We start from the raw sequence: 112,828 nt of genomic DNA, 5'->3' as shown, positions 1-112,828 counted from the left end.
CCGCGCACCCGACGAGCGCGATCACCCCGCCGACCACCCCGACCCACCCCGGCAGCACGGGCCCGGGCCGCTCGACGAGCTTCGGATCGGCGGTGGGCGCGGGACGGGATCCGGACCCGGTGCGCCCCGCGGGCCGGGCGGGCCCCGGAATCCCGCCCTTGTTCCTGCCGTTCGGCGTCGGCTTCACGCTCTTGTCTGCCTTGGGTACGGGCAGTGTCGCGGGCCCCCCGTCGTCGTCCGGCTCGTCCCGGAACAGCAGGTGCACCGGAATGCTCCCGGTGGTCTCGCCCGCGATGACGTTCCGGCGGCGGGTGGGGGTGGCGGTGGCGGTGTTCCGGTTGGCGCCGGCGATCCAGCCGAGGTCGACGGCATCGTCGGGCGCGGCGGTACCCCCCGAACCCGCGGCGGCCACCCCGGCACTGGTGGCCGGACCCGCCTGCGCCACGGCGGGGCGGTGCGCACCGGCCCCACCGGCCTGAACCGGCCCGGCGGCACCGGCGGGGGTGGGCGGGGCAGCACGGCCCGAACCGTTGCCCGACACGGCAGCCGACCCGTCGGTGGGCGGGGCGGCCGGTGCCGACCCGCCGGCACCCGCCAGGCCCGAACCATCGACCGGCGCGGCCGCGCGGGCCGGGTCGCTGGCCTGGCCCGTCTGCGGCGAAGCCGGACCGTAGCCGGTCAGTGGCGCGGACCCATCGCTGCCCGTGCCCGACGCGGCCACACCTCGGGAGGCCCCGCCATGCGCCGACCCGCCAGCCACAGTTGTGGCGCGCGTACGCTCGCCACCCGCCGGGGACGCTGACTGCGGGGCCGAACTCTGGCCGGCCGCAGACGGCGAACCGTCCCTGGACAGGGCGGCCGGTGCCGACCCGGCAGCACGGGCCGAGGCAGCCGACGGCGAAGCCGCACCGTGGGTGGGCGCGGCAGCGCGGCCCGTCGCGGGTGCCGGCGGCGAAGCCGAACCCTGGCCGGCCGCAGACGGGGAACCGTCCCTGGACAGGGCGGACTGTGCCGGCCCGGCACCACCGACCGGGGTGGTCGGCGGCGAAGCCGCACCGTTCCCGGGCACGGGGGCCACCCCGTCGGTACGCGGAACCGGCTGCGCCGACCCTGCGGCACCCGCCAGGCCCGAAGCATGGGCGGACGCGGAGGCCGACCCGGTGGCGCCCGCCGGAACCGGCCCACCGACCGGGGCAGACGTGGCCCCGTCACTGCCGACCGGAGCTGAACCGGCGGCCGAGCCCGTGCCCGACGCGGCCACACCGAGCGCCGATCCGCCGGCCACGGTCGTGGCGCGCGTCCCCGGGCGGGGTGCGGCCGTGGACGCGCCGCCGTCGGTGGAACGGGGACCAGCCGAAGCCTGGGCGGGCCCGTCGGCGTGGCCCGACGCGGAGGCCGACCCGGCAGCGCCCGCCGGAACCGGCCCACCGACCGGAGCCGAGTACGCCGCGGCGGCACCGCCGCCAGGCACCGAGCCCATCCCGCCAGCCGGCCCGGCGGGCTGACCCGTGCGGTAACCGGGCGGGGCGGGCTGCGCCCGTCCATCGGCCGGGGCCGACTGCGGCCCAGCGGCACCGCCGCCGGGTGCCGAGCCCATCCCCCCGGCCGACGCGGCGGGCTGCGCCCGCCCAGCGGCACCGCCGCCGGGCGCCGACGGCGTACCGGCAGCCGACAAGCTGGCCTCGCCCATGGCGCCCGCACCCGCCGGAGCCCCCGCGCCGCCGGGTGCCGAGCCCATCTCGCCGACCGGCGCGGCGGGCTGCCCGGCAGAGCCCGTACGCATCGCCCCGGCCCCAGGGGCCGGCCCGGCCGCCGTGGTGGCCGACTGCGACGAGGGCGAGTCGGCAGGACCCGTACCCTCAGGCGTGCCCGTCCCAACCTCGCCCGGTGCACCGGCTCCTGACGTGGCGCCAGGGACGGACGCGCGGGCCAGGCCGGCGGGCGGGAGCCCCGGCACCGGCCCGCCGGCCTCGCCCGGCGGGCCGCCGGGGCGTAGGCGGCCGTCGGTGAGGCGGCGGGCCGTGCGGGCCGCGTCGCGGGTGGCGGCCGGGCCGTTGTCCGGTGGGGTCGGGGTCGGGGTCGATGCCGTCATTCGGTCCACCTCATGTTCTCGGGGTCATAGGAAGAGGCGCCGCCAGGTCTCCGGGCCCGGGTAGCCGTCGGCCGCCGCGCCGCTCCAGCCCTGGGCCCGCTGGAAGGCCTCGACGTTGCGGCGGTCCGCCTCCGTCCACCGCGGACCGGGGCCCGACAGGTAGTACTTGCCGTAGCCCCGCTTCACCAGTTGTTTGCCCAGCTTCTCCACATATGCGTTGGATTGGCCGAGACGGAAGTAGCCACGCCCGGGGAAGGCGTTCGCAGATGCGCTCGATCCGCTCGAACCACTCGAACCGCCGACGCCGCCAACCCCGCCGACGCCGCCGATGCTCTTGCCCTTGCCCGTCACGAGCAGCGCCCAGGTGTCCGGCCCCGGGATGCCGTCCGCCTCCGCGCCCTTCCACCCCTGGGCCTGCTGGAAGGCCTGGGTCGCCCGACGGTCCGCCTCGCCCCAGCGCGGGCCGGGGCCCACCGCGTAGAACTTCTGGCCGCCGCGCGCCACGAGCAGCCTGCCGAGCTGCGTCACGTACGCGTTGTTCGCGCCGGGCCCGAACTTCGCGGCCCCCGGGAACGGCGTCCCCGTCGTCGCGCCCGACCCCGCGCTCCCGCTGCCGCCGCTGATCACGCCCTTGTAGCGGTAGGCGACGTACTTGTCGGAGTTCTCCCAGTACGCGAGCGGCGTCGCCTGCTTCCGCGTGCGCGGCGGGGTCTGCTCGTACGCGATGTAGGAGGTGTGGGTGTAGTCGGTCCAGCCGCCGAAGATCGTCGCGTGCGAGCCGCGCGTCGGGTTGACCGGGTTGTGGAACAGCAGGATGTCGCCGGGCTGCAGGTCGGCCCGGGCGATGCGGTCGGCGAAGCGGTCGAGGCTGCCGGTCCACTCGTTGGACGGGAGGTTCCAGGCCATGGAGATGTAGCCGGAGCAGTCCTGGCGATAGCCGTCGCTCCAGTAGCGGTCCATGGAGTACGGAACGGCCGCCGCGACCCACGTCTTCGCGCGGTTGATGATCTCGGTCCGGGTGCTCTTCCGCAGGGTCGCGGCCGAGATCTGACTGCTCGTCGGGGCCGCGTACGGGGACGGCGCCGAGCCCGGTCCCGCCGCGCCGTGCAGCGGGCCGGGCCCGCCCTGCGGGGTGTCCACACCCTGCGAAACGTCCGCGACCGGGCCGGCGGCGACCGGGCCGGCAGCCACGGTGGCCACCTCGGCCGCGTCCGCCGCCCCGGCCGCGTCAGCCGCATCCCCCGCCGCGTCCGCCACCGCGCCCGTTCCCCCGCCGAGCACCGCTCCCGCCGCGGTCACCAGGACCAGGGCCCGGCGGGCGCCGTGCGCCGCCGGGTGGCCTCCGGCCCGTACCGGAAGTCCCCGTGCGAGGTCCCGCCGCCGCTGGGCACAGCCCGGGCAGCCGCAGTCCGCCGCTGGCTCGATTTCTTCGAAGACCGGCACGCTCATGCGTTCCCCTCCACACTCGTCAAGATCTTTTCGCGCTCTTGCACGGGCGCCATCGTCTCAACTGTCCGGACAAATCGCATTTTGACGGATCGAAGGCTCAATACGACCATCCGACAGGCCGGGCGGGACCGTAAATGGTCAAGAGCACGGTCAGAGGTCCTGTAGAGTTATCTCTGTCAGCAGGCGCCGCTAGCTCAGTTGGTTAGAGCAGCTGACTCTTAATCAGCGGGTCCGGGGTTCGAGTCCCTGGCGGCGCACGCGAAAGACTGAGGCCCTTCACCGGATGGTGAAGGGCCTCAGTCGTCTTCCCGTTTCCTCTACAGTGGGCGGATCCCGACCTCCCGCAGCGGCTCCGGGCTCCTCCCGCGGCCCGTGAGCCCGCGGTCGAGGACCGGACCGGCCGGCGGCCGGCGCTTCCCGCCCCGCCGGCCGGCCCCCGGTCTACTCCCGGGACTGGGTACGGGACTGGGTACGGGACTCCGTCGCGGACTCCTTCGCGCCGGTCAGATATGCCGACACCACCACGTTCGCCGTGTACGCCCCGGCCGCCCGGTCGAAGCTCCCGCCGCAGGTGATCAGGCGCAGCTCGGAGCGGCCCGCCCGGTGCGGTCCGTACGCCGCGCGCGCGTCGAAGCCGTCCCTGGGCAGCACCCGTACATCGTCGATCGTGAATTCCGCGACGCTTCCGTCCGAACGGGTGACGGCCACCGTGGCGCCCGGGCGCGCCGCGCTCAGGCCGTAGAAGACGGCGGGGCGGGTCTCGGTGTCGACGTGGCCCACCAGGAGGGCGGCGCCGGGGGCGCCGGGGCGGGTGCCGGAGCCGTACCAGCCGACGGTCTGCGGCGTCTCGAACGGCGGCGGCTCGATCGCGCCGTCCCCGTCCAGGCCGCGGGCGACGACCGGGGCGGAGATCCCGACCGAGGGGACCTCCACGCGGCGCGGCTCGGCCGGGTCGAGCGGGGCGTGCGCCGGGGGCAGCGGGACGCCGGGCGGGCGGCCGACCGCGGCGATGTCGCCGGTGGTGGGCCCGGAGCCGTACGCCGGGCCCTCGGCCGCGTCCCTCCCCCAGGCCCACAGGCCGAGCAGCAGCACGGCCCAGGCGGTGCCGGTCAGCGCGCGCCCGGAGGACACCCGGCCGCTCCCGGTCAGTCCGTGCCCTGGCCCGCGCCGCCGCGCCGGCGGGCGCTGCGGACGGCGACGGCGATGGCGGCGACGGCCGCCATGCCGAGGCCGAGGAGGGTGTACGGGGTGCCGAGGCCGGCCTCGCCCGCGGTCTGCGCGACGCCGGGGGCCGCGGGCGCGGCGAAGGCGGCCGTACCGCCGCCGCCCGCGCGGACCGGGGCGATCGGGGACGCGTGGTGCGTGGGCCGGTGGGTCGGCTCCTGGTGGCGGCGGACCTGGACGGTGCCGACGTCGGGGTGGTCGTGGCCGTCGCAGGTCACGGTGACCTTGTACGTACCGTCCTCGAGTCCCGGCTTCAGGCTGGTGTCGCCGAACAGCGGGTTCTTACCGCCGTCCCGACCGGTCAGCTCGGCGTCGGCGGCGAAGGCCCGGGACCTGGCCGCGCCGGTGGTGCCCTTGCATCCCGTGACGCGCACGTCGACGTCGGCGCCGGGCGCGGCGGTGGCCGGGGTGACGGTGGCCCGCACGCCGTCGTGGGCGAGCGCGGTGCCCGCGACGGGCGGCGCGAGCACCAGAGCCACGGCCGCCCCGGCGGCACGGAGAGCGATGGGACCTGAACGCATGGTGACCTCCTGATACTGGCAGCGTCACCCGGTTCGGCCCCGTTCGCATCCGCAGGGACCCCACCAGGGGGTTTGTGCGATCAGATCCGCTCGACCAGGTCCGCGATCGACTTCACGACCTTCGACGGGCGGAACGGGAAGCGGTCGATCTCCGCCTCCGTCGTCAGACCGGTCAGCACCAGGAAGGTCTGCATGCCCGCCTCCAGACCGGCCAGGATGTCGGTGTCCATCCGGTCGCCGATCATCGCGCTGGTCTCGGAGTGCGCGCCGATGGCGTTGAGGCCGGTGCGCATCATCAGCGGGTTGGGCTTGCCCGCGAAGTACGGCTCCTTGCCCGTCGCCTTGGTGATCAGCGCGGCGACCGAGCCGGTGGCGGGCAGCGGGCCTTCGAGGGACGGGCCGGTCTCGTCCGGGTTCGTGCAGATGAAACGGGCGCCGGCGTTGATCAGGCGGACCGCCTTGGTCATGGCCTCGAAGGAGTACGTACGGGTCTCGCCGAGCACCACGTAGTCCGGGTCGTGGTCGGTGAGCACGTAACCGATGTCGTGCAGCGCGGTGGTGAGGCCGGCCTCGCCGATGACGTACGCGGTGCCGCCGGGGCGCTGGTCGTCGAGGAACTTGGCGGTGGCGAGCGCCGAGGTCCAGATGTTCTCGACGGGGACTTCGAGACCCATGCGCGCGAGGCGGGCGTGCAGATCGCGGGCGGTGTAGATGGAGTTGTTGGTGAGGACGAGGAAGGGCTTCCCGGTGTCGCGCAGCTTCGTGATGAACGCGTCGGCTCCGGGGATCGGCACGCCCTCGTGGATGAGGACGCCGTCCATGTCGGTGAGCCAGGATTCGATCGGCTTGCGCTCTGCCATGGGTGCGGGACTCCTGCCGTACAGACCTGCGATGTACTGGGGGCGACGCGACGACGCTGTGGCGACGCCCCCAGCCTAGGTCAGGAAGTGCGGATACTGACCCCGTCGATCACCCAGTACCAGTTGTTGGATCCCGTGTAGCGGAAGCGGAAGCTGACGTTCGCCGCCCCTGCGGGGACCGGGACCGTGAGCGACTGGGGCTGGGAGAGGACGTCGGCGGTGTAGGACTTCACGACGGTCGGGGTGCCGCCGTTGAAGCTCGCGAGGATCTGGGCGCTCTGAGCGCCCTCCTGGCGGTAGAGGGTCGTGAAGTCGAGGGTGACGCGGCTCGCGCCGGTGACCGCGTACGCCGGGGAGACCAGGGTGGAGTCGTACGTCCCCGAGAACGCCTTGTCCGCCCACTCGTCGGAGTCGGCGACGGCGAACACGCCCCGGGCGCGCACGTTCAGCTCGCGCCACTGGTCGCGCTGGGTCCGGGACCAGAACTCGTCGGTCGCGAAGGACCAGCCGCGCCATTCGGTCATGCCGCCGGTGCCCATGGCGTTGTTGATGACGGACCAGCCGCTGGGCGCGGTGTGGGTGAAGCCGAGGACGCCGGTGGGGATGCCGGTCTCGTCGACGCGGCCGGCGAGGGCGGACTGGAGGGTGTCGAAGGGGTCGGTGGTGCGCTCCTGGACGGGCTTGCCGTCGAGGCCCCAGGCCGGGTCGGGCGTGATGCCGAGCTGGTGGAAGACGGTGGCGGCGACGTCGACGAGCCGGGTGTCGAGCGGGCGGGCGCCGGCCGCGATGCCGGGGCCCTGGGCGAGGACGAAGGTGCGGCGCTCCTCGATGCTGGAGCCGCCGTGGCCGCCGGCGTCGGTGTGGCCGTGGTCGGTGGCGACGATGACGGTCCAGCGCTCGGTGGCGTACGCCGGGCGGGCCTTGATCGCGGCGAGGAGGCGGCCGAGGTAGGCGTCCTGGACGTCGATGGCGTCGAGGTACTTCTGGCTCGCCGCGCCGTAGGCATGGCCGATCTCGTCGGTCTCGCCGAAGTAGACGAAGACGACGTCGGGGTTCTGGTTGCGGAGGATGTCCTCGGTCGCGTCGGTGATCAGCGCGTCGTTGACCGCGTAGTTGTTGGCGTAGACGAGCTTGGCGTCGGCGCCCGGGGTGACCGTGCCGTAGGTGTCGAGCTCGGGCCAGTCGACGGCGGCGAAGAGGGAGAGGTCCGGGCGCAGCTGGTTGAGGCGGGCGAGGAAGCCGGGGTAGGTGCCGTAGGCACGGCCGGTGAAGGTGTTGTCCTTCACGCCGTGCTTGTCGGGCCACACGCCGGTGGAGATGGTGGACCAGCCGGGGCCGGAGAGGGTGCCGGCCATGGGGTTGGCGTAGAGCAGGGAGCGGCCGTACGTGCCGTTCGCCATCAGCGACTTGAGGTTCGGGGCCTTGGCGGCGTCGATGCGGTCGTGGCGCAGGCCGTCCATGCCGACAACGAGCACCTTGTCCGTGCTGGTGCCGTCGGGGAGTACGGGAGTGGTCGCGGCCTGGGCCGCGGGGGCGGTCGCGAGGTCCGCGGCCAGGCCGGTGGCGGCGACGGCCGCGGTGGCGCCGGCGGCGGCGAGGACGGTGCGGCGGGATATGCCGGTGAGCGGCATGTTCGGTTCCTCCGAGGGGGTGGGCGCGCCACAACGCCCCTGATTTCTCAGGGGCGTTGAGCGCATGCGAAGTTTGGTCCGTACCCGTTATCTTTCCGCTACATTTCGCGGCGGGAAGAGGCTCGTGCGGTGAACTCTCAGCTGCCGGTCGCGGACTTCCACGCGTCCACGTACGCCGTCAGGTTCTTGTCGATGTCGTTCCAGTCCGGCTCGAAGACCTCGACGCCGTCCATCAGCTTCGCCAGCTCGATCGCGTTGGCGTCGGTGGCCTTGACGTCCTTGCGGACGCTGAAGCCGCCGCCGACCGAGCTGACCTCGCGCTGGGCCTGCTCGCTCAGCATGAAGTCGAGCAGCTTCTTCCCGTTCTCGGTGTGCGGGGCCTTGTTCACCAGGCCGGCGGCGTACGGCAGGGCGAACGTGGTGGGCTTGCCGCCCTCCTTCGCCGGGAACCAGATGCCGAGGTTCGGCATGGACTTCGACTGCGCGAAGTTCATCTGCACATCGCCGTTGGCGACCAGGATCTCGCCCTTGTCGACCTTCGGCGCGAGCTTGGAGGTGGAGGAGGACGGGCCGACGTTGTTGGCCTGGAGCTTCTTCAGGTACTCCATCGCCGGCTCCTTGCCGCCGAAGTCGTGCATCGCCTTGATCAGGACCGCGGTGCCGTCGCCCGCGACGCCCGGGGTGGAGTACTGGAGCTTGTTCCTGTACTTCGCGTCGAGGAGCTGCTCCCAGGTGGTGGGCGCGGCCGGCAGCTCCTTCATGTTGTGGACGAAGCCGAAGAAGTTGTTGACGACGGAGATCCACTTGCCGTCGTCCGCCTTGTCGCCGCCGCTGACCTGGTCGGCGCCCTGCGGGGTGTAGGCCTGGAGCAGGCCCTTGGAGTCGGCCTGCTGGATGAAGGGCGGCAGGGTGACGAGGACGTCGGCCTGGGTGTTGGTCTTCTCGCGGGCGGCGCGCTGCACCATCTCGCCGGAGCCGCCCTCGACGTACTTCACCTTGATGCCGGTCTGCTTCTCGAAGTCCTTGAAGACCTTGTCGTACCAGCCGTCGCCCGCCTCGCCCTTGAGGCCGTCGGCGCTGTAGACGGTGACGACCTTCTCGTCGGCGGCGGCGATCGAACCGCCGCACGCGCTGAGGGTCGCGGCGAGGACGAGACTGCCGGTGACGGCGGCGATCGGCTTGAGGTACCGGGGGTTCGTACGCATAACGTCGTTCTCTCCAGGGTGAGTTGCGGGGCGGACTATCTGAACGAGGCCTTGGTGCGGATACGGGAGACGGCGAGCAGGACCAGGAGTGTCGCCGCCATGAGGACCACGGCGAGTGCCGAGCCGGTGAAGAGCGAACCGCGGTCGGTGGCCGTGAAGATGAGCACGGGCAGCGGCAGCCAGTCCGGCGGGTAGAGCATCATCGTGGCGCTCAACTCGCCCATGGACAGGGCGAAGCAGAGGCCGGCCGCCGCGTTCAGCGACGGGAGCAGGAGCGGCAGCCGCACCCGCAGGAGTACGTACGAGGGTCGGGCGCCCAGGCTGGCCGCCGCCTGCTCGTACATCGGGTCGAGACGCAGGATGGCGGCCGAGACCGACTGGTAGGCGAACGCCGTGACAAGAATGGTGTGCGCGAGGATCACGATCCAGCGCGTGCCGTTGAGGAGCAGCGGGGGCTGCGAGAAGGCGACGAGGACGGCGAGTCCGACGACGACCGAGGGCACGGCGACCGGCAGCACGAACAGCGCGTCGAGCACCCTGCGGCCCCGCCTGCGCAGGGCGGCGGCGGTGAGGGCGGCCCAGGTGCCGGCGGTGAGCGCGAGCAGGCTCGCGGTGAGCGCGGTGACCAGGCTGGTGGTGAGGGCCTGGAGGGATTCGCCGCGGACGGCGGCCGTGTAGTGCTCGGTGGTCGGCCCGGAGGGGAAGGCGCCGGACCAGTGGGTGGAGAAGGAGGCGGCGAGGATGACGAGGAGGGGCAGGGCGAAGAGGGGCACGAAGAGGACCGCGAAGAGCGCCCAGGCGCCCCAGCGTCCGGCCCGGCTATGCACCAGCACGACGGCTCACCACCCGGTAGAGGGCGTAGAGGCCCACGGAGATCAGGACGTTGACGACGGCGACGACGCAGGCCGCCGCGTAGTCGGACTCGAGGATGGCCTTGCCGTAGACGAGCATCGGCAGGGTCGTGACGCCCTTGGCGCCGGTGAAGAGCACGATGCCGAACTCGTTGAGGCACATGACGAGGACGAGACTGCCGCCGGCGGCGAGCGCCGGGAGCGCCTCGGGCAGGATCACCCGGCGCACGATCCGCAGCGGGCGGGCACCGAGCGAGGACGCCACCTCCAGCTGTGCGGTGTCGAGTTGGGAGAAGGCGGCGAGCAGCGGGCGCATCACGAACGGCGTGAAGTACGTGATCTCGGCGAGCAGCACGCCCCACGGGGTGGTGAGGAACCGGAAGGGCCCCTCGGCCGCGCCGGTGACGTCCGTCCACACCCCGTTGGCCATGCCGACCGTGCCGTACAGGAACAGCAGCGCGAGCGTGATGAGGAAGGACGGGAAGGAGAGGAAGACGTCGATGAACTTCGCCACCGCCTTGCCGCCGGGAAAGGGCACGAAGGCGATGACGAGGGCGAGCACGAAGCCGAGGACGAGACAGCCGGCAGTGGCCGCGGCGGCCAGCCACACGGTGGTGACCAGGGCGTCCCGGAACGACTCGGAGGCGAAGACCTGGGCGTACGCGCCGGGGGCCAGGGACTCCTTGACGACGAGCGCGAGGGGGTAGAGGAAGACGACGGCGAGCGCGAGGACGGGCGGGGCGGCCCAGAGCCAGGTGGGGGCCTCGCGACCGCGAACCGTTGTGGGCATACGTTCCGCAGGGGCGGGTCGGGTGGGCACAACCCCACCCGCGCGCCGCGCCTCCACGACCCCCGCACCACGACTAGCCATCGTTCACCCCCGCGGCGAGCAGTACGGCATCCTCGCGCGCGAAGTGCAGGGTGACCTCGTCACCGAGCGCCGGGGTCTCGCGGAGCTCCCGCACGTCGGCCTTCACCCGATGGCCGGAGCCGACCTCCACGTACAGCCGATGCGTCGCGCCCCGCCACTGCACCTCGGCGATCCGGCCGCGCAGGGCATTGGGCCCGGGCCCGATCCCGACGAGGTGCGGCCGCACGCACAGCGTGGCGTCCGCGCCGGGGACCACGTCCACGACGGGAACGTCGAGCGTGACCCCGTCGAGGACGACCCCGCCCTCACCGACCCGCACCGGCAGCAGGTTGGCGTTGCCGACGAAGGAGGCGGTGAACTCGGTGCGGGGCCTGCGGTACAGCTCCTGCGGGGTGCCGCAGTCCTGGAGCCGGGCCCGGTCCATGACCGCGATGCGGTCGGCGAGGGTGAGCGCCTCGACCTGGTCGTGGGTGACGTACAGGATGGAGACGTCGGGCAACTCGCGGTGCAGACGGGCCAGTTCGGCGAGCATGCCGGAACGCAGCTGTGCGTCGAGCGCGGAGAGCGGCTCGTCGAGGAGGAGGACGTTCGGGCGGATGGCGAGGGCGCGGGCGATGGCGACGCGCTGCTGCTGGCCGCCGGAGAGCTCGCGCGGGTAGCGCTTGGCGTAGGCCGCCATCCCGGTCATCTCCAGGGCCTCGGCGACCCGCCCCGGGATCTCGGCCTTGGGGAACCTGGGGGACTTCTGCGCCTTGAGGCCGAAGGCGACGTTGTCGTCCACCCGCATGTGCGGGAACAGCGCGTACTGCTGGACCACCATCCCGATCCCCCGCCGGTACGGCGGGAGGTCGGTGACGTCGCGGTCGCCGATGAACACCCGCCCGGCCACCGGCCGGACGAAGCCGGCGACGGCCCGCAGGGCGGTGGTCTTGCCGGAGCCGGACGGGCCGAGCAGGGCCATGACCTCGCCGGGTTCGACGGTCAGGTCGAGCGCGTCGAGGACGGTGTGGCCGCCGTACGCGACGGAGACCCGGTCGAAGCGGATGCCGCTGGTGGCGCGGGCGGGGGTGCTCATGCCTCGTACTCCTCGCACTCCTCGCGCTCCTCGTACTCCCGTATCAGGGCGGGGAGTTCGGCGACGGAGGAGAGGACGTGCGTGGCGCCGTGCTCCTTGAGCGCGGGCTCGTCGTGGGCGCCGGTGAGGACGCCGGCGACGATCCCGGCGCCGGAGCGGACGCCGCTGAGCATGTCGTACGAGGTGTCACCGGCGACCACGAGCTGCCGGACGTCGTCGACGGCGCCGGTGCGCAGGAACGCGGCGAGCACCATGTCGGGGTACGGGCGGCCGCGGCCGCCCGCGTCGGCCGGGCAGAGGGTGAGGTCGACCAGGCCGTCCGCCCAGCCGAGGGCGTCGAGGATGGCGTCCTGGGTGATCCGGGCGAACCCGGTGGTGAGGACGACCGTGCGGCCCTGCTCCTTGAGCGTGGCGATGGCCTCGGCGGCGCCGGGGACCGGGGCGATCAGGCCGTCGGCGACCAGCTCGCCGTACGCCTCCTCGAAGGCGAGGTTGGCCTGCCGCGCGCGCTGCTCGTCGCCGCCGAAGAGGTGCCAGAAGACGGAGATCTTGGACTCGCCCATGGTGGCGCGGACGTAGTCGATCATCGTGGCCGGGTCCTCGCCGAGGCGGGTCGCGGCGGCGCTGAAGGCCTGCTCGACGAGGCCGCCGTCGGCGACGGTGGTCCCCGCCATGTCGAGGACGACGAGGTTCCTCCGGGAAGTCTTCAACCGGGAAGTCTTCAACTCGGTCACCAGCCCAGTTCGTTCGCGGTGGTCTCGGCGATGGCGGGCGAGCAGGTCATTCCGCGGCCGCCGGGTCCGGTCACCAGCCACACGCCGTCGCGCACCTGCTGGCGGTGGACGACCCGGCTGGTGTCGGTGCACTGCGCGTACACGCCGGCCCAGCGGCGCCGGATGCGCGGCAGCGGGCGGCCGAGCAGGGACTCGACCACGCGCGTGAGGTGCTCGTAGGGCTCCTCGACGGTGTCGAAGGCGAAGGGGTGCTCGTACTCGTGGGTGTCGCCGATGGTCAGCCCGCCGTCGAGGCGCTGCACCATGAGCAGCTGCATGTTGTGGGCGGCGGCGGTGGGGTCCTGCGCCTGGCCGGCGTTGAGCGCGTCCAGGGCGTCCGACGCGTACGCGGGGTAGTAGCGGAACGAGTCTCCGTCGGCGACCGAGGTGGTGAGGGGCTCGCCCAGCGGGTCGGTCTGCATCATCTGGAGGCGGACGCGGCGTACGGGGATGTCGCCCGCGACCTCGCGGACGAGGCCGGAGAGCGCGGCGCCGGTGCACAGGACGACGGCGTCGCCGGTGTGGGTGTCGCCGTGGTCGTCACGGACGGAGCTGTGTCCATTGCTGTTGGCGCCCACGACCTCACGGACCTCGCGGTGGGGGAGGAACGTGTAGCGGCCGGAGGCCAGCAGGGCCTCGCGGAGGGCGAGTTGGGCGGTGCGCGGCTCGACGGCGGCGTCCCGCTCGCACCACAGGGCGGCGTCGAAGCTGCCGCGCAGCGCGGGGTTGACCGCCCGGGTCTCCTCGGGCGTGAGCAGCTTGCGGCCGCGGGTGGCGGCGTCGTCGCGGGCCACGGCGGCCTCGGCGACGGCGAGTTCGAGCGCGCCGCGGACGGGGGTGAGGGACCCGATCGCCCGGAAGCCGAGCTTCGGGACGCGCGCGCCGATCTCCTCCCAGAGTTCGCGGGCGCGCAGCGCGGTGTCCAGCTCCTCCCCGGCCGCGCGCCCGCTGACCCAGATCTGGCCGAAGTTGCGGAGGGATGCTCCGCGCGCCTCCGCCTCGCGCTCGATGTGGACGACCTCATGGCCGCGTTCGACTGCCTGCCAGGCGTGCATGGCACCCACCACGCCTGCTCCTACGACGATCACCTTCATGCCGTTCACGGTCGGGGTGACGGGTGACCTGGATCGGTCGAGGTGACGACGGGATGGTGAACGGACCGACAAGCTTGGCCTAGACCCGTTATCTTCTCGTGACTTTCAAGGAGGGGTGAAGAGGGTGAAATCCGGCTATTCCTGGCGGCCGAGGTGGGCGGTGAAGCTGAACCGGTCGCCGCGGTAGAGGGTGCGGACCCGTTCCAGGGGGTGCCCGTCGGCGTCCCGCGAGACGCGCTGGATCAGCAGCATCGGCAGCGCGGGCGGGGTGCCGATGAGCAGTGCCTCGCGCGGGGTCGCGAGCACGGTCTCGATCCGCTCGTCGGCGTCGCCGAAGACGACCCCGAGGCGGTCGTGGAGATAGGCGTAGAAGGAGGAGTCCGGGTCGAACTCGGTGTCGAGCTGCGGGGCGCGGGCCTCGGAGACGTACGTGCTCTCCAGGCCGACCCGCTCGTCGTCGGCGAGCAGCACCCGCTCCATGTGCCACACGGGATCGCCGGCCGCCACGCCCACCGCGGGCGCGAGTTCCTCCGGGCACGGGAAGCGGTCGAGGGAGATGAGCGCACGGCCGGGCGTACGGCCCTGGCGGCGCACGCCCTCGGTGTAGCTGGCGAGCGACAGCGGCTGCTCCAGCTTGGGCCCCGCGACCACGGTGCCGCGACCCTGCCGCCGCAGCCGCCCTTCGAGCAGCAGCTCGCGCAGCGCCTGCCGGACGGTCTCGCGGGACACCTCGTACCGTACGGCCAGATCGCGCTCGGTGGGCAGCAGCCCGCCCTCGCCCAACTCGTCGACGAGCTCGGCGACTTTCGCCTTGACCACGTAGTACTTGGGGACGCGGCCGTGCTCGGGGATCCCGGAGCGGACGGGCGCGCCGGGCTGGTTGCCCATGTGGGTCATGTTGCTCATTCGGTGATCGTCGCAGACCGGGGTGAACGGGAAGGTGTACGGAGCGTGGCCTGCGGGGGCCTCAGGGGCGCCGCGAGCGGCGGGCCCTGCGGGTGAAGAGGACCGCGGCCGCGCCGGTGGTGAGGAGGGCGGCGGCGACGGGGGCGAGGCGGAGGGCGGAATCCTTGCGGCCGGTGCTGGCGAGCTCGGGGTCTGCGGGGAGGGCGGGGGCGGCGGGGGCGGTGCCGGTGGGGCGGGGATCGGCTTGAGGTTCGGCCCGGGGATCGCGGTCGGGGTCGGGCTCGGTTTCGGCGGGGCCGATGGTCAGGCGGTACTCGCCGGACTCGCCGACCCAGTCGCCGTCGTCGCCGCGCTTCTGGACGACGGCCGCGTTGACGGTGACCTCGTCGGGCGGGGCGTCGGCGCCGAACGCGAGCCGTACGGGCACGGTCAGGGTCCGGCCGGCGGGCACCGCGAAGCCGGCGAAGGCGGGCACGGCGGGGATCGGGTTGGTCGGCGCGACCGGTGCGACCGGTGCGGCTGATGCCACCGGCGCCACCGGCCCCTCGAACACGCCCACGTTCTCCGCCTGGTCGGTGCTCTCGAACGCCACCGGCCGCCAGATCCGCGCCTCCGCGTCGTAGAACTCGGCCCGGATCTGCCCGGGCCGCAGCACCCGGTCCCGGTCGGTGAGCACCAGGATCGGGTGCACGTCACGGCACGGGGCGGCCGTGGTGTTGGTGAGGTCCAGACTCCAGGTCCGCAGCTCCCCGCCCGCCGGATACTCCACCGGCCCGCCGTGGATGCGGGTGGCCAGCGGAAACTCCTTGCCCCCCACCGCCCCGCAGGCGGGCGCCACCGGCGCGGGTGCCGCAGGTGCCGCGGGCGCGGGCGCCGCCACCGACAGCCCGGCCGCCGTGCCCAGGGCGGCGAGGGCGAGTGCGGTACTGCTCGGTCGCGTCATGCCGAAGCCTTTGCTGCTCGCGGACGTACGGATCGCCCGCGACGCTGCCATGGGGGGTGGAGCGGGTGAGGTACCGACGCGGCGGGTCGGGCCGGACGGGGCGACCATTCCGCCCGATCAGCGTATTTTCGGACCGGTGGTGGGTCGGGTGAGCAACCGGGCCCTACTTCCCGAAGACCGGCGCCAGGATCAGGTGGGCCGCGCCGTCCGCGACCGTCGTCGGGGCCGTCGCGATCTCGACGGCGACCGGGAGGGCGAGGCCGGCGAGGACCTCGCGGGTGCCGGCGGCGAAGGGGGCAGGGGCGGCGAGGACGGCGCGGCCGCCGAGGAGGACGCGGTCGATGTCGAGGAGCCGGACCAGGTTGGCGGCGCCGGTGCCGAGGATGCGGGCGGCCTCCGGCAGGTCGCCGCGGGCCAGGGCGGCCAGGCACAGGACCTCCAGGCAGCCGCGCCCACCGCACTCGCAGCGCGGCCCGTCGAGCTGGACGGTCTGGTGGCCCAGCTCCCCCGCACCGGTGCGCCCGCCACGCAGCACCGCCCCGCCGAGGACGAGGCCCGCGCCCAGGCCCGTACCCAGGTGCACGTAGGCGAAGGAGCCGCGCCCGCCGGGGCGCAGGGCGAGGCCGAGGGCGGCGGCGTTCGTGTCCTTGTCGAGCACGACGGGCAACCCGAGCCGCCGCGCCAGCTCCTCCCGCAGCGGGTACCCGTCCCACTCGGGAAACCCGGTGACCCGCCCGGGCGTCCCGGCCCGGTGATCCAGGGGCCCAGGCATGGCGACCCCGACCCCGAGGACGGGTAGACGGGCGGGGTACGGGCCGCCCTCGGCGGCGGCCTCGGGAACACCCGCGCCATCGGGCCGGGGGAGCCGCCCTGCGGCCGGGGGCGTACCACCGTCGCCGACGGGGGACACGGAACCGCGCCCGCTGTCGGGCCCGGGGAGCCGCCCGGCCGCCGCGGGCGCGCCGCCCGGTGCGGTCGGCGGGACACCCTCGGCACCGGCCCCGGGGAGGCACCCCGGCGCCGCAGGCGTGCCGTCGCCGACGGCGGGCCCACGCCCACCGCCAGCCCCGGCCCCCAGCAGCGCCGCAACCTCCGCTTGGGCCGCCGCCAGGACCGCCTCCGCGCCCGCGCCCAGGTCCAGCGGCGCGCGGCGCGCCGCGACCCGCTCGCCCGCCAGGTCCAGCAGGACGGCCGTCAGCTCGTCGCGGTCGAGGTGGAGCCCGATGGCGTACGCCGCCGAGGGGACGAGCCGCAGCACGGTCGCCGGCTTGCCGCCCGTGGACGCGCGTCGCCCCGCCTCCGCCGCCAGGCCCTCCGCCCGCAGCCGAGCGGTGATCTTGCTGACGGCCTGCGGGGTGAGGCCGGTCCGCTCCGCCAGCTCCAGGCGGCTGACGCCGCCCTCGCCGGCGGTGCGCAGCAGGTCCAGCACCAGCGCCGCGTTGTGGCTGCGCAGCGCCGGCAGATTGACTCCACTCCCACCGGCTCCACCGCCACTGCCCTTGTCCCAGTTCACGTGTCCATTGTGCCGGTCGCTTGCACTTCGGCAACAGCGTTGCCAAAGTGGATTCCATGAGCTCCCCCGCCCCGCGTTCCCCCCGCACCCCACTCCGCGTCGGCCTCGTCGGCTACGGCCTGGCCGGCTCGGTCTTCCACGCCCCGCTGATCGCCACCTCCCCCGACCTCGTCCTCGACACGGTCACCACCGGCAACCCCGAGCGTGCCGCCCAGGCCCGCGCCGAGCACCCCGGCGTGCGGGTCGTGGCCTCCCCGGACGAGCTGATCTCCCGGGCGGAGGACCTCGACCTCGTCGTGGTCGCCTCCCCCAACAAGACCCACGTCCCGGTCGCCACCGCCGCCCTGGAGGCCGGTCTGCCGGTGGTCGTCGACAAGCCGCTCGCCGCCACCGCCGCCGAGGCGCGCACCCTCGCCGCGCTCGCCGACGAGCGCGGGCTGCTGCTCTCCGTCTTCCAGAACCGCCGCTGGGACAACGACTTCCGCACCATCCAGGCCCTGCTCGCCGACGGCACAAGCCCCCTCGGCGAGATCCAGCGCTTCGAGTCCCGCTTCGAGCGGTGGCGTCCCCAGCTCAAGGGCGGCTGGCGCGAGTCCGGCGCGCCCGAGGAGATCGGCGGGCTGCTGTACGACCTCGGCAGCCACGTCGTCGACCAGGCCCTGGTCCTCTTCGGCCCGGCCGTCCGCGTGTACGCCGAGTCCGACGTGCGCCGCCCCGGCGCCCAGGCCGACGACGACACCTTCATCGCGATCACCCACGCCAACGGCGTGCACTCGCACCTCTGGATGAGCGCCACCACCGCCCAGCTCGGCCCCCGCTTCCGCGTACTCGGCCAGAAGGCGGGTTACGTGAAGTACGGCCTCGACCCGCAGGAGGCGGCGCTCCGCGAGGGCCTGCGGCCCGGGCCCGACGCCCCGTGGGGCCTCGAACCCGAGGCGCTGTGGGGCCGGCTCGGCGCCGGAGAGTCCCCGCTCACCGGCGGCGGCGCCCCCGTCGAGACCCTGCCGGGTGACTATCCCGCGTACTACGCGGCCGTCGCCGCCGCCCTGCGCGGCACCGGCGCGAACCCGGTGACGGCCCACGAGGCAGCCGCCGCGCTCGACGTCCTGGAGGCGGCGAAGAAGTCCGCCCGCGAGGGCGTGGCGGTGACCCTGTGACCAGTGTGGAGGAGCTGACGGCGCAGGAGGCGGCACTGGTCCTGCCCCGTTTCACGTACGAGGACGCCTGGACGCTCGGCACGATCCTGGCCGAGCTGGCGAGGGAGCGGCGCGCGCCGGTCGCGATCGACGTACGGCGCGGGGCGCAGCAGCTGTTCCACTGCGCGTTGCCCGGGTCGAGCGCCGACAACGACGCCTGGATCGACCGGAAGCGGCGGGTCGTCGAGCGGTACGGCGTGAGCTCGTTCCTCGTCGGCGCCCGTTTCCGTGCCAAGGGCACGACGTTCGAGGCCTCCTCGCGGCTCGACCCGGACGTCTACGCCGCGCACGGCGGGTCCTTCCCGATCGCCGTCGAGGGCGCCGGGGTCATCGGCTCGGTCACGGTCTCGGGCCTGCCGCAGGCCGAGGACCACGCGCTGGTCGTCCTCGGCCTGGAGCGGCTGCTCGCGGCGTACGGCGCCGAGTAGGCGCGCGTACGGGCAGGAGCGCGTACGGGCAGGAGCGCGTACGGGTGCGGGTCGGTACCGACCCGCACCCCGCCCCGCACCCGCACCCCGAGCCGCACCCCGACTCGTACCGCTACGCGTCCTTCAGCTCCTGCCGCTGCCGCCCAAGGCCGTCGACCTCCAGCTCGACGACGTCGCCGGCGCGCAGATACGGCTTGGGCTCGGGCTGCCCCATCGCGACGCCCGCCGGTGTGCCGGTGTTGATGACGTCGCCCGGGTGGAGGGTCATGAACCGGCTGACGTACCGCACCACCTGGGCGACCGGGAAGATCTGGTCGGAGGTGTGGCCGTCCTGCCGCAGCTCGCCGTTGACCCACAGCCGCAGGCCGAGGGCCTGCGGGTCCGGGACCTCGTCGGCGGTGACGAGCCACGGGCCGAGCGGGTTGAAGGTCTCGCAGTTCTTGCCCTTGTCCCAGGTGCCGCCGCGCTCGATCTGGAACTCGCGCTCGGAGACGTCGTGGGCGACCGCGTACCCGGCGACGTGCGCCAGCGCCTGCTCGTCGGTCTCCAGGTAGCGGGCGGTGCGGCCGATGACGACCGCGAGCTCGACCTCCCAGTCGGTCTTCACCGAGCCGCGCGGTACGAGCACGGTGTCGTCCGGCCCGACGACGGTGTCGGCGGCCTTCAGGAAGACGACCGGCTCCGCCGGGATCGCGGCCCCGACCTCCGCCGCGTGCCCGTGGTAGTTGAGCCCGATGCACACGACCTTGCCGATCCGGCCGACCGGCGGGCCGATCCGCAGCCCGGCCGGGTCGAGCGGGGGCAGCACGCCCGCGCCGAGCGCGGCGCGGATCCGGTCGAGCGCGGAGCCGTCGGCGAGCAGGCGCCCGTCGATGTCGTCGACGACGCCGGTCAGGTCGCGCAGCGTCCCGTTCTCGTCGAGCAGGGCGGGCCGCTCGGCCCCGGCCGGGCCGACACGCAGCAGCTTCATGTCTCTTCTCCTCTGGTCGAGCCTCGGGTCGAGGTGGTCGAGGTGGTCGAGGTGGCCCGGGGAGGCGGGCCTTGGGTACCCCGGCCGATGGAGTGCGGCCATCGGAGGATTGGTCGATCCTCCAAGAGTTCGGGGCGGTCTGCAAGCCCCGGTTCACACCCTGGACCCTTACGTACGGGTAACCCCGCGAGCGCCTGACGGCTCAGGCGGCCGCCGCCAGGGCTCCCGCCGCGGGCATGTCGCGGTAGAGGAAGGCGCGCTCGACGGCGGTCCAGGTGGTGCTGGTCACGATGTAGAGCGCGGCGGCCAGCGGCACGACGGCGACCGAGATGAGGGTCGCGAAGGAGAGCAGCGGCAGGTACTTGGTCATGGCGGCCATGGCGCCGGCGCCGGGCTGGTCGTCGGCGATCGGCTGGACCGGGTTGAGGGCCTGCTGCTTCTTCGTACGGAGGTAGGTGTACGTGGCGACGGCGCCGACGATCGCGAAGAGCGCGAGGTAGACGAGCCCGGCCGGGCCGAACACGCCGCCGTCGCCGAGGGCGTCGGTGTAGCGCCCGCCGAGCGGCGCGGCGAGCAGGCTGTGCCCGGCCATCCGCCCGCTGGAGAAGAGGTGGTACATCAGGAAGAAGGCGGGCGCCTGGAGCAGGCTCGGCAGGCAGCCGGCGAAGGGCGAGACCTTCTCCTCGGCGTGCAGCTCCATGATCGCCTTCTGCAGCCGCTCTGGGTTCTTGGCGTGCTTCTTGCGCAGCTCGGCGAGTTGCGGGGCGAGCCTGGTGCGGGCCTTCTGGCCGCGCGCGGCGGCCCGGGAGAGGGGGTGGACGGCCAGGCGTACGGCCATCGTGAAGAGGACGATGGCGGCGGCGGTGGCGGCGCCGGAGAACAGCGGCTGGAGCAGGTCGGCGAGCTGCTCGACCAGGCTGGCGAAAACGGACATGGGGAGCCCTCCGTGGGGTCTCGTCGCGTGCCGGGAGAAATCAGGAGCTTCGGCAGGACGGAACCGCGTGGAGGGGGGTACGGGTCGGAGTGCGGGCAGGGGGCCGGGGCCGGGGCCCGGAAGGGGCCCTGCCCGCTGCGCCTCTTGCGCCTCTCTGCTCGCGCCTCTACGCGGCCGTCAGGAGGGGACGGCCGGGTGCCCTGGGCCTGCGGCGCCCGGGGGCGTCGGGGTCGCGTTGGGGCAGGAAGGCGGTGCGCCGGGCGCGGTCGCGCAGGGCGGTGCGTACGCGGGTGGGCGGTACGGGAAGCGCCGTACGGCCGCCGCCGATCAGGGCGCAGACGAACGCGCCGGCGGCCACGGCGAAGGCGGCCGAGAGGCCGGCACCGGCGCCGCCGCCGACGCCGTCGGAGAGCAGCAGGTCGGCGAGGGCGAGGAGGAAGAGGAGCGGCGCGAGGACGCGCAACAGAGGCCCGCGGGCCATGCCTTCCTCCTTCCGCACACGCTTCGGCAAGCGTCCGACTCGCCGTACTGCCGTTATACAGGATCGGCCGTTACGCAGGACCGACCTCCCGCGGCGCCGGACCGACCTCCAGCGGCACGAGGAGGCGGCGGGGCCCGAGGAGGGCGCGGCTGACCGGGTCGGTGGGGTCCGGGTCGAGTCCGGCGCCGGGCCGCATCTCGACGTCGGCGGGGTGGACGGGGATCCGGCAGACCGGGCACTCGCCGTACGCGCCGAGTTCGGTGCCGCAGTCGACGTGGTGGAAGTGGCGCATGGGGAGGGTCTCGGGCAGGTCGCGCCCCCAGCGCCCGAGGGAGCGCAGGACGGGCCACAGGGCGATGCCGCGCTCGGTGAGCACGTACTCGTCGCGCGGCGGGGACTCCTGGTAGCGGCGCTTGTCGAGGACGCCGGCCTCGACGAGGGCCTGGAGGCGGGCGGCGAGGACGGCGCGCGGGGCGCCGAGGTGGGTGAGGAAGTCGCTGTAGCGGCGCACGCCGTAGAAGGCGTCGCGCACGACGAGGAGGGTCCAGCGCTCGCCGATCACTTCGAGGGCGCGGGCGATGGAGCACTGCTGGGTCGCGTAGTCCTTGCCGAGGGCCATGGGGACAAGTGTAGCGGGCGGGTTCATTCATTGAACTCTTGCTGGTACGGTGAGCGAACCGCATGAAGGTTCATTGAACGAACCAACCACCCCGACTCTCCGCCCTCCAGTGAATCCGCCCTCCCAGCGAATCCGCCCCTTCCCCCTGAAGCCGAGGTCCAGGCATGCCGAAGGCCACCCCCACCCACGCCCCCACCGACGTCGGCCGTGCTCGCAGTGCCCGCGGCGCCCCTTCCGGGCTCGCTCCGCGGGAGCGGTCCGCCCGCCCCGGCGCGACCCTCGCCGTCACCAGCGCCGCCACCGCGCTCACGCTGATGATCTACACGGCGCCGATGCTGACGCTGCCCGCGATGGCGTCGGCCTTCGGGACGCCGGCCTCCGCGCAGGCCTGGCTGCTCAACGGCGCCCCGCTCGGCCTCGCCGTCCTCCTCCTCGTCGCCGGCAGCCTGGCCGACGCGCACGGGCGGCGCCGGGTCTTCCTGCTCGGCACCCTCGGCCTCGGCCTCACCACCGCGCTGGGCGGGCTGGCCGGTTCCACGCTCACCTTCACGCTCGCCCGGATCGCCCAGGGCGCGGCGAGCGCCGCCGTGCTCGCCGCGAGCCTCGGCCTGATCGCGCACGCCCACCCGGGCGGGGCGGCGAGGATCCGGGCGACGGGGGTGTGGGGCGCGTTCGTGAGCGCGGGGATCGCGCTCGGGCCGCTGCTCGCGGGCGGGCTGAGCGGTCTGGGGGAGCTGGGCGGCCCGGGCGGGCTCGCCGCCTGGCGGCTCACGTACGGAGTGCTCGCGGCGGGCACGCTGGTGGTGGCCGCGTTCGGGGTCCGGGCCCTGACCGAGTCGCGCGCGCCGAGGACCGGCCGCCGGGCGGACCTCGCGGGCGCGCTGACCCTGGGCCTGGCCCTGGCGGCCGTACTCACGGCGCTCACGCTCGGCCGGGACGGCTGGCTGCGCCCCTCCGTGGGCCTGCTGCTGCTCGCGGCGGCCGTGCTGACCGTGCTCTTCGTGAGCGTCGAGCGGCGCGTCCGGGCGCCGATGATCGACCTGGCGCTGTTCGGACGCCCGGCGTTCCGGGCGGCGACGGCGGGCGCGCTGTTCACGGGCCTTGCCGTGATCGGCTTCTTCAGCGTGCTGCCGGCGCTGCTCCAGCACGGCGGCGCGGGCTTGGCGCCGCTGACGACGGCGTGGCTGTTCTTGCTGTGGTCGGGCACGGCGTTCGTGGTGGCGCTGCAGGTGCGGCGGCTCGCGGGCCGGATCTCGGCCACGTACCAACTGGTCCTTGGCTTCGTCCTGTCGGCGGCAGGGGTGCTCGCGCTGTTCGGCGCGCTGGAGGGTGCCTCCGTCCTCCGCCTGCTGCCCGGCCTCGTGGTGGCGGGCGTGGGCAGCGGCCTCCTGAACGCCGCCCTGCCGCGCCTCGCCGTGGACTCCGTACCGCAGGAGCGGGCGGCGATGGGCTCCGGCGCCAACAACACCGCCCGCTACATCGGCTCGGCGGCGGGCGTCGCCCTGGCGCTGGCGCTCGCGACGGCGGGCCCGGACGTGGCGGTGCTGGTGTCGGCGGCGCTGGCGGTGGCGGGTGCGGTGGTGACGAGCGTGGCCCAGACGACGAGCCGGTAGGTGGAGGTGAACTCGGGCGTGCAGGTGGTGAGGGTGAGATAACTGCCGGCCTGCTCGTAGCCGTACTCCGGGTGGTAGAGGGACCGGGGCACGGGCGCGATGACGCCGGTGTCGCGGGGCGAGGTGGCCGGCAGGACGCGGTCGACGCGGTAGGTGAAGGTCCCGTCGCGGGTGCGGACGGTGAGGGTGTCGCCGGGCCGGAGCCGGTTGATGTACCGGAAGGGCTCGCCGTGGGTGTTGCGGTGCCCGGCGAGGGCGAAGTTGCCGGGGCGCCCGGGGGCGCCGGTGCCGGGGTAGTGCCCGGCGTAGCCGCGGTCGAGGACGGCGCGGCGGCCGACGCCGGGGGCGACGGGGACGGTGAGGCCGAGCCTGGGGATGCGGAGGACGGCGTAGGCGGGGACCGTGGGCGCCGGGGCCGAAGGTGACGACGGGACTGAGCCCGGGGTTTCCGGCGGAGGTGAGGAGCCCCACTGCCGTTCGAGCTTGCGTACTTGCTGGACGGCCTGGGCGTGGGCCTGCTGGTTGGTCCACCAGAGCTGGTGGACGACGAACAGCAGCACGACGACACCGCAGGTGACGAGCACTTCGGCGACGACCCGGAGCGCACGGCCCCTGTCCGGGCGCCGTGATGTCTGTACGACGACCGGAACCCGGCCGCGCATCCTCCCTCGCACGGCGGGCACGATAAGCGCTGAGGCGCCAACTCTCCAGGGCCGTACAGCAGTACGGTGGTCGACATGCGCCCCGACACGCCTGCCGACCACACCACCGAAGCCGAGCGTCTGCTCCGCACCGCGGGGCAGTACCCGGAGGACCGCGAACCCCTGCTGCTGCGCGCGGCCGCCCACCTGGAGCTGGCGGGCGAGCGGGAGCGGGCGACGGCCCTGTACGACGAGCTGCTCGCCGCCCCGGCCCCGGCGAACCCCCTCCTGATCAGGTCGCTGAAGGCATCGAACCTGTGGGAGTACGGCCATGAGGCGGAGGCCCGGGCGATCATCACGGGCGTCCGGCGGGCCCGCCCGGAGGAGCCGGCGCCGTGGGAGATCGTCGCGGAGACGCTGGAGGCCCACGACGAGCTGGAGGAGGCGGAGGCGACGTTCACGGAGGCGGCCGGGATGCTGGTACCGGCCGCGGCGGAGGACATCTCGTACGCCCTGCAGTCTCTCCTCTCATCCCGCCACCGAGTGCGCAGGATGCTGGCCCTCCCCCATGACTCGTGGGACACCCTGGCGGACCGCCTGCACACGGCGGAGGTCCCGCTGGACGAACTGCACGACCCGAAGCGCCTGTGGTCCCTCGGCTCCTCGGACCCGGCCGAGCTCCGCGCCGAGATCACCCGCCTCCGCTCCGAACTAGGCTCCTACCGCACGGCCCTCTCCCGCCCCTTCCCCGTCGCGGTCCTCCACTGGCCGGAACCGGAACTCGACGAGCTCCTGGCCGCCTACCCGGAGCTGGAGGCCGAGTACCCCACCTACCGCGCCCACCTCACCGACATCGAGGCCTCCCTCCGCGAACTCGCCCAGTCCGGCACCCCCAACCTCGGCATCGTCCCGGCCACGGTCCCCTCGTACGAAGCCTTCGCGGCCTCCGAATCCTCCACCCCCGCCAACCCCGCCCTCCTCCCCCAATACGCCACAACCCTGGCGGCCCGCGGCCGCGCATCGACGTGGCCGCCTCTCCGCACGGCGCCGTGCTGGTGCGGGTCTCCCCTCACGTACGGCGAGTGCCACCGGGCGGAGTAGCGATCAAGGGAAAGGCCACTACCTCCGGTGGCGATGTCAGTGCCGTCTACTAGGGTCGTCTGATCAAGTGCGGCACGCATATTCCAAGGCGAGACATGACGACTGACTGGCAGTTCGAGGTACCCACCACCGGTAGCAAGCATCTGCCCCCGGATGCCCGCTACATGGAGGCCCTCAGCAGTCAGGGCTACGGTTTCGAGGCAGCGATCGCCGACCTGGTCGACAACTCCATCGACGCTGGCGCCAAGGACGTCGTGATCCACTTCCTCCGGGACGGGGACAGGCTCGTCAGCCTGCTCATAGTCGACGACGGCAAGGGCATGGACGAGCAGGAGCTGGACATCGCAATGACCGTCGGCGGTCGTCGCGACTACGACTCTCGGGCCCTGGGCATGTTCGGCACGGGTCTGAAGTCCGCCTCGCTCAGCCATGCGAGCGCCGTCACCGTCGTCAGCAAGGTACGTCGCACGCGGGCCGCGGCCCCGGCCGGGCGCCGGTGGACGATGGAACGCGCCGTCACCGGCTACGAGTGCGACATCGTCGCGCCGGAGTACGCCCAGCAGCTGATCGACCGCTACTACGACTGTCCGATCGTCTGGCAGGGGACGATTATCCGTTGGGATGGGGTCAAGAACTTCCCGCGGACCGGCGGTGGCCAGACCGATCGGTACCTGCACCGGACGATCAACAAGCTGGGGCTTCATCTCGGACTACACCTGCACCGTTTCCTGGCACTCGACGACTTCAACATCACCATCGCCGTCGAGGACGTCTCAACCGGCACCGAGTACATGAACTTCGGCGTCCAGCCACTGGACCCGTTCGCCTACCCGGTCACCGGACACGCCGACTATGCACGCGAGTTCGTCGCCGACGTTCCCTCCGTTGGACCCGTCACACTGAACGCGCACATCTGGCCACCGAAGTCGAACACCGACGAGTTCAAGGCGGTGGGCACGGGGATCGACCGACAGGGCTTCTACTTCTACCGGCACAATCGACTGGTCCAGGCCGGTGGCTGGAACAACTTTCGTCAGCCGGAACAGCATCTCGCACTCGCACGCGTCGCCATCGATCTCCCTGACGATGCGGTCGCCTCAGAGGTGTTCCGCCTGACGGTGAAGAAGGACGGAGTCGACACCTCCCCGGAGTTCGTGACGGCCCTGGAGTCCGCAATGGACGCCGGCGGGCGTGCCTTCGCCCAGTACGTGGCCGACGCCGACGCTACGTACCGCGCCGCCCGCAAGCGGACGGCCACCACTCGCAAGCCGGTGATCGCAGCGGGAAAGGGCTTCGAGAGCTCCGTGCGGGAGGCGATCGAGGACGAATTGCCGCTCCTTCCCGGCGAGGAGCCGATCGCCGTCCTCTGGCAGAAGATCGACAACAGCGTGTTCTTCGAGATCGACCGGGAGTCCCGCACGATCATCCTCAATCAGCACTACCGGGCCGCGATCCTGGGCGGGCGCCGGGGCGGGCTGAACGACGCCCCGGTTCTCAAATCGCTCATGTATCTGCTACTCCACCAGGTCTTCGAGAAGGAGTACAGCGGCAGCCGTGAGAAGGACAATCTGCAGTTGTGGCAGTCTGTGCTGATCTCAGCAGCCCGGGCCGAGCTGAACCGGATGGCGGACCATGACTGACACGGGTGCCGGATCGTCGCTCGCCTGGTCGACCGTCGAGCACTACCTGGGGGAGGGGCTCGGTGCGAGCTACCGCCTCTCCGCGGACGACGGGCACCCCGTCGTGTCGTACGAGATCGGGGACGGCGGCAGGGACATCGCCCTGTTCGTGGAGCTCGGCCGGAACCAACAGCCACCCCGTTCGTCGCTGCCTGCGGTCCGCATCGATCAGGTGTCCGTGGAGAAGGGGGTACGCATGGCCCGAATACGGACCACCCAAGTGGCGTTGATGCGCGACTTCCACGACATGTTGCTCGCCGTGGCCGATCGGATCGTCACGAAGAACCGTTCTCTCGATCGAGCCTTCACCGAGACCGTGAACGGCTGGACTTCGCTGCTCAACCGCCGGCAGGTGGTGAGCGTGGAACGTCGGATCGGCCTGCTCGGCGAACTGTCGACGCTTGCTCGGCTCGCCGAGTCGTACGGCTGGTCGACCGCCGTCGAGGCATGGACCGGTCCATACGGCGAAGAACACGATTTCGCCCTCCGGTGCTTCGATCTGGAAGTGAAGACCACTACGACAGAGCGGCGACGCCATGTCGTCCACGGCCTCGGCCAACTCGAGCCCGCTCCCGACAGGCCGCTGTGGTTCGCCTCTCTTCGTCTGACGCGGGGTGGTCTAGGTGGTCGCACGCTCGCCGAGTCGGTGCACGCGGTACGCGCCGCCGTGACGGAGCACGCCCCTGCTGCCCTGCTGCGGCTTGATTCCGCACTTGAACGGTCCGGGTGGTCGGTCGAGCGTGAGGACGACGAACGCTGGACCCCCCGGGACGAGGCCCTGGTCCTGGCGGTCGAGTCCGTACCTCGACTCACCCCCGCAATTCTGGCTGCCGCCGCGCTCGACCGGATCTCGGCCATACGCTATGAAACCGATGTCACCGGGCTCGCGCCCACCCCGGACCCCCCTGTGGATCTGTCCGGCCTTCGCCTTCCGTGAACCGCCCTTCGCCTCCCCGTCACACCGCCCCAACCGCCGAGGAACCGCCGATGACCAGCCCCGACACAGCAGCCGGCATCCGTCTCGACCTTCATGCCCGCGCACTCGGCGACATGAGCTCCGGAAAGCCGAAGCGGCTCGTCCGCGCTCTGGAATACCAGGCCGAGGATCTTGGGCCCGAAGCCATGGCCTACGCCTCCGAGGCAGACTTCCTCTCGGTGCTCAGCGACGCACGTTCCACCGACCAGTTGGTCGAGATGTGGCGTAAGCAGCTCACTCGCTGGGACTACAACGAGAACGTCGCGTGGTCGGCACACCCCCCGCGTACGGACGAGCGGCGAGCCGACGTCTACGCACTGCTCGGCCTCGGCGACGAGACCGGCAAGCGACTGGATGCCCTCATCCCTGTTTCCAAGGCGGCCGGTGCGGTCGTGATCAGCAAAAAGCACACTCCCTGGTACACCCCGCAGTCTCTCCAAGGGCGCCCCTGGTACTGGCCCGCGTACCGCAAGCTGCTGGTGGACAAGGGGTGGCCCGAGGACGTCGTCGCCGGCCTCGACGAAGCGACCGACCGTGTGGTGGAGCGGCTGGCGAACCCGACGGCGTCCAAGCCGTACCAGTCGAAGGGCCTGGTGGTCGGTTACGTGCAGTCCGGGAAGACCGCCAACTTCGCCGGCGTCATCGCCAAGGCGATCGACGCGGGTTACCGACTGGTGATCGTCCTGGGCGGAACGCTCAACATGCTGCGGGCGCAGACCCAGCGCCGGCTGGACATGGAACTCGTCGGCCGCGAGAACATCATGCGCGGCGCCAGCGAGTTCGAGTCCGACTACGCCGATGACCCCGCTTGGAGTCAGGGCAAGTTCGCCACCTTCGGCGCAATGCCCTCCTCCCTCGGCGCCTTCGACATCCATCGGATGACGACCCGTGACGTCGACTACCAGAGCCTCCAGCAGGGCATCGCAGCGCTCGAATCCGACAAGCAGGAACCTGGACGTCCGCTGTACGACCCACTCAATCTGCACCGGGCAGCGGCCCGCCTGATGGTGGTGAAGAAGAACAAGCAGGTGCTGACCAAACTGGTCAAGGATCTGGGGAAGATCCAGACGCCGCTCTCCGAGATCCCGGTCCTGATCGTGGACGATGAGTCCGATGAAGCGTCGGTGAACACTTCCGACCTGGCCAAGCCGAATTCCGAGCGGACGGCGATCAACAAGAAGATCTCGGAGTTGCTGCGCATGCTGCCGCGCGCCCAATACGTGGGCTACACGGCAACCCCGTTCGCCAACGTCTTCATCGACCCGAGCGACACCGAGGACATCTTCCCGAAGGACTTCATCATCTCCCTGCCGCGCCCGGACGGGTACATGGGAGCCCGCGACTTCCACGACCTCGACGACGACTTGTCCGATGAGGAACGGACGTACGCGAACTCCAACGAGAAGGCGCACGTCCGCTCCATCGTGGTGGAGGATGACGAAGACGACACGTGCCTCCAGCGCGCCATGGACATGTTCGTACTGACCGCCGCGATGAAGCTGTACCGCGAGGACAAGGGTGGTCTCGGCGATCGCTACTTCCAGCACCACACCATGTTGATCCACGAATCCGTGCGCCAGGACGACCATCGAGAGCTGTTGGGCCGGGTCACCAGACTGTGGTGGAACGCCGGCTATCTCGGGGCTGCCGGCCGCGAGCGGCTGCGCGACCTGTTCGACAACGACATCGCGCTGGTCTCCGCGGTCCGTGCCGACGGCCAGGCCGTGCCCGCCTCGTTTGAGCAACTCGCGCCCTACATCGGCCCCGCAGCAATCCGGATCGGCGGTGACGACAAGCCGATCATCGTGGTCAACGGCGACAAGGACCTGGCCACCGGTGAGGCGGACTTCGACAAGCGCTCCATTTGGAAGATCCTTATCGGCGGGCAGAAGCTGTCCCGAGGTTTCACCGTCGAAGGACTGACCGTCTCGTACTTCCGCCGCCGCGCGGGCAACGCCTCCACTCTCATGCAGATGGGACGTTGGTTCGGCTTCCGCGAGGGCTACCGCGACCTGGTACGGCTCTATTTGGGCCGCCAGGAGACGACGGGCAAGAAGGAGATAGACCTTTACGAAGGCTTCGAGGCGATCTGCCGGGACGAGGAAGCGTTCCGGGCGGAGCTGGCCCAATACTCGGTGATCGTCGACGGGAGTCCACAGATCACCCCGGACAAGGTGCCACCCCTGGTCTCGCAGCACATCCCGTGGCTGAAGCCGACCAGCCCGAGCAAGATGTACAACTCACGTCTCGTCACGCTCCGTTCCCCCGGTCAATGGCAGGAGCCGACGGCATACCCGAAGAAGTCCGCTGACCTCCGCTACAACACTGACCTATGGACGCGCGTCCTCGACTCGCTGTCCGCTGATCCGACGCAACTTGCCTACCACTTCTCCGACCGGGGTCCCACCCACCGTTTCGCGGCTCTCACGGGACACATCAGCGCGCGCGAGCTGCTCGAGACCGTGACGGCCGTGCGCTGGGGGGCTCCGTCACAGTTCGCCCCGCACCTGGACTATCTGCGGGAGATCACCGAGAGCGCCCAGGTGGACGACTGGATCGTGCTCGCGCCCCAGCATGCCCAGTCGGGACGACGGATCAGGCTCGGCGCCGGAGGCCACACGTACTCCTACTTCGCCCGTGACCGTCGCCGTGACCCGCTCTTCGGCGCTATCAGCGACCTCAAGCACCGCGCGGCGGCCACGCGCATCGCCGGCGGGCTTCCCGACTCCGGCGACACCGCTGTCGAGAACCTGGTCGCCCCGCGGCGCGGCGTGATCGTCCTGTACCCGATCGTCGAGCCCGAGCACCGAGCCGCCCTTGTGGAGGGGGATGCGCTCGATCCCAGCCGGGTCGTGATGGCCTTCGGCTTCGTTGCCCCAGCCTCGGCCCGCAGCAACGACGGCCGCGTGCTCCGGTTCACCACGATCGACTCCTCTCGGGAAGGCGTCGCGATCATCGACACCACCCCAGGCGTGGCGGCCGACTGAGGTGGCAGGACGAAGGGAGATCGGCGGAGAACCGATGACCACCACGACAACCCGCCTGCGAAGCGTCACTGTGTGTGCTGGCGCCGGAGGCCTCACTCTCGGTCTGGAACAGGCGGGCTTCGACCCGGTTCTCCTCCTCGACAACAGGACGGTCACCTGCGACACGCTCCGTGCGAACAGGCCCGCCTGGAACGTCCTGGATCTCGACCTCCTCGATTTCGACCCGGTCGACTACCAGCAGACGTACGACGTGGACCTGCTGGCGGCAGGCCTTCCCCGTGTCAAGGCCACCGCCTCCGTGCGCCGCGCCGAAAGGGACGACGAGCTGGAAATCCTCAGGGCCACGATCATGCTCATGCACGGCGTCCGGCCTCGAGCCCTGCTGCTCGAGAATGTTCCCGATCTCGTCACGAAGCCGGTCTACGGACCGATCCGGAAGTACATCACCGAGGAGCTCGTCCACCTCGGCTACGACGTCCACTGGTTCGTGCTCAACGCCGTCGATTTCGGCGTGGCGCAGGATCGGAAACAGGGTGTCGTGGTCGCCTTCAGTGACGGACGCCTCGGGTCGTTCGCTCCGCCCACGGCGTCGATCACGCGCCACCGGACGGTCGGGGAGGTGCTCGGCCCGTCCATGGCCACCCGAGGCTGGGCCCAAGCGTCGGCCTGGGCTGCCCAAGCCGACCGACCGGCTCCGACCCTGGTCGGGGGTTCCTGGAACCGCGGCGGCGCGGATCTGGGGCCGACGGGTACCAAGCGTGCGTGGGCGCGGATGGGCGTGGACGGCGGAACGGTGGCAGACGACGTGCCCGGTCCCGGCTTCGTTTGGGATCCGTCTCGCGGGCGCGCAGGGATGATGCCGCTCACCGTGCGCCAGGCCGCCATGCTTCAAGGATTCCCGCTTGAGTGGTCCTTCGCCGGTCGGAAGACCGCGCAGTACCGGCAAGTGGGCCACGCCACACCTCCCCCAGTGGGCAGAGCACTCGGCAAGGCGATTAAAGCGGCTTTGCAGTCCTGACCAGAGCGCGCGGATTCCGGCAGGCTCGCACCAATGACAAGCGACCATCGACAGCGTATCTGCCCGAGAGGTCGCTCCGGGTAATCTGTAGCGCTGCTGGGTCTCCCGGTCCCCGACGAACACATCACCTTCTGGAGAACACGTGCCACGCCCTGAGATTGTCGATCTGTTCGCCGGACCGGGCGGGCTCGACGTGGCGGCGCGTGAGCTCGGGTACGAGGTCACGGGCATCGAGTTCGACCAAGATGCCTGCGACACTCGGACCGCTGCCAAGCTCGCCACCCTGCAGGGAGACGTGCGCGATTTCGGTCCGCACAAGTTCCCGAATGCGACGGTGCTCGCGGGCGGACCGCCGTGCCAGACCTTCACGGTCGCGGGCAGCGGCGCAGGCCGCCGTGCACTGGACGAGGTGATCGAGTTCGTCCAGCGGATGGCTGACGGTGAGGACGTCCGGTCCAAGCTTGCCGTACTCGAGGACGACCGCACCGGCCTCGTCCTCGAGCCGTTGCGATGGGCTTTGGAAGCCTTTCGTGACGGACGGCCCTACGAGGCGATCATTCTGGAACAGGTGCCCGCGGTCCTCCCTGTCTGGAGGGAGTACGCGAAGGTCCTGTCCGCGAACGGGTACTGGGTGGCTGAGCCCCGGGTGCTGCACACGGAACAGTTCGGGGTTCCCCAGACACGGCGTCGCGCCATCCTCGTGGCCCGCCTCAACGCCATGGCCGAACTGCCGGCGCCCACCCACCGCATGTACCGCAAGGGCGTACCTCGTGATCAGGGCGACCGCGCTCTGAACGCCTGGGTGCCCATGTCGAATGTTCTCGACCGGCCTATGCGCTTCGAGGTGATCTCGAACTACGGCACTGGCGGTGACCCCAAGACCCGCGGCCGTCGGTCCTCCGACGAGCCTGCTTTCACGGTCACCGGCAAGGTGTCCCGTAACCGCGTCGTCGGCGAGGACGGCAAGGAGCTGCCCCGCTTCTCGGACGCCGAGGCCGGGATCCTGCAGACCTTCCCGGCCGACTATCCGTGGTCCGGTCGGGCGATCGCCCAGCAAATCGGCAACGCGATCCCACCTCTGCTGGGCAAGGCGGTCCTGCAGGCGGCCATCGGCCCGGCCGACGAGTACGCACGCTGATCACGAGATGGAACTCAGACGGCGTCCGAGGGCTTGGCCAGACTGACCCCGGAGGCCGTCCTGGGAGCGGGCAGGGGCACTGCCTCCTCCGGATCGGTCTTGGCGGGCTTCCTCCGTCGCAACGGGGCCTCGACTCGCAGCTTCTCGAACAGGGGGAGCAGCGTGTCGACGGCGGCGGCTTCGACGCGGCCGTCACATGGGCCTTCCGGAAGATGATCCCAGTCCACTGCCGCGTCCGTGCCAGCCTCAATCCAGTCGTACAACTCGTCGACGTCAGGGTCGGTATCCGGGGCCAGGACGTCGTACATCAGCGTGCTGCCGGCGGCGTTCACGGCTGACGAGAAGGCATTGACGTGGTCACCTGGGCGGGCGACGCCCGAGTCGAGGAGGCCGCAGACCACCCGGATCACGGCCTGGGCCGTGGGGCGGTGGTCGACGACGTCCAATCGCATCGTGGTATTGAGGACGTCCTGGATCTTGCACGCAATAACGACGGGGTCGTAGTCGTCGCCGTCCCGGAAGAGCTCGGCGGCCCACCAGAGGCGGGAGAACGTCTGTGTGTAATGCGCTCCGCTGAAGCGGGCGGCCGTGGCGATACCCGGGCCCTCCACGCTATCGGCCCCCTTGTGGCGCCAGACGACGTAGTCCGGGGCGACGACCATGGCGAGGTGGTTCCAGACACGGCTGTCGGCGGCCTCGGCGCGGGTCATCCGAAGCGTGGCATGCAGCCTGGGTGCAAGCCAGGCATCGGCCGAATACCGGTCGGCGGCGAAGCGCCGCATGGCCTCGTCGAGGAGTTCGCGGACCGGCGCGGTACGCCGCCGCTCGGCGGTCCGGTCGTCGTACGCCACGCTGGCGCGGGTGAGCGCTACCTGCGGGGGGAGTTCCCGACCAGACTGGATGCCGCGGCCGAGGTACTTGGCGACCGCCGCGTCCGGCAGAAGCGCGAGCACGGGAGGCAGGTCGGCGGGGGCCAGCGGGGTCATCGTGCTTCGCTCCTGTCCGCGCGGTCGACGGCGCGCACCGCTTCCGTCAACTTCCTTGCGATTCGACTTCGCTTGCCCGCCGCGTATTGGATGTCAGTCTGGAGTTCGGACCAACCGAACCCCTTGGTGCGACGTTCCTCGATGTCGTACAGAGCGTCGGTGAGCGGGCGGCCCGGCAGTACGTCGGGAAGCATCATCCGGAGCACGGCCTCGCGCCAGCCGGTGGGCATCACCGGGGTTCCGTCCTCATCGACGTCCAGATCGGCGACGGCGGTGTGGAACATAGCGGTCCACGCATCCTGTGCAATCCGGCTGGCGGTCATCTCGCGCAGAAGCTTCTCTGCCGTGTTTCCCCCGTTCCCGCCGAGTAGGTCGACAAGTCCATCCACCGAAGCGGTGTTGAGAAAAACTGTCGGCACCTCGCCGGTGGTCTCCACGATCCAGGGGGAGTCCTTATAGGGTCGCAACCACTCCAAGGCCCCCTCGCGGAAATCCTCCTCGACGATCTCGATCTCGCGCTGACGCACCGGGCGAGCGCCTTTGAGATCGAGATACCAGTCTTGTTCAGTGGTACCGATCACCCGGCCGGCGACTCCATCGACGGTGGCGGCCACGGTCAGGCCGAGCACGGCACGGTTGAGATGACGGCTCCGGTGCAGGTCGATCGTCCCGCTCCAGACGCCGTCGGCGGACCTTCTCAGCCGTGCCGTGGTCCGTGCGTTTGTCGCCTTCTCCGTGAGAGCTGCAAGGCAGACAGGATCCGTCCACGCACCATCAGCGAGCTCTGCCTCGGGAAGCGTGGCCTGCAAGCGGAGCGTGCAGTACTCCCAACTCTCCCGGCCAGACTGATGGAGAGCCACTGTTCGCTCGGGCTTGGACACATGGGAGTACGGGAGCGGTGCGGTACCGTCGACCGTAATGGCGACCACGTCGAGATCGATGTCGCCGAACAGTGTCGTGTACGGGTAGACGGGCTTCACGCCGATCCTCCACGGGCCTTCTGGACGTCGACTACGAGTCGGGCGAGACCACCCCGGACGGGATGGGTAGCAGGGTCGGTCACTCCAGTGAACACGGCGGTCCGCACTCCGGGGTCGACGACGAGATCGCCGTTCTCCAAACGACAGTTATCGGAGGGAGTCAGTTCGGCCCAGCCGACTGCTGGGCGGCCCCCGGACCGTACGTCGAACTTGGCCACGGGCGTGAGTACCCAGGGGTCCTCGGCCTCGGGAAGCTTGAGGCCGACGGTGACATGCCAGGCACCCCCGTCCTCGACACGTGCCTGCACGCTTCGGACGACCGGGAAACCCTGCGCACGCCGCCCACCACCGCCGGCACCGTCCAGTCTTAGCAGTTCCCGCAGCACCGCGGGGCCGCCAGTACGGGCTACATCACGGCGGGCAACCAGCCCCCGTACCGCCTTGTCGATCTCAGCCCGGAACTCCTTCAGCCGAGTGAGCGCGCCGCGCTCGTACAGAGTGGTGAGCTCCTCCGTGCGGTCCCAGCGATCGTGCTCAGGTGGCTCGGAGGCGCGCAAGAAGGCCTCCGCGAGTTCGACGTCCTCGCCTTCCCTTCCTGTGGCGAAGCCGGCGAGCAACACGGCCTGGAACGGCGCGGTGCCGAGCGGGAGCTCACGCGGGCGCTGCTCGGTGATGGTCATCCGATTGCCCCGCATGCAGACGACCCTGCTGTGACGCTCGTCGCGTTCCCCGGCCGCGGTGAGCAGGAGCAGCGCTTGGTGCTCCCGGCCCTTGTCCCGGGCGCGGCCGCGTCCCTTGAGGGGGGAGACGACGAGCGGTACCTCGACCAGGGCAACCTGGTCGCTGGCAGTTAGTACGGGAACGGTCCCACCGTCGAGGTATGCCTGGAAGGCACGCCCGAGGGCGGGGTGGTGGGCATGGGGGTCAACGCGTTCCTCTGAAATGAGGACCTGACCATCGCGAAGGGTGGTGACGCTCGCCTCCATCAGCGCCGCGGCTGCCTTTCCCCCGATCATGGATGCCCAGAATCCGTCGGCGAGCGATCGGACAAGCTTGTCGTGCATCTCCTGGAGCGTCTCGGCGTCCCCCGATGCATCGTGCGCGCCGACGACGAGAAAGGAGGTTCCCGGAGCGTTGCCCGCCCGGTCTAGGTGGAGTGAGTGAACTTCCGACTCGCTGGCCCACCAGGACCGGGACACCCCCTCGTGGTGGGGCTCGGTCTCGGTCTGGCCAAACCAGGCCGGCCCGGCATAGGCGTCCCCATCGAGCTCGTGCCAGGGCAGGTCGACCCGCCCGATCACGCGGCGCTCGGCATGTCCCTCGTGCGGCTCGGACAGGGTGGAGTTGACGAGGACGAGCCCGAGACGGCTGGTGGCCCACAAGGTCGCCTTGCCCAGTCCGTACGAGCCTCCGGCACGACCGCCGGCCTGCTTGTGGCTGTCAAGCTGGCGGCGTACGACCGCGGCGTAACGGCCGTCCTGGTACTCCGGACCGGTGAGACCTGCGGCGTTGTAGTCCTCGACGCGGAGGAGCAGCAGCGAGCGCTGCTCGTCCAGGTCGTCGAGCGCGGCCTGAAGGCCACGGGAGACCTTTTGCCCGCCCTGAGCCGCGGCCTCGTAGTGCCGACGGAGTTCGTCCCAGCGCATAGCGGCCAGGAAGGCGTCAAGGTGTTCACCTGTGAGCTCGTGGAGGACGTAGCGCACTCGAACTGGCACCGTGTGGTCAAGGCGCTCGTCGAGCGAGTTCTGTGTGGCCTCGCGGGCGAGGACGGACAGGTCGGCGTCGAACGCGAAGGCCGCGGCGTTGCCGTACTCGCGGCCGCCGTCGGTGTGTGCCGGTCGATGGTGCCATCGACGTGTCCTGGACGAGGTGATGTCAGTAGGCCGGTCATGGGCGGTGTCAGGGTCGAAGTCAAAGACGGCAGCGATGGCGCGCTTCATCTCCTCACGCGGTTCGGAACGGCCGTGGATCCAGGCGGAGACAGCCGCCCGCGTTAGATTGAGGCGCTGCGCAAGGTCGGCCTGCTCCATGTCGGCTCGCGTGAGCTGACATTCCAGCCAGATGCCGAACTCCTCGCCTTGCGGTGCGGTCATGCGATTCCCCCCGGGTGGTCGCCCCTGCGTTGCGCACACCAGACGCCCGAGGAACACCCATCACACGCCTGTCGGCGGACAGATTATCACCGCATATTTGACAGAGTGCCCTTCATCGACTAGCTGTTGGCGAGCGTCTTAAAAGGCTCCACGCGGACTTCACACACCCCTCTTCCGAGCCTTCAGCGAGTCGCGCCGTTCCGCCACGACCGCAGCCACCCGCTCGGCGGCTTCGTCCGCACTTTCGTGTTCCCAGACCCTCACCGGCAGCCAGCCCGCGTCCACCAACCGAGCATCGGTATTCGCATCCCGAGCCCGGTTCTTCTCAATCTTCTCCCGCCAGAACTGAGCGTTCCGTTTAGGCCACGTCGCATGCTCCGGGCAGCCGTGCCAAAAGCAGCCGTCGACGAACACGGCCACTTTGGCAGGCCCGAAGACGATGTCCGCCTCACGCCGCACGCCCTTCAGGGGACGCCGATGAACTCGGTAGCGAAGCCCAGCACGGTGCAGCGCGCTGCGCAGAGCCTTTTCCACACCGGTATCCCGACTGCGCTGCCCGCTCATGCGGGAGCTCGTCTCGGGCGTCGTCTCCAGTGCTCTCATGTGGCCATTGTGGCGCGGATATCAGGAAGGAGGCCCAGCTGGATAGGCGAACGAGCACTCAGGGACAGCATCGCGAGTCAGTCACGCAGCGGCCTCTCCAGACTCGTAGAGCAGCTGCGCGCGAGCCAGGGCATCGTCCGGGTCGCTCCCCTGCAAGGAGAACCAGACCAACAGGTCAGCAATCAGCGTGACGGCAGCCTCCTGGTTCACTCTGGACCGGACACCGCCGACCGCGCCGCGCGCCCCCACCAGCCCTCGATAGGTCTCCAGCATCGCGGCCGCACGGCCGGCGCGCGTGCAGACGGCGTCGGCCATCAGCGATAGCTCACACCACACGGCCTTGCCGCGCTCCATGGGAAGCGAGCCCCAGCTGGTCGACATCGAGGCCAGCAGGTGCAGGCCTCGGCCGCACTCGGCGTCGCACGCCTTGGGCCTGCCGCCTTCCATCGGAGGCAGTACGGGGCTCATGTCGTGCAGCTCCACGCGGAGCCGGCCGTCCTTCGCTTCCAGAACAAGGGTGGCCGGAGCCCCCTCCCCCACATGCTTGATCACATTGGTCGCCAGCTCGGTCACGACGAGCTCGGCCTCGTCCACCGCGTGTTGAGCACCCCACTGCCCGAGCGTGGAGCGAACTGTCCTGCGCAGCAGTCGCACCTCACCCGGCAATGCCTCGAAGGGCATGACGCAACGAAGCCCGGACTCGCTGTACCCACTGAAAGCCATACGAGACTCCCTCCCCGATCAGCGCAGCGCTACGCACACCGCATCCGTACGGCGACGCTGCGTGATCTCGGTGGATCGAGTATGGCAGCGAGAACTCTCACCATGAAACTTCTCACGAGACTCGATCGGGTGATTCCGCCGTCGTCGGCAGGTCGGCTGCATAGCCTGATCGGGCCCGAAGGCGGGCTCTCGCAGCGAAGCGAAGGACGACCCCTTGCAGTCACGGACAACCACTCGGCGCCGCCACCTCGGCACGACCATGCGCAAGTTGCGAGAGCGCGCGGGCATGACCCTCGAAGACGCCGGCGGCCGCGTCGGGGTGTCCAAGGCAACGGTGAGCCGCTACGAGACTCAGGCCGGCCCGGTGAAGTGGCCCATCGTCGATGCCTTGTGCCGGGAGTACGGCGTCACCGACGCCGAACGGAACGCCGTCGTCGGCCTCGCTAGAGACGCCAAACAACAAGGCTGGTGGAACTCGTTCGCCGACAGCATCCCGGAGAGCATGAACCTGCTGCTCACGCTGGAGGACGAAGCGGCCCGTGAGGACCACTTCTCCTGTGTCTACGTCCCTGGGCTCCTCCAGACGCGCGAGTACAGCACCGCACTCCAGCAGGCCAATGAGCTGCGCCTCGGACAGCAGGAGGTTGACCGGCTCGTCGACATCCGCATGAAGAGGCAGGAGATCCTCACCCGCTCCCAGCCTCCGCACCTCTGGGCGATCCTCGATGAGTCGGTCCTCCGCCGGGTCGTCGGATCTCCCGAGATCATGAGAGCTCAGCTGGAACGGCTGCTCGTCGAGAACGAATCGCCTCACGTCACCCTGCAAGTACTGCCCTTCTCCAAGGGAGCACACGGCGCAGCACTGGGAAGCTTCGTCATCCTGGGCGGCACAGAGCCTTCGCTCGACGTCGTGTACATCGACCTGCACACCGGTTCGCTGTTCATGGAAACCGAGGCAGAACTCGACCGATACAGACTTGCGTTCGAGTACCTGCGGGCGCAAGCGTTGGACATGGAGACTTCGTCATCCCTGATCCGTCGCATCAGCAAGGAGCTGTAGTGGCCTCGCCGCATTCCCTCACCGCCACCGACGCCTGGTTCAAGTCGTCGTACAGCGGCGCAAATACAACTGAATGTGTGGAGTGCGCGCGCACCGACACCGGCGCGTTGGTGCGGGATTCAAAGCGGCCGGATGGGCCGGTGCTGGCCGTACAGGAAGACGCTTGGAGCGTCTTCGTCGAGAGAGTCTCCTCGCTTCGGCTCACGCCTGGTCGCTCAGCGCGGTGAGGTGCTGACCAAAGCTCTGCTGCAGACTCTCCAGAAGGGCACGACCCCTGCTGGCCGTTTCGTTCTCGGGAAGGCCGATCAACCCCGGCCGCGAGGAGGAAGACCGCCGGGCCGCCGACGTTCGATCACGCCCCCGCTTCTGGCGACTTCCCGTGCTCCAAGTAGGCAGTCTGGCTGTCCGTCCGAGCCTGGATACCGGCGGCGATGCGCCGTGCGAGGCGGGGGATGGTGAGCTCCGGCACCCGGTCGACGTCGTGGAAGTCGTAGCCCCGGAGCTCGTCTGCTTGCAGGACGATCTGCCGGCGGTCGCCCGCGCTCAGGCGGCCGCCGTCGAAGAGGTAGAGGATCTTGTCTCCCTCTCCGGGGTTCGGCGCCCAGTCGACGACGAGCAGGCGGCCGATGTGCGGTGCGATGCCGAGTTCCTCCTGGACCTCACGAACACAGGCTTGTCTCGGGGACTCCCCCGCCTCGACGTAGCCCCCTGGAATGTCGTGGTAGTCCTTGTATGACGGTTCGACGAGGAGGACTCGATCGGATTCGTCGAAGAAGAGAGCGCCGGCTGCCATGCGGGGGCGGGCCATCTTCGCTTCGTGCTCGTTCTCGCTCACGGTTCGGACTCTAGCTGCCCGCAACGACGCCCAGTCTGCGAGCCAGATCTGCCACGGGATGGGAAGGCCGGCCCCTCGTGCCACGAATCCAGCCGATGACCAGTTCCCGGCTCAGGTAGTGGTGGCGCACCTGCTCAGGGGCGGCCTGTTCGGCTTCCAGCAGAACGGCCAGGGCTTCATCGGTGCGGTTCCAGGAGCTCAGCGCCTTGGCGACTTCGAGGCTGTGTCGTGCGCGCCGTTCCATGGGCAGGGCGCTCGTGTCGATCCGTGAGCCCAGGTCTGCGGCGATCTGAACGTCACCGAGTTCGCCGGCGGTGGCCACGCAGTGGATAGCCACATTGGTCGGGCCGAAAGCCGTCCACAAGTGATTGGCGTCGGCGCCGAGTCGTTGCGCAACCTCGTCCGCCTCGCGGAGGAAGGTCTGCGTGGTCGCCCTGTCCTCTGCCCGCGCGGCAGCCATCGCACCGGCGAGAAACAGCGTGCCGTACACCGAGAGGTACTCGTCATCGGCGTCGGCCGACTCGGGCTGCATGACGGTTGCCGCGTCGTTCACCAGCTGGACCGCCGCTGTGAAGCGCCCGGTGGCCAGGAGACAGTGCGTGACCGCTCGGAAGAGCGATCCCGTGACCTCCCTGCGGCCGCTGCACTGCGCTGCTGCCAGGCCTCGGTCCGCGGCGATCCATGCCAGCTCGGGCTCTCCTATCTTGCCCAGCACCATGGCGGCACCGTGGTAGGCGAGAGCAAGCAGGGCGTGGGCTTCCTCCGCCTCGTGCCCCGAGTAGGCGCGGGATGCGGCGAGGGCATCGGCCAGGACATGGGGGAGACGCCGGGTGGCAAAGCCGTAGCGAGATGCTTGGTACGCATCGAGCACGTCGCGCACGTTGCCTCGAAGGTCCAGCAGGGCGGGTGGCTCATCGTCGGCTGTGAAGCTCAGTAAAGGGGCGAGCTGTTTGTAGTCCATGAGTGCTTCGCGCAGCGCAGGAACGGTCCGTCGACCGCTGTCGGCCGACCACTCGATGAGGCTCGACTCGGCGAGCAGGTCTCCGAGGGAGACGTCGAGCGCCTCGGCGAGTGACGCGATCACCGAAAGGCGATCAAGCTCGATCCTGTTGTTCTCCGCCTTGCTCAGCCAGTCCGTTGTACGGCCGACAAGGCCGGCCAGGACCTCTTGAGAGAGACCTCGCCGACGCCGATACCAGGCAACGCGCTCCCCAATGGTCAGGTTCTGTGTCATCCCACGCATGTCCTGATCATCACCTCGTGGCCGAAGTGGACCCCGGAAGGATTTTCCGGGGTGCTCTGGGGCGCCCTGGCTACTGTCGCAGCAGACCGGGAGAACCGCGGGCGATGTGAGCAACTCAGCCCGCGGCAACCGGCTTTGACCACTGACGTTCATCCGTCCCACCCGTCTTTCTCATGCCGAGAGATCGGAATTAGTCATGCGCAAAACCATCACGATCGAGGGTGGTCACCTGTCCATTGAGACAGGCATCCCCAAGCCCGGTGCGACCACGATCGTCGAACGGAAGGGGCTCGGTCACCCCGACACCCTCGCCGACCACCTCGCCGAGGGGCTGTCGCTTGCGTACAGCCGCTACACCGTCGAACGCTTCGGCGCGGTGCTGCACCACAATTTCGACAAGCTCGGCCTCCTCGGGGGCGCGAGCGAGGTCCGGTACGGCGCCGGCCGGATGACCGCCCCAGTACGCGTCCTGGTCAACGGGCGGGCTGCGCCCATGTGCGGGGGCGAGCGGATCCCCGTGGAAGAGATCGTGGAGGCCGAGGTGCGCGCGTTCTTCGCCCGCCGTCTTCCCGATGCCTCAGACCACCTGGACATCACCTTCAACATCACCAGCAATTCCAGCCCTGGTGCTGTCCTCACGGGGGACAAGGTGCCGGACAGGACGCGGTGGTTCAGCCCCCGCTCCATCGACGACCTGCGCGAGCGGCGGGTCCGGCTGTCGAACGACACCTCGCTCGGGACCGGATGGGCACCGGAGAACGTCTTCGAGTCCTTTGTCCGCGAGCTGGTGAACCATTTCTCCGGGCAGAGTGAGTTCACGCTCTCCCACGCCTGGTGCGGCTCCGACGTCAAGCTCATGGGCTACTGGGACGGCGACCAGGCCGACGTCGTCCTGTGCGTGCCGCAGAAGTCGCGCCATGTCAGCAGCCGTGACGAGTACATCCGGAACGCCGAGTGCGTCCTTGCCGAGTGCTACCGGCTCGCCGGAATCAGGCTTCCGGGCGCCGAGGTCCGGTTCCGGCTCAACGCCCGCGACGTACCGGAGAATGACGAGCTGTACCTCACGTACACCGGCAGCTCGATCGAGTCCGGAGACGAGGGCGTCGTCGGTCGCGGTAACCGAGTCAACGGGCTCATCACGCCCCTGCGGCCGATGAACCTGGAAGGCGCCAATGGCAAGAACCCCGTCTACCACGTCGGCAAGCTCTACAACATCGCCGCTCAGCGGCTGGCCCAACGGCTGCACGAGGCAACCGACGGCCACGCCGAGGTCCACCTGGTCAGCACCACCGGTCAGCGTCTCGACCAGCCGTGGCGCATCCTGATCCGGCTGTCCTCCCCGGACGCCGAGTCCGACAAGGTCCAGGCGCTCGTCGCCGAGGCCCTGGAGGGGTTCCCCGCCCTTACGGACGAGCTGGTCTCCGACGGGATCGTGCTGAGCTGATGGCCCGGCGAACGCTTGGAGATGTGCCGTCGGGGTGTCGGGAGCGGTTGCTCGCGCACTACGGCCCCTCGGTCGAGGAGTGGCTGGACGCGGCCCCTGGCCGCCTGGCCGAGGCGGCCAGGCGGTGGAACCTCTCGCTGAGGAGCTACCACGACGCAGGCCACGCTTCGGCGGTCGCGCTCGCCGTGGCGCCTGGCGGGAGCCGCTTGGTGCTGAAGGCGTGGGTGGAGCCCACCCGCTACCGCCACGAGACGGCCGCGTTGCGGGTGTGGACCGGAGGTCCGACCGCGAACGTGGTCCACACCGCGGATGATCTGTCGGTGGCTGCCCTTGCGCTTGTCGGCGGGCAGCCCGGGGGCGATGTCCGCCCCGTGCGCGAGACGCAGGCGGTGGCCGCCGCGATCCACACGCTTCACACGCTCGGCCGGCGGATGCCCGGACCGGGTGTGCCCAGCCTGGATGACTTCCTTCACGAGGTCGTCCTGCCGCGCATCTACCGGCGGATGCGCGTCCTCGACCTCGGCTCCCACGGAGGACTCGCGAGGGAGGTGTGCCACGAGCTCGCCGACCTGCGTGAAGTCCCCACCCGGACGACGGTCCTGCATGCCGACCTGTACGCGGAGAACGTGATCTTCGACGTGGAGCAGCGTCCTTGTCTGATCGATCCCCACCCTGTGGAGGGTGACGCGGTCTTCGACTGGGCCTTCTGGAGCGTCTACTACGACCTCGAACGAGGGATGGCCGATCGGCTCGCCACGGCCGCACGGATCTCCCGCGTCCCCGTACCGGAGATCACGCCCTGGTGTCGGGCACTCGCGCTCGACGGGCTTCTCTACTACACGGAGATCGACGACCCGGCGAGGCCGAAGATCGCGGCGGGGCTGTCCTCTCTGATGGCATTCGGAGCGGGGACGTCCGGAACTGGGCGGGCCCGATGACGACGTACATCGTTCGCCACGGCCAGACGAACCACGGCAAGCGCTACCTCGTCAACGGCGTCCTGGCCAAGCGCATCCGCCTCAATGCCACGGCCGTATTCCAGATCAGCGAGGGGTCGGCGGTTGCTACCGTCGAATCGGTATCCCCATCCCATTCGCTGGATAAGAAGGATCTTCCTCATGCATGACGCCCGCGCCCTGATCGACATGGGTGCCGAAGCTGTTCGTCGGCTCGCTCGTCGCGGCTACTCCCTGGACCTGTCCGAACTGGAGTCCCTCCAGTCCCGGCGCAACCAGAACATCCGCTCGGCCGACGAGCTGCGGGCGGAGTCCAAGCGGGTGGCGAGTGAGGTCCAGCAGACCGCGAAGCAGGGCGGGGACATCGGCAAGCTGAAGGAGCGCGCCCGCGAGCTCAAGGACCAGATCCGCGACATCGAGGCCGGACAGGAAGGGATCGAGAGCCGGCTCCGTGACCTGCTCCTGAGCATCCCGAACCTGCCGGACGACTCGGCCCCGGACGGTGACTCCGAGGAGTTCGCCATCGAGGTACGGCGCGTCGGCACGCCCCCCACGTTCACGTTCGAGCCGAAGGACCACGTCGACCTCGGCGAGGCCACCGGCATCCTCGACTTCGCCCGGGCGACGAAGCTGTCCGGCTCGCGCTTCGCGGTGTCGCGCGGGGCCGGCGCGGCCCTGGAGCGCGCCCTGGCCACGCTCTTCCTCGACATCCACACGCGCCGACACGGGTACGTCGAGCACTCCGTGCCCTTCCTCGTCACCCGCAAGACGATGACCGGCACCGGGCAGCTGCCGAAGTTCGAGGAAGACCTGTTCAAGACGGGCGTGGCCGACCGCGACCTGTTCCTGATCCCGACGGCCGAGGTCCCGCTGACCAACCTCTACGCCGACGAGATCATCCCGCCGGCCGAGCTGCCGCTGGCCATGACCGCCCACACCCCGTGTTTCCGCTCGGAGGCCGGCTCATACGGCCGCGACACCCGCGGTCTGATCCGCCAGCATCAGTTCGCCAAGGTCGAGATGGTCAAGATTGTCGACCCGGACACGGCGGACGCCGAGCTGGAGACGATGGTCGGCCACGCCGAGGCATGCCTCAAGGAACTCGGCCTCGCCTACCGGGTCATCAAGCTGCCGGCCGGCGACACGGGCTTCTCCGCCCAGCTCACGTACGACATCGAGGTCTGGATCCCGAGCCAGAAGACGTACCGCGAGATCTCCTCGGTCTCCAACTTCGGTACCTTCCAAGCCCGCCGGGCCAACATCCGGACCCGAGGCGAGGACGGCAAGCCCAAGCTCGTCGCCACCCTCAACGGCTCCGGTCTGCCCGTCGGCCGCACCCTGGCCGCTCTCCTTGAGCAGTGCCAGCAGCAGGACGGCTCGATCGTCCTGCCCGAATCCCTCTTCCCGTACCTCGGCTTCCGCCGTATCTCGGCGGACGGAACACCGGAGGCATAACGTGCTCGTCGGCGTCTGCGACTTCCCTGGTAGCTACGCCTTTCCACCCGCCGGATACGGCGGGATCGAACGATGGCTGTGGGCGGTCGCCGTAGGCGCCCGGGCCGCAGGCGCCGATGTGCACCTCCTCGGGCCGGGCTGGCTCACGGACCTGGAACACGACTGGGTCCGCAAGCCGGTCCGCCTGGAGGACCTCGCCCCTGGAACGCTTGCCGAGCGCGAGCTGCGCGACAGCAGGTACGGCCTCCTGGTCGTCGGCCACGAGTACCCGTCGCTTCCTGCCTGGACGCGCACCTGGGGCCAGCTGGACTGCGACGTCGCCACCTTCCAGCACTCGCCTGTCTTCCAGCACAGCCCCGCCGCCTTCGACGGCCGACGGTCGCGGCTCTACTGCTACTCGCCCGAGATGACAGAGCGGTACGCGGAGCACCAGCCGATCCCAGAGCTCGCCGTCCACCTCGGCCTCGACGAGAAGGAACCGCCGGCCGTCGCCGGCACCGACCTCGTCTGGCTCGGCCGGATCGACGAGGACAAGGCGCCACACATCGCCGCCCGCGCGGCGCAGATCCTCGGCCGTCGCATCCGGATCGTCGGTCCTGTCTTCGACGAGACATACGTCCGTCGCCACGAGCGCCTCCTCACCGCCGATCACGTGAAGTGGGTCGGCGAACTCGGCGGCCCTGCCAAGACCGCCGCCATCGCCGAGGCATCCGCCTTCGTCTACACGTATGCCCGGTCGTACGTGGAAGCCGGCGCCGCCGTCTTCGGAGAATCCCTCCGCGCCGGCACGCCCATGGCCGCCCTGACCTGGCGGGACGGAACATGCGCCCAGGCCGCGCTATGCGACGAGACGGGCGCGGTCGCCGTGGCCGACCCGGAGGAGGACGATGAGACCGCGGCGCAGAAGCTCGCTGGCGCTATCGAGCAGGCGGAAGGCCTCAACCACCGCCGCGTCCAAGCCGTAGGCATGCAGCGTTTCAACCCCGTGCGCCACTTCCAGGCGATGGCGACCCGGCCGTGCTGACCCAGGCGACTGGCTTCGCCGGAGGTGAACTGGCCCAGCGGATGCCTGACGTACTGCGCGCCGCGTTAGGCCCTCACTGGGAGCTCACCATCGATGGCCCTCACATCGAGATCCTTCACCCGCATCGCGGAACTCCCTACCAGCCGCCGCGCAGACCACCCACGTGGCGGGAGCTGCTCAACTCCTTGGAGCTCGGCTTCGCGCGGGTCGGTGCTCCGCGCGAGGCCTGCCTCCCGCTGCGGTGGGGACGCGAGACTGAGCTGACTATCTCTGCCGTCCAGGCACTGGACCCACTCCTCAAAGACGGCCGGCCCCGAACTCACCGGCGCGGATTCATCCCCCAGCCGGTGGTCCGCTTCACAGGGGAACGGGACTCGGCAGGTGAGTTGAAGGACGGCTTTCTGACCTCCTTCGTCAACATCTCCCGCGTCCAACCCATAGAAAGCATGGCCGAGTACGGCGCGGTCCTCGACGGCTGGCTCACCGTCCTCTCCAAACTCGGCTTCCACGCCCGCCACCTGAGCATCTACGGCACGCCGGTTCCATGGCGTCGACGCGAGGTCGAAGGAATCACCCTGCGTTTCCGCCACCTCGACATGCCCCTCGGTGACATCGTTCTCCTGTGGAACACCGCCCGACCTGACCGCTTGGCCGTCGACCTCGGCACCGGGCTGGAACGACTGGCCTGGGCACGCACACGTGCTGACTGGTGCGGGCTCGTCTACGGCCCCATCAGCCGACTGGCACCCGGTCCAACCTTGGATGCGGCCCGCACAGCCACGCTCCTCATCGGACAGGGGATACTCCCAGCAGCGCGCGGAGCCGGAGGGATCACCAGAAGAGTCATCGGGACGATCGACTCCCGGGTCGCCCACTTGGGCGTGAGCGCTCTGGTGCGCTCCGCTTATGCCTTCTGGGAACTTTCAAGCCCGATGAAAGTGCCTTGGCCGGAAGTCGTTCGGACGATCGAGGGTGAGGTCGACAGGCGGCGCTCCCTCCCCCTGCCGCGACCATCGAGGCATGAAAAAATCGCAGCCGAATGACGGCCTCTCGCCGCCCGGTCGGCAACAGGCACCACAGCCACGGCCTACGCGCCCTCATGGTCCAGGCGAACTTCCCGTCCCGGCCGCCAGCCGAGCGCCAGCCACGCACCCGCCAAGTGGGTTTCTGGTGCGGCCGCGCGGGGGACCGGGTAGCCCGTCCCGCCGTGGGCGAGTGGCGGGCCGGTGGGTGGTGAGACCGGGTATCGCTGCGCGCTTGGATGCCCTGCGGTCTGGTGGGTGGGCGCTCGGTTTGTGGCGGGGGCGAGTGGGACCAATCCCTCGATGGGGGTGCGCGGAAGTGGAATGGGGTGCCCAATCCACGTCCGGCGGCCAATGGCCGTCCTCCGGCCGGGGCGCAGGCCCCGCTGGTCACGGCCAGCGGGTGGCGCAAACCCCAGCACGACGCGGAACAACGGCCAGGTGTCGTCGCCGCCATCGTCGTTCACGAGGGACGTGCGCTGGAAGGTGCGTCGTCGAGTCAGCGAAGGGCCACTCGCGCGTCATCACGGTCCGCGCTTGGAGGGCGTCCGCAGTTGGCCCGGGGAGCGATTGGCGGGATTCCCCGACCCTCCGACCCACCACCGGCTACCGTACGGACACGCTGCATCACTCAACGCGGTCACGCGAGGAGGACTCCCTGTGCCGTCACCCTGTGACCCCCAGCATGCTCCCGTCGGCGATGTGGGCGCCGCGCTCATGATGATCGACTCTCAGCTCACAGCCATCCACAACGGAAAGGACAGGACCGACCCTGAACTTCGGTCGCTGGCCGCCCAGTTCATCGGTTCTCTGGGCCCCGGGGGAGCCGATGACGTGCTCGACGGCGCTTGCACGCTCGTCTACATGTTCATGCAGTGGCTGCGAATGGCCTACGAGGACCACGACAGGGACGTCATCGAGTACGTGGTACCCAACCTCGTGAGCACGATGCGCATGATGCCCAAGAGCGTCCGACCCGAGGCCATCCCCACCATGGCCGGCCTCCTCGTCGCCGCAGGCACCGGCCTCAGCCCCAACCTATGGCGAAAGCAGTACGGAGACTGGACCGAGGACGAGCTGACTCCCCTGGAAGCCACAGTCCTCCTGCTCGCGGAGCACATCAACCGTCTCACCGACGACCCCGACTTCGCCACCCGGATGGTCACCGAGGCCCTGTCCAGGTCGCTCGAAGACTGACGCGCCGCGTCCTTCGCCCGGGGCTGTTCCCCCCACAAGCAGTGACCAGCGGGGCATGCGCCCCGACCCTAAGTCCGCCATGAGTCGCTGAGCCGGGCCCCAGCCACCCCATTTCACTTCGGCGCACCCCTCCCCGGCGGGGAAAGGGTCCTCAGGCAGCAACCGCGAACCGGGCTCCCGCCCACCGCCTTCCGGCCGCCCACGGCGGGACGGGCTGCCCGGACCTGCCCGCGCGGCCCCGCCCCCGGCCGCCCTCCGAGTGTGAAAAGGACCCCGGTGGCACCGGGTCAAGGGTGGGCGAAGCCCATCGCATCGCGACGCCGAAGGCGCCCTTGACGCGGGGACTCCGGGGGCCACACTCGGAGTGAGGGCGGCCGCACCAGAAACCCACACAGGAACCTGACCCTTCGGGCCCCTCGCCATCCCCGCCGCAGGGCGGGTAGCGGGCCGGTGGGTGGGGGCTTGGTTCGCGGCCGAGGCCGGAGGTTCCATCCCTTGTAGGGGGTGCGCAGTCGTGGAATGGGGCAGTTTGGCCCGGCTCAGCGGCCAACCGCCGCCGTCCGGTTGAGACTCATCCCCCGCTGGTCGCCGCCCCGCCGGAAGCGGCCCCGCCAGCGAGGCCGGCGGTCAAGGATGAGCGAAGCCCGTCGGGGAGCGACGAGACCACAGGGAGCGCCTTTGAGAGGGCGGCGTCGGGGCCTCACCGGTTGATGAGGCTTTCATGGTGTGCTGGCCTGCGGGCGATGCCGGGCCGACGAACGGAATGCGCGGGCCTGTTGAGAGGCGATGACCGCAGAGTGAGGGTCTTGCGCAGACGGGTGAGGATTCTGCGGCCCTGCCGGTGAGTACCCGTGCTCATGCCTGAGCGGTACCCGTGGTCCACCGTGGAGATCACCAACGGACCGACCCGAGGAAGCAACCGATGCCGACTGCGTCCCACCCCCGCCGCGTCCCGCGCCTGCGCCGACTCCTTGCGCTCGCTTCGGGCAACTGGGTCGCCCGGGGCTATCTGGCGGTATTCGCCGTCTCGTTCACAGTCATGTTCCTCTTCCCGGAGAGCGCCTTCGCAGGGAGCTCTCTGCTGCTGACGGCGCCCCTCTCCTTCCTGTGCGTGTTCCTCCCTCTCGACCCCGGCGCCGAGGTCGACGGGGCTGCCGACGTGACGGCGGTCGCGGTCTTCGCCGTATGGCTCATGCTGTGCGCCCTCGTGAACGCTGCCGTGCTCGGCGCCCTCGCCGCGCGGACCGCGACCGCCACATCGGCCGACGCGCGTGAGCCCCTCCCGCACGTCGCGGACCCGGCTGAGCGGAAGGGAACAGACACGACGGACCCTGCGGCCACCCGCCCGCAGAGGGTTCGGGCCTTGCTGGCGCCCGCGGTGGACAATTGGCTCGCGCGTGGATACCTCGCCGTCGTCGCGGTGGCGCTGGGCTTCTTCCTGTGCGCCGCGTTCGTGCTGCCGGATCCCGGATTCGCCGGCATCTGGCCGCTCATGGCCACGGCGCCGTTCAGCATCCTCGCGATGGCGGTGTCGTCGCCCGTTGAGTACTACTCCTCGATCGGCTGGTTGAGCCCGTTGGTCTTCTCCATCGGGGTGGCCCTGTCCGGGCTGGTCAACGCCGTGCTGCTCGGCCTGCTCGCACGCAGGCTGCGGGCGCGGGAACCGCGCCCGGCCTCGTGAGCCAAGCGCCGGATCAGCCGGCCGGACCAAAGGCATGCCGCCTGAAGAGGCCGGAGCTCATGGCGGCCCTGTCACGACTGACCGTGGCCCCTGACGGGGCTACGGGGCCGCCTCGCGGAAGAGTGCCAGGAGGGCGCGGGCCTGCGGGGAGTCCGCGTCGAAGAACTGTGTGGACAGTGCGGAGGGCACGGCGGGGCCGTGCATGCGGACCTCATCGCATCGGAAGCAGAACGCCGCCTCGAACAGCGCCAGGTCGAAAGCGTCCGCGTACGCCCGGACACTCCAGCCCGGCGAGAAACCGCAGCGGTGCTGCTCGCTGCCGGGCAGGCTCTCGATCAAGGCCAGGGCGTCGGCCGCCTCGCTCCCGATCCAGTGGGCACCCACCCTGCCGGGATACGGGGTGCCCCGCTTCGCCGGGAGTGCGGAGATCCTCACGACATCGAGCAGCACGGCAGCGGCTACGGCTTCGGTGGGGAGCTGCATGTGCGTAGTCTGCCCGCCTCCGGTGCCGGGGGGTGCACCCGGCCGCGCCAGGAGCCCCTGCAGGAACCGGAGCCGTAGGGCCTCTCGTTAGGCTCGTAGGACCAGCTTCTCGTACGAGTACGAGTACGAGTACGAGTACGAGTACGAGTACGAGACAGACCGCGCCGACCGACAGGAACCCGTCATGCCCAGCGCCCGTAACCTCTCCCCCGCCATCGCCGCCGCCGGGCTCGTCGGCGGGTATGCCGTGGCCCGGTGGACCAAGAAGCGGCCGCTCGGTGGGGTCGTGCTGGCCGTGGCCGGTGGGGTGGCGGCGCGGGAGTGGCAGCAGGTGGCCGGGGGGAAGGCGGCGGCCGGGCTGACGGCCGGGTATCTGGCCGCGTTCGCCGGGTCCCACCCGCTCGCCAAGAAGATCGGGGCCTGGCCCTCGGTGTTCTCCGTCGCCGGGGTCATGGCCGGGGCCGCTTACGCCGTCACCCGGAGCGCCCTGTAGACCCAGTAAGCCCCATGGGCCCCCAGCAGGCGCTCAGCCGCCCAGCGCGTGGCTGACCGTGTAGATCAGCAGGCCCGCCAGCGCGCCCACCACCGTGCCGTTGATGCGGATGAACTGGAGGTCGCGGCCGATGTTGGCCTCGATCTTCTTCGAGGTCTGGGTGGCGTCCCAGCCGGCGACCGTGTCCGTGATCAGCGACGTGATCTCGGCGCGGTAGGTGGTGACGACGTACGCCGCCGCGTCCTCCACCCAGCCCTCGACCTTCTCCTGGAGACGGGTGTCGGTCGACAGACGCGCCCCCAGGGAGATCAGGGACGCGCGGGCGCGGCGGCGCAGCTGGCTCTGGTCGTCCTCCGCCGCCGCCAGGAGCAGGGCGCGTACCGACGCCCAGGCCGAGGCGATGACGTCCTGGACCTCCGGGCGGGCCAGCAGCTCCGACTTCAGGCGCTCCACCCGCGCCCTCGTATCCGTGTCGCCCTGGAGGTCGGCCGCGAAGTCCGTCAGGAAGCGGTCGATCGCGCCGCGCGCCGGGTGGCCCGGCATGTCGCGCATCTCCGTCACGAAGCGGAGCAGCTCCTTGTAGACGCGGTCGCCGATCCTGCGGTCCACGAAGCGCGGGGTCCAGCCCGGCGCGCCGCCCTCGATCGCCTCCATCACCGAGTCCCGGTGCGTGATCAGCCAGTCGTGGCCCCGCGCGCACACGAGGTCCACGGCCCGGTGGTGGGAGCCGTCCGCGACCATCCGCTCCAGGGTCTTGCCGAGGCCGGGGCCGATCTCCGCCGCCTCCGCGCGCCGCGTGATCGCCTCCCCCACGACCGCCTGCACGTCCGAGTCCCGCAGCACCGTCAGCGCGCCCCGCAGGGCCGCCGCCAGTTCCGACGTGACGCGGTCCGCGTGCGCCGGGTCCGCCAGCCACGCGCCGAGACGGCGCGCGATGCCGAAGCCGCGCAGCCTGCCCCGTACGACATCGGCGGAGAGGAAGTTCTCGCCCACGAAGGAGCCGAGCGAGGCGCCCAGCTGGTCCTTCTTCGTCGGGATGATCGCGGTGTGCGGGATCGGCAGTCCCAGCGGGCGCCGGAACAGCGCCGTCACCGCGAACCAGTCCGCGAGCGCGCCGACCATGCCGGCCTCCGCCGCGGCCGCCACATAGCCCGCCCACGCGCCCGCGTCCGAGGACTTCGCCCAGGTGGCCAGGGCATAGATCGTCGCGACAAGGGCGAGGAGGCCGGTGGCGAGCGCCTTCATCCGGCGGACGCCCCGGCTCTTCTCCGCGTCCGCCGCCGTGTACGTGAAGCTCACCATCGCACCATCACCATCACCTCACCTCCCTACCTCACTGACTCCCAAGGCGCACACCGAGTTCCCACCCCCGCCCCGGTCGCACCCGGTCGCACCCGCCCGCATCAACCCCCACCCGGCCTTCGGGGGAATCCCGGGGCCCCGTCGACCCGTCTTCCCCGCCCATCGAACACCACGGAGGCAGGATGCTGTCTTATGTCCCCTTCATCCGGTTTGTCCTCCGATACGACCGGGGCCCTGCCGTCCGAAGCCGCCGGACCGGAAGCGTGGGAACCCCGCGACCCCACCCTCCCGCCAGGCCCGCGCCCCCGCCAGGCCCGTCCCCGCCGCCTCCGCCGCCTCCTCCGGCGCCTGCTCGCCCTCGCCGCCCTCGGCGCGCTGCTCCTCCTCGGCGCGTTCGTCGCCGGCTACCTCCTCGTGGACGTACCGGCCGCCAACGCCACCGCCGTCGCCCAGTCCAACCTCTTCCTCTACCGCGACGGCACCCAGCTCGCCCGCGACGGCGAGGTCGACCGCGAGAACGTGAGCCTCGCCCGCGTCCCGCTCCCCGTCCAGCACGCCGTGCTCGCCGCCGAGGACCGCGACTTCCACTCCTCCCCGGCCGTCGACCCGCGCGCGATGGTCCGCGCCACCTGGAACACCCTCACCGGCAAGGGCCGCCAGTCCGGCTCCACCATCACCCAGCAGTACGTCAAGAACTACTACCTGGGCCAGGAGCAGACCCTCACCCGCAAGGCCAAGGAGTTCTTCATCGCGCTCAAGCTCGGCCGCGAGAAGAGCAAGGACGAGATCCTCGAGGGCTACCTCAACACCAGTTACTTCGGACGCAACGCGTACGGGATCCAGGCCGCCGCCCGCGCCTACTACGGCAAGGACGCCAAGGACCTCGACACCGCCGAAGGCGCGTACCTCGCCTCCCTCCTCAACTCCCCCAACGCGTACGACGTCGCCACACACCCCGAGAACCGCGACCGCGTCCTCGCCCGCTGGCACTACGTCCTCGACGGCATGGTCTCCGAGGGCTGGCTCACCCGCACCGCCCGCGCCACCGCCGTCTTCCCCGCCCCGCAGCCCGCCCGCGCCTCCGCCGGCCTGTCCGGGCAGCGCGGCTATCTGGTGCAGGCCGTCGAGCAGTACCTCACCGAGCACGGCCTCGTCGACGAGAAGACCCTCGCCGCCGGCGGCTTCCGGATCACCACGACCCTGGAACGCGCCAAGCAGGACGCCTTCGTGAAGGCCGTCGACGAGCACGTGACGGCGAGACTGGACCCGGGGCGCAATCCCACCGACCGTTACGTACGGGTCGGGGGCGCCGCCATCGAACCGGGTACCGGCCGGGTCGTGGCGCTCTACGGCGGCATCGACTACACCCGCCAGTTCGTCAACAACGCCACCCGCCGCGACTACCAGGTCGGCTCCACCTTCAAGCCCTTCGTGCTCGCCTCGGCGCTCCAGCACGGCGCGCAGACCCAGGAGGGCGAGCGGATCACCCCCAACACGGTCTACGACGGCGACAACCGGCGCCCGGTGCAGGGCTGGAACGGGCCCGACGGCACCAACGGCACCAACGGCACCGACGGGGCCCCCTACGGCCCCGCCAACGAGGACGAGGAGAGCTACGGCCCCATCAGCGTCCGCACCGCCACCGACCGCTCCGTCAACGCCGTGTACGCCCAGATGGCGGTCGACGTCGGCCCCGCCCGGGTGCGCGACACCGCCGTGTCCCTCGGCCTCCCCGCCCGTACGCCCGACCTCACCGCCTCCCCCTCGATCGCGCTCGGCCCCGCCACCGCCAGCGTCCTCGACCTCACGCAGGCGTACGCGACGCTCGCGAACCACGGCCGGCACAGCACGTACACGCTGGTCGAGAAGGTCTCCCGGGACGGCGAGGAGCTGGAGCTGCGGGACACCGACGGTCGGCAGGCGCTGTCCCGCGAGGCCGCCGACACCACCACCTCCGTGCTGCGCAGCGTCGTCCGCAACGGCTCCGGCACGGCCGCCCTGGCCGCCGGACGGCCTGCGGCGGGCAAGACGGGCACGGCGGAGGACGACAAGGCGGCCTGGTTCGCCGGCTACACCCCCGAGCTCGCCACCGTGGTCGCGATGATGGGCCAGGACCCCGAGACGGGGCGGCAGCTGCCGATGTACGGGGCGCTCGGACTGCCCCGGATCAACGGGGGCGGGGCGCCCGCGGAGATCTGGGGCCGGTTCACGCGCGACGCGCTCGCCGGGGTGCCGGCGAAGGAGTTCGACCTGCGGCTGATGGAGGGCGCGGAGGAGCTGCCGCTGGAGCCGCCGACGCCGGACCACCCCGGTGACGTGCACGACGAGGGTTACGAGGGGCCGCAGCGTCCCCGCGGGAAGGCGCCGAAGCAGTCGAACGCGGTACGGGATCGGGGCGCGGCGCCCGTACGGCAGGAGCCGCGCCGGGAGGAGCCCGTACGAGCGGAGCCGCCTGCCCGGCCGGCACCGCAGGCGCCGCAACCGGTGCAGCCGGTGGAACCGGCCCAGCCGGCCGGGCAGACCGGTCAGGCCGGGCCGCCGCTGCCCGAGCCCGGGCCGCCGACCGTGGCACCCGTGGCGCCCTCACCCGGTGACACCGGTGGGCCGGTCAGTGGCCTCGGTGGCCTCAGTGGCCCGATGTCGCCTTGAGGCCGACCACCGCCACGAGCAGCAGACAGGCGAAGAAGATCCGGGCGGCGGTCGCCGGCTCACCGAGCACCACCATGCCGAGCACCGCCGCACCGGCCGCGCCGATGCCGACCCAGACGCCGTAGGCCGTACCGATGGGGAGGGTCCTGGTGGCCTGGGCGAGCAGCAGCATCGAGGCGACGATCCCGGCGACCGTGAAGACGCTCGGCCACAGGCGGGTGAAACCGTCGGTGTACTTCATACCGATGGACCAGCCGACTTCGAGCAGACCGGCGAGGACGAGAAGGACCCAGGCCATGACGACGAACCTCCGCGAGACGGATACAGGGGCGGTGCGTCGTCTTGTCGTGGACCCGGTACGGCGCGTCTCGTCGGGGTGACCTCAGCGTAGCAAAGAACAGGCAAAGGGCCTGGTGACGACGGTCACCAGGCCCTTCGCGCGTTCAGTTCAGAGGTACAGGCCGGTCGAGTCGGTGGCGCCCTGGAAACGGTCGGCGGCGACCGCGTGCAGATCGCGCTCGCGCATCAGGACGTACGCCACGCCCCGCACCTCGACCTCGGCGCGGTCCTCGGGGTCGTACAGGACCCGGTCGCCGATCTCCACGGTGCGGACGTTCTGCCCGACCGCGACGACCTCGGCCCAGGCCAGACGGCGGCCGACGGCCGCGGTCGCCGGAATCAGGATGCCGCCGCCCGAACGCCGCTCCCCCTCGGGGGTGTCGGTCCGGACCAGGACGCGGTCGTGGAGCATCCGGATGGGCAGCTTGTCGTGGGTGTTCTCGCTCACGGTTCGAACCTACCTGCCCGGGCGTGTCGGCCGTACGCCGGACGGGTCTTCGCCCGGAATCACCGCTTGCTCTTGCCGCTCTTGCGGGAGGACGCGGCAAGCAGCCCGACGAGGGCGACGGCGACGAGCGCCACCGGCACCACACGCTCCAGGCGCGGCGCGCCGTCCTCGTCGGTGAAACGGGCCTTCACGTCCGAGACGACCCGGTTGACGGCCACGAACGCGCGGCCGGCGGTGTGGTCGACCTGGGCGGCGACCTTCGCCTTCGCATCGCCGATGATCGTCTTCGGGTGCATCCGAATGCCGATCTCGTCGAGAGTGACGGCGAGCTGCTCGCGCCGGCGGAGGATGTCCGCCTCGATCTGCGCAGGGGTCCTGGCGTCCGTCACCGCACTGCCTCCGTAGTGGTGGTTCATGGTCGTGTTTCCGGTCGTTGACAGACAGTCTGTCAGCTTCCCGCGCCGTGGGTTGTCCCCCACCCCCATTAGGCTCTCATCCCGTAAGCGAGTTTTCCCGAGGAGAGCCAGCCATGAGCGAGCGACTGCAGCCCGGCGACACCGCCCCCGCCTTCACCCTCCCCGACGCGGACGGCAACGAGGTCTCCCTCGCGGACCACCTGGGCCGCAAGGTCATCGTCTACTTCTACCCGGCCGCGCTGACGCCCGGCTGCACCAAGCAGGCCTGCGACTTCACGGACAACCTGGACCTGCTGGCGGGCGCGGGCTACGACGTCATCGGCGTCTCCCCCGACAAGCCGGAGAAGTTGGCGAAGTTCCGCGAGAAGGAGAACCTCAAGGTCACCCTGGTCGGCGACCCGGACAAGACCGTCCTGGAGGCGTACGGCGCCTTCGGCGAGAAGAAGCTCTACGGCAAGACGGTGACGGGCGTCATCCGCTCGACGGTCATCGTGGACGAGGAGGGCAAGGTCGAGCGCGCCCTCTACAACGTGAAGGCCACGGGCCACGTCGCCAAGATCATCAAGGACCTGAAGATCGAGGCCTGACCCGCGATCTATGAGCAGAACTGCCCGGCCAGTAGCATGACCGGGCAGCAGGCGGCCGTGGTGGAATTGGCAGTCACGCTGGGTTTAGGTCCCAGTGGGGTAACACCCGTGGGGGTTCGAGTCCCCCCGGCCGCACTTCAGAACCTCAGACACCCAGGAACTTCAGACGCCTACGACAGAAGTTCCCTGACGACAGGCACCAGGGCCCGGAATGCCTTGCCGCGGTGGCTGATCGCGTTCTTCTGGGCCGGTGACAGCTCCGCGCAGGTCACGTCGTAGCCGTCCGGCTGGAGGATCGGGTCGTAGCCGAAGCCGTTCGTGCCGGTGGGGGCGTGGCGCAGGACGCCCGGCATGCGGCCCTCGACGACCCGCTCCGTGCCGTCCGGGAGGGCCAGGGCGGCCGCGCAGGCGAAGTGGGCGCCGCGGTGGGTGTCGTCGATGTCGGCGAGCTGGGCCAGGAGGAGGTCCAGGTTGGCGCGGTCGTTGCCGTGGGTGCCGGACCAGCGGGCGGAGAAGATGCCGGGGGCGCCGCCCAGGACGTCGACACAGAGGCCGGAGTCGTCGGCGACGGCGGGGAGGCCGGTGGCCTGGGCGAGGGCGTGGGCCTTGAGGAGGGCGTTCTCGGCGAAGGTGACGCCGGTTTCCTTGGTGTCGGGGATCTCCGGGTACGCGTCCGCGCCGACGAGTTCGAGGTCGAGGCCTGCGTCGGCGAGGATCGCGTGGAGTTCGGTGATCTTGCCCGCGTTGCGGGTGGCGAGGATCAGACGGGTCATACGTCTGATTATCCGGGCGTGCAGACCTTGCCGACCTCGGTGGCCGCGTCGGTGATCGGCTTGATGTCCGGCGTGGTGTCGCCGTTCTTCACCGCCGTGCGGACGGACTCGACGCCCTTGGTGAGGTCGTCGACGGCCTTCGACAGGTCCGCGTTGTCCGTCGTGTTCTTGAGGTTGCCCAGCTCCGTGTCGATGCTGTTCAGGGCCTCCTCGATCTGCGTCGGGTCGTTGGAGGCGCTGTTGACGGCCTGCGAGAGCTTGTCGACGGAGGTCGCGATGGCATCGGCCGTCTTGATGCAGTCCGCGGCCTTGTCGAGTGCTCCGCAGCCGGTCAGTCCGGTGACTGCGAAGGCGGCCGTGGCGACGGCGAGGGCTATGGTGCGGCGGCGCTTCACGTTCGGGTCCTCCCCCTACGTACGTACAGACGTGGACGGGGCGCACGGTTTCGACCCGTGCGCCCGTGTCGTAAAGGACGCGGTGGCGTCCTACAGAGTTCCTTCGAGGGCCTTGCGCTGGAGCTCGGCGAGTTCGGCGCAGCCGCCGGACGCGAGGTCGAGCAGGGCGTTGAGCTCCTCGCGGTCGAAGGGCTCGGCCTCGGCGGTGCCCTGGACCTCGACGAAGCGGCCGTCGCCGGTGCAGACGACGTTCATGTCGGTGTCGGCGCGCACGTCCTCCTCGTAGCAGAGGTCGAGGAGGGGGACGCCGCCGACGATGCCGACGGAGACGGCGGAGACGGTGCCGGTGAGGGGCTTGCGGCCGGCCTTGACCAGCTTCTTGTTCTGGGCCCAGGTGACGGCGTCGGCGAGGGCGACGTAGGCGCCGGTGATGGCGGCGGTGCGGGTGCCGCCGTCGGCCTGGAGGACGTCGCAGTCGAGGACGATGGTGTTCTCGCCGAGCGCCTTGTAGTCGATGACGGCGCGCAGGGAGCGGCCGATGAGGCGGGAGATCTCGTGGGTGCGGCCGCCGATCTTGCCGCGGACGGATTCGCGGTCGCCGCGGGTGTTGGTGGAGCGCGGGAGCATGGAGTACTCGCCGGTGACCCAGCCTTCGCCGCTACCCTTGCGCCAGCGGGGGACGCCTTCGGTGACGGAGGCGGTGCAGAAGACCTTGGTGTCGCCGAAGGAGATGAGGACGGAGCCCTCGGCGTGCTTGCTCCACCCGCGTTCGATGGTGACGGGGCGGAGCTGTTGGGGTGTACGGCCGTCGATACGAGACATGGCACGAGCGTAGCCGTATGCAAGGAGGGCCCGTTCCCCTGCCGGAACGGGCCCTTCCCCAGCTGCTGGTGTCAGCCACCGGCGTCAGCTGCTCACATCATGTCTTCGATGTCCGCGGCGATCGGGTCCGCGTCCGTGCCGATGACGACCTGGATCGCGGTGCCCATCTTCACGACGCCGTGGGCGCCGGCGGCCTTCAGTGCGGCGTCGTCGACGAGGGACGGGTCGACGACCTCGGTGCGGAGGCGGGTGATGCAGCCTTCGACCTCTTCGATGTTGTCGATGCCGCCGAGGCCGGCGACGATCTTCTCAGCCTTGCTGGCCATATGTATCTCCCTGTCCGTTCTGCGCACCGACGGTCCACAGCTGATGGTCCGCTTTGTCACGGTAACCCACGGTTGGCCCAACCTCGCGAGCGGATGCCGCCGTTCTGCCGAATGATGACGATCACCGGCGGGCTGCCCTGAGCGACCTCCGGGACCCTACCGCAACTGGTCTACACCAGTATGCATCCGCAGCACCCCGGGAGGTCGCCGATGAGTAGCGCGAGTAGCGCGAGTGCCGCCGCCGCACCGAAGAAGTCGATGGGGAGTCGCTTCTTCCAGGGGCTGCAGAAGATGGGCCGCAGCCTTCAGCTGCCCATCGCGGTGCTGCCGGCGGCCGGCATCATCAACCGGCTCGGGCAGCCGGACGTGTTCGGCGCCGACGGGCTCGGCTGGGACAACGTCGCGAAGGTGATGGCGGGCGCGGGCGGTGCGCTGCTCGACGGCAGCCTCGGTCTGCCGCTGCTGTTCTGCATCGGTGTCGCGATCGGCATGGCGAAGAAGGCGGACGGCTCGACGGCGCTCGCCGCGGTGGTCGGCTTCCTCGTCTACTACAACGTGCTGCGGCAGTTCCCGAAGGACTGTCCGGCGGGCACGAGGGACATCGGCGGCGGCTGCATCGCGCCGGACGAGGCGTTCGTCGGCTACACGTACCAGAACCCGGGTGTCTTCGGCGGCATCATCATGGGTCTGCTCGCGGCCTATCTCTGGCAGCGCTTCCACCGCACCAAGCTGGTCGACTGGCTCGGCTTCTTCAACGGCCGCCGGCTCGTCCCGATCATCATGGCCTTCGTCGGGATCGCCGTCGCCTCGCTGAGCCTGTGGATCTGGCCGCCGATCGGCGACGGCCTGGAGAACTTCAGCGACTGGCTGGTCGGGCTCGGCTCGTGGGGCTCGGGCATCTTCGGTGTCGCGAACCGCGCGCTGCTCGTGATCGGCCTGCACCAGTTCCTGAACGTGCCCATCTGGTTCCAGTTCGGCTCGTACACGAAGCCGGACGGCACGGTGGTGCACGGTGACATCACGATGTTCCTCGCGGGCGACCCGAACGCCGGTCAGTTCACCACCGGCTTCTTCCCGATCATGATGTTCGCGCTGCCGGCGGCCGCGCTCGCGATCACCCACTGCGCCAAGCCGCACCGGCGCAAGGAGATCGGCGGCATGATGCTGTCGGTCGCCCTGACCTCGTTCGTCACCGGCATCACCGAGCCGATCGAGTACTCGTTCCTCTTCATCGCGCCGGTGCTGTACGCGATCCACGCGGTGCTCACGGGTGTGTCGATGGCGGTGAGCTGGGCGCTCGGCGTGAAGGACGGCTTCAGCTTCTCGGCCGGTCTGATCGACTACGTGATCAACTGGAATCTGGCGACCAAGCCGTGGCTGATCATTCCGATCGGCCTGTGCTTCGCCGTCGTCTATTACGTGATCTTCCGCTTCGCGATCACCAAGTTCAACCTCCCCACCCCGGGGCGCGAGCCGGAGGAGCTGGAGGAGGAGATGGAGCGGGACATCACGAAGGCGTGAGCCCCCTCCTTACAGGCCCTCGGACCTCTGGTCCGGGGGCCTTTTGTCGTCACTGTCCGTCTCTGGCCGAGCGCACAGAATTCACAGGTTCCTTATCTAAGTCTCACGTGCTACAACTGGTCTACACCACTCATTGGTGTAGACCACGCGGCCAAACACCGCGTTCCACGAGACGCCGCCGTCGCCCCCTTTCACTGTCCTCTGGCGGCGCCTTGCCCAACTGGAGGAAGTTGATGAGTACGGCCACCGCCCAGGCCGCCGCTCCCGCGAAGAAGCGCGGATCCGGCCTGTTCCAGGGCCTGCAGAAGGTCGGTCGCAGCCTGCAGCTGCCGATCGCCGTGCTGCCGGCCGCGGGTCTGCTGCTCCGACTCGGCCAGGCTGACGTGCAGGAGAAGCTGCACCTGCCGGCCGACGTCGCAAAGGTCTTCGCCGGCGCCGGCGGCGCCATCCTCGACAGCTCCTTCGGGCTGCCGCTCCTGTTCTGCATCGGTGTGGCGATCGGCTTCGCCAAGAAGGCCGACGGCTCGACCGCCCTGGCGGCCGTGGTCGGCTTCCTCACCTACTACGCCGTGATCCACCAGTTCCCGATCACCGAGGGCCACGAGGGCGCGACCTACACCGCGACCGGCCTCGGCGGCGGCTTCTGGCAGAAGGGCACGGAGGCGGCCACCGCCGCGTCGTTCCAGAACCCCGGTGTCCTCGGCGGCATCGTCCTCGGCCTCCTGAGCGCTGTTCTCTGGCAGCGCTTCCACCGCACGAAGCTCGTCGACTGGCTCGGCTTCTTCAACGGGCGCCGGCTCGTCCCGATCATCACCGCCGCCGTCGGCACCGTCGCCGGTATCCTCGTGGCCCTCGGCTGGGAGCCCATCGGTAACGTCATCACCAGCTTCGGCGAGTGGATGACCGGCCTCGGCGCCGGTGGCGCGGGCCTGTTCGGTCTCATCAACCGCGCGCTCATCCCGATCGGCATGCACCAGTTCGTCAACTCCGTGGCGTGGTTCCAGATCGGTGACTTCACCAACGCCGCCGGCGAGGTCGTCCACGGCGACCTGCCGCGCTTCTTCGCCCAGGACCCGAGCGCCGGTATGTTCATGACGGGCTTCTTCCCGATCATGATGTTCGGTCTCCCGGCCGCCGCCCTGGCCATCGCGCACTCCGCCCGTCCGGAGCGCCGCAAGGTCGTGATGGGCATGATGATGTCCCTCGCGCTGACCTCGTTCGTCACCGGTGTGACCGAGCCGATCGAGTTCTCGTTCATGTTCATCGCGCCGGTCCTGTACGCGATCCACGCCGTGCTGACCGCGATCTCCATGGCCGTGACCTGGGCCCTGGGCATCCACATGGGCTTCAGCTTCTCCGCCGGCCTCACCGACGTGCTGATCAACTGGGGCATCTCCACCAAGCCGTGGCTCATGATCCCCATCGGCCTCGTCTTCGGAGCGATCTACTACGTGGTGTTCCGCTTCGCGATCACCAAGTTCAACCTCCCCACCCCGGGCCGCGAGCCCGAGGAGGAGGTCGAGGACCTCACCAAGGCGTGAGCCTGGCCTGAGCCTCACCCCGTACAACGGGAAGTCCCCCGAAACCGGTCGGTTTCGGGGGACTTCCCGTTCTCGGACTTGAGATCTCGGATCTCAGATCTCGGCTCTCAGATCTCGTACACCGCGCCCGCGCGCGCCAGTTCCGCCGGGCCGCCGTACACCTCGCGGGCGTCCGCCAGGTTCTGCTCGCCGTCCGTCCACGGGGGGATGTGGGTGAGGACCAGGCGGCGGGCGGCGGCGCGGGTGGCGTGGGCGCCGGCCTCGCGGCCGTTGAGGTGGAGGGCCGGGATGTCCTCCTTGCCGTGGGTGAAGGAGGCCTCGCAGAGGAAGAGGTCGGCGTCCGCGGCCAGCTCGTCGAGGGCGTCGCAGACGCCGGTGTCACCCGAGTAGGTGAGGACGCGGCCGGCGTGCTCGACCCGGATCGCGTACGCCTCGACCGGGTGGCTCACCTTCTCCGTACGCACCTGGAAGGGGCCGATCTCGAAGCTGCCGGAGGCCAGCGTGCGGAAGTCGAAGACCTCGCCCATCGCGCCGGGCGTCGGGGTGTCCGCGTACGCCGTGGTCAGCCGCTGCTCCGCGCCCTCGGGGGCGTACACCGGGATGGCGGGGCAGCGGCCGCCGTCGTGCCGGTAGTAGCGGGCGACGAAATAGCCGCACATGTCGATGCAGTGGTCGGCGTGCAGATGGCTGAGGAAGATCGCGTCGAGGTCGTACAGACCGATGTGGCGCTGCAGCTCGCCGAGGGCGCCGTTGCCCATGTCGAGGAGCAGCCGGAAGCCGTCGGCCTCTACGAGGTAGCTCGAACAGGCCGATTCCGCGGACGGGAACGACCCTGAGCAGCCGACGACAGTGAGCTTCATGGAGCGTGAACCTCCGTGGACGGGTGCGGAAAGCGCGCTGGCGGGGAGGTCGTGCGGTCTGTCGAGAGTACGGCGCGTGGCCGCCCGTCGCTCCTCCGTGGCGGTCCGTTGTGGGCGAACTCACGGGCGCTGTCACCGGTTCGGATGGATGGCGGGGCATCGCGGCGGCGCGGCGTGCGCGACGGTACCGTCTTGAGGTATGGACACGTCGTGGTGGCCCGCGCTCGTCGCGGTGGTGGTGCTCGCGCTCGTCGTGGCGCTGGCCGACGGCCGGCGCCGGTCGGCTGGTGGCGGCCGGCGGCCCGCGGGCCGTACGCGCCCGCCGGCCCGGCCGGGACGGCCGAAGCGGACGGCGCCGCCGCGCGGGCGGCCGGCGCCGGAACGGCTGCCGCGGGCGGGTGAGATCTGGTGGGCGGACGTGCCCTTCGAGGACGGGCCCGGGTCGAAGGACCGGCCTTGTCTGGTGCTCGCGCTGCGCGGGGACTGCGCCCTGGTCGCCAAGATCACCAGCAAGTACCACGACGAGCGGCCGGGTGTGATCGCGCTGCCGCCGGGTTCGGTGGGCGACGCGCAGGGGCGGCCGAGCTTCCTGGAGACGGACGAGCTGCGGGACGTGCCGGTGTGGGAGTTCCGCCGGAGAGTGGGAACGGCGGACCCGGTCGTGTGGGACCAGGTCCGCCATCTGGCGCGTTAGCGCGGGGCGCGGTTACGGGTGCGGGTGCGGGTCCAGGCACAAGGAGCGGAGGCGCCGCCAAGCGCGCCGTCCCGTGTGCCCACCCGTCCCGCCCTGCGGGACGATCGCCCACACGGGGCGGGTGCTGCTACGCCCAGAGCTGGTCCTGGACCGTCGCGATCGCCTCTTCCGTCGTCGCGGCCGTGTAGAGGCCGGTCGACAGGTACTTCCAGCCGCCGTCGGCGACGAGGAAGACGATGTCGGCGCTCTCGCCGGCCTTGAGCGCCTTCCTGCCGACGCCGATCGCCGCGTGCAGCGCCGCGCCCGTCGAGACGCCCGCGAAGATGCCCTCCTGCTGGAGGAGTTCGCGGGTGCGGGTGACCGCGTCGGCGGAGCCGACGGAGAAGCGGGTGGTGAGCACGGAGGCGTCGTACAGCTCGGGCACGAAGCCCTCGTCCAGGTTGCGCAGGCCGTAGACCAGGTCGTCGTAGCGCGGCTCGGCGGCCACGATCTTGACGTCGGGCTTGTGCTCGCGCAGGTAGCGGCCGACGCCCATGAGGGTGCCGGTGGTGCCCAGGCCCGCCACGAAGTGCGTGATGGAGGGCAGGTCGGCGAGGATCTCGGGGCCGGTGGTGGCGTAGTGGGCGCCCGCGTTGTCCGGGTTGCCGTACTGGTAGAGCATCACCCAGTCCGGGTGCTGCCCGGCGAGCTCCTTGGCGACCCGTACGGCGGTGTTGGAGCCGCCGGCGGCGGGCGAGGAGATGATCTCCGCGCCCCACATGGTGAGCAGCTGGCGGCGCTCCTCGCTGGTGTTCTCCGGCATCACGCACACGATGCGGTAGCCCTTGAGCTTGGCCGCCATGGCGAGCGAGATGCCGGTGTTGCCGCTGGTGGGTTCGAGGATGGTGCAGCCGGGGGTGAGCCGGCCGTCCTTCTCGGCCTGCTCGACCATGTACAGCGCGGGGCGGTCCTTGACCGAGCCGGTGGGGTTGCGGTCCTCCAGCTTGGCCCAGATCCGGACGTCGTCCGAGGGGGACAGGCGCGGCAGCCGGACGAGGGGCGTGTTGCCGACCGCCGCCAGCGGGGAGTCGTAGCGCATCAGGCTCCGTCCGCTCAGACCATGCCGCCGGCGACGGCCGGCAGGATCGTCACGTTGTCGCCGTCGGCGAGCTTGGTCTCGATGCCCTCCAGGAAGCGCACGTCCTCGTCGTTCAGGTAGACGTTGACGAAGCGGCGCAGCTTGCCGTCGTCGACGATGCGGGCCTCGATGCCGGTGTGGCGGGTCTCCAGGTCGGCGAAGAGGTCGGCGAGGGTCTCGCCCTTGCCCTCGACGGCCTTGGCGCCGTCGGTGTAGGTGCGGAGGATGGTCGGGATGCGGACCTCGATGGCCATGGCAGGGGCTCCTTCGGAGGGCGAGGTGGCGGCGGGCGATGTGGCGTGGTGGGCGCGCGTCTGGGCCCCCCGCGCATGGGGGTGGTGCGGTGGTGCGGAAGGGGTGCGCTCGGGCCGTGCGGTGGTCGCTCAGAACTCGGCGCGCGGTGGACACATCGCGCTGGCGAGGCGGCACAGGTCGACGTGCAGCCGCGCCACGAGCAGCGGGGTGCCCGGCGTCTCTTCGCTCACGTCGTGGATAACCATGCGCTCATCGTATCGATTCCCGGTCCGGGTTCCGGAATGTGATCTCACATGACGGACTGATCACGTTCGCCTGCCGGACCCTCGGCAGGGGCTCGCGCCGTATACCCCTACTCGTATGCCTCGACGACCTTGACCTCTTCCTCCTCCACCACGCCGTCGACGATCGTGTACGAGCGGAACTGGAACGGGCCCGCGCCGTCGGTGTCGGCGGTGGAGACGAGGACGTAGTGCGCCTGCGGCTCGTTGGCGTACGAGATGTCGGTACGGGACGGGTAGGCCTCCGTCGCCGTGTGCGAGTGGTAGATGATCACCGGCTCCTCGTCCCGGTCGTCCATCTCGCGGTAGAGCTTGAGCAGGTCGGCGGAGTCGAACTCGTAGAAGGTGGGCGAGCGCGCCGCGTTCAGCATCGGGATGAAGCGCTCGGGGCGGCCCTCGCCGACCGGTCCCGCGACCACGCCGCAGGCCTCGTCGGGGTGGTCCGCGCGGGAGTGTTCCACGATCTGGTCGTACAGGGCTCGGGTGATGGTCAGCATGCCGACAGGATAAGCAGACGGGCCGTCCTGTACCGAGGTGCGGTACGGGACGGCCCGGATGCTGAGACCTTGCAGGTCAGAGGTGTCAGCCCTACTTGGAGACGGGCTGCTTCGTGAAGGCGGCGCCCTCGGGGTTGCGGGCCTTGAGCACCAGGTAGGACACGGCCAGGATCAGGCCCCACACCGGGGCGCCGTACAGCGCCACGCGGTTGTCCTTGTCCATGCCCATGGTCACGATGACCATGCCGATGAAGGAGAGCGAGAAGACACTGAACCAGATGCCGCCGGGGGCCTTGAAGGAGGACTGGGGCAGCTCGCCGCGGTCGGCCTTGAGGCGGTAGCGGATGTGGCAGTGGAGGATCACGATCCAGGCCCACATGCCGGAGATGGTGGCGAAGGAGACGACGTAGTTGAACGCCTCGCCGGGCCACTGGTAGTTGATCCAGACGCCGACCATCATCAGCGCGGCCGAGACGGTGGTGCCGACGAGCGGGGTGCCGCTGCGGGTCAGCTTCGTGAAGACCTTCGGGCCCTGGCCGTTGAGCGCGAGGTCGCGCAGCATGCGGCCGGTGGAGTACATGCCCGAGTTGCAGGACGACAGGGCGGCGGTGAGCACCACGAAGTTGACGATGGCGGCGCCGATGCCGAGGCCCATCTTCTCGAAGGCGGCGACGAACGGGGAGACGCCCGGCTGGAACTCGGTCCACGGGACGACCGACAGGATCATGATCAGCGCGCCGACGTAGAAGACGGCGATGCGCCACGGCACGGTGTTGATGGCCTTCGGCAGGACCGTCTTCGGGTCCTTGGACTCGCCCGCGGTGACGCCGACCAGCTCGACGGCGAGGAAGGCGAACATGACCATCTGCAGGGTCATCAGGGTCGAGCCGATGCCGTGCTCGCCGGCGAAGAAGCCGCCGAGGTCCCACAGGTGGGTCACGGTCGCGGTGTCACCGGCGTCGGAGAAGCCGAGGGTGAGGATGCCGGCGCAGATCAGGATCATGCCGACGATGGCGGTGACCTTGACCATCGAGAACCAGAACTCGAGCTCGCCGAAGAGCTTCACGGAGATCAGGTTGGCGGCGTAGAGGATGACGGTGAAGACGAGGGCGGACAGCCACTGCGGGATGTCCCACCAGTACGTCATGTAGGTGGCCGCGGCGGTGACTTCGGTGATGCCGGTGACGACCCAGAAGAGCCAGTACGTCCAGCCGGTCACGAAGCCCGCGAAGGGGCCGATGAACTCACGGGCGTACTCCGAGAAGGAGCCCGACACCGGGCGGTACATGAGGAGCTCGCCGAGCGCCCGCATGATGAAGAAGATGACGAGGCCCGCGATGGCGTACGCGAGGATCAGGCTGGGCCCCGCGATGGAGATGCCCTTGCCCGCGCCCAGGAAGAGGCCGGTACCGATGGCGCCGCCGATCGCGATCATCTGGATCTGACGTGCGCCGAGTGCCCGGTGATAGCCCTCGCCGGGCGCGGTGTCCGCGGCCTCATTGCCGTCGTGCTGCTGGTCGACCTGCACTGAGGTCATGGTGGTGCGCCTTTCTCCATGCTGATCCGCGCGGCGGCCGCTGGGCCGACTGTGCTGCGGATCAGGTCCTGATCCCCCCGGATATGGATGGAGTGCCACCGGCGGTCAGCCGGTCCAAGCGCCCCCGGGGACAGGGGTGGCGTCCCCGGGTGGTCGTGAAGATTTATCACGGGGTTCACCGTGGTCGACCGCCACGCATGTGACCCACACCACTCGAAAGAGCGGGCAAAAGGGACTCAAGAGAGCAAGGGGGGCAGTTGGATAACGTATTCGTTATCCGGATTTGAGCGTCCGCTGAGCGGACGCGCGAGTAACAACGGCCCCGCCGGCAGCCTTACGGCAGCCCTGCCGCGGCCCTACGGCAGCCCTGCGGCAGCCCTACGGCAGCAGGGTCTCGACGAGGGACTCCTGCAGGGCGCCCAGCCACAGGTACGCCATGACCATCGGCTTGCGCGGATCGTCGTCCGGCAGCCGGTACAGCTCCTCGCTCTCCTCGTCGTCCGTGACGTCGAGGCGGGTGCCGATGGTCAGCCGGAGGTCGTTGAGCGCGCCGAGCCAGGCGCGGGACTCGTCGGCGGTGAGCTTGAGGATCCCGCCGCCCTCCCCCGCCGCGTCGGTGCTCAGCGCGTCGAGGCTACGCACGACCGTGTGCGCGTCCTCGCGCTTGCGGGCCCGCAGGTCGTTCTCGGTGAAGCGGCGGAAGTCGGCGGCGGCCTGCCGCAGCTCGTCGGTGTCGTCGCCGTACGCGTCGGGGAAGAGCCGGCGGAGCGCCGGGTCGGCGGGCGGCTCGCTGGGGCCCTCGGCGAACAGCGCGGCGAGCGGGTCCGCGTCCTCGGCGGGCTCGTCGCCGGGGCCGATCAGCTCCATGAGCTGGACGGCGAGGGAGCGCAGGATGGAGATCTCGACCTCGTCGAGCGCGACGGCCGCGCCGCCGCCCGGGAGGGCCTCGAAACGCCCCGCCATCAGCCGCGGTCCTGGGAGAGGGTGGCCCACAGGCCGTAGCCGTGCATCGCCTGCACGTCGCGTTCCATCTCCTCGCGGGTGCCGCTGGAGACCACCGCGCGGCCCTTGTTGTGCACGTCGAGCATCAGCTTGTGCGCCTTGTCCTTGGAGTAGCCGAAGTACGCCTGGAAGACGTAGGTGACATAGCTCATCAGGTTGACCGGGTCATTGTGGACGAGGGTCACCCACGGCACGTCGGGTTCGACGACGACGGAGATCTCCTCGGCCGGCTTGGTCTGCTCGATCTCGATAGGCGCAACGCTCACTTGTCCCATGCTGCCACCCTTACCGGCCCGTCGCACAAACGGGCCTCCCCACCGGGCGAGGGCACTCAAGGGTATTCGTCAAACTGACGAATACCCGCTAGCATTCCTCATATGAACGCTGCGGACCTTGGGCTCCCGGTGGACGTGCCGTCGACCGCGCTCTTCACCGACCAGTACGAGCTGACCATGCTCCAGGCGGCCCTCAGGGCCGGCACCGCGGACCGCCGGTCCGTCTTCGAGGTCTTCACCCGCCGGCTGCCCGAGGGGCGGCGCTACGGCGTGGTCGGGGGCATCGGCCGGGTCCTGGACGCCGTCGAGAACTTCCGCTTCGACCCGGGCGTGCTCGGCTTCCTGCGCGAGCAGGGCATCGTGGACGAGCCGACCCTGGAGTGGCTCGCCCGCTACCGCTTCTCCGGCGACATCTGGGGCTACCCCGAGGGCGAGGTGTACTTCCCGGGCTCGCCGGTCCTGCGCGTGGAGGGCTCCTTCGCCGAGTGCGTGCTCCTGGAGACGGTGATCCTCTCGATCCTCAACCACGACTCGGCGATCGCGGCCGCTGCCTCCCGGATGTCGGCCGCCGCGGGCGGCCGCCGGCTCATCGAGATGGGCGCCCGGCGCACCCACGAGCTGGCCGCGGTGGCCTCGTCCCGGGCCGCGTACGTGGGCGGGTTCGAGGCCACCTCGGACCTGGCCGCGGGCTTCCGCTACGGCATCCCGACCGTGGGCACCTCCGCCCACGCCTTCACGCTCCTGCACGACACGGAGCGGGACGCGTTCCGGGCCCAGGTCGAGTCGCTGGGCAGCGGCACCACGCTGCTCGTCGACACGTACGACGTCGCCGAGGCCGTCCGTACCGCCGTCGAGGTGGCCGGGCCCGGGCTCGGCGCCGTACGCATCGACTCGGGCGACCTGCTGCTCGTGGCGCACCGGGTGCGGGCGCAGCTGGACGAGCTGGGCGCGACGGAGACGAAGATCGTGGTCACCTCGGACCTCGACGAGTACGCCATCGCCTCGCTCGCGGCGGCGCCGGTCGACGCGTACGGGGTGGGCACCCAGCTCGTCACCGGCAGCGGCCACCCGACCTGCTCCATGGTCTACAAGCTGGTCGCCCGGGCCGCCTCGGCCGACCCGAAGGCGCCGCTGACGCCGGTGGCGAAGAAGTCGGTGGGCGGCAAGGCCTCCATCGGCGGCCGCAAGTGGGCGGCCCGCCGCACGGACGCCGCCGGGGTCGCCGAGGCCGAGGTCGTCGGCACCGGCCCGGTCCCGCCGGAGCTGGTCGGCCGGCAGCTGCTCGTCGAGCTGGTCAAGGGCGGCGACGTGGTCGCCCGCGAGCCCCTGGAGGCGGCCCGCGCCCGCCACATCACGGCCCGCGCCGCCCTCCCGATGTCGGCGATCCAGCTGTCACGCGGCGAGCCGGTGCTGCCGACGGAGTACGTGTAGTCCGCCCGGAGACTGGGGGCCGCGGGCCGCTCCCCCGGCACCTCCGGCTTTCCCCTCCCACCCGGGCCGGGAAGTCTCTAGGCTCGAATCCGACCCGCCCGGCCCCCTCTTCCTCAGCAAGGACACCCGCCATGCACCGCGCATTGATCGTTGTGGACGTTCAGAACGACTTCTGCGAGGGCGGCAGCCTCGCGGTGGCCGGGGGGGCCGATGTCGCCGCGGCCGTGACCGAGCTGATCGGGGCGGCGGGCGGCGGGGCGTACCAGCATGTGGTGGCCACCCGGGACCACCATGTGGACCCGGGGGCGCACTTCTCCGAGCACCCGGACTACGTGCTGTCCTGGCCCCGGCACTGCGTGGCCGGGACCGAGGGGGTCGGGTTCCACCCGAACTTCGCGCCCGCCGTCGCCAGCGGCGCGATCGAGGCGGTCTTCGACAAGGGCGCCTACGAGGCCGCGTACAGCGGCTTCGAGGGCCGGGACGAGAACGGCAGCACGCTCGCCGAGTGGCTGCGTGCCCGCAAGGTCACCGAGGTGGACGTGGTCGGCATCGCGACCGACCACTGCGTGCGGGCGACCGCCCTGGACGCGGCCCGCGAGGGCTTCCGCACCCAGGTGCTGCTCGACCTGACGGCCGGGGTCGCGCGGGAGACCACCGACCGGGCCCTGGAGGAGCTGCGCGCGGCGGGCGTGGCGCTGACCGGCGAGCCGGTCGTCGCCCCGTAACCGACGGAAGTACTAGGGCCTGCCCGACCCTGATCCGCCGGACAGGCCCTAGGCCGCGGGCTCCTTCGGCAGGGACCGTATCGGGTGCCACAGCTCCTGGGCCGTGGTGCGCCACAGCATCCCTTCCGGGTGGTGGAGCACGGCCGTGATCTCGTCCGGCGTGGGCGGCTCGGTGTTGCCGCGGAGGTAGACGGCGCGCAGGCCCAGGTTCCGCAGCCGGGTCAGGGCGCGGGCCCGGTTCGCCGCGTGCACCAGGAAGCGGACGGTGGCCCCGTCGCCGGCCGGGCTGGGCAGTCCGATGGCGACGACGACGCTGCCTCCCGGCAGTCTGCAGAACCCTCCGTTGGGCATACGGAACCACTCCCCCGTGGAACTACTGTCAGTGAGGTGTCAATAAGGTCGGACGGCTGTGAGCCGTAGACGCACCTAAACACGATCGGCCGCCGCCCGCTAGAGGGCGACGGCCGATCATGCTCTGACCTGCGAAGACGCAGGAGAATTCGCTGTTACTTCACCGAGGGGCCGACCTGGACCGTGACGGTCTGGCCGTCCTTCGGCTCCTTCACGACCTGGATCTTGGTGTTGGTGTCAGTTACCTGGACACCGGCGCGCGGGTTCTCGGCGAACCAGTACACGCCCTTCTTGTCGTCGAAGACCGGGTTGCCGGCCTGCGACGGGACCCACGTCGCCACGTCCTTGCTGTGCAGCTGGAAGCCGTCGGTACGGGCGATGGTGAACGGCGAGTCGTAGGCCTGGACGCGGTTGCGCATCAGGCTGCCGTCACGCCACTTCAGCGGGCTCGGGTGCGAGTCGATCGGGAGGACGAGGCCCTGGCCCGGGTGCTGGGAGGTGTTGTTGTCCTTCTGGGACAGGTCCCACTTCCAGATCAGCAGACCGTTCTGGTACGCGTAGTGCTCGACCCAGCTCGCCTTGTCGCCGGTCCAACCGAAGTTGTACGGGCCGGTCTTGAGGGTCTTGTCGTACGAGACGTACTGGCGGTTCTCCGCGATGTAGTACTGCTCGTACTCCTTCGTGAAGCCCTTGCCGACCCGCGAGAAGCCCTTGGCGACCCAGCCGTTGTCACCGTTCTCGGCGTTGTCCGAGAAGACGGCGGCACCGTCGGCGGTCAGCGTGATGGCGTCGGCCGTGAAGCCCTTGCCGCCCGCGCCGCCGTCCGTCTGGTAGCGGAAGCGGAGGTCGAACTTCTTGCCCGCGTACGCGTCCAGGTTGTAGACGAGCTTCTTGTGCGCGCCGGAGACGTCGGTCAGCGCCGGGGCGCCGGAGGCGTCCTTCGGGATGGCCACGCCGTCGGCGGTGCCGTCCACGGCGTGCCAGTTGGCGCCGCCGTCCGTCGACACCTCGGTGTAGAGGTAGTCGTAGTCCAGCTCGATGTCGTACCAGCCCTGGAGCTCCAGGGAGGCCGAGGTCTTGCCGGTCAGGTCGACGGAGCGGGTCAGGGTGTTCTTGAGGTCGTCACCCATGTTGCTCCACCACTGGGTGGCGCCCTCGGCCGGAGCGACGATGTCGGTGGTGACGGCCTTCTTCGGCAGCTCGACGAGGAGCGCCTGCGGCAGCTTGGTGTTGTACTCGGAGACGCCCAGCTTGTGGGTGGTCTTGGTGCCGCGCTGCCAGTCGTTGACCTTGGCGTAGTTCAGCCAGCCGAGCTGGAGCTTGTCCCAGGCGTTCATGTCGCCGGGGAGGTCGCCGATCGAGTCCTTGCCGGTGCCGAGCCAGGAACCGGAGGACATCAGGGTCCAGAAGCCGGTCGAGTTCTCGCCGCCCGCGGTGTCGTAGTGGTCCGGCAGACCGAGGTCGTGGCCGTACTCGTGGGCGAAGACGCCGAGGCCGCCGTTCTCCGGCTGCATCGTGTAGTCGCCGACCCAGATGCCCGAGTCGCCGATCTGCGTGCCACCGGACTTGTTGTTCGCCGGGCCGGTCTTGCCCGCGTCCGTGCCGTACGCGTACCAGCGGTGCGCCCAGAGCGCGTCCTTGCCCTCGACGCCGCCGCCGGCCGACTCGTCCTCGCCCGCGTGGACGATCTGGAAGTGGTCGATGTAGCCGTCGGGCTCGTTGAAGTTGCCGTCGCCGTCGAAGTCGTAGCGGTCCCACTGATCGTACTGCGCCAGCGTCGCCTTGATCTCGGCGTCGGTCCTGCCCTTCGCCTTCTGGTCGGCGTTCCAGGCCACGAGGCCGTCGCGCACGGTGTCCCACACGTTGGCGCAGTTGGTCTGGCCGCAGTAGTTGGAGCCGTAACGGGCCTCGTTGTACGGGACCTTGACCCAGTCGGCGACCTGGCCGTCGACCGAGTAGCGGCCGGACGAGGTCTTCTCGTAGTAGGTCTTCAGGGAGTTCTTCGGCCGGCCCGTGGCGTCCTTGCCGGTGCCGAAGTACAGGTCCTGGAAGTGCTGCTGGTTGTAGTCCGCCTGCCAGGCCGTGGAGTTGTCCGTCGCGCGGTCGGGCTGGGCTATGGAGTTGTGCAGCGGGCCGGGCCGGCCGCCGTACTTCGGCTTCAGCTCGGTGGTGTCGTCGTCCTTGCGGTCGACCAGGGTGGTGTTGTCCACCTGGTCGCCGAACTCGACGAGGATGGTGAAGATCTTGTCGGTCTTCTCGCGGGCCAGCTCGACGTACTTCTTGTTGTCGAGCTTGACCACCTTGGAGCCGTTGCGGCTCTCGACCTTGGTCTCGCCGTTGAGCACCTGCTCGATGGCGGCCTGGCGCTGCTTGGCCTGCTGCTCGCTGTACGGACCGGCCAGGTCGTGGTCGACCGTGGTCTTGTCGATCTTGTCGGCGGCGTTCGCCCGGGCCGCGGTGGCGGCCTGCGCGGGGGTGGTCGTGTCCGCCCACGCGGTGAAGGTCGAGGCGGTCGCGGCAGTGGCGGCGAGGGCCACCACGATCGCGGACGCGCGCAACGCCCGTCGTCTGTTGTTCACTTGTTTTTGTCCTCCCCGGCGCACCTCGCACGGCAGATCGATGGTGGGGTGTCCGCCGGACGGGTGACGCGTCACAAGTGACGACATTCGACCGGAGTTGAAGCAGAAAAGCCAGATCTTGACTTGGGCAGGTCAACTGCACTATGTGGGATCGGATTTCCGATAGTCGAACATCGAACGAAGTTCCCCCGAACAGGCTTCCGTCGGCCGCATATGCGACGCGCGTGTGCGCCCCTGCGCCCCTCGTGCATCGGCGCTGTGGGTTAGGTCACGCTTACTTCCCCTGCGGCCGGGCATCCACGTCGTAGAGTCGCACTCGCCCAGCGCCCCCGAGGGACGGTAACCGCCATGCAGCGACCGAACGCCGCACAGTACGCCACCGGTTCGGCCACCGTCGTACTCTCGACCGTCGCCCTGCTGCTGCTCTCCGGCACCGACTCGGCACTCGGCATCGCGGTGGTCTGTGCCGCGGGCCTGATGCTCGGCGTGCTGGTTGCGGTGACGATGCCGGTACGGGCGCGGCACGTCAAGACCCCTGCGTCGGCTGCCGTCGACGTGGCCGGGGAAACAGCGATCCGGGTGCCCGCCGCGCCCGTGGGCGCGGGTGCGGACACCCGGGTCGGTTCGTAACCACTTGTCCTGCTACTGCGGGACGGACACCACCACCGTCTTCGCCGCCTTGTCGTGAAGACCCTGCTTGTACGGCTTGTCCACGAGGATGAGGATCAGCAGGAGCAGCGGCCAGAGGCAGGCGCAGCAGATCAGCGTGGGCAGCCAGAGCACGACGGCGCGGATGAGGGCGGCGTTCATCGGTGGCGTGGAGCCGTCGTTGAGCATCGCGACCCGCAGCTTCATCCACTTCTTGCCGAGGGTCTGGCCGTTCTTGGCGGTCATCACGGTGTCGTACGCCACGAAGGCGACGATCGAGATGAGCTGGAAGACCAGCTGCCCGCCGCCGTTGAGGCTGTTGACGGTGTCGTCCCAGTTGTTGCCGTTGCCCGTGGCCCGGTCGTAGACGCGGAACGGGATGCCGATGACCGCGAGCGGCACGGCGATGATCAGCCAGTCGATGATCCGGGCGCCGATGCGCTTGCCGGACTCGGCGAGCGGGGGCATCCCGGAGAGCGGATCGGTCCCTCCGTAGGGCCCGCCACCGCCGCCGTACGGACCCCCTCCGTAGGGCCCGCCACCGCCGCCTCCGTACGGATCATCGCCGCCACCGCCGCCGCCGTACGAGGGGGGCGGCGGGGGCATCCGGTCGTACGGGCTCCCCGACGGCGGCTCCTTCGGCGGCTCCTCCGGGGGCCGCTTGCGGAACGGATCGTCGTCGGGCGGCGGCTGACCCGGGGGCGGCGGCGGCTGGTCGTTGCTCATGGGGGCAGTGCATCCCGGGCACCGGACCCCCGCAATCCGGGCTGGCCCTACCGGGCGACGAAGGTGCCGGCCGCCTTGTCGTGCCAGCACTGGCGCCACGGACGGTCGAAGACGCACCAGACGACGTTGAGCAGGCCGATGCCGAGCAGCCCGAGCACGCCGTAGACCAGCCAGCGGCGCAGTGCGGCGCCGAAGGTGGGCGGCTGGTGCCCCTCGATGTCGCGGACCTCGATGCCGCACAGCTTCTTGCCGAGCGTGCGGCCCCACTTGGCGGTCGGCAGCACCTCGTACAGCGTGCCGAGGACGAGGAACGCGGCGAGCACGATGCCGAACTGCACCGAGGTCGTGCCGTCGACCAGCCAGACCTGCACGGTGACGCCGGACTGCCGGGCCGCCTCGATCTTCTCGTCGATGTGCTCGATCGCGGCCGTCACGAAGGGGTACGACGCGGCGCCGACCAGCGCCCCGAGCACCGCCCCGTCCACCAGGCGGGCGAGCAGCCGCCTGCCGAGCCCGGCCGGCCGCGCCGCCGCCTGCTCCCGTGCCGCGGCCGTGAACACGTCCTCGACGGGCGGCTTCCACGGTGCGACGGGCTGCTGCGGGTCCTGCGCCGCCGGACCCGGAACGGGGGTCGGGGCCGGGGGTGTCGGCATCGGGGTGGGGGTGGGGGTGGGGACGGCGGGGTGCGCGGGCTGCGGGGACCAGGTGGCGGGAGCCGGGGCCGGGCCAGGAGCAGGGGTGGGCGCAGCGGTGGGCGCAGGGGTGACCGGCATGCCGCCGAGGCGGGCGGCCGGGGCGACGGGGGCGGGGGTCGGCGCGGGAGCCGGGGCGGCGGGGCGCTGTTCGGGGACGACCGGCTGCGGGTCGGCCGCGGCGGGCTCCGGCCATGCGGGGGCGGGGGCCGGGGCGGGGGCCGCGTCCTCCACGGGCGCGGCGGCCGTCGCCGGGTCGCGGCGCATCGAGACCCCGCCGGAGCCGCCGGGGTGGTCGGCCTTGGCGCCTGCCGCCGGCCAGGCGGCCGCGGCGCGCGGGTCGGCGGAAGGGACGGCGGAGGCGGGGGCCGGGGTGGCCGGGGTGGCGGCGGACCGAGGCTCGTCCTGGACACCCCAGGACACCTTCTGGTCACGCTCGCCGCCGAAGCCGGTCTGCAGGGAGGTGGTGGCCTGCCAGGCCGAGGCGGGCTCCTGGGGAGCGGCCGCGGCGGGCTCCGGCTCGTCGTCCAGGAAGACCGGACCGGTCTCCTCGACCGCCGGAACCGCAGGGACCTCGGGAAGCCGCGGCGCCGGGGCCGGGCTCGGGGCGACCTGCGGGGCGACGGAGACCGGCGCTGCCGGGGGCGCGTCACCGTCCTTGGGCGCGGGCCGGCTCGTACCGGGCACCCAGGCACCGCCGTTCCAGAAGCGGATGTACCCGGGAATGGACGGGTCCGGGTAGTAGCCCGCCTGCGGTACCTCGCCGCCGGCTCCAGGAGGAGTAGCCACTGCCCCGACTCCGTTCAGTCACAACGCCGTTGATCCGCCCGGGCAGCACGGTGTGTCCTCGCCGACCGCGCCACGCCCCAGGGAGGACAGTAACGAAGAACACCGCCTCCGTGACAAGGAGCCCACCAGAAAGCCCGCCTTCGAGCGACAGGCCCCGATTTTCGTCACTCACCGTGAGCCTCGGGCCCTTACCCAGAAGCCCGGAAAAAATTCCTCAGAAAATTTCCCGAAGTCGCGTAATGAACCGGCCCGACCCCTCTCTCCCCCTGTGCAGGCCCACCGCGGGCCCGTACGGGAGACCCCCGAGAACGACACGAGAGAGAGGCGTCACGCCATGCAGAACACCGAGAACAACGTGGTCGAGCGCGAGCTGGAGCTGAAGCTGGTCCTGTCCCCGGAGCGCTCGGTGCCGGTCCCGGCCCGGCTCGCCTACCGGGTGGACGACCCCTACGCCGTCCACATCACCTTCCACATCGGCTCCGAGCACCCCGTCAACTGGACGTTCGCCCGCGAACTCCTCGTCGAGGGCGTGTTCCGGCCGTGCGGCCACGGGGACGTGCGCATCTGGCCGACGAAGGTCGACGGCCGCAGCGTCATCCTGATGGCGCTGTCCTCCCCCGACGGCGACGCGCTCCTGGAGGCGCCGTCCGCGCAGGTGTCCGCATGGCTGGAGCGCACCCTGCGCGCCGTCCCGCCGGGCACCGAGAGCGAGCAGCTCGGCATCGACGACGGCCTGGCCGAACTCCTCGCCACCACCGTGGTGGCGGACGAGCTGTGGCTGCGCGACCCGTGGCCGTCGGACGAGTCCGGCGACGCGGAGCTGTGAGCGCGGACGCGCCGAAACCCGTACCGAAGCTCGTACAGCCCCCCACACAGAACCCCGTACGGGACCTCGAACAGAACCCCGAACAGAACCCCGATAGAACGGAGAGAGCGAACGGCTCGGAACACGCGTCAGAACAGCTTGCCCGGGTTCAGTAGCCCCAGCGGGTCGAAGGTCTCCTTGATCCCGCGCTGCAGCTCCACGCCCACCGGCCCGAGCTCCCGCGCCAGCCACTCCTTCTTCAGTACGCCCACCCCGTGCTCCCCGGTGATCGTGCCGCCGAGCGCGAGCCCGAGCGCCATGATCTCGTCGAAGGACTCGCGCGCCCGGCGCGACTCGTCCTCGTCGGCGTGGTCGAAGCAGACGACGGGATGGGTGTTGCCGTCGCCGGCGTGCGCGCAGACCCCGATGGTCAGCCCGTACTTCCCGGCGATCTCCGCCGTGCCCGTGAGCATCGCGGCCAGCTTGGTGCGCGGCACGCACACGTCGTCGATCATCGTGGCGGACTTGATGGTCTCCAGGGCGGTGAGCGAGAGCCGGCGTGCCTGGAGGAGCAGTTCGGACTCGGCGGCGTCCTCGGCCGGTACGACCTCGGTCGCCCCGGCGGCCCGGCACAGCTCCGCCACCGCGGCCAGATCCGTGGCCGGGTCAGGGGTGTCGAAGGCGCACAGGAGCAGCGCCTCGGTGGTGTCCGGAAGCCCCATGTGCGCAAGGCGGTTGACGGCCCGGACGGTGGTGCCGTCCATCAGTTCGAGCAGCGACGGCGTGTGGCCGCGCTCCATGATCGTGCAGACGGCCTCGCAGGCGGCCTCCGCCGAGGGGAACTCGGCCGCGAGCGCGAGCTGCGCCGGCGGCTGCGGCCTGAGGGCGAGCACGGCGCCGACGACGATCCCGAGAGTCCCCTCGGAGCCGACGAAGAGCCGGGTCAGGTCGTATCCGGCGACCCCCTTCGCCGTACGCCGGCCGGTGCGAAGCAGCCGCCCGTCGGCGAGGACGACGTCGAGCCCGAGCACGTACTCGGCGGTGACCCCGTACTTCACGCAGCACAGGCCGCCGGACGCGGTGCCGATGTTGCCGCCGATGGTGCACATCTCCCAGCTGGAGGGGTCCGGCGGGTAGTACAGGCCGTGTTCGGCGACGGCCCGGGAGAGCACGGCGTTGACGACGCCCGGCTCCACCACGGCGATCCGGTCGACCGGATCGATCTCCAGGATGCGGTCCATCTTGACGAGCGAGAGCACGATGCAGCCCTCGGCGGCGTTGGCGGCGCCGGACAGACCCGTGCGGGCGCCCTGCGGGACGACGGGGACGCGCAGTTCGGTGGCGGTGCGCATGACGTGCTGGACCTGTTCGACGGTGCGCGGGAGCACGACGGCCGCGGGGGTGCCGGCCGAGCAGAAGCTCGCCATGTCGTGCGCGTAGGAGGCGGTGACGTCGGGGTCGGTGAGGACCGAGTCGTGGGGGAGCCCGGCGCGCAGAAGGGTGTGCAGGGTGTGGAGCCGCTCGTGAAGATCGTCCATGCGTCCAGCGTGGCACCGAGGGCCAACGGTGTGAACCCGCCGTCGCCCTTGGCTCGTGTGCTCTTCGTACAGCGGCGTACGGGCGCACAGTGTGCGCCATGAGACCCGAGAACGTGTCGCGGACGGTCCTCGCCTCGGGCGTGGGCGCGGTGCTCGCGGCGACGGCGCTGCTGTACGTGCCCGAGCTGACCGGCGCCGGCCCGCCGCGCCCGCCCGGTCCCGCCGAACGGGCGGCGCACGCGGCGAACGCGGGGGCTCAGGCGGCGCTGCCGGATCTGGCGGCGCTGATCGGCGACCGGGAGAAGTGGCTGCGGGCCCACCCCGGGGACGGCGCGTCCTGGGCGGTGCTCGGCGCGGCGTACACGGAGCGGGGGCTGCGGCGCGCGGACCCGGCGGACCTGCCGCGGGCGGAGGCCGCCCTGAAGCGCGCGGCCGGGGCCCTGGACGCGCAGGTGGGCCTGGGCGCCCTGGCGAACGCGCGCGGTGACTGGGCGACGGGCAAGGCGTGGGGCGAGCGGGTGCGCAAGGCGGACCCGAAGCGCTGGTCCGCGTACCCGGTGCTCATCGACGCGTACAACGGTCTCGGCGACTACAAGGCGGCCGGCAAGGCGACGGAGACGCTGGCCGAGTTGCACGCGGGGGCGGTGGTCAGCGCGCGCTCGGCGCAGCTGTACCGCGACCGCGGCTGGCGCGAGGACGCGGACGCGGCGGCCCTCGACGCGGTGGCGCTCGCGGAGACGGGCGCGGACAAGGCGGCGGCGCTCTCCCGGCTCGGCGACCTGGCGTGGGAGCGGGGCGAGCCGGCGCAGGCGCTCGCGCAGTACGGCGCGGCGCTCGGGCTCGTACCGGATCACGGGCCGTCCCTGGCGGGGCGGGCCCGGTCGCTGGCGGCTCTGGGGCGGACGGAGGAGGCGGTACGGGACTGGCGGGCGGCGATCGAGCGCCTTCCGCTGCCGGGCCATCTGCTCGAAGCGGGCGAGCTGGCGGAGTCCCTTGGCCGGGACGCGGAGGCGCGCGCGCTGTACGAGCGGCTGCGGGCGGGCCGCTGGCCGGACGCCGAGGTCGAGCTGGGCCTGCTCGACGCCGACCACGGCAACCCGTCGGAGGCGGTACGGCGCCTGCGCGCGGCCTGGGCGGCCGGACACCGCTCGGTGCGGGTCGCGGACGCGCTGGGCTGGGCGCTGTATCGCGCGGGCGAGCCGAAGGAGGCCCTGGAGTACGCCAGACGCGCCACCGACGAGGGCCTCCGCAGCGCCCTCTTCACCTACCATCGCGCCGAGATCGAACGCGCCCTGACCGACCTGAGCCCCGCCCGCCGCCACCTCGCGGAGGCCCTGCGCACCAACCCGCACTTCTCGCCACTGCTGGCGCCGCGCGCGAAGGAGGCGGTGGCGGCGCTGGGCGACTTCCCGGAGCAGCTGCCGGCGGACGCCCGGCCGGCGAAGGAGCGTTCCTAGGCCGGGCCTGCCATTCGTTGTGGGCATACGTTCTGCCAGGGCGGTGCCCACCCGTATGGGCTGCGCCCCTGCCACCCCCGTTGTGGGCATACGTTCCGCTGGGGCGGAACGGGTGGGCACAACGGACGGCGCCCCTTGCCGGGCCTAGGCTCCCTGCGCCTGGACGGCCACCCGTAGGGCGCCGCACTGGTGGTGCGGGTTCAGGCACAGGTGCGGAACGCGCCCGCATGGGCGCCGTCCCGTGTGCCCACCCGTCCCGCCCCAGCGGGACGAATGCCCACACGGAGGTGGGCGGCGGGCGCGGGGCCGGCCCGGGCGAGCCCCCCGTACTCGCCCGGGCCCCACGTACATCGGGGGAAGCGGCGGCTACAGGTTGCCGCGGCGCTCCTGCTCCCGCTCGATCGCCTCGAAGAGCGCCTTGAAGTTGCCCTTGCCGAAGCCCATCGAGCCGTGCCGCTCGATGATCTCGAAGAAGACGGTCGGACGGTCCTGGACCGGCTTGGTGAAGATCTGCAGCAGGTAGCCGTCCTCGTCGCGGTCGGCGAGGATGCTCAGCTCGCGCAGCGTCTCGATCGGGACGCGCGTGTCGCCGACCCACTCGCCGAGGGTGTCGTAGTACGTCCCCGGCGTGTCGAGGAACTGCACACCGTGCGCGCGCATGTAGCGGACGGTCTCGACGATGTCGTTCGTGGCCAGCGCGACGTGCTGCACGCCCGCGCCGCCGTAGAACTCCAGGTACTCGTCGATCTGCGACTTCTTCTTCGCGATCGCCGGCTCGTTGATCGGGAACTTCACCTTGAGGGTGCCGTCCGCGACGACCTTCGACATCAGCGCCGAGTACTCGGTCGCGATGTCGTCGCCCACGAACTCCTTCATGTTCGTGAAGCCCATGACCTTGTTGTAGAAGCCGACCCACTCGTTCATCTTGCCGAGCTCGACATTGCCGACGCAGTGGTCGATGGCCTGGAAGGTGCGCTTGGCCGGCGGCTCGACGATCGGCGCGGCGGCGACGTAACCCGGCAGGTAGGGGCCGTCGTAGCCGGAGCGGTCGACGAGGGTGTGGCGGGTCTTGCCGTACGTGGCGATGGCGGCGAGGACGACGGTGCCGTGCTCGTCCTTCACCTCGTACGGCTCGGTGATCCCGGTGGCGCCGTGCTCCACGGCGTACGCGTACGCGGCGCGCGCGTCCGGCACCTCGAGCGCCAGGTCGATCACGCCGTCGCCGTGCTCGGCGACGTGGGCGTCGAGGAAGCGGCCCCAGTCGGTGGTGGCCTTGATGACGGAGGTGAACACGAAACGGGCGGAGCCGTTGGTGAGGACGTAACTGGCGGTCTCGCGGCTGCCGTTCTCCGGTCCGGAGTAGGCGGCGAGCTTCATGCCGAAGGCCGTGGAGTAGTAGTGCGCGGCCTGCTTGGCGTTGCCGACGGCGAAGACGACCGCGTCCATTCCCTTCACCGGGAAGGGATCGGCCTCACGCGCGGTGGTCGGGTCGGGATCGATAGTCATCGAGGAATCTGCCATGGGAGGAGCGTCCCGCCACACCGCAAGGTGCGCAATAGTTTCTTGTTCCGCTGGTCAATCTGCACAGCGACCGGTCAGTATGAGCGGACGACTTGTACATGATGACCACTGGGAGGCCGTCGTGGCGATCGATCATCTGGACGGGCGGCTCATCGTGCTGCTCGCGCAGGAGCCGCGGATAGGCGTCCTGGAGGCCTCGCGCCGGCTCGGAGTGGCGCGCGGGACCGTGCAGGCCCGGCTCGACCGGCTTCAGTCGAATGGCGTCATCCGTGGTTTCGGCCCCCAGGTCGACCCGGCCGCCCTCGGCTATCCGGTCACCGCCTTCGCGACCCTGGAGATCAAACAGGGCCAGGGCGCGGACGTGCGCGGCCACTTGGCGACCGTCCCGGAGGTCCTCGAACTGCACACCACCACCGGTCACGGCGACATGCTGTGCCGGCTGGTGGCCCGCTCCAACGCCGATCTCCAGCGGGTGATCGACCGGGTCGTCGGTTTCGACGGCATCGTCCGGGCCTCCACGGCGATCGTCATGGAGAACCCGGTCCCCCTGCGGATCATCCCGCTGGTCGAACAGGCCGCGGAGGACCCGCCCTCGCGGTGACCTCCTGCCGGACCGTCGCGGACAGGACGCGGGCCGTCCCGGCCCGGAGGCGCGTGAGGAGTGGCGCCGACAGCTCCATGCATCCCCTCTCGGCCGAGTTGCAAAGAAGTTCTGCAAAAGAGGCTTGCAGAGATCTCTTTGCAACTCTACGGTTGTGTCATGCCCGAGAACGAGACCGAGATCGACACCGAGAACGCGGCCCAGCCGCTCATGGCGCCGGGGAGCCGCGTCCTCGACCCGCGCTCCCTGCGGGCCCTCGCGCACCCGCTGCGCATACAGATGCTGCGCGCCCTGCGCCACCAGGGCCCGGCCACCGCCTCCCAACTCGCCGAGCGGCTCGGCGAGTCGAGCGGTGCCACCAGCTACCACCTGCGCCAGCTGGCCGCCCACGGCTTCGTCGAGGACGCCCCGGAGCTCGGCAAGGGCCGGGAGCGCTGGTGGAAGGCGGCGGTGCAGGGGACCTACTTCGACGCGTCGCTGCACAAGAACCCGGACCCGGAGGTCCAGGGCGCCGTCGAGGTCTACTTCCACGAGATCGCGAACATCCACACCCAGGAGCTCAACACCTACCTCGGCACCCGCCACCAGTGGGACGAGGTCTGGCAGGACTCCTCCGACATGAGCGACTTCACGCTCCACCTCTCGCCCGAGCGCGCCCACGAGCTCAACTCGAAGATCCACGAGCTGATCGACGAGTACCGCGAGAGCGGAGACCGCGACGCCCCCGACGCCCAGCGGATACGGATGCACCTGCACGCCTTCCCGCAGCACGGCGCCAACTGAACCGAACCGACACGAGGCCGAAGAGACACGAGGCCGAAGACAGCCGAAGACAACCGAACAAACGGGGGGAAATCACTGTGCCCGCGCGCACCGACTCACGCTCACGCTCACGCACGCCCTTGGCCGCCGTCCTGTCGGCCAATGCCATCTCCATCAGCGGCAATTCGCTCACCCTCATCGGCGTCCCGTGGTTCGCCCTGGAGACCACCGGGAGCGCCGGCAAGGCCGGTCTGGTCGCCTTCTGCGCCGCCGTGCCGGTCGTCGTCTCCGCGCTCGCGGGCGGTCCGGTGATCGACCGGATCGGACGCCGCCGGGTCTCCGTCGCCTCCGACCTGTTCTGCGCGCTCGCGCTCGCCGCGATCCCGCTGCTCAACCGGGCCGGTCTGCTGCAGTTCTGGATGCTGTGCGCGCTGATGGGCGTCACCGGACTCTTCCACGCGCCGGGCGAGACCGCCCGCCATGTCCTCGTCCCCGACCTCGCGAAGCGCGCCGACACCCCGCTCACCCGCGCCGCGAGCCTGTACGACGCCGTGTCGCGCGGTGCCCGGATGGCCGGCGCCGCCGTCGGCGGTCTGCTCGTGGCGGCGATAGGCGCCGACACGGTGCTCTACGTCGACGCCGCCACGTTCCTGGCCTCCTCGCTGCTCGTCCTGGCGGGCCTGCGCGGCATACCGGCGGCCGAACCCCTGTGCGACGCACCGGCGTTGAACCTCACCGCCTACCGCTCCGACCTGCGCGAGGGCTACTCCTTCCTGCTGCGCACCCGGCTGCTGCTCGCCGTCGACCTGATGGTGATGGTCACCAACGGGCTCGCCCTGAGCTGGAGTTCGGTGCTGCTGCCGATCCACGCCCGCGAGGAGCTCGGCGGCGCGGCCGCACAGGGCCTGCTGGTCGCCGTCTTCGGCGGCAGCGCCCTCGCCGGCGCGCTGCTCTACGGCGCGGTCGGGCACCGCTTCCCGAGGCGGCCGGTCTTCACCGCCGGCTTCCTGATATCCACCGCACCGATCCTCACGGCCGCGGTCACCCACACCGTCCCGCCGATGGTCGTGGCGGCGGTGTTCGGCGGGCTCGGTGCCGGGGTGCTCAACCCGATCCTCACCACCGCCTTCTACGAGGTGGTGCCCGAGGAGCTGCGCAGCCGCGTCGGCAGCGCCAGTACGGCCTCCGTGCTGCTGACCACTCCGCTCGGCGGTCTGGCCGCCGGCCTCCTGGTCGAGAGCGTGGGCATCACGGCGGCGCTGTTCACGGTGGGCGGGGCGTTCTTCCTGGCGACCCTGTCGCCGCTGCTGTTCCCGGTCTGGCGCGAACTGGACGCCCCCGCGGGGACGACGGCGGCCAGGGCGGCGGCCACGGCGGCCAAGGCCTCCGGCAGCGGCGGCGGTGACGCGGTCAGCAGCTCGGGACCTTCGACTCCTGGCCCTGTTCCAGCGCCCTCAGGGACGACACCGCGTCGCTGAGCGCGGTCACGGGGATCAGCTTCAGCCCCTTGGGCAGCTCGGCCTGGGCGTCGGAGCACTCGCCCTTGGGGACGAGGAAGACGGTGGCGCCGTCGCGGGCGGCGGCCTGTGTCTTCAGGGACACCCCGCCGACCGCGCCGACGGTGCCGTCGGGGTCGATCGTGCCGGTGCCGGCGACGGTCCGGCCGCCGGTCAGGTCGCCGCCGTCGCCGTCCCCGTCGATCTTGTCGACGATGCCGAGGGAGAACAGCAGGCCGGCGCTCGGGCCGCCGACGTCGGCGAGGTGGAGGGTGACCTTCACCTGCTTCGGGTCCAGCTTGAGATAGCCGAGGGCGGCGAGGGTCGCCGCGTCCTGCGACTCCTTCATCTGCCCCAGGTTGTGCTGCTCGATCTCCTCGTCGGACTGGCCCGTCGGATAGACCGAGGACTTCGGCAGCACCGCCCGGTCGGTGCGGAACCAGGCGTCCGCGACATCGGCCAGGTCGTTGGAGGCGGACGGCCCGGTCGCCAGGATCGTCGTCATCCGCAGCTGCCCGTCGGTCGGGCGGACCGGGACGCCGGAGATGGTGATCACCTCGCGCCCCTGGTCCTTGCCGAGCACGTCGGCGGTCGTGCCGGGCTGTGCGATGGCGTACGGCAGCGGCGCGAGCCCGGCGACCGCGAACAGCGCGGCGACGGGCAGGGCGCAGAGCGCGAGGGCACGGGTGCGCGGGAGACCGGCGAGACGGGAGAGCACGCCCCCAATCTACTGGGCGGCGGCCCGCGGCCCCGCCGGACAGTCCCTAGGGCAGCCGGCGGGCGAAGAAGGCGCCCACCCGGCGCCGTACCGCCGCGACCGTACCGGCCGGGTCACCGGTGCCCACCAGGGCGGCCCGGGTCTCGTCCGTGACGAGGCCGGCGGCCTGCAGCCGGGGCACCAGGGCCGCGAAGTCGGTGAAGGCCCAGTGGTTCGCGTCCCGCAGCAGCGCGCGCTCGCCGGGGACCCCGGTCCAGGAGGTGTCGATCCGGGCGGCGCCCTCGAAGCCGTCGGTACGGAAGAGGAGCAGGAGCCGGGCGGGGGCGGGCACGGGGGCGAGGTCGAGGTCGAGGTAGCCCTCCAGGTTCGCGACGGCGCGGACGCGGGGATCGTGGCCGGCGGCGTACACGGCGGCCGTGCCGCCGGCGGAGTGCCCGTAGATCCCGATACCGGAGGCCTCCGGGAGCAGGCGGGGGAGCTGGTCGAGGACGAAGCGGAGGTCGGCGACGCGTGTGTCGATCATGATGCGGAAGGTCGCCGGGTCCGGAGGCCCCATGAGGACGGTGGTGCGCAGTCCGGTCGGCAGTTCCACCACCCCCGCGTCGCCGGGGTGGTCGACGAGGACCACGGTCCGGCCGTGGCTCGCCAGGTCCTCGGCAAGGCCGCTGCCCAGGGAACGGGAGTCCCCGCCGCCCGGGCTGTACAGGAGTACCGGCCGCCGTCCCGGCAGCGGCGGTGCGCCGATGTGCCCGTGGGTGCGGACGGTGCCCCAGTCCACCGTGCCCTCCGCCGGGAGCCCCTGGTGGATCCATGGCGCCAGCTCGGCGAACTTCCGTGCCTCGGCCGGGGTCAGCTGCGGGGCGCACGGGCAGCCGCGTACCCCGGCGGCCGGGTACAGGACGGTGAGCATCACCTCGCGCGCCCCGCCCACCCACGGGTCTTCACGGGTCGGGTCGGTGAGGTGGACGGTGCGCAGGCCGACGGGGTACGGGCCGGTCGGCGCGGGCAGCCGGAGGCAGAGGGCGGGGTCGGCGGCGGCGGGGAGGACGGGGAGCAGGGTGGCGGCGGCTCCGGCGCCCGCGAGCAGGGCGCCTTTGAGGAGGGTGCGTCGAGAGGTCATGCGAGCATCCTGGGAGCGGGGCGGGGCGCGTGGCGAAGGTTCAGGCCCTGCCCGAAAGCTTTGCGGAGAACGGGGAGTTGTGCGGTGCTGCGGATCCATCTGACGGCGGACGATCTCGCCCGGGTGCGTTTCGCGCCCCGCCCGGCCCCGCTCCAGGAACTCCACGCGGCCCTGAAGACCGCCGTCGCGCCCGGCCCGGACCCGCTGCTCCTCGGCCGCTGGCGCGGCCGGGTCCTGCGCTCCCTGCCGGCCGCCGCCGACCCGCTCGCCGACCTGGTGCCGGGCGGCCGCCCGCCCGCCTTCCTCGACGTCCTCGGCGACACGCTGGAGGAGGGCTTCGAGCGGATCCGCGCCACGCGCCCCGAGACCGTCCGCGCCGAGCTGGAGCGGGTGTACGGGGCGGGGCGGCAGCGGGTGCCGGGCTGGGTCCGGGGCCTGCACGCGGGCGAGGACGGGTCCTGGCGGGCGGTGCGGCGGGCGCAGCGGGCCGCGTACGAGACGGTCCTGGCGCCGGTCTGGCCGCTGGTGCAGGACCTGCACCGCGAGGAGTTCGCCCGGCACGCCCTGGCGGTCGCCGAGCACGGCCTGGCCGCGGCCCTGACGGCCCTGGCGCCCGGCACCCGTTTCGACGGCACCGTGTGGGAGTGGCCGGCCGCCGCCGACCGCGAGGTGCACCCCGCCGGCCGCGGCCTGCTTCTCCTGCCGACCTTCCACCACCCGGCGGGCCCGCTCCTCCACGACCACCCGCCCCACCCCGTGACCCTCGGCTACCCGTCGGGCCCCGGCCTCCCGCCCGTACCGGACGACGGCAGGAACCCGCCGGACGAGCCCCTTGCCCCGGCCCTGGGCCGCACCCGCGCGGAACTCCTCCGCCTGCTCGGCGAACCCCTGACGACGACGGAGCTGGCCCGCGCCCTGCGGGTGAGCAACGCGACGGCCTCGGAGCACGCGGGCGCCCTGAGGGCGGCGGGCCTGCTGACGACGACCCGCACGGGCAGATCGGTGACCCACGAGCGCACAGCGCTGGCGGACCTGATCCTCGGCCCCCGCCCCGCCGCTCCCCCCAGAGCGAAGCCCTAGGAACCCAGCCGCAGGCCCACGCCCCATGGGCGCCGCGCGCCTCTGGGGCCGTCAACCGAGGAGGCCGTACGCCCCCGGGCCCAGCCCTGGCTGCCGCGCGCCCGAGCGCCCCGCTCTAGCGCAGCGCGTCGGCGACTTCGCGGGCCGCGTCCACGACCCTCGGTCCGACCCGCTCCGGGACAGCGTCCGCGAGCATGACGACGCCGACGCTGCCCTCGATGCCGGTGATGCCGACCAGCGGGGCGGCGGCGCCGCTGGCGCCGGCCTCCAGCTCGCCGTGGGTGAGGGTGAAGCCCGGTTCGATGAGCTCGCCGCGGCGGGCGGCGAGGATCGCGCGGCCGGCGGCCCCGCGGTCCAGCGGGTGGCGGAAGCCGGCCCGGTAGGCGACGTGGTAGTCGGTCCAGGTGGGTTCGACGACGGCCACGGCGAGCGCCTCGGCCCCGTCGACCAGGGTGAGGTGAGCCGTCGCCCCTATGTCCTCGGCGAGCGAGCGCAGCGCGGGCAGCGCGGCCTCACGCACCAGCGGGTGCACCTGGCGGCCCAGGCGCAGCACGCCGAGCCCGACGCGGGCGCGGCCGCCCAGGTCCCGGCGGACGAGGGCATGCTGCTCGAGGGTGGCGAGCAGCCGGTAGACGACGGTCCGGTTCACACCGAGTCGGTTGGACAACTCGGTGACGGTCAGGCCGTGGTCGGTGTCGGCGAGCAGTTTGAGGACTCTAAGGCCCCGGTCGAGCGTCTGGGAGGTCTCCGCGGTCACGACGCCCTCTCCTTCGGAGTGAGTGACAGCGGACTCGTACGGAAGCTGCGACACCGGTCCCATCGGCGACGCACGTCAGAGGCCGCCGGCAGGACGGGCTACACCGGCTGCGCTCCGCGGCGGCGCTGCCACGGGGCGTTTGCTTGAGCCGGGACAGTAGCGGCGTGCTCCGCTCAGCGGAAGACCTCGTCCAGAATCCGGGCGCGTGCGACCGGATACGGGCGGTTCGGGACCTAAGTCGGCCGAACAGGGGACTTTGGCGGACAAGTGAACCGGTCACACGCTTGTAGCGTGGGGGCGGAACGGGGCCGACCGTGGGGGCCGGTCCCGGGCACGGCGGAGGCCCGTACGCCGCTCGCGTACGGGCCTCGAACCTGTCTCGGAAGAACGGTTCAGGAATCCCTCAGAGGGACCTCACCGCATGCGGGTGGCCCACTCCTGCACCTTCTTGATCCGCTCACGGATCTGCCCGGCGGTCGCCTCGGCGCTCGGCGGGCCGCCGCAGACCCGCCGCAGCTCGGTGTGGATCACGCCGTGCGGCTTGCCGCTCTGGTGAACGTACGCACCGACCATCGTGTTGAGCTGTTTCCGCAGCTCAAGGAGCTCCTTGTGGGAAACGACGGGCCGTCGCTCCGCGGGAAGTTCCAGCAGGTCGGCCTCGCTGTCCGGCTTCTTGCGGCTGTGCGCGATCTGCCGGGCCTGCCGCTTCTGGAGGAGGAGCTGCACCTGGTCGGGTTCGAGGAGCCCGGGGATGCCGAGGTAGTCCTGCTCCTCCTCGCTGCCGGGGTGGGCCTGCATGCCGAACTCGGCGGCGTTGTAGAGGACTCGGTCGAAGACGGCGTCCGACTCGAGCGCCTCGAACGGCAGCATGTCCTGCTCGCCGGTGTCCTCGTCCTGCTGCTTCTCCGCCTCCGCCATCTCCTTCTCGGACTCGGCGTACGGGTCCTCGTCCTCCCCCGCCTTCTTCGGCTTGTCGAGCACGTGGTCGCGCTCGACCTCCATCTCGGTGGCGAAGCCGAGGAGGCTGGGGATGGTGGGAAGGAACACGGACGCGGTCTCGCCGCGCCTGCGGGATCGCACGAAGCGCCCGACGGCCTGCGCGAAGAACAGCGGTGTGGAGATGGTGGTGGCGTACACGCCGACGGCGAGACGCGGCACGTCGACGCCCTCGGACACCATGCGGACGGCGACCATCCAGCGGTCGGTGTTCTCGCTGAACTCGTCGATCCGGCCGGAGGCGCCCGCGTCGTCGGAGAGCACGACGGTGGCCTTGGTGCCGGTGATCTCGCGGATCAGCTTGGCGTAGGCGCGGGCGGAGTCCTGGTCGGAGGCGATGACGAGACCGCCGGCGTCCGGGATGGACTTGCGGACCTCGGTGAGCCGCTGGTCGGCGGCGCGCAGCACGTTCGGCATCCAGTCGCCGCGCGGGTCGAGCGCGGTGCGCCAGGCCTGCGAGATCGCGTCCTTGGTCATCGGCTCGCCGAGGCGCGCGGCGATCTCGTCGCCGGCCTTGGTGCGCCAGCGCATGTTGCCGCTGTAGGAGAGGAAGATGACGGGCCGGACGACGTTGTCGTTGAGGGCGTTGCCGTAGCCGTAGGTGTAGTCGGCCGCGGAGCGCCGGATGCCGTCGTTCCCCTCCTCGTACGCGACGAAGGGGATCGGGTTGGTGTCGGAGCGGAAGGGCGTGCCGGTGAGGGCGAGCCGGCGGGTGGCCGGCTCGAAGGCCTCCAGGCAGGCCTCGCCCCAGGACTTGGAGTCTCCGGCGTGGTGGATCTCGTCGAGGATGACGAGGGTCTTGCGCTGTTCGCTGCGGTTGCGGTGGAGCATGGGCCGTACGCCGACGCCGGCGTACGTGATGGCGATCCCGTCGTACTCCTTGCTGAGCGGCCCGGCGCTGTAGTCCGGGTCCAGCTTGATCCCTATCCGCGCCGCGGCTGCCGCCCACTGCTTCTTCAGGTGCTCGGTGGGGGCCACGACCGTGACCTGCTGCACCACGTGGTGGTGCAGCAGCCAGGACGCGAGGGTCAGCGCGAAGGTGGTCTTGCCGGCGCCGGGCGTGGCGACCGCGAGGAAGTCACGGGGCTGCTCCTGGATGTACTTCTCCATCGCGCCCTGCTGCCAGGCTCGCAGCTTGTTGGCGGTGCCCCAGGGGGCGCGGCCGGGGAAGGCGGGAGAGAGGTGATGTGAGGAGGTGGCGGTGGTAGTCACGATCTCCGGTTACGGTTCGACGCTCGTCCAGACGCTCGTCCAGATATGACAACCGGGCCACCTTACCGGTGCGGGCGACGCGATCTCGTACGAACAAGCCCGCGTCGAGGCACCGTGAGAGAGTCCTCACACCCCTCCCGAAAGCACCCTCAAACGCCCCGCAATGTCGGTTATGTCCACCATCTCGCCACTGGCCACGTCCACGACCAGCTCGTAGGCACGGTCCTGGCCGGCGCCGGTGAGCTCGCCGAGATCGACTCCGTTGACGGCGAGGAAGGTGGCCGCCGAGAGCCAGGCGGCACGCTTGTTGCCGTCGACGAAGGGGTGGTTCGAGGCGAGGGCGTGGAGGAGTACGGCAGCCTGCTCGTAGAGGTCGCGGTACGCGCTCTCGCCGTACATACGGGCCCGGGGCCGATGCACGGCGGACTCCAGGAGCCCGGGCGCGCGGAGCGCCGGGCTGCTGTCGCATGCCCGCACCCTAGGCACGGGCGGGCGCTGAAGCCACCGCCTTTCCGCCGCCCCTCCCCTCCCCGAGCCGGGTGGCGACCCAGCCCCCGATCGCGGCGACGCCGGCCATCGGCAGGAAGACGGCGACGAAGGCGGCGGGGTGGGATCCGGTGCCGGTACCGGTGCCGGCGGCGGCACCGGCGGCATCGACGACGCGGCCGACCGCGCCGCCGCCGAGCGCGCCGAAGGCCGCTCCGCCGGCGGCGAGGAGGAGGACGTTGGAGAGGCCGTCGGAGATCTGGAGGGCGGCGGAGTTCGCCCCGGCCTCCTCGGGCGCGGAGAGCTTCAGCAGCAGCACGCTGGTGGAGGCGATCACCATGCCCATGCCGAAGCAGCCGAAGCCCCAGGCGACCGCGACCACCCACACCGGCACGCCGTCGATCAGGACGCTCGGGACGGCGGCGATGGCGAGGACGACCAGGACCATGCCGAGGACGACGAGCCGCTCGCGGTACGGCTCGGTGCGTGGCCGGGACTGCACCCAGGAGCCGAGCGCCCAGGTCAGACCACCGAGGGCGAGCGAGAACCCGGCCAGGGTGGGGCTGAGGCCACGCTGGGTGACCAGCATGAGCGGTACGAAGGACTCGGCGGCGATGAACGACCCGGCGGCGATACCGCGGAGCAGCACGACGGACGGCAGCCCGCGGGCGGCCCGGTAGGTGCCGCGCGGCAGCAGCCCGCGCACGGCGGGCACAAGGAGCACGGCGCCTGCCGCGGCGGGCAGCAGCGAGAGCCAGCGCAGCTCCTGCCCGGCGTACTGGAGCAGCGCGGCGCCGAGCGATATCGCGAACGCCAGCCGGATCCGCCGCCGGTCCCAGGGCGCGACGGGCGCCCCGGGGTCGGCGGGCCCGGAGGCGGTACGGCGGATCGCGGGCAGCGCGAGGGCGAGCGGGAACACGACGAGGACCGGGATGCCGACGAAGACCCAGCGCCAGCCGAGCTGCTCGGTGATCGTCCCGGAGGCCAGCGGCCCGACCACCGAGGGCACGATCCAGCTGGCGGCGAACGCCGCCATGATCGCGGGCCGCAGATGTTCCTCGTACGCCCGGCTGATCACCACGTACAACGCGACGATCACCAGACCGCCGCCCAGTCCCTGCACGGCCCGCCCGAGAATGAACAGCCACATGGTCCCGGCCGTCCCGGACAGCAGCAGCCCGGCCGCGAAACAGCTCATCCCGACGGTCAGCGGCCCGAGCGGCCCGCTCCGGTCGGACCACTGCCCCGACAGCACCATCCCGAACAGGCTGGTCGTGAAGTACGCGGAGAACGCGAACGCGTACAGCGGCACCCCGTCCAGCTCCCGCGCCGCGACGGGCATCGCCGTCCCGACGGCGGTCGCCTCGAAGGCGATCATCAGCACGACGGACACGATCCCGACACTGAGCGCCCGATGCCCCCGATCAAGCAGGGACCCGCCGCCGGTGGGGTGGGACAGCACGGCGGCGGGGTTCGGCGCGGTGACGTCGGCGTCGGCGTCGGCGTCGCGCGGTTCGAGGGCACTCATACGCCCCAGAGTAAGGGCCGAACCCGGATATGGCCCCTGTCGCGAGTCGCATCCGGCCTGCCCCGATGGTCGTACGACCGGGGGGATGTCAATCGGGCTTGGGCGTGAAGACGGGCTTGTCGGGGAGCCCGGCGTTGTTCTCGCAGCCGAGCCGCTTGACGACGGCGAGGGTGACGGAGTGGAGGACGGTGAGGTTGGCCTGGCGGATGGCGGGGGTGTCGGGGAGTTCGGAATGGGTGAAGGTGAGCTCGCCGCGGATTCGGGCGGGCCGCTGCTCGGACCCATTGAATCGGCTGCTGATGCAGGTGACGAAGAGATATGCCTTCTTCGGTCCGGACTGCGCCTCCCTACCCATGTCGTACGCATGCAGCCCACGAGGGTGGACGTCTCCAAAGGGTTCGTCGACGTCGTACAGACCGAAGTCGATGTCTAACCGGTCCAGGCTGCCGGGAACTGCAACCCTGCACATGGGAGGATGCATCGTCGTTCGCCCCCTCTCCTCGTAGTCTGCGGTCAACTCCTCTCCGCTTCGGTTCAGACCGCCCCTCGGGTCGTGTACGAACTTCTTGGTCCTCAGTACCGCCTCAAGGGCACGACCGGCATCAGGGGAAAGCGTGTCGTCGCACTGCTGAGCGGCTGTGACACGCTGCTCCTCCGGCTCTTTGTCGCCGCCACAGGCGGTGAGCAGAAGGCAGGCGGCCAGCCCGGAGGCGATGGGCTTGATCGTCTTCCTCACATGAGTCATCGCCGTCTCCAGGACGTGATCAACCGGTCTCTGGGGCGTTACCGCTCTGACCCGCAAGAGAGTTGCCCTTCGAATAGCCACCGTCGACGGACTCGATGAGGTCCTGCCTCAAGTCGTCACTCACACGGGAGCGGTGCACCTCTACGAAGCGCTCCATGGGCGATTCCGCACTGTACCTACCGGCTTCGTAGATGACCCTTCTGTCCTCGTGGATCTGGTCTTCCGTCGTGTCCTTGTGATCGTCGACAGCCCTGTCCGACCAGTCACCGATGACCTGGCCCCCCAGCGTCTCCATGGCACCGGAGCCGGCGTCGACCGCGAGCGGGACGATGATCGCGGTGGCTCCCGCAGCGGCAGCGGTGGCCGGCAGGAAGGCGACCCCGCCCGCGATGGCGGCGGCAGTGCCGAACTCCACCCAGGCGGCCTTCTTCGCCTGAGCCTTCGCGTAGTCCTCATGAAGCTTCATGCCCTCGGCCTCGACCTGTCCGGCACGGGCCTCGTCCAGCAGTCCTTGAACCGTGGCGCTGGTGCGCACTGCTTCCCGGGCACGAGCTCCGTCGATCCGGCCGTCAGGATCGACCTGCGCCTCCAACACACTTGTGGCATAGAGGCGCTCGGCTGTGGACACCGTGGCGTACGCGTCAGGATGCTGCCCCAAGGTGCTCAGGAATCTGACCGCTGCCTTGGTCCCGAACTCCGCATGCGCGGCACCGTCACCCGCCGGCTCGAAAGGACTGTTCGGATCGCTCTTGGTCAGCGCCCAGTTGAGGTCGTCGATATACCCGGCGCCCATATTGCCCAGGCTGTCCGCCATGGCCGACTGATGCTTCTTGAGCAGCTCGGCGTCCCCGCCGTACTTCGCCACGACATCAGTCATGATCTTGGCCGTGGTCTCGTCACGGTGCAGCTCCGGCTTCGGATCGTCCCAGGCGTGCCCGAGCGTCGCCGCCTCCAGCGCATGCCCCAACGCGTCCGGCATGTAGTCCGCGGCCCTCTTCGCGGCGTCCGGCCCATGACCGTCGCTGTCGGGGAAGAACGCGTACGCGTCGTTGGTGTAGAAGTCGAGGTAGCTCGCGATCCCCTTCCCGTCCTTGCCCTTCCCGAGATCCAGCGTGCCGCCGACGCTCCCGTCCACGTTGTACGACGTCGGCTCCGCCGAGAAGAACTGCTTCGCCGCCTCCGGGCTGTGGCCCAGCGCCTCAAGGACCGGAATCACCGGGTCGAAACCGGAGCCGTTGACCCCTGACGGGTTGTACGGGTCCTTGAACCAGCCGCCCGCGTTCTCGGCGAAGAAGTGCGGGGCCTTGCTGTGCAGTTGGGTCACGTGCTCGGCGATGGGCACCAGGAACCTGGGGTCATAGTCGCCGTTGCGGAGGATGCCGCCGAGGACCTGGTAGCCGAGCGCCGGGTGGCGGTCGCCACCGGCGAGCGGGATGGGTTCGGTGCCGAGCCTCCGCATCTCGGCCGACCAGTGCTCGGTCCACTGGTCGCCGCCCCGGGTGGCCGTGGCGAGGTTCAGGCCCAGGTTCTTCTGCAGGGTCTGGACGTCCTCCAGGCGCTGCTTGTCCGGCTGCCGGCCGTTGTCCTCGTACGTGTCGGTGGACAGCTGCGCGAAGAACTCCAGGGCTCCCTTGGGGCCGAGGCCGTCGTAGAAGGTTCTGGCGAACTCCTTCGAGCCGCTGTTGTTCTCCAGGAGCTCGTTGAGGCGCGTGAGCTCCTCATGCGTGAGCTCCTTGCCCTTCCTGGCCAGGGCCAGCGCGCGCTGCGCCTCCTCCGCGTCCACGCTGCCGTACTTCGGCGCGCTGAAGTTGTGCCGGTCGCCGGTGATGTCGGCTCGCAGCGCCTTCGCGCACGCCTCGTCGGCGTCGTCGCAGCTGTCGATGACGGCGTCGAGGCGGTGCTGCAGCGCCGCGATGTCGGCGCGCTGCTTGCGCAGGGTCTCGGCCTGGTCGCGGTCGTAGTGGGCCACGGCGTCCCGCTCCAGCGAGTAGGCGGCCTCGACAACGCCGTTGCTCTTCACCACGAGGCCCTGGTGCGGGGCGTCCGTCTCGACGATCGTCGTGAGGTCGGCCTTCGCCTTCCGGAACGTGCGGTAGCCGTCCTCCAGAACCCGGTGGATGCCGCCGGCCGCCTTCGCCGCGTCCTCGAACTCCTTGGCGGTCTTGTCGATGAAGGGTTTGGTGACCTCGGCGTTCACGCCGCGCCAGTCGTCGGCTCTGGCCTTCGCGGCCATCGTCGTACGGGCGTCCTCGGCAAGTGTGTCGAGCCTGCCCTTCATCTCGGACCAGCGGTCCGCCGCGGCCTTCAGCTTGTCCAGCGGCGCGTGGTACACGTTGTCAAAGGTCAGCATGGTGATCCGCTCCCCGCCCCTACTTGAAGTACTCGCTGATCCTGGACACGGTGAGCGCCGCCGCGATGTCCTCGTCGTCCTTCGCGTGCGCGGCCGCGCTGTGGTCGAGGTGGTTGGAGATGTGCGCGCAGGCGTCGAGGAGCGTGCCGAGCTGGGAGGCCCACGTCTCCTGGACGGTGGTCAGGGCGGCCCCGGTGCGGAAGCCGTTCACCGAGAGGCCGGCCGCGGCGTCGGTGGTGTCCGTACGGGCGTGGTTGCCGTCCTTCACCAGTCGGCCGCGCAGCTGGTAGGCGGCGTGGCCGATGGCTCCGAGGTGGTCCTGCCTGACCTGGAGATCAGCACCCCCGCCACCCCCGCCACCCCCAGGCTCGGCGGACAACCGGTTCAACCGCATGCTCACGCGGCTCGCGGCGGCGCTGCGCGCGGCGGCCCACTCCTCGTCGAACGACACGACTCTCCACCCCAACCGTCGCCTTCGCTGTCGGAGCACCGGACTCTACGCAGGCAGACGGAAGCGGAACGGGAGCCGCGTCAACACGACGCCCGCCCTCCCGCCACCCGCCGGGCAGGGAACGGCGTGCGGGCGCGGGCGGTCATGGGCTCGCTACCCCTGAGGGCGACACCCATACGAGTGCGGCTCCTCCGTCAAGTCACCGTTGCCGCACCGACACGCCCTCGACCAGCTCGGCGACGACGAGCTGATCCTTCCCCGATGTCGGCCCCGAGACCGCCGTACGACAGTGGGAGAGGATCTTCGCGAAATCGTCACCCCGCCGGCCTGGCCGCACACGGAGGGGCCCGGCCCGGAACGACGCCGTGCCCGGACGGGGCGCCGTCCGGGCACGGCGTGCAGTAGGTTGGCGTCCGTATCAGGCCGTGCAGCCCAGCGCTTTCTTCACCGTCGGTACGAAGTCCACGGTGAAGGCCTCAATGTGCCTGCGACGCTCGGCGACGTCACCGCCGGCATCGCCGTCCACGCTCACGTACGTGATCACGTGGTCCGTTCCAGGGCCGGCGCAGTCCGTACTGACCATGGAGTTGGAGTCCCCCAGCGCGCCCAGGCCCGCGAACGGCAGGCCGGTCATTTTCGCCCGGTTGCGGAAGCGGAACTCCTCCGACTCGTCCATGGGGTCGTAGAGCTTGTCGACCCTGTCGACCTGCAGGCCGACGATCAACGCACCGTCGACCCGGATCTCGCACCGTCCCCAGGTCTTCTCCCGGGGCTTGACCAGGGAATCACCGACGACGGTGAGCTTGTCGCCATCGACGAGGAACGGGCTCAGTGCCTTCTCGGTGAGCGCGACCCCGCACACCTGCTTCGGAACGGCGTACTCCCGTCCGCCGCCGCACGCGGCAAGGGACAGCGCAAGGCAGGAGGTGAGGAGGGAAGCCGCTGTGCGGCGCAATACATGCGTCATTGGATGCCTCCCACCCCCTCGGCCTTCTTGTTGCCGTCGTTGGCAGCGCCCTCGATCTGCGAGTAGATGCCGTGGTCCTTGGAGTAGCCCTCGTGCGTCGGGTCCTCCGCCCAGTCCTTGTTCTGCGTGTACCAGAGGTCCGCAAGCCCGCGCAGCTCCTGGCTGCGGTTCTCGTAGGTCTTGGTGTGATCGGCGGTGGCTTGGTCGTTGATCCTGTTCTGTTCGTCCTCGAGCATCTTCGAGGTGATCAGGTCCACTCCGCGCTGAACCGAGTCCATGGCTGGACTCCACGGTGTGATGAGGCCACCGACGATGTGGTACCTCCACGCCTTCTTCCACGAGGCGTCGGCGAGGGCTTCTCCCTTGTCGGCGTTGGTCGCCTGGTACCGGGCTTCCTCCAGGAAACCGATGGTGCGACCGGCGCGGTCGAGGCTGTCCTCGGGATGGGCCTTCTCGGTCAGGATGTCGGCCACGACCGACTGGTGCATGACCTGGGTGAGGGTCTGGTAGTCGTCCCTGTTGCGCGAGATCTGCTTGCTGACCTCCATGAGCTGGCCGGCGTCCAGCTCATGCCGCCCGATCGGATCGCTCATCGCCTCGTGGACCCAGTCGCCGTGGTTGCCCATGGCATACGCCATGCTGTCGCGCAGCTCCGGAGGGAAGTCGTTCTTGCTGCTCGCCAGGATGCCCAGGGAGCGCTTCATGGCCTCGCGCTGCTCCGGTGTGTGCTCCTCGTACTGCGCCCCCGTCTCCAGATCGGTGACGCCCGAAACCGCCGCGAACATGGCCCTGCCGGTCGCCTCCAGGGTCTCGTTCGGGCCGTCCTTCAGCGGAGAGTCGTCGAACGACGGACGGTCCTTCAGCACCCACTGCGCGTTGTCCTGCGGCTCCTTGGCATTGAAGAAGTCCGTAGCCGCGTCGGGGCTGTTGGCGAGGGCCGCCATGAAGCCCGCAATCGGGTCACGGCCGAACTCCGCGTCGCCGATGAAGTTCATCTTCAGAGTCGGTTCCATGAGATAGAACCGGTCGGGGACTTTCATCTTCTTCTCGGTGGCCACGAGCGCGTTGCCATAGGCGTTGAGGAAGCGGTTGTCCCAGTCGCCGGTCCGCATCAGGTTGCTCATCAGCTGGTAGCCGTACGCCTGGCCGCCACGGGTCTCGATGCGCTGGTCGCCGAGCTTCACCATGTCGTTCTCCCAGGTGCGCATGGCGGGGCTGTCGGACTGGGTCGCGCCGGCCAGGACGAAGGACAGGTTCTGCTGGAAGTCGCCGAGGTCCTTCAACCGGGCGCGCTGGAGACCGCCGCCGTCCGAGGGGTCGGACAGATCGGCCCAGAACTCGAGGACGCCGCGGGGGCCGAGTGTGGTGGCCAGCTTCTCCTGGAAGAGCCGGTCGTCCTTGTAGGCGGCAAGGTCCTTGTTGAGCCGGTCGAACTGCTCGGGGGTGAGGTCGTCCCCCTTCTTCTTCAGCAGGTTCGCGATCTCCTCCGCGTCCTTCATGGCCTTCGCGGCGCTGTCCCGGTCGTAGTAGGCGGCGTCGGAGAATCCGTACGGAGTCTGGCTGACCAGCATGGTCAGCGCCTGTGCGGCGGTGGTGTCGCTCTCGGTCGCCTGCGTCAGGATCTTCTGCACCTCGTCACGAAGGGCATTGACGTCGGCCTGGGTGTGCTCCGGCACCTCGTGGCCCTTGGCGGCTCGGTCCGGATGAATGTTCATCGTGACCGTGAAACCGCCGTCACCGGTCCCCACGACGGTCAGGTTCCGTGTCAGTGCCTGCTCGATCGTGTCATTCAACTGCTTTTTGTAGCCGACGAGTTCACCATGGGTGTCCTTGAGGATGTTGGCGATACTCTCGGCCTGGGTGGCGGCGTCAGCGAACTCCTTGGCCGTCTTGCCGACGAACTCCTTGGTGACGGTGGCGTTCACCCCCTCCCAGTTGGCCTTCGCGGCCTTGCCTCCGAGGTCGTCGCGGGCGTCCGTCTCCAGGTCCCGCAGCTTCTTCGCCATGGCCTCCCAGTCACCGGCCGCCGTGCCGAGCTGCGTGAAGACCCCGAACCTGAGGGCGTCGAGATCCATCAGCGCTGCGCCCTCTCCTCGAACCCCTTGTTGAGCTGCTCGAACTTGAACTGTGTGGCGATCACGTACTCGTCGTCCGCGTGGGCCTTCTTGGAGTACTCAAGGTGGTTGGAGATATGACCGCAGGCGTCCAGCAACGTGCTGAGCTGCGTTCCCCACTTCTCGGCCACGGTGCTCAGGGCCGGCCCGAGCGCGAAGTCCTGCCTCATCGCGGTGCCCGCCTCCTCGGTACTGGCCTTGGCGTGGTTGCCGTCGGTGGCCAGCCGCTGATGCAGTTTGAAGGCGGCGTTACCGATGGCGGCGAGGTCCGACTGCTCAACCGTGAGCACGGCCTCGGGATTCGAACCCCCTCCCCCGCCGCCTCCTCCGCCGTCGAGTTGGTTCAGGCGCATGGCCGTCTGGTTCTCAACAGCCGCGGCTTTGAGATGTGCCCACTCGTCATCGAACGACACAAGACCCCCGTGTGATCCTTGAATCCGATGTAAGTGCGATTCACTCTAGCCCCGTACGTGCAACGGCCGGCGGTTTCAGCACCTCTTCCAGCCCCGGCCTTCCAGGGCTCCGTCGTTCCCGCGGTCAGCCCCACCTACGACGGGGCGGCAACGCGCATCGGTGGTCGGCTCGAAGCCGGCAAGTCCGTCATGGCGCAGTCCGGGGTCAGCGTCGGCGTGCCCTCACCAACGGCACGCCAATGGCCGCCCCGAGCAGTACCGCGGCCCCGACTCCGAGACCGATCCAGAGCCCCGCACCACTCCCGCCTTCGACGTCGTCCGCCGGCGGGGCCGGAGCAGGAGCGGGGTTGGTCGTGGTTGGTGCGGCTGAGGGCGAAGCCGAGGCGGTGTGCTCCGACGGCAGGTCCGGGATCGGCCGTACGTCGGCGGGGCCGGGGTCGCCGGGGGTCTTCAGGGCGCGGAGGGGCCGGATGGCGCCGTAGCCGATGTAGTCGTTACGGCCGGCGCCGTCGTTGGGCGCGGCGATGGTGTTGAGCATGACCTTGAGGACCTGGTTGTTGGTCCAGTCGGGGTGCTTGGCCCAGATGAGGGCGGCGGAGGCGGATGCGAGGGCGGTGGCGTCGCTGGTGCCGGTCGACTTGCACAGGCCGGTGCCGCCGCCGCAGGCGTGGACCGTGTCCTTGCCGGGGGCGACGATGTCGACCTGGGGTCCGTACTGGGAGTTCTTGACCCGGGTCAGCTTCTGGTCGATGGCACCGACACCGACGACGCCGGGGGTGGCCGCCGGGTATTCGGGTCTGTTGCCCGTCTCGGCGTCGTTGCCGGTTGCGGCGAAGACCAGGGCTCCCTTGTCGTGCGCGTACTTCACGGCGTCTGCAAGTTCTTGCGAACCCATGTCTGCGCCCAAGGAGATGTTGATGACCTTTGCCCTGGCGTCGGCGGCGTACCGGATCGCCGGAGGCACGTTGCGGTTGAACTGCTCGTCGCCGTCCTTCTGGCTGAGTTTGCCTGCGTCGAGCCCTGTGACCCGGACCGGCAGAACACGAGCCCCGGGCGCCAGCCCGAAGGCTCCGTTCCCTCCCTCGCGGGCCCCGGTTCCTGCGATGAGGCCAGCCATCCCGGTCCCGTGTCCGGTGTAATCGGTGAACTCGTCGCCCGGTCGATCGGTCGCGAAATCCTTCCCGTCGAGCACTTGGCCCCTGAGGTCAGGATTGTTCTTGTCGACACCGGAGTCGATCACCGCGACCGTGACGCCCTCCCCCTTGCTGATCCGCCAGATCTCGTCCGCGTGCATGATGTCGAGGTGCCACTGCTGCGCACGGATGCTCTCGGCGTTGGCGGGCACGGTCGCGATGCCCACCAGCAGCATGCCCAGGCCGGCCGCGGCGACGTTCCAGACACGGCTCCGTCGAATACTGCTGGTACGCATCTCTGCTTCCTCGCGCCAATCAGTCGATGACGGGCGGCGCCGTACGGCGGTCGCCCTGCTGCCAGGTCTCTTCGTCCTCGACAAGGTAGTCGGGGCGCTCGCTCCGCTTCTCCTCACGCTGGTCCGGGGCGGTTGCGGAGCCGCCGCGGCCCACCGGTCCCGTACCCTGCGCGCCGTCGCGCACGAGCCCCGAGCCGCCGGGCGTGTACGGGCGCGCGCTCGCGGCACCGGGGCGCTGCGCCCGGCCGCCGATGACCCTTCCGGGCTCGGAGGCCAGCCGACGGCCGCCGGTGACACCGCTCTGGCCGCCGGCCCCACCCATGGGACCGGTTGTTGCGGGACCGGCCATGGGACTACGGCCAGCGCCGTTGCCGGTGCGGCCGGTGGTGGGTTCGTTGCCGATCACCGTGCTCCGCGGAATCCCCGTGGCGGTCCGGCCGGGGTTGTTCGGCACGGCGCGGCCGCCCGTGATGCCCTCGCGGGGCATCTGCGGCAGCGAGCCCGTCGTGGGGTTGGGGACGCCTCGCACACCCGGGACAAGGGGCAACTTGGTGCCGCTGACGGGCGGAACCGGTCCAGGGCCCGTCTTGCCCACCGTGGGCGGCAAGGCCGTCGGGCCAGGCGGGAGCACGAGCGGCGGTGTCATAGGGGTGACCGGCGGCTGCCCTGCAGTGGGCGGAGAGCCCGTGGTCGTCGGAGGTGTACCAGTCATGGCCGGTGGCAGCGTGTTCACGCTGTCGATCCCCAGGTCGACGGGGGCCTCGGGGCGGACTGTCCGGACCGGTCCGCCGGTGTCAGGCGTCGGCCGGACGAGTTGAGTGTCGGGAAAGAACCGAGCGTCCGGCTCCGTACGCGTCGTACTCGTTCCGACATCCGTGCCGGCCGTACGGCCCTCGCTGTGGGGCGTGGATCCGAGGTAGGAGGAATCGTCCCGGCCGTCGGCGGTCTTCGGCACAAAGTCCGTCGGCGGCGGCTGGAACGACGGCATCAGGAAGCTCGTCATCTGCTGGCTCGACCACTGGTATGTCGCCGAAAGCCGCTCCATCTCCGCCGCCGCGGCCTGCCGGTTGGCGTCCTCCTTCGCCTTGATCGCGGCCGCGTCGGCGCCCTCCGGCGCCATCTGGTTGCGGGCGTTGCGCGCGATCGTCTGGGCGTCGGGGTCGTTGTGGTACGTCCGCGCCGCGTCCAGGTTCTCCTTGGCCTGCGCGTTCGAGGTATAGCGCGGGATCGAGCTCTGGGCGGCGGCAATGGCGTCAGCAGCCTCGACGAGCCAGGTCGACGAGTGTTCGCTGTAGTCGGCGAGGCTGTGGGTCGTGCTCGCCAGACTGGCGGTCCATTCCTTGAACGCGTCCGCCGTCTTGCTGTCCCACTTCACGTGGCCGGGCCGCTTCTGCAGTTCCGTCGCGATCTTGCGCATCTTCGCCGCAGCCTTCGTGAGGCGGTCGCTCGCGTCCCGTACGTAGAAACTGCTGGCCTCGTTCAGCCAGTTCAACATCTGCTCGTGCGACATGGAACGGAAGTCGGTCCCCCCACCGCCCCCGCCGCCCTCGTTCAGCTCCATCGAGAGTCACCCCTTCCCCGTGTCCTGTGGCCGCTAGCCGAGGCCTGCCGCGCCACCGTCGGCAGTCTCGGTGCGCTGCGGCTCAGCCGGAGTCGGCTGCGTCGCCTGCGGCTGCGGGGCCGGCACCCCGGTGGCGTCCGGCTTGCCGGAAGGCGTCGTGTCGTAACCGGCCTTCGAGTCGGCCTCGGTCTTGGCGTCCGCCATCCGCTGAGTGATCGCCAGCATCTTGGCCCGGATATCCTCGTCTGTCTCTTCCATGCCGTTCTTGGAGATGCCGACGGCGATACCCAGGCCCTCAAGGCAGTCGGACAGCAGACCGGACAACCTGGTCAGTTCCGCGAGCACGCTCTTGTACGACGAGAAGATCTCATGCGCCTCGATCCACGCGGCGCCTCCCCCGCCGAACTGGCCACGGACCACCTGGTCCGAGCTCATGTTCTTCGGAGCGGCCGGAGAGGCCAGGAGATCGGCGATCAGCTCGTCGACCCCCTTCTTGAACTCCATCATCGACTCGGAGTTGTAGAGCAAGGCCTCCCTGCTCATGCCACCGTAGGCGCCCGCCCCGTCCACATAGGCTTCCATGCCTGGCGCTCCTCCCCCGTACACCCGTAACTCCTGGCTAACACCCGGGAATTCACTGTAACCAGGACGACGAGCGAAACACATCCACAGGTTGCGCCCCCTCGCCGCGCGTCAAAAACCCGTCAGGCCGTCACCACCGCCGCCTGGGGGCGGATCGGCAGGCGGTTGACCGGGCGGCCCGTGGCCGCGCGGACGGCGGAGGCGACGGCGGCCGGGGAGGTGACGACGGGGATCGCGCTGGCGGGTTTGGCGCCGAAGGGGGCCACCACGTCGCGTTCCTCGACGAGCTTCACGATGCGGATGTCGGGGGCGTCCAGGGCGGTGGGGAGGGCGTAGCCCGTCAGGTCGGGGCGGCGGACCAGGCCGCGGGAGGTGCGGAGGTTCTCGGTGAGGGCGGCGCCGACGCCCTGGGTGACGCCGGCCTCGATGCGGGTGGTGAGCTGGGCCGGGTTGAGGATGCGGCCGACGTCCTGGGCGACGGCCATCTCCACGACCCGGATCGCGCCCAGTTCCACGTCCACGTCCACGACCGCGCGGATCGCGCAGAAGGCGAGGCCGACGAAGGCGTCGCCCTGGCCGGACTCGTCGAGGGGCTCGGTGGGGTGGGGGCGGCACTGGGCGGTGGCCCAGAGTTCCTTGCCGTCCATCGCCTCGGCGACCGTCGTCGACAGGACGCCGTCGTACGAGGTGATCTTGCCGTCGGTGATCTGGAGCAGCTCGGCCGACATGCCGAACTTGTGGGCCAGCGGCTGGAGGAGCTGGGTGCGGACCATCTTCGCCGCGCGTTCGACGGCGCCGCCCGAGACCCAGGTGTGCCGGCCGTGCGTCGCCGGGCCGGCCGGCGGCTGGTCGGTGTCGACCGGGGCCACGTGCACCTCGTCGACGCCCAGGGTCTCCTGCACGATCTGGCGGGCCAGCGTCGAGAAGCCCGAGCCCGTGTCCACGGCCGCGCAGATGACCGTGGCCACGCCGTCCTGGACCCGTACCGTCGCCGTCGACACCTCGTCCGTGCCCTCGGCGCCCAGCATGTGCACCATGCCGATCGCGTAGCCGACCCCGCGCCGCACCGCGCCCGGCTCGCCCGCGCCGTCCGGGCCGCCGGGCAGCAGCCAGTCCTCCTCCGGGGAGTCCATGGGGAGGGAGGGCAGCGGGAAGTCCCGTACGGCGGCGAGGAGTTCGGCCACCGGAGCCGGGCAGGTCACCGTCTGGCCGGTGGGCAGGATGTCGCCCGTCGCCAGGACGTTGCGCATCCGCAGTTCCGCCGGGTCCAGGCCCAGTTTCGCGGCCAGCTTGTCCATCTGCGCCTCGTACGCCGCGCACACCTGCATCGCGCCCTCGCCCCGCACATGGCCGGACGGCGGGTTGTTGGTGCGCATCGCCCAGCCCTCGACGAAGGCGTGCGGCACGACGTACGGACCGCAGGCGAAGGAGACGGCGGCGGCGAGCGACTCCGACGACGAGTCCGCGTAGGCCCCCGCGTCGAGCAGGATCTGCGCCTCCACCTTCACAAGCCGGCCCTCGGCGTCCGCGTGGTGGCGGTAGCGCAGCAGGGTGGGGTGCCGGTGGGCGTGGCCGAGGAAGGACTCCTCGCGGGTCGCGGTGAGCTTCACCGGGCAGCCGGTGCGCAGCGCGAGCAGGCCGAGCGGGATCTGGAAGCCCGGGTCCTCGCGGTCGCCGGTCGCCCCGGGCACGCCGGTGACCACCACCTTGACCTGCTCGGGCGCGAGACCGAAACAGGCCGCGGCCAGGTCCCGGTCGGTGTGCGGATCGGTCGACGCCGTGTAGATCTCCACGCCGCCGTCCGGGCGCGGTACGGCGAGCCCGGCCTCGGCGCCGATCGGCGCGGTGTCCTGCCGGCCGATCCGGTACAGGCCCTCGACGACGATCTCGCCGGCCGCCTCCGCGTCGCCGAAGCGCAGCGGAATGTGCCGGATCAGGTTCCCGTCGGGGTGCAGCGGCGGCGCGGCGAAGGCCTTCTCCGGGTCGGTGACCGGGTCGAGCACCTCGTACTGGACCGCGATGGCGGCCGCCGCGAGGCGTGCCGTGTCCGGGTGGTCGGCGGCCACGGCCGCGATCGCCTCGCCGTGGTGGCGGACCAGATCGGACGCGAAGACCGGCCGGTCGGCGACCTTCCGGCCGTACGTCGCCGCCCCGGGCACGTCGGCGTGGGTGACCACGGCCCGTACCCCGGGCATCTCGGCCGCCGCCGACGTGTCGATCGACACGATCCGGGCGTGCGGGTGCGGGGAACGCAGGATCGCCGCCCACAGCAGGCCCTCGGCCCACAGATCGGCGGCGTACGGGAACGTGCCCTCGGTCTTCGCCCGCGCGTCGGCCTGCGGGAGCGAGACGCCGAGACCCAGGCCGAGGCCCTCGGGCTCCGTGGTCGCCGGGTCGCTGCTCACGCCATGCCTCCGTCGTGCGGGTGGGGGATCTGGTGCGGGATACGGGCGGCGGCATCGGCGTCCGCGCCGAAGGCGCCGCCCTCGCCACCGGCCGCCGGGTGCTCGCCGCCGGCGGGGGCCGCGCCGCGCCCGGCGGCGATCTCCCGTACGGCGTCCAGGACGCCCCGGTAGCCGGAGCAGCGGCACAGATTGCCGCACAGCGCCTGCCGGGTCTCGAGCTCGGTCGGCGCGTGGTTGCCTTCGAGCAGGTCGTGCACGGTCATGGCCATGCCGGGGATGCAGAAGCCGCACTGCACGCCGCACTTGGCCAGGGCCCGCTGCACGTCGGACGGCTCGCCGTCCACCGCCAGGCCCTCGACCGTGCGCACCTCGGAACCCGCCGCCGTCGCCGCGGGCACCAGACAGGAGGCGACGAGCCGGCCGTCCACCTGCACGTTGCACGCGCCGCACTCGCCCTGCGAGCAGCCGTCCTTGGCCCCGGCGAGCCCGAGCCGCTCGCGCAGCACGTACAGCAGCGACTCGCCGATCCAGGACTCGGTCACCGGCCGGTCCGCCCCGTTCACGCGCAGCGTGTAGGAGGTGGTGGGGTGCTCGTCGCTGTCCACCGACATGCCGGTGGGCACGGGGGCGACCGGGGGCAGCAGGTCTTCCCGCGGCTGCGCCTGTGCCGGTACGAGCTCGGCTTCCGGCTCGGTTACGGGGTCGTCGGCTTCCGCCTGCCCTGCGAACTCGGGTTCCGGCCGTTCCGGCTGTTCCGGCTGCGGATCCGGCTGCGGCTCCGGCTCCGGTACAAGGTCGGGTACGGGCTCCGCCATCGCCTCGGGCGCCTGCCGCGGCTCCGGCTCGGGCTCCCTGAACGCGTCCGCCCACGGTGCCGGCGCCCCGCCCGGCAGGGTCGCGGACGCGCTGCTCGCGTACTGCGAGAGGCTGGAGGCCGTGTACTCGCCCGAGTCGTCCAGGGCCTCCGCCCCGTCCTCGATCGTCGGGATGGTCCACTGACCGGTGGCCCCGGGGTCGGGCGCTGCGTCGTACCCGGCGGCGGCGTACCCGGCCGCCCCGCCCTCGTACCTCTGCTGAGCCTCGTAACCCCGCTCGCCCTCGTAACCCTGCTCGGCTTCGTAACCGTCGCCGGTCTCGTACCCGCCACCGGTCTCGTAACCGATCGGCTCCGCCGGGACCGGCGGCTGCACGGCCCATGTGCCCGTGGCCGACGGGTCGGTGGCCGCGGCGGGGGTGAGCGGGACGATCATCGGCGGCGGCACATAGCCGTGGCCGGGGGCCGCCAGCGGCGTGCCCTCCAGCATGAACTCGGGCGGCAGCTGGACGAAGGCGGTGGCGTCGCCGTCGTAGCCCTCGCTCTGCGGGATCGGCTCCCAGCCGCCCGTCCCCCGGTTCCCCGGGTTCCCCTGTGCCTCGTCGCTCACGACAGCGCCCTCCCCAGTGCCCGTCGGGCCAGCGCGGCGACCGTGCGCCGCAGGTGCAGTACGGCCGGGGGCAACTGCTCGTCGCCCTGCGGGTCCGGAATGCACGCGGCGGCGACGTACTCGCCGAACGCCGTCAGCGCCTCCGGGGCCAGGCCCCGCTCACCGTCCCAGTCCACCAGCGAGGCGATCCACTGCTCGGCCTCCAGCGGCCGCAGCGGCATCGGCGCGATCGCGCCGACCGCGCAGCGCACCCCGCGGCGGGCCGGGTCGAGGACGACGGCGACGGAGGCGGCGGCGCGGGCCGGGCCGGTGCGGCCGGTGGCCTTGAGGAAGACCTGGGGCGCGTGCAGCAGCGGCACGCGCACGAAGGCCACCAGCTCGCCCGGGGCCAGCAGGTCGCGGCCGGCGAGGAGGTGACTGACGGGCAGCTCGCGGGTGCCGAGTGGGCCGACGACGACCAGCTCGGCCTCCAGGGCGGCGAGCACCGGCAGGGAGTCGCCGGTGGGCGCGGCGGAGACGATGTTGCCGCCGAGGGTGCCGGCGTTGCGGATCTGCGGGGGGCCCGCGACGCGCGAGGCGGCGGCCAGGGCGGGAATGAGGGCCGCGAAGTCCGGGCGGCCCATCCGGGCGTGGGTGAGGCCGGCGCCGAGCAGAGCGTGGCCGTCCTGGTACTGCCAGCCGCGGATCTCGTTGATCCGGCTCAGTCCGACCAGGCCGGCGGGGCGCAGCTGTCCTCGGTTGACGGCGGCCATCAGGTCGGTGCCGCCGGCCACGGGAACGGCGGCCGGCATGGCCGTCAGCGCCGCCACGGCCTCGTCCAGCGAGGCGGGCAGCGTCACGGACTGCGCTGCCCGTGATGCCGTCTGTGGTGCGTGCGTGGTCAACCCGCTGCCCCTTCCCGGTGTCCCGGTGATCCCCGACCTGCCCCGGCTGTCACGCCTGTGTGGCCGTACCGTACGTGCTCACAGCCTGGACGTGGCAACTCTGGCACATCTTCCGAGCCGTACGTCGCGAGGGTCCGCGAAGGACCGTTCCGCCAGAGGGGGCTGGGTCATCCCAGGACCGACAGTAACCTCCCTTTTGAGGCTCTTGGGTGACACCGGGGCGATAGGTGCCTCACACGCCACTGCTCTGCCGCTCCCCGCCGCTCCCCGCCGCTCCCCCGCCCCGTGTGCTCGTGCCTCACACGATCGGGGGTGCCCCGTCGATGGGACGGCCCGCGACCCCGGGGCGGCGCTGCCAGGGGTGGGGGCCGGCGGGCGGACGGTAGGCGACGCCGAGGGCGTCGAGCCTCGGGTAGTGGGCGCTCATCCGGCGCTCGAATCCGGCTTGATCACGTTCCTCGGGGGCGGGCAGCCGGGACCAGGCGACCTCGGCGAAGGCGGCGAGCCGGGGGTAGGTCTGGTAGTCGACGCGGTCCCGGTTCTCCATCACCTCGGTCCACACGTTGGCCTGGGTGCCCAGGACGTGGGCGGCGGCCTCGGGGGCGAGGCCGGGCGGGACGGGCTCGAAGCGGTACACGTCGGCGAGGGTGCGCACGTACCCGATGGGCATCGGCTCGTCCTTCCCCGGCGCCTGACGGTGGTCCAGGTAGACCTGCTGCTCCGGGCACATCACCACGTCGTGGCCGGCCTCGGCGGCGGTGATCCCGCCCGCGTAGCCGCGCCAGGAGGAGACCGCCGCCCCTTCGGCGAGGCCGCCCTCCAGGATCTCGTCCCAGCCGATGAGGCGGCGGCCGCGGGCGGCGAGCCAGCGGTCGAAGTGGCGCACGAACCAGGACTGCAGCCCGTCCTCGTCGCCGACGCCGAGCTCCTTGATCCGCGCCTGGGCGGTGGGCGAGACCTTCCACTGGTCCTTGGGGCACTCGTCGCCGCCGATGTGGACGAACGGCGAGACCTCGGCGGGGAAGAGGTCGAGGACCTCCTCGAAGACGCCCTCGTAGAAGCGGAGGGTGTTGTCGGTGGGGGCGAGTACGTTCGGACTGACCCCCCAGGTGTCCCAGACGGAGAGGGCGGTGGTGTCGATGACGTCGGTGTTGCCCAGTTCGGGGTACGCGGCGATGGCGGCCTGCGAGTGGCCGGGGACGTCGATCTCGGGGACGACCGAGATATGCCGGTCGGCGGCGTAGCCGACGATCTCGCGGATGTCGTCCTGCGTGTAGTACCCGCCGTGCGGGGTCTCGTTCCACAGCGGCGACGCCCGGTGCCCCCACTTGCTCCGCGCCCGCCACGCGCCGGCCTCGGTGAGGCGGGGGTGGCGCTTGATCTCGATGCGCCAGCCCTGGTCGTCGGTGAGGTGGAGGTGGAGGACGTTCAGCTTGTGCGCGGCCATCAGGTCGAGCTGGCGCAGGACGTCGTCCTTGGGCATGAAGTGGCGGGCGACGTCGAGCATGAGGCCGCGCCAGGGGAAGCGGGGTGCGTCCTCGATGCCCACCATGGGCAGGCCCCGAATGAGCTCGGGGTGCGTGGGCGCCTTGCGGAAGGCCGCCGGGCCGAGCAGCTGCCGCAGGGTCTGGGCTCCCCAGAACACACCGGCGGGACCGCCGCCGGTGATCTCGACGTACTGGTCCGGGACGACCTGGAGCCGGTACGCCTCGGGGCCGAGGGTGGCGTCGACGCGCAGCCGGACGCTGTTGCGCTCGTCCCGGCCGCCCGCGTCCCGCAGGGGGATCCGGAAGGCCGCGCCGAGCGTCGCGCGCAGCCAGCGCTCGGTGGTCTCCGTGCCGGGGGCGGCGTCCAGGACCGTGCGCCCGTCGAGGGCGAAGCCGCAGCGGCGCGGTCCCTCGACGCGTACGGGAGCGGGGACGAGCCCCAGTTCCGGGTACGGGTCGGGTCCCGAGGTCTCGCGCGTCCCGGAGGTCTCGTACGTCATCGCGTCAGTCCTCGGTGCAGGTGTTGCGGCATACGCAACACGCGTTTCGCACTACACAACACGCGGGAGGCTAGGGGCGGACCGGCAACCGCGACAAGGGGTACCGACCCGTACGACGCCGTACGACGAGAACGGCCCCCGGCGCACGCACCACGAAGTGATACGCGCGCCGGGGGCCGTCCCCGACTGCCGAGGGCTGCGTGCCCGGCCGAGGACTACTTGCCGTCCTTGCCGCCCTTGCCCTTGTCCTTGTCGCCGCCCGATCCCATGGACTCGTAGATCTCCTTGCACATGGGGCACACCGGGTACTTCTTGGGGTCGCGCCCCGGTACCCAGACCTTGCCGCACAGTGCCACCACGGGAGTGCCGTCGAGGGCACTCGCCATGATCTTGTCCTTCTGGACGTAGTGGGCGTAGCGCTCGTGGTCGCCGTCACCGTGGGACACCTGCGGCGTCGGCTCGACGAGGGTTCCCGTACCTGCCCCGCGCTCGGGCTCGAGAGTGCTCATGGGACCCAAGGGTACTGAAAACCGCCGGGTCAGTTCAGCGAAGGGTCGTCCGGGTACGTCGCCACCATCGCGAGCTCGCCGCGCTGGCGGCGCAGGACCTGGCGCCAGAGGGTCTCGGGGCGCGGGGAGGAGACGTCGCCGGGCTCGGACTCGACGACGTACCAGGCGCCGTCGCGCAGTTCGGCCTCCAGCTGGCCGGGGCCCCAGCCCGCGTAACCCGCGAAGATCCGCAGGGCGCCGATGGCGGGGCCGAGGAGTTCGGGCGGGGTCTCCAGGTCGACCAGGCCGATCGCGCCGTACACCCGCCGCCAGCCCAGCGGACCCTCGTCGCCGGGGATGACGGCGATGCCGAGGGCGGCGTCGAGGGAGACGGGTCCGCCCTGGAAGACGACGCCGGGTTCGCCGGCCAGCGCGGCCCAGGGGGCGAGGATGTCGCCGACCGTCACCGGGGTCGGGCGGTTCAGGACCACGCCGAGGGAGCCCTCGTCGTCGTGGTCGAGCAGGAGGACCACCGCGCGGTCGAAATTGGGGTCCGCCAGCGCGGGGGTGGCGACGAGCAGCCGGCCTGTGAGCGAGGACACCTCGGTCATGCGACACATGATTCCGCACTTTCGGCGTTCGCGGGGGTTGTCCGGACGGGTCCGGGGTAGGCGGGCGCCATCGCAGGTCAGCCCGGAACCGGCGCGGGCGCGAGAAGGAGGAACGGGAAGAAGCGGACGGTGACACTCCGCAAGATCACGGGGACGGAGGGTGTTGTGCCGAATTCATTACGTTCGAGGGGCCCCCTGACCCATACAAGTGGGGTGTCCTTGCCCCTTACCCTTTTCCCTGGCCCCCACCCGACGGCCACCCCGACCGACGATCCGGAACGCGAGATTCATGACCGGCACAGACGATGTCCTGCTTGTCCACGGCGGAACCCCGCTGGAGGGCGAGATCCGCGTCCGCGGCGCGAAGAACCTCGTGCCCAAGGCGATGGTCGCCGCCCTGCTCGGCAGCGAGCCGAGCCGCCTGCGCAACGTGCCCGACATCCGCGACGTGCGCGTGGTCCGCGGACTGCTCCAGCTGCACGGTGTGACGGTCCGTCCCGGCGAGGAGCCGGGCGAGCTGATCCTCGACCCGACGCACGTCGAGTCCGCCAACGTGGCTGACATCGATGCCCACGCCGGTTCCTCCCGGATCCCGATCCTCTTCTGCGGCCCGCTGCTGCACCGTCTCGGCCACGCCTTCATCCCGGGCCTGGGCGGCTGCGACATCGGCGGCCGGCCGATCGACTTCCACTTCGACGTGCTCCGCAAGTTCGGCGCGACGATCGAGAAGCGGGCCGACGGGCAGTACCTGGAGGCCCCGCAGCGTCTGCGCGGCACCAAGATCGCCCTCCCGTACCCCTCCGTCGGCGCGACCGAGCAGGTGCTGCTCACCGCGGTCCTCGCGGAGGGCGTCACCGAGCTGTCCAACGCGGCGGTGGAGCCGGAGATCGAGGACCTCATCTGCGTGCTGCAGAAGATGGGCGCGATCATCGCCATCGACACCGACCGCACCATCCGCATCACCGGTGTCGACAAGCTCGGCGGCTACAACCACCACGCCCTCGCCGACCGCCTGGAGGCGGCGTCCTGGGCGTCGGCGGCGCTGGCCACCGAGGGCGACATCTACGTGCGCGGCGCGCAGCAGCGCTCGATGATGACCTTCCTCAACACGTACCGGAAGGTCGGCGGCGCCTTCGAGATCGACGACGAGGGCATCCGCTTCTGGCACCCGGGAGGCTCGCTCAACGCGATCGCCCTGGAGACGGACGTGCACCCCGGCTTCCAGACCGACTGGCAGCAGCCGCTGGTCGTGGCCCTGACGCAGGCCTCCGGCCTGTCCATCGTGCACGAGACGGTGTACGAGTCGCGGCTCGGCTTCACCTCGGCGCTGAACCAGATGGGCGCCCACATCCAGCTGTACCGCGAGTGCCTGGGCGGCTCGGACTGCCGCTTCGGCCAGCGCAACTTCCTGCACTCGGCGGTCGTCAGCGGCCCGACCAAGCTGCAGGGCGCGGACCTGGTCATCCCGGACCTGCGCGGCGGCTTCTCGTACCTGATCGCGGCGCTGGCGGCGCAGGGCACGAGCCGCGTCCACGGCATCGACCTGATCAACCGCGGCTACGAGAACTTCATGGACAAGCTGGTGGAGCTGGGCGCGAAGGTCGAGCTGCCGGGCAGCGCGCTCGTCTAGCAACCCGTCGGGGGGCCGTACTGTCGGCCCCCCAAGCCCGCCAGGGGCCCGAACGGGCCAGATCG

The 112,828-nt window shown here is 70.9% G+C and carries 105 protein-coding genes, 2 tRNA genes, 1 pseudogene and 1 riboswitch (1 of these 109 cut by a window edge); of the genes and pseudogenes, 37 read left to right on the top strand and 71 right to left on the bottom strand.

The window, feature by feature from the left end; genetic code table 11:
• Together AB0C73_RS15775 and AB0C73_RS15770 are read right to left on the bottom strand one after the other, a co-directional pair.
• Positions 1-445: the beginning of an SPFH domain-containing protein gene (locus AB0C73_RS15775; protein WP_362529634.1), read on the bottom strand. Its footprint begins 821 nt before the window's first position; only the first 445 of its 1,266 coding nucleotides appear in the window; it begins with the start codon at positions 443-445; the stop codon falls past the left edge of the window.
• A 1,671-nt stretch (positions 446-2,116) separates the two neighbouring features.
• Entirely contained in the window at positions 2,117-3,541 is a 1,425-nt protein-coding gene (locus AB0C73_RS15770) for a peptidoglycan-binding protein (RefSeq protein WP_362529631.1), read from the bottom strand.
• A 183-nt stretch (positions 3,542-3,724) separates the two neighbouring features.
• Between AB0C73_RS15770 and AB0C73_RS15765 the strand changes: the two genes are divergently transcribed.
• A tRNA-Lys gene (locus tag AB0C73_RS15765) sits at positions 3,725-3,798 on the top strand.
• Between the two features lie 184 nt (positions 3,799-3,982).
• Here AB0C73_RS15765 and AB0C73_RS15760 read toward each other — a convergent pair.
• The 13 genes from AB0C73_RS15760 to AB0C73_RS15700 form a co-directional block, all read right to left on the bottom strand.
• Positions 3,983-4,672: a class F sortase gene (locus AB0C73_RS15760; RefSeq protein WP_362529628.1), complete on the bottom strand. Its 690-nt coding sequence runs from the start codon at positions 4,670-4,672 to the stop codon at positions 3,983-3,985.
• Positions 4,673-4,686: 14 nt separating this feature from the next.
• Entirely contained in the window at positions 4,687-5,286 is a 600-nt protein-coding gene (locus AB0C73_RS15755; protein WP_362529626.1) for a hypothetical protein, read from the bottom strand.
• Between the two features lie 80 nt (positions 5,287-5,366).
• On the bottom strand, positions 5,367-6,146 hold the full coding sequence (locus tag AB0C73_RS15750) for an HAD-IIA family hydrolase (protein WP_362529624.1): 780 nt from the start codon (positions 6,144-6,146) through the stop codon (positions 5,367-5,369).
• 80 nt (positions 6,147-6,226) lie between these two features.
• Complete coding sequence (locus tag AB0C73_RS15745) at positions 6,227-7,777, bottom strand: alkaline phosphatase family protein (protein ID WP_362529621.1); 1,551 nt, start codon at positions 7,775-7,777, stop codon at positions 6,227-6,229.
• 137 nt (positions 7,778-7,914) lie between these two features.
• On the bottom strand, positions 7,915-8,982 hold the full coding sequence (locus AB0C73_RS15740; protein ID WP_362529620.1) for a 2-aminoethylphosphonate ABC transporter substrate-binding protein: 1,068 nt from the start codon (positions 8,980-8,982) through the stop codon (positions 7,915-7,917).
• Positions 8,983-9,017: 35 nt separating this feature from the next.
• Positions 9,018-9,815 carry an ABC transporter permease subunit gene (locus tag AB0C73_RS15735; RefSeq protein ID WP_362529617.1) on the bottom strand — a complete coding sequence of 266 codons (798 nt, stop codon included), beginning with the start codon at positions 9,813-9,815 and terminating at the stop codon, positions 9,018-9,020.
• The gene (locus tag AB0C73_RS15730) at positions 9,802-10,623 is read right to left on the bottom strand and encodes a 2-aminoethylphosphonate ABC transporter permease subunit (RefSeq protein ID WP_362529614.1); all 822 of its coding nucleotides are present in this window, start codon (positions 10,621-10,623) and stop codon (positions 9,802-9,804) included. The genes AB0C73_RS15735 and AB0C73_RS15730 overlap by 14 nt, the downstream gene beginning before the upstream one ends.
• A 73-nt stretch (positions 10,624-10,696) precedes the next feature.
• Positions 10,697-11,779: an ABC transporter ATP-binding protein gene (locus tag AB0C73_RS15725; RefSeq protein ID WP_362529611.1), complete on the bottom strand. Its 1,083-nt coding sequence runs from the start codon at positions 11,777-11,779 to the stop codon at positions 10,697-10,699.
• Complete coding sequence (locus AB0C73_RS15720) at positions 11,776-12,489, bottom strand: phosphonatase-like hydrolase (RefSeq protein WP_362529609.1); 714 nt, start codon at positions 12,487-12,489, stop codon at positions 11,776-11,778. The genes AB0C73_RS15725 and AB0C73_RS15720 overlap by 4 nt, the downstream gene beginning before the upstream one ends.
• 20 nt (positions 12,490-12,509) lie before the next feature.
• Complete coding sequence (locus AB0C73_RS15715) at positions 12,510-13,646, bottom strand: TIGR03364 family FAD-dependent oxidoreductase (protein WP_362529606.1); 1,137 nt, start codon at positions 13,644-13,646, stop codon at positions 12,510-12,512.
• Positions 13,647-13,781: 135 nt separating this feature from the next.
• Positions 13,782-14,543, bottom strand: a complete 762-nt coding sequence (locus AB0C73_RS15710; protein ID WP_362529982.1) for a GntR family transcriptional regulator — start codon at positions 14,541-14,543, stop codon at positions 13,782-13,784.
• 70 nt (positions 14,544-14,613) lie between these two features.
• Positions 14,614-15,495, bottom strand: a complete 882-nt coding sequence (locus AB0C73_RS15705) for a hypothetical protein (protein ID WP_362529604.1) — start codon at positions 15,493-15,495, stop codon at positions 14,614-14,616.
• Between the two features lie 163 nt (positions 15,496-15,658).
• Positions 15,659-17,008: an ROK family transcriptional regulator gene (locus AB0C73_RS15700; RefSeq protein WP_362529602.1), complete on the bottom strand. Its 1,350-nt coding sequence runs from the start codon at positions 17,006-17,008 to the stop codon at positions 15,659-15,661.
• A 56-nt stretch (positions 17,009-17,064) separates the two neighbouring features.
• On the opposite strand from AB0C73_RS15700, the gene AB0C73_RS15695 reads away from it, so the two are divergent.
• Both AB0C73_RS15695 and AB0C73_RS15690 read left to right on the top strand, forming a co-directional pair.
• Complete coding sequence (locus AB0C73_RS15695; RefSeq protein ID WP_362529600.1) at positions 17,065-18,165, top strand: Gfo/Idh/MocA family oxidoreductase; 1,101 nt, start codon at positions 17,065-17,067, stop codon at positions 18,163-18,165.
• Entirely contained in the window at positions 18,162-18,632 is a 471-nt protein-coding gene (locus AB0C73_RS15690) for a heme-degrading domain-containing protein (protein ID WP_362529597.1), read from the top strand. Before AB0C73_RS15695 ends, AB0C73_RS15690 begins: the two co-directional genes overlap by 4 nt.
• Positions 18,633-18,744: 112 nt before the next feature.
• Here the strand turns inward: AB0C73_RS15690 and AB0C73_RS15685 are convergent, their stop codons facing one another.
• The 4 genes from AB0C73_RS15685 to AB0C73_RS15670 form a co-directional block, all read right to left on the bottom strand.
• Entirely contained in the window at positions 18,745-19,602 is an 858-nt protein-coding gene (locus tag AB0C73_RS15685; RefSeq protein WP_362529595.1) for a fumarylacetoacetate hydrolase family protein, read from the bottom strand.
• A gap of 202 nt (positions 19,603-19,804) precedes the next feature.
• Entirely contained in the window at positions 19,805-20,536 is a 732-nt protein-coding gene (locus AB0C73_RS15680) for a YidC/Oxa1 family membrane protein insertase (RefSeq protein ID WP_362529593.1), read from the bottom strand.
• Between the two features lie 166 nt (positions 20,537-20,702).
• A complete protein-coding gene (locus tag AB0C73_RS15675) occupies positions 20,703-21,017 on the bottom strand; it encodes a DUF6412 domain-containing protein (RefSeq protein WP_362529591.1) in 315 nt (104 codons plus the stop codon).
• Between the two features lie 70 nt (positions 21,018-21,087).
• Positions 21,088-21,636 carry a helix-turn-helix domain-containing protein gene (locus AB0C73_RS15670; protein WP_362529589.1) on the bottom strand — a complete coding sequence of 183 codons (549 nt, stop codon included), beginning with the start codon at positions 21,634-21,636 and terminating at the stop codon, positions 21,088-21,090.
• A 164-nt stretch (positions 21,637-21,800) separates the two neighbouring features.
• On the opposite strand from AB0C73_RS15670, the gene AB0C73_RS15665 reads away from it, so the two are divergent.
• Positions 21,801-23,249, top strand: coding sequence for an MFS transporter (locus AB0C73_RS15665; protein ID WP_362529587.1), 1,449 nt, complete (start codon positions 21,801-21,803; stop codon positions 23,247-23,249).
• Here the strand turns inward: AB0C73_RS15665 and AB0C73_RS15660 are convergent.
• Positions 23,219-23,911, bottom strand: a pseudogene (locus tag AB0C73_RS15660) (class E sortase); the annotation flags it as partial. The gene AB0C73_RS15665 and the pseudogene AB0C73_RS15660 sit on opposite strands and share 31 nt — an antisense overlap.
• A gap of 75 nt (positions 23,912-23,986) precedes the next feature.
• Between AB0C73_RS15660 and AB0C73_RS15655 the strand changes: the two are divergent.
• From AB0C73_RS15655 to AB0C73_RS15630, 6 genes are all read left to right on the top strand, one after another.
• Entirely contained in the window at positions 23,987-24,991 is a 1,005-nt protein-coding gene (locus tag AB0C73_RS15655; RefSeq protein ID WP_362529584.1) for an SEC-C domain-containing protein, read from the top strand.
• Between the two features lie 95 nt (positions 24,992-25,086).
• Complete coding sequence (locus tag AB0C73_RS15650; protein ID WP_362529582.1) at positions 25,087-26,631, top strand: ATP-binding protein; 1,545 nt, start codon at positions 25,087-25,089, stop codon at positions 26,629-26,631.
• Positions 26,624-27,607 carry a PD-(D/E)XK motif protein gene (locus AB0C73_RS15645; protein WP_362529580.1) on the top strand — a complete coding sequence of 328 codons (984 nt, stop codon included), beginning with the start codon at positions 26,624-26,626 and terminating at the stop codon, positions 27,605-27,607. The genes AB0C73_RS15650 and AB0C73_RS15645 overlap by 8 nt, the downstream gene beginning before the upstream one ends.
• A gap of 50 nt (positions 27,608-27,657) precedes the next feature.
• A complete protein-coding gene (locus AB0C73_RS15640) occupies positions 27,658-30,633 on the top strand; it encodes a Z1 domain-containing protein (RefSeq protein WP_362529577.1) in 2,976 nt (991 codons plus the stop codon).
• A gap of 34 nt (positions 30,634-30,667) precedes the next feature.
• On the top strand, positions 30,668-31,651 hold the full coding sequence (locus AB0C73_RS15635; protein ID WP_362529575.1) for a DNA cytosine methyltransferase: 984 nt from the start codon (positions 30,668-30,670) through the stop codon (positions 31,649-31,651).
• Positions 31,652-31,793: 142 nt separating this feature from the next.
• Positions 31,794-32,789: a DNA cytosine methyltransferase gene (locus tag AB0C73_RS15630; protein WP_362529572.1), complete on the top strand. Its 996-nt coding sequence runs from the start codon at positions 31,794-31,796 to the stop codon at positions 32,787-32,789.
• Positions 32,790-32,803: 14 nt separating this feature from the next.
• On the opposite strand, the gene AB0C73_RS15625 is transcribed toward AB0C73_RS15630, so the two are convergent.
• The 5 genes from AB0C73_RS15625 to AB0C73_RS15605 form a co-directional block, all read right to left on the bottom strand.
• Positions 32,804-33,775 (bottom strand): DUF6339 family protein, encoded by a 972-nt coding sequence (locus AB0C73_RS15625; protein WP_362529569.1) that lies wholly within the window; start codon positions 33,773-33,775, stop codon positions 32,804-32,806.
• The gene (locus AB0C73_RS15620) at positions 33,772-34,755 is read right to left on the bottom strand and encodes a hypothetical protein (protein ID WP_362529567.1); all 984 of its coding nucleotides are present in this window, start codon (positions 34,753-34,755) and stop codon (positions 33,772-33,774) included. Before AB0C73_RS15620 ends, AB0C73_RS15625 begins: the two co-directional genes overlap by 4 nt.
• Positions 34,752-36,848 carry a helix-turn-helix transcriptional regulator gene (locus tag AB0C73_RS15615; RefSeq protein ID WP_362529564.1) on the bottom strand — a complete coding sequence of 699 codons (2,097 nt, stop codon included), beginning with the start codon at positions 36,846-36,848 and terminating at the stop codon, positions 34,752-34,754. Before AB0C73_RS15615 ends, AB0C73_RS15620 begins: the two co-directional genes overlap by 4 nt.
• A gap of 159 nt (positions 36,849-37,007) precedes the next feature.
• Positions 37,008-37,451, bottom strand: coding sequence for a very short patch repair endonuclease (locus AB0C73_RS15610; RefSeq protein ID WP_362529562.1), 444 nt, complete (start codon positions 37,449-37,451; stop codon positions 37,008-37,010).
• Between the two features lie 81 nt (positions 37,452-37,532).
• Positions 37,533-38,132, bottom strand: a complete 600-nt coding sequence (locus AB0C73_RS15605) for an ATP-binding protein (RefSeq protein WP_362529561.1) — start codon at positions 38,130-38,132, stop codon at positions 37,533-37,535.
• Between the two features lie 256 nt (positions 38,133-38,388).
• Here AB0C73_RS15605 and AB0C73_RS15600 point away from each other — a divergent pair, with 256 nt between their 5' ends.
• Together AB0C73_RS15600 and AB0C73_RS15595 are read left to right on the top strand one after the other, a co-directional pair.
• Entirely contained in the window at positions 38,389-39,234 is an 846-nt protein-coding gene (locus AB0C73_RS15600; protein WP_362529558.1) for a helix-turn-helix transcriptional regulator, read from the top strand.
• Positions 39,234-39,461, top strand: coding sequence for a DUF397 domain-containing protein (locus AB0C73_RS15595; RefSeq protein ID WP_362529556.1), 228 nt, complete (start codon positions 39,234-39,236; stop codon positions 39,459-39,461). The genes AB0C73_RS15600 and AB0C73_RS15595 overlap by 1 nt, the downstream gene beginning before the upstream one ends.
• A 125-nt stretch (positions 39,462-39,586) precedes the next feature.
• On the opposite strand, the gene AB0C73_RS15590 is transcribed toward AB0C73_RS15595, so the two are convergent.
• Together AB0C73_RS15590 and AB0C73_RS15585 are read right to left on the bottom strand one after the other, a co-directional pair.
• Complete coding sequence (locus AB0C73_RS15590; RefSeq protein WP_362529553.1) at positions 39,587-40,069, bottom strand: NUDIX hydrolase; 483 nt, start codon at positions 40,067-40,069, stop codon at positions 39,587-39,589.
• A 10-nt stretch (positions 40,070-40,079) separates the two neighbouring features.
• Positions 40,080-41,303, bottom strand: a complete 1,224-nt coding sequence (locus AB0C73_RS15585; RefSeq protein WP_362529550.1) for a helix-turn-helix transcriptional regulator — start codon at positions 41,301-41,303, stop codon at positions 40,080-40,082.
• 205 nt (positions 41,304-41,508) lie between these two features.
• Here AB0C73_RS15585 and AB0C73_RS15580 point away from each other — a divergent pair, with 205 nt between their 5' ends.
• The 8 genes from AB0C73_RS15580 to AB0C73_RS15545 all read left to right on the top strand — a co-directional run bounded on the left by AB0C73_RS15580 (position 41,509) and on the right by AB0C73_RS15545 (position 50,091).
• A complete protein-coding gene (locus AB0C73_RS15580) occupies positions 41,509-42,756 on the top strand; it encodes a methionine adenosyltransferase (RefSeq protein WP_362529548.1) in 1,248 nt (415 codons plus the stop codon).
• A gap of 23 nt (positions 42,757-42,779) precedes the next feature.
• Positions 42,780-43,694: an aminoglycoside phosphotransferase family protein gene (locus tag AB0C73_RS15575; protein ID WP_362529546.1), complete on the top strand. Its 915-nt coding sequence runs from the start codon at positions 42,780-42,782 to the stop codon at positions 43,692-43,694.
• Positions 43,691-43,882 (top strand): hypothetical protein, encoded by a 192-nt coding sequence (locus tag AB0C73_RS15570; protein ID WP_362529543.1) that lies wholly within the window; start codon positions 43,691-43,693, stop codon positions 43,880-43,882. Before AB0C73_RS15575 ends, AB0C73_RS15570 begins: the two co-directional genes overlap by 4 nt.
• Entirely contained in the window at positions 43,875-45,167 is a 1,293-nt protein-coding gene (serS, locus tag AB0C73_RS15565) for a serine--tRNA ligase (RefSeq protein ID WP_362529541.1), read from the top strand. Before AB0C73_RS15570 ends, serS begins: the two co-directional genes overlap by 8 nt.
• A gap of 1 nt (position 45,168) precedes the next feature.
• Entirely contained in the window at positions 45,169-46,191 is a 1,023-nt protein-coding gene (locus AB0C73_RS15560) for a glycosyltransferase (protein ID WP_362529539.1), read from the top strand.
• Positions 46,185-47,234: a hypothetical protein gene (locus AB0C73_RS15555; protein WP_362529536.1), complete on the top strand. Its 1,050-nt coding sequence runs from the start codon at positions 46,185-46,187 to the stop codon at positions 47,232-47,234. Before AB0C73_RS15560 ends, AB0C73_RS15555 begins: the two co-directional genes overlap by 7 nt.
• Positions 47,235-47,873: 639 nt before the next feature.
• The gene (locus tag AB0C73_RS15550) at positions 47,874-48,410 is read left to right on the top strand and encodes a hypothetical protein (protein ID WP_362529534.1); all 537 of its coding nucleotides are present in this window, start codon (positions 47,874-47,876) and stop codon (positions 48,408-48,410) included.
• Positions 48,411-49,332: 922 nt separating this feature from the next.
• Positions 49,333-50,091, top strand: a complete 759-nt coding sequence (locus AB0C73_RS15545; protein WP_362529532.1) for a hypothetical protein — start codon at positions 49,333-49,335, stop codon at positions 50,089-50,091.
• Between the two features lie 99 nt (positions 50,092-50,190).
• Here AB0C73_RS15545 and AB0C73_RS15540 read toward each other — a convergent pair whose 3' ends face one another.
• Positions 50,191-50,574, bottom strand: a complete 384-nt coding sequence (locus AB0C73_RS15540) for a hypothetical protein (RefSeq protein WP_362529529.1) — start codon at positions 50,572-50,574, stop codon at positions 50,191-50,193.
• A 184-nt stretch (positions 50,575-50,758) separates the two neighbouring features.
• Here AB0C73_RS15540 and AB0C73_RS15535 point away from each other — a divergent pair, with 184 nt between their 5' ends.
• Entirely contained in the window at positions 50,759-51,067 is a 309-nt protein-coding gene (locus AB0C73_RS15535) for a hypothetical protein (RefSeq protein ID WP_362529526.1), read from the top strand.
• A 33-nt stretch (positions 51,068-51,100) separates the two neighbouring features.
• Here the strand turns inward: AB0C73_RS15535 and AB0C73_RS15530 are convergent, their stop codons facing one another.
• Positions 51,101-52,369, bottom strand: a complete 1,269-nt coding sequence (locus tag AB0C73_RS15530; RefSeq protein WP_362529523.1) for a DUF445 domain-containing protein — start codon at positions 52,367-52,369, stop codon at positions 51,101-51,103.
• A gap of 192 nt (positions 52,370-52,561) precedes the next feature.
• On the opposite strand from AB0C73_RS15530, the gene AB0C73_RS15525 reads away from it, so the two are divergent.
• Positions 52,562-55,018: a transglycosylase domain-containing protein gene (locus AB0C73_RS15525; RefSeq protein WP_362529521.1), complete on the top strand. Its 2,457-nt coding sequence runs from the start codon at positions 52,562-52,564 to the stop codon at positions 55,016-55,018.
• Here the strand turns inward: AB0C73_RS15525 and AB0C73_RS15520 are convergent.
• The 3 genes from AB0C73_RS15520 to AB0C73_RS15510 form a co-directional block, all read right to left on the bottom strand.
• On the bottom strand, positions 54,996-55,316 hold the full coding sequence (locus AB0C73_RS15520) for a multidrug efflux SMR transporter (protein ID WP_362529519.1): 321 nt from the start codon (positions 55,314-55,316) through the stop codon (positions 54,996-54,998). The genes AB0C73_RS15525 and AB0C73_RS15520 overlap by 23 nt on opposite strands.
• 33 nt (positions 55,317-55,349) lie before the next feature.
• A riboswitch (guanidine-III (ykkC-III) riboswitch) is annotated at positions 55,350-55,419 on the bottom strand.
• Between the two features lie 47 nt (positions 55,420-55,466).
• The gene (locus tag AB0C73_RS15515) at positions 55,467-55,805 is read right to left on the bottom strand and encodes a co-chaperone GroES (RefSeq protein ID WP_362529516.1); all 339 of its coding nucleotides are present in this window, start codon (positions 55,803-55,805) and stop codon (positions 55,467-55,469) included.
• Positions 55,806-55,864: 59 nt separating this feature from the next.
• A complete protein-coding gene (locus tag AB0C73_RS15510; protein ID WP_362529515.1) occupies positions 55,865-56,194 on the bottom strand; it encodes a DUF3618 domain-containing protein in 330 nt (109 codons plus the stop codon).
• 140 nt (positions 56,195-56,334) lie between these two features.
• On the opposite strand from AB0C73_RS15510, the gene bcp reads away from it, so the two are divergent.
• Complete coding sequence (gene bcp / locus AB0C73_RS15505; RefSeq protein ID WP_362529512.1) at positions 56,335-56,808, top strand: thioredoxin-dependent thiol peroxidase; 474 nt, start codon at positions 56,335-56,337, stop codon at positions 56,806-56,808.
• A 51-nt stretch (positions 56,809-56,859) separates the two neighbouring features.
• Positions 56,860-56,943, top strand: a tRNA-Leu gene (locus AB0C73_RS15500).
• A gap of 35 nt (positions 56,944-56,978) precedes the next feature.
• Here AB0C73_RS15500 and rdgB read toward each other — a convergent pair.
• The 4 genes from rdgB to AB0C73_RS15480 form a co-directional block, all read right to left on the bottom strand.
• On the bottom strand, positions 56,979-57,581 hold the full coding sequence (gene rdgB, locus AB0C73_RS15495; protein WP_362529510.1) for an RdgB/HAM1 family non-canonical purine NTP pyrophosphatase: 603 nt from the start codon (positions 57,579-57,581) through the stop codon (positions 56,979-56,981).
• An 8-nt stretch (positions 57,582-57,589) separates the two neighbouring features.
• Positions 57,590-57,958, bottom strand: coding sequence for a hypothetical protein (locus tag AB0C73_RS15490; RefSeq protein WP_362529979.1), 369 nt, complete (start codon positions 57,956-57,958; stop codon positions 57,590-57,592).
• Between the two features lie 108 nt (positions 57,959-58,066).
• Positions 58,067-58,798 carry a ribonuclease PH gene (rph, locus tag AB0C73_RS15485; RefSeq protein ID WP_362529508.1) on the bottom strand — a complete coding sequence of 244 codons (732 nt, stop codon included), beginning with the start codon at positions 58,796-58,798 and terminating at the stop codon, positions 58,067-58,069.
• Between the two features lie 92 nt (positions 58,799-58,890).
• Positions 58,891-59,124, bottom strand: a complete 234-nt coding sequence (locus tag AB0C73_RS15480) for a PTS glucose/sucrose transporter subunit IIB (RefSeq protein WP_362529505.1) — start codon at positions 59,122-59,124, stop codon at positions 58,891-58,893.
• Positions 59,125-59,382: 258 nt separating this feature from the next.
• On the opposite strand from AB0C73_RS15480, the gene AB0C73_RS15475 reads away from it, so the two are divergent.
• Both AB0C73_RS15475 and AB0C73_RS15470 read left to right on the top strand, forming a co-directional pair.
• Positions 59,383-60,645, top strand: coding sequence for a PTS transporter subunit EIIC (locus tag AB0C73_RS15475; RefSeq protein ID WP_362529977.1), 1,263 nt, complete (start codon positions 59,383-59,385; stop codon positions 60,643-60,645).
• A 233-nt stretch (positions 60,646-60,878) separates the two neighbouring features.
• Positions 60,879-62,186, top strand: coding sequence for a PTS transporter subunit EIIC (locus AB0C73_RS15470; RefSeq protein WP_362529503.1), 1,308 nt, complete (start codon positions 60,879-60,881; stop codon positions 62,184-62,186).
• A gap of 107 nt (positions 62,187-62,293) precedes the next feature.
• Here the strand turns inward: AB0C73_RS15470 and AB0C73_RS15465 are convergent, their stop codons facing one another.
• A complete protein-coding gene (locus AB0C73_RS15465; RefSeq protein WP_362529500.1) occupies positions 62,294-63,046 on the bottom strand; it encodes an MBL fold metallo-hydrolase in 753 nt (250 codons plus the stop codon).
• A 199-nt stretch (positions 63,047-63,245) separates the two neighbouring features.
• Here AB0C73_RS15465 and AB0C73_RS15460 point away from each other — a divergent pair, with 199 nt between their 5' ends.
• A complete protein-coding gene (locus tag AB0C73_RS15460; RefSeq protein WP_362529497.1) occupies positions 63,246-63,740 on the top strand; it encodes a type II toxin-antitoxin system PemK/MazF family toxin in 495 nt (164 codons plus the stop codon).
• A 127-nt stretch (positions 63,741-63,867) separates the two neighbouring features.
• Here AB0C73_RS15460 and AB0C73_RS15455 read toward each other — a convergent pair whose 3' ends face one another.
• From AB0C73_RS15455 to clpS, 7 genes are all read right to left on the bottom strand, one after another.
• Positions 63,868-64,818: a cysteine synthase gene (locus AB0C73_RS15455; protein WP_362529495.1), complete on the bottom strand. Its 951-nt coding sequence runs from the start codon at positions 64,816-64,818 to the stop codon at positions 63,868-63,870.
• Between the two features lie 14 nt (positions 64,819-64,832).
• Positions 64,833-65,111, bottom strand: a complete 279-nt coding sequence (locus AB0C73_RS15450; protein ID WP_362529493.1) for a MoaD/ThiS family protein — start codon at positions 65,109-65,111, stop codon at positions 64,833-64,835.
• Positions 65,112-65,240: 129 nt separating this feature from the next.
• Positions 65,241-65,357 (bottom strand): putative leader peptide, encoded by a 117-nt coding sequence (locus tag AB0C73_RS15445; protein ID WP_362529491.1) that lies wholly within the window; start codon positions 65,355-65,357, stop codon positions 65,241-65,243.
• Positions 65,358-65,464: 107 nt separating this feature from the next.
• The gene (locus AB0C73_RS15440; protein ID WP_362529488.1) at positions 65,465-65,890 is read right to left on the bottom strand and encodes a M67 family metallopeptidase; all 426 of its coding nucleotides are present in this window, start codon (positions 65,888-65,890) and stop codon (positions 65,465-65,467) included.
• A gap of 91 nt (positions 65,891-65,981) precedes the next feature.
• Complete coding sequence (locus tag AB0C73_RS15435; RefSeq protein ID WP_362529486.1) at positions 65,982-67,427, bottom strand: amino acid permease; 1,446 nt, start codon at positions 67,425-67,427, stop codon at positions 65,982-65,984.
• 378 nt (positions 67,428-67,805) lie between these two features.
• Positions 67,806-68,390: a DUF2017 domain-containing protein gene (locus AB0C73_RS15430; RefSeq protein WP_362529483.1), complete on the bottom strand. Its 585-nt coding sequence runs from the start codon at positions 68,388-68,390 to the stop codon at positions 67,806-67,808.
• Positions 68,390-68,704 (bottom strand): ATP-dependent Clp protease adapter ClpS, encoded by a 315-nt coding sequence (gene clpS, locus AB0C73_RS15425; RefSeq protein WP_362529481.1) that lies wholly within the window; start codon positions 68,702-68,704, stop codon positions 68,390-68,392. The genes AB0C73_RS15430 and clpS overlap by 1 nt, the downstream gene beginning before the upstream one ends.
• 102 nt (positions 68,705-68,806) lie before the next feature.
• On the opposite strand from clpS, the gene AB0C73_RS15420 reads away from it, so the two are divergent.
• Entirely contained in the window at positions 68,807-70,135 is a 1,329-nt protein-coding gene (locus AB0C73_RS15420; RefSeq protein WP_362529479.1) for a nicotinate phosphoribosyltransferase, read from the top strand.
• A 131-nt stretch (positions 70,136-70,266) separates the two neighbouring features.
• Positions 70,267-70,860: an isochorismatase family protein gene (locus tag AB0C73_RS15415; protein WP_362529476.1), complete on the top strand. Its 594-nt coding sequence runs from the start codon at positions 70,267-70,269 to the stop codon at positions 70,858-70,860.
• A 48-nt stretch (positions 70,861-70,908) separates the two neighbouring features.
• Here the strand turns inward: AB0C73_RS15415 and AB0C73_RS15410 are convergent, their stop codons facing one another.
• Both AB0C73_RS15410 and AB0C73_RS15405 read right to left on the bottom strand, forming a co-directional pair.
• Positions 70,909-71,211: a hypothetical protein gene (locus AB0C73_RS15410; protein WP_362529474.1), complete on the bottom strand. Its 303-nt coding sequence runs from the start codon at positions 71,209-71,211 to the stop codon at positions 70,909-70,911.
• A gap of 155 nt (positions 71,212-71,366) precedes the next feature.
• Positions 71,367-73,790 (bottom strand): immune inhibitor A domain-containing protein, encoded by a 2,424-nt coding sequence (locus tag AB0C73_RS15405; RefSeq protein ID WP_362529471.1) that lies wholly within the window; start codon positions 73,788-73,790, stop codon positions 71,367-71,369.
• A gap of 348 nt (positions 73,791-74,138) precedes the next feature.
• Between AB0C73_RS15405 and AB0C73_RS15400 the strand changes: the two genes are divergently transcribed.
• Complete coding sequence (locus tag AB0C73_RS15400) at positions 74,139-74,420, top strand: hypothetical protein (protein ID WP_362529469.1); 282 nt, start codon at positions 74,139-74,141, stop codon at positions 74,418-74,420.
• A 12-nt stretch (positions 74,421-74,432) separates the two neighbouring features.
• On the opposite strand, the gene AB0C73_RS15395 is transcribed toward AB0C73_RS15400, so the two are convergent.
• Positions 74,433-75,164, bottom strand: coding sequence for an RDD family protein (locus AB0C73_RS15395; protein ID WP_362529466.1), 732 nt, complete (start codon positions 75,162-75,164; stop codon positions 74,433-74,435).
• A gap of 47 nt (positions 75,165-75,211) precedes the next feature.
• Positions 75,212-76,645 carry an RDD family protein gene (locus tag AB0C73_RS15390; RefSeq protein WP_362529463.1) on the bottom strand — a complete coding sequence of 478 codons (1,434 nt, stop codon included), beginning with the start codon at positions 76,643-76,645 and terminating at the stop codon, positions 75,212-75,214.
• A 334-nt stretch (positions 76,646-76,979) separates the two neighbouring features.
• Between AB0C73_RS15390 and AB0C73_RS15385 the strand changes: the two genes are divergently transcribed.
• Positions 76,980-77,471, top strand: coding sequence for an SsgA family sporulation/cell division regulator (locus AB0C73_RS15385; RefSeq protein WP_362529461.1), 492 nt, complete (start codon positions 76,980-76,982; stop codon positions 77,469-77,471).
• Positions 77,472-77,599: 128 nt separating this feature from the next.
• Here the strand turns inward: AB0C73_RS15385 and AB0C73_RS15380 are convergent, their stop codons facing one another.
• Positions 77,600-78,988 carry an FAD-linked oxidase C-terminal domain-containing protein gene (locus AB0C73_RS15380; RefSeq protein ID WP_362529458.1) on the bottom strand — a complete coding sequence of 463 codons (1,389 nt, stop codon included), beginning with the start codon at positions 78,986-78,988 and terminating at the stop codon, positions 77,600-77,602.
• 98 nt (positions 78,989-79,086) lie between these two features.
• On the opposite strand from AB0C73_RS15380, the gene AB0C73_RS15375 reads away from it, so the two are divergent.
• Positions 79,087-80,445 carry a hypothetical protein gene (locus AB0C73_RS15375; RefSeq protein WP_362529456.1) on the top strand — a complete coding sequence of 453 codons (1,359 nt, stop codon included), beginning with the start codon at positions 79,087-79,089 and terminating at the stop codon, positions 80,443-80,445.
• A 366-nt stretch (positions 80,446-80,811) separates the two neighbouring features.
• Here AB0C73_RS15375 and hppD read toward each other — a convergent pair whose 3' ends face one another.
• Positions 80,812-81,951: a 4-hydroxyphenylpyruvate dioxygenase gene (gene hppD, locus AB0C73_RS15370; RefSeq protein WP_362529975.1), complete on the bottom strand. Its 1,140-nt coding sequence runs from the start codon at positions 81,949-81,951 to the stop codon at positions 80,812-80,814.
• Positions 81,952-82,087: 136 nt separating this feature from the next.
• On the opposite strand from hppD, the gene AB0C73_RS15365 reads away from it, so the two are divergent.
• The 3 genes from AB0C73_RS15365 to AB0C73_RS15355 all read left to right on the top strand — a co-directional run bounded on the left by AB0C73_RS15365 (position 82,088) and on the right by AB0C73_RS15355 (position 84,807).
• Positions 82,088-82,567, top strand: coding sequence for an Lrp/AsnC family transcriptional regulator (locus tag AB0C73_RS15365; protein WP_362529453.1), 480 nt, complete (start codon positions 82,088-82,090; stop codon positions 82,565-82,567).
• A 210-nt stretch (positions 82,568-82,777) separates the two neighbouring features.
• Positions 82,778-83,350: a winged helix-turn-helix domain-containing protein gene (locus AB0C73_RS15360; RefSeq protein ID WP_362529972.1), complete on the top strand. Its 573-nt coding sequence runs from the start codon at positions 82,778-82,780 to the stop codon at positions 83,348-83,350.
• A gap of 119 nt (positions 83,351-83,469) precedes the next feature.
• Positions 83,470-84,807, top strand: coding sequence for an MFS transporter (locus AB0C73_RS15355; RefSeq protein WP_362529450.1), 1,338 nt, complete (start codon positions 83,470-83,472; stop codon positions 84,805-84,807).
• On the opposite strand, the gene AB0C73_RS15350 is transcribed toward AB0C73_RS15355, so the two are convergent.
• On the bottom strand, positions 84,740-85,543 hold the full coding sequence (locus tag AB0C73_RS15350) for a S16 family serine protease (protein ID WP_362529447.1): 804 nt from the start codon (positions 85,541-85,543) through the stop codon (positions 84,740-84,742). The two genes, AB0C73_RS15355 and AB0C73_RS15350, sit on opposite strands and share 68 nt — an antisense overlap.
• A gap of 46 nt (positions 85,544-85,589) precedes the next feature.
• Entirely contained in the window at positions 85,590-86,663 is a 1,074-nt protein-coding gene (locus AB0C73_RS15345) for an alpha/beta fold hydrolase (RefSeq protein ID WP_362529445.1), read from the bottom strand.
• An 84-nt stretch (positions 86,664-86,747) separates the two neighbouring features.
• Between AB0C73_RS15345 and AB0C73_RS15340 the strand changes: the two genes are divergently transcribed.
• Positions 86,748-87,743, top strand: coding sequence for a winged helix-turn-helix domain-containing protein (locus AB0C73_RS15340; protein ID WP_362529443.1), 996 nt, complete (start codon positions 86,748-86,750; stop codon positions 87,741-87,743).
• 115 nt (positions 87,744-87,858) lie between these two features.
• Here AB0C73_RS15340 and AB0C73_RS15335 read toward each other — a convergent pair whose 3' ends face one another.
• The 19 genes from AB0C73_RS15335 to AB0C73_RS15245 form a co-directional block, all read right to left on the bottom strand.
• A complete protein-coding gene (locus tag AB0C73_RS15335) occupies positions 87,859-88,500 on the bottom strand; it encodes a helix-turn-helix domain-containing protein (protein WP_362529440.1) in 642 nt (213 codons plus the stop codon).
• A gap of 414 nt (positions 88,501-88,914) precedes the next feature.
• Positions 88,915-90,711 carry a DEAD/DEAH box helicase gene (locus AB0C73_RS15330; RefSeq protein ID WP_362529970.1) on the bottom strand — a complete coding sequence of 599 codons (1,797 nt, stop codon included), beginning with the start codon at positions 90,709-90,711 and terminating at the stop codon, positions 88,915-88,917.
• Positions 90,712-90,834: 123 nt separating this feature from the next.
• The gene (locus AB0C73_RS15325; protein ID WP_362529438.1) at positions 90,835-91,185 is read right to left on the bottom strand and encodes a type II toxin-antitoxin system death-on-curing family toxin; all 351 of its coding nucleotides are present in this window, start codon (positions 91,183-91,185) and stop codon (positions 90,835-90,837) included.
• A gap of 1 nt (position 91,186) precedes the next feature.
• On the bottom strand, positions 91,187-92,722 hold the full coding sequence (locus AB0C73_RS15320; RefSeq protein WP_362529436.1) for an MFS transporter: 1,536 nt from the start codon (positions 92,720-92,722) through the stop codon (positions 91,187-91,189).
• Between the two features lie 88 nt (positions 92,723-92,810).
• Positions 92,811-93,467 (bottom strand): hypothetical protein, encoded by a 657-nt coding sequence (locus tag AB0C73_RS15315; RefSeq protein ID WP_362529434.1) that lies wholly within the window; start codon positions 93,465-93,467, stop codon positions 92,811-92,813.
• A gap of 19 nt (positions 93,468-93,486) precedes the next feature.
• Positions 93,487-95,817, bottom strand: coding sequence for a DUF6571 family protein (locus AB0C73_RS15310; RefSeq protein ID WP_362529432.1), 2,331 nt, complete (start codon positions 95,815-95,817; stop codon positions 93,487-93,489).
• Positions 95,818-95,836: 19 nt separating this feature from the next.
• Complete coding sequence (locus tag AB0C73_RS15305) at positions 95,837-96,268, bottom strand: hypothetical protein (RefSeq protein WP_362529429.1); 432 nt, start codon at positions 96,266-96,268, stop codon at positions 95,837-95,839.
• 418 nt (positions 96,269-96,686) lie between these two features.
• Positions 96,687-97,235 (bottom strand): hypothetical protein, encoded by a 549-nt coding sequence (locus AB0C73_RS15300; protein WP_362529426.1) that lies wholly within the window; start codon positions 97,233-97,235, stop codon positions 96,687-96,689.
• Positions 97,232-99,310 (bottom strand): hypothetical protein, encoded by a 2,079-nt coding sequence (locus AB0C73_RS15295; RefSeq protein WP_362529423.1) that lies wholly within the window; start codon positions 99,308-99,310, stop codon positions 97,232-97,234. Before AB0C73_RS15295 ends, AB0C73_RS15300 begins: the two co-directional genes overlap by 4 nt.
• A complete protein-coding gene (locus AB0C73_RS15290; protein WP_362529420.1) occupies positions 99,310-99,762 on the bottom strand; it encodes a hypothetical protein in 453 nt (150 codons plus the stop codon). The genes AB0C73_RS15295 and AB0C73_RS15290 overlap by 1 nt, the downstream gene beginning before the upstream one ends.
• Positions 99,763-99,967: 205 nt before the next feature.
• Positions 99,968-101,191, bottom strand: a complete 1,224-nt coding sequence (gene mycP / locus AB0C73_RS15285) for a type VII secretion-associated serine protease mycosin (protein WP_362529417.1) — start codon at positions 101,189-101,191, stop codon at positions 99,968-99,970.
• A gap of 19 nt (positions 101,192-101,210) precedes the next feature.
• Positions 101,211-102,752: a hypothetical protein gene (locus tag AB0C73_RS15280; RefSeq protein WP_362529414.1), complete on the bottom strand. Its 1,542-nt coding sequence runs from the start codon at positions 102,750-102,752 to the stop codon at positions 101,211-101,213.
• A 33-nt stretch (positions 102,753-102,785) separates the two neighbouring features.
• Positions 102,786-103,334: a hypothetical protein gene (locus AB0C73_RS15275; protein ID WP_362529412.1), complete on the bottom strand. Its 549-nt coding sequence runs from the start codon at positions 103,332-103,334 to the stop codon at positions 102,786-102,788.
• 122 nt (positions 103,335-103,456) lie between these two features.
• The gene (locus tag AB0C73_RS15270) at positions 103,457-105,739 is read right to left on the bottom strand and encodes a molybdopterin cofactor-binding domain-containing protein (RefSeq protein ID WP_362529409.1); all 2,283 of its coding nucleotides are present in this window, start codon (positions 105,737-105,739) and stop codon (positions 103,457-103,459) included.
• Positions 105,736-107,163, bottom strand: a complete 1,428-nt coding sequence (locus AB0C73_RS15265; protein WP_362529406.1) for a 2Fe-2S iron-sulfur cluster-binding protein — start codon at positions 107,161-107,163, stop codon at positions 105,736-105,738. The genes AB0C73_RS15270 and AB0C73_RS15265 overlap by 4 nt, the downstream gene beginning before the upstream one ends.
• Complete coding sequence (locus AB0C73_RS15260) at positions 107,160-108,047, bottom strand: FAD binding domain-containing protein (protein ID WP_362529403.1); 888 nt, start codon at positions 108,045-108,047, stop codon at positions 107,160-107,162. The genes AB0C73_RS15265 and AB0C73_RS15260 overlap by 4 nt, the downstream gene beginning before the upstream one ends.
• Before the next feature lie 298 nt (positions 108,048-108,345).
• Positions 108,346-110,034, bottom strand: coding sequence for a beta-N-acetylhexosaminidase (locus AB0C73_RS15255; protein WP_362529400.1), 1,689 nt, complete (start codon positions 110,032-110,034; stop codon positions 108,346-108,348).
• Positions 110,035-110,249: 215 nt separating this feature from the next.
• Complete coding sequence (locus AB0C73_RS15250) at positions 110,250-110,543, bottom strand: DUF3039 domain-containing protein (protein ID WP_362529398.1); 294 nt, start codon at positions 110,541-110,543, stop codon at positions 110,250-110,252.
• A 29-nt stretch (positions 110,544-110,572) separates the two neighbouring features.
• Positions 110,573-111,133 (bottom strand): YqgE/AlgH family protein, encoded by a 561-nt coding sequence (locus tag AB0C73_RS15245; protein WP_362529395.1) that lies wholly within the window; start codon positions 111,131-111,133, stop codon positions 110,573-110,575.
• A 289-nt stretch (positions 111,134-111,422) separates the two neighbouring features.
• Between AB0C73_RS15245 and murA the strand changes: the two genes are divergently transcribed.
• A complete protein-coding gene (murA, locus tag AB0C73_RS15240; RefSeq protein ID WP_362529394.1) occupies positions 111,423-112,763 on the top strand; it encodes a UDP-N-acetylglucosamine 1-carboxyvinyltransferase in 1,341 nt (446 codons plus the stop codon).
• Positions 112,764-112,828 lie beyond the last annotated feature (65 nt).

This window comes from Streptomyces sp. NPDC048623 (genome assembly GCF_040650755.1).
Lineage (GTDB): Bacteria > Actinomycetota > Actinomycetes > Streptomycetales > Streptomycetaceae > Streptomyces.
The sequence above is the reverse complement of the archived record's forward strand: the minus strand, read 5'-3'. Positions and strand labels throughout refer to the sequence as shown.

Excerpts from the sequence above, each read along its gene's own strand:
- AB0C73_RS15770 (WP_362529631.1), bottom strand. The coding sequence starts at position 3,541 with ATGAGCGTGCCGGTCTTCGAAGAAATCGAGCCAGCGGCGGACTGCGGC.
- AB0C73_RS15755 (WP_362529626.1), bottom strand. The coding sequence starts at position 5,286 with ATGCGTTCAGGTCCCATCGCTCTCCGTGCCGCCGGGGCGGCCGTGGCT.
- AB0C73_RS15750 (WP_362529624.1), bottom strand. The coding sequence starts at position 6,146 with ATGGCAGAGCGCAAGCCGATCGAATCCTGGCTCACCGACATGGACGGC.
- AB0C73_RS15745 (WP_362529621.1), bottom strand. The coding sequence starts at position 7,777 with ATGCCGCTCACCGGCATATCCCGCCGCACCGTCCTCGCCGCCGCCGGC.
- AB0C73_RS15740 (WP_362529620.1), bottom strand. The coding sequence starts at position 8,982 with ATGCGTACGAACCCCCGGTACCTCAAGCCGATCGCCGCCGTCACCGGC.
- AB0C73_RS15730 (WP_362529614.1), bottom strand. The coding sequence starts at position 10,623 with ATGCCCACAACGGTTCGCGGTCGCGAGGCCCCCACCTGGCTCTGGGCC.
- AB0C73_RS15725 (WP_362529611.1), bottom strand. The coding sequence starts at position 11,779 with ATGAGCACCCCCGCCCGCGCCACCAGCGGCATCCGCTTCGACCGGGTC.
- AB0C73_RS15715 (WP_362529606.1), bottom strand. The coding sequence starts at position 13,646 with ATGAAGGTGATCGTCGTAGGAGCAGGCGTGGTGGGTGCCATGCACGCC.
- AB0C73_RS15710 (WP_362529982.1), bottom strand. The coding sequence starts at position 14,543 with ATGACCCACATGGGCAACCAGCCCGGCGCGCCCGTCCGCTCCGGGATC.
- AB0C73_RS15705 (WP_362529604.1), bottom strand. The coding sequence starts at position 15,495 with ATGACGCGACCGAGCAGTACCGCACTCGCCCTCGCCGCCCTGGGCACG.
- AB0C73_RS15695 (WP_362529600.1), top strand. The coding sequence starts at position 17,065 with ATGAGCTCCCCCGCCCCGCGTTCCCCCCGCACCCCACTCCGCGTCGGC.
- AB0C73_RS15685 (WP_362529595.1), bottom strand. The coding sequence starts at position 19,602 with ATGAAGCTGCTGCGTGTCGGCCCGGCCGGGGCCGAGCGGCCCGCCCTG.
- AB0C73_RS15680 (WP_362529593.1), bottom strand. The coding sequence starts at position 20,536 with ATGTCCGTTTTCGCCAGCCTGGTCGAGCAGCTCGCCGACCTGCTCCAG.
- AB0C73_RS15675 (WP_362529591.1), bottom strand. The coding sequence starts at position 21,017 with ATGGCCCGCGGGCCTCTGTTGCGCGTCCTCGCGCCGCTCCTCTTCCTC.
- AB0C73_RS15670 (WP_362529589.1), bottom strand. The coding sequence starts at position 21,636 with ATGGCCCTCGGCAAGGACTACGCGACCCAGCAGTGCTCCATCGCCCGC.
- AB0C73_RS15665 (WP_362529587.1), top strand. The coding sequence starts at position 21,801 with ATGCCGAAGGCCACCCCCACCCACGCCCCCACCGACGTCGGCCGTGCT.
- AB0C73_RS15655 (WP_362529584.1), top strand. The coding sequence starts at position 23,987 with ATGCGCCCCGACACGCCTGCCGACCACACCACCGAAGCCGAGCGTCTG.
- AB0C73_RS15650 (WP_362529582.1), top strand. The coding sequence starts at position 25,087 with ATGACGACTGACTGGCAGTTCGAGGTACCCACCACCGGTAGCAAGCAT.
- AB0C73_RS15645 (WP_362529580.1), top strand. The coding sequence starts at position 26,624 with ATGACTGACACGGGTGCCGGATCGTCGCTCGCCTGGTCGACCGTCGAG.
- AB0C73_RS15640 (WP_362529577.1), top strand. The coding sequence starts at position 27,658 with ATGACCAGCCCCGACACAGCAGCCGGCATCCGTCTCGACCTTCATGCC.
- AB0C73_RS15635 (WP_362529575.1), top strand. The coding sequence starts at position 30,668 with ATGACCACCACGACAACCCGCCTGCGAAGCGTCACTGTGTGTGCTGGC.
- AB0C73_RS15625 (WP_362529569.1), bottom strand. The coding sequence starts at position 33,775 with ATGACCCCGCTGGCCCCCGCCGACCTGCCTCCCGTGCTCGCGCTTCTG.
- AB0C73_RS15615 (WP_362529564.1), bottom strand. The coding sequence starts at position 36,848 with ATGACCGCACCGCAAGGCGAGGAGTTCGGCATCTGGCTGGAATGTCAG.
- AB0C73_RS15610 (WP_362529562.1), bottom strand. The coding sequence starts at position 37,451 with ATGAGAGCACTGGAGACGACGCCCGAGACGAGCTCCCGCATGAGCGGG.
- AB0C73_RS15605 (WP_362529561.1), bottom strand. The coding sequence starts at position 38,132 with ATGCCCTTCGAGGCATTGCCGGGTGAGGTGCGACTGCTGCGCAGGACA.
- AB0C73_RS15585 (WP_362529550.1), bottom strand. The coding sequence starts at position 41,303 with ATGACACAGAACCTGACCATTGGGGAGCGCGTTGCCTGGTATCGGCGT.
- AB0C73_RS15580 (WP_362529548.1), top strand. The coding sequence starts at position 41,509 with ATGCGCAAAACCATCACGATCGAGGGTGGTCACCTGTCCATTGAGACA.
- AB0C73_RS15570 (WP_362529543.1), top strand. The coding sequence starts at position 43,691 with ATGACGACGTACATCGTTCGCCACGGCCAGACGAACCACGGCAAGCGC.
- serS (WP_362529541.1), top strand. The coding sequence starts at position 43,875 with ATGCATGACGCCCGCGCCCTGATCGACATGGGTGCCGAAGCTGTTCGT.
- AB0C73_RS15545 (WP_362529532.1), top strand. The coding sequence starts at position 49,333 with ATGCCGACTGCGTCCCACCCCCGCCGCGTCCCGCGCCTGCGCCGACTC.
- AB0C73_RS15540 (WP_362529529.1), bottom strand. The coding sequence starts at position 50,574 with ATGCAGCTCCCCACCGAAGCCGTAGCCGCTGCCGTGCTGCTCGATGTC.
- AB0C73_RS15535 (WP_362529526.1), top strand. The coding sequence starts at position 50,759 with ATGCCCAGCGCCCGTAACCTCTCCCCCGCCATCGCCGCCGCCGGGCTC.
- AB0C73_RS15530 (WP_362529523.1), bottom strand. The coding sequence starts at position 52,369 with ATGGTGAGCTTCACGTACACGGCGGCGGACGCGGAGAAGAGCCGGGGC.
- AB0C73_RS15525 (WP_362529521.1), top strand. The coding sequence starts at position 52,562 with ATGTCCCCTTCATCCGGTTTGTCCTCCGATACGACCGGGGCCCTGCCG.
- AB0C73_RS15520 (WP_362529519.1), bottom strand. The coding sequence starts at position 55,316 with ATGGCCTGGGTCCTTCTCGTCCTCGCCGGTCTGCTCGAAGTCGGCTGG.
- bcp (WP_362529512.1), top strand. The coding sequence starts at position 56,335 with ATGAGCGAGCGACTGCAGCCCGGCGACACCGCCCCCGCCTTCACCCTC.
- rdgB (WP_362529510.1), bottom strand. The coding sequence starts at position 57,581 with ATGACCCGTCTGATCCTCGCCACCCGCAACGCGGGCAAGATCACCGAA.
- rph (WP_362529508.1), bottom strand. The coding sequence starts at position 58,798 with ATGTCTCGTATCGACGGCCGTACACCCCAACAGCTCCGCCCCGTCACC.
- AB0C73_RS15480 (WP_362529505.1), bottom strand. The coding sequence starts at position 59,124 with ATGGCCAGCAAGGCTGAGAAGATCGTCGCCGGCCTCGGCGGCATCGAC.
- AB0C73_RS15475 (WP_362529977.1), top strand. The coding sequence starts at position 59,383 with ATGGGGAGTCGCTTCTTCCAGGGGCTGCAGAAGATGGGCCGCAGCCTT.
- AB0C73_RS15470 (WP_362529503.1), top strand. The coding sequence starts at position 60,879 with ATGAGTACGGCCACCGCCCAGGCCGCCGCTCCCGCGAAGAAGCGCGGA.
- AB0C73_RS15465 (WP_362529500.1), bottom strand. The coding sequence starts at position 63,046 with ATGAAGCTCACTGTCGTCGGCTGCTCAGGGTCGTTCCCGTCCGCGGAA.
- AB0C73_RS15460 (WP_362529497.1), top strand. The coding sequence starts at position 63,246 with ATGGACACGTCGTGGTGGCCCGCGCTCGTCGCGGTGGTGGTGCTCGCG.
- AB0C73_RS15455 (WP_362529495.1), bottom strand. The coding sequence starts at position 64,818 with ATGCGCTACGACTCCCCGCTGGCGGCGGTCGGCAACACGCCCCTCGTC.
- AB0C73_RS15450 (WP_362529493.1), bottom strand. The coding sequence starts at position 65,111 with ATGGCCATCGAGGTCCGCATCCCGACCATCCTCCGCACCTACACCGAC.
- AB0C73_RS15445 (WP_362529491.1), bottom strand. The coding sequence starts at position 65,357 with ATGGTTATCCACGACGTGAGCGAAGAGACGCCGGGCACCCCGCTGCTC.
- AB0C73_RS15440 (WP_362529488.1), bottom strand. The coding sequence starts at position 65,890 with ATGCTGACCATCACCCGAGCCCTGTACGACCAGATCGTGGAACACTCC.
- AB0C73_RS15435 (WP_362529486.1), bottom strand. The coding sequence starts at position 67,427 with ATGACCTCAGTGCAGGTCGACCAGCAGCACGACGGCAATGAGGCCGCG.
- AB0C73_RS15430 (WP_362529483.1), bottom strand. The coding sequence starts at position 68,390 with ATGGCGGGGCGTTTCGAGGCCCTCCCGGGCGGCGGCGCGGCCGTCGCG.
- clpS (WP_362529481.1), bottom strand. The coding sequence starts at position 68,704 with ATGGGACAAGTGAGCGTTGCGCCTATCGAGATCGAGCAGACCAAGCCG.
- AB0C73_RS15420 (WP_362529479.1), top strand. The coding sequence starts at position 68,807 with ATGAACGCTGCGGACCTTGGGCTCCCGGTGGACGTGCCGTCGACCGCG.
- AB0C73_RS15415 (WP_362529476.1), top strand. The coding sequence starts at position 70,267 with ATGCACCGCGCATTGATCGTTGTGGACGTTCAGAACGACTTCTGCGAG.
- AB0C73_RS15410 (WP_362529474.1), bottom strand. The coding sequence starts at position 71,211 with ATGCCCAACGGAGGGTTCTGCAGACTGCCGGGAGGCAGCGTCGTCGTC.
- AB0C73_RS15400 (WP_362529469.1), top strand. The coding sequence starts at position 74,139 with ATGCAGCGACCGAACGCCGCACAGTACGCCACCGGTTCGGCCACCGTC.
- AB0C73_RS15395 (WP_362529466.1), bottom strand. The coding sequence starts at position 75,164 with ATGAGCAACGACCAGCCGCCGCCGCCCCCGGGTCAGCCGCCGCCCGAC.
- AB0C73_RS15385 (WP_362529461.1), top strand. The coding sequence starts at position 76,980 with ATGCAGAACACCGAGAACAACGTGGTCGAGCGCGAGCTGGAGCTGAAG.
- AB0C73_RS15380 (WP_362529458.1), bottom strand. The coding sequence starts at position 78,988 with ATGGACGATCTTCACGAGCGGCTCCACACCCTGCACACCCTTCTGCGC.
- AB0C73_RS15375 (WP_362529456.1), top strand. The coding sequence starts at position 79,087 with ATGAGACCCGAGAACGTGTCGCGGACGGTCCTCGCCTCGGGCGTGGGC.
- hppD (WP_362529975.1), bottom strand. The coding sequence starts at position 81,951 with ATGACTATCGATCCCGACCCGACCACCGCGCGTGAGGCCGATCCCTTC.
- AB0C73_RS15360 (WP_362529972.1), top strand. The coding sequence starts at position 82,778 with ATGGCGCCGGGGAGCCGCGTCCTCGACCCGCGCTCCCTGCGGGCCCTC.
- AB0C73_RS15345 (WP_362529445.1), bottom strand. The coding sequence starts at position 86,663 with ATGACCTCTCGACGCACCCTCCTCAAAGGCGCCCTGCTCGCGGGCGCC.
- AB0C73_RS15320 (WP_362529436.1), bottom strand. The coding sequence starts at position 92,722 with ATGAGTGCCCTCGAACCGCGCGACGCCGACGCCGACGCCGACGTCACC.
- AB0C73_RS15315 (WP_362529434.1), bottom strand. The coding sequence starts at position 93,467 with ATGACTCATGTGAGGAAGACGATCAAGCCCATCGCCTCCGGGCTGGCC.
- AB0C73_RS15310 (WP_362529432.1), bottom strand. The coding sequence starts at position 95,817 with ATGCTGACCTTTGACAACGTGTACCACGCGCCGCTGGACAAGCTGAAG.
- AB0C73_RS15300 (WP_362529426.1), bottom strand. The coding sequence starts at position 97,235 with ATGACGCATGTATTGCGCCGCACAGCGGCTTCCCTCCTCACCTCCTGC.
- AB0C73_RS15295 (WP_362529423.1), bottom strand. The coding sequence starts at position 99,310 with ATGGATCTCGACGCCCTCAGGTTCGGGGTCTTCACGCAGCTCGGCACG.
- mycP (WP_362529417.1), bottom strand. The coding sequence starts at position 101,191 with ATGCGTACCAGCAGTATTCGACGGAGCCGTGTCTGGAACGTCGCCGCG.
- AB0C73_RS15280 (WP_362529414.1), bottom strand. The coding sequence starts at position 102,752 with ATGGAGCTGAACGAGGGCGGCGGGGGCGGTGGGGGGACCGACTTCCGT.
- AB0C73_RS15275 (WP_362529412.1), bottom strand. The coding sequence starts at position 103,334 with ATGGAAGCCTATGTGGACGGGGCGGGCGCCTACGGTGGCATGAGCAGG.
- AB0C73_RS15255 (WP_362529400.1), bottom strand. The coding sequence starts at position 110,034 with ATGACGTACGAGACCTCCGGGACGCGCGAGACCTCGGGACCCGACCCG.
- AB0C73_RS15250 (WP_362529398.1), bottom strand. The coding sequence starts at position 110,543 with ATGAGCACTCTCGAGCCCGAGCGCGGGGCAGGTACGGGAACCCTCGTC.
- AB0C73_RS15245 (WP_362529395.1), bottom strand. The coding sequence starts at position 111,133 with ATGACCGAGGTGTCCTCGCTCACAGGCCGGCTGCTCGTCGCCACCCCC.
- murA (WP_362529394.1), top strand. The coding sequence starts at position 111,423 with ATGACCGGCACAGACGATGTCCTGCTTGTCCACGGCGGAACCCCGCTG.